At 44.1% G+C, this 115,343-nt stretch carries 101 protein-coding genes and 17 tRNA genes (2 of these 118 running past the window's edge); 53 read left to right on the top strand and 65 right to left on the bottom strand.

Features of this window, described 5'->3' with window-relative positions:
* On the bottom strand, window positions 1-362 hold the 5' portion of the coding sequence (locus tag MARME_RS08390) for a dienelactone hydrolase family protein (RefSeq protein ID WP_013660824.1). It extends 199 nt beyond the left edge of the window; 362 of the gene's 561 nt are visible here — the first part of the coding sequence; its start codon is at window positions 360-362; its stop codon lies beyond the left edge, outside the window.
* Window positions 363-571: 209 nt separating this feature from the next.
* Between MARME_RS08390 and goxA the strand changes: the two genes are divergently transcribed.
* On the top strand, window positions 572-2,614 hold the full coding sequence (goxA, locus tag MARME_RS08385; protein WP_013660823.1) for a CTQ-dependent glycine oxidase GoxA: 2,043 nt from the start codon (window positions 572-574) through the stop codon (window positions 2,612-2,614).
* Window positions 2,611-3,750, top strand: a complete 1,140-nt coding sequence (gene goxB, locus MARME_RS08380) for a glycine oxidase maturase GoxB (protein ID WP_013660822.1) — start codon at window positions 2,611-2,613, stop codon at window positions 3,748-3,750. Before goxA ends, goxB begins: the two co-directional genes overlap by 4 nt.
* Before the next feature lie 98 nt (window positions 3,751-3,848).
* Here goxB and MARME_RS08375 read toward each other — a convergent pair whose 3' ends face one another.
* The 4 genes from MARME_RS08375 to MARME_RS08360 all read right to left on the bottom strand — a co-directional run bounded on the left by MARME_RS08375 (window position 3,849) and on the right by MARME_RS08360 (window position 7,786).
* The gene (locus tag MARME_RS08375) at window positions 3,849-5,294 is read right to left on the bottom strand and encodes an aldehyde dehydrogenase (protein WP_013660821.1); all 1,446 of its coding nucleotides are present in this window, start codon (window positions 5,292-5,294) and stop codon (window positions 3,849-3,851) included.
* 15 nt (window positions 5,295-5,309) lie between these two features.
* Window positions 5,310-6,095: a coniferyl-alcohol dehydrogenase gene (locus MARME_RS08370; RefSeq protein ID WP_013660820.1), complete on the bottom strand. Its 786-nt coding sequence runs from the start codon at window positions 6,093-6,095 to the stop codon at window positions 5,310-5,312.
* 77 nt (window positions 6,096-6,172) lie between these two features.
* Window positions 6,173-6,949: a 3-ketoacyl-ACP reductase gene (locus MARME_RS08365; protein ID WP_013660819.1), complete on the bottom strand. Its 777-nt coding sequence runs from the start codon at window positions 6,947-6,949 to the stop codon at window positions 6,173-6,175.
* A gap of 66 nt (window positions 6,950-7,015) precedes the next feature.
* A complete protein-coding gene (locus MARME_RS08360; RefSeq protein ID WP_013660818.1) occupies window positions 7,016-7,786 on the bottom strand; it encodes an IclR family transcriptional regulator in 771 nt (256 codons plus the stop codon).
* 210 nt (window positions 7,787-7,996) lie between these two features.
* Between MARME_RS08360 and MARME_RS08355 the strand changes: the two genes are divergently transcribed.
* The 6 genes from MARME_RS08355 (at window position 7,997) to MARME_RS08330 (ending at window position 14,211) form a co-directional block, all read left to right on the top strand.
* Window positions 7,997-8,755, top strand: coding sequence for an SDR family NAD(P)-dependent oxidoreductase (locus tag MARME_RS08355; RefSeq protein ID WP_013660817.1), 759 nt, complete (start codon window positions 7,997-7,999; stop codon window positions 8,753-8,755).
* 26 nt (window positions 8,756-8,781) lie between these two features.
* Window positions 8,782-9,630 (top strand): alpha/beta fold hydrolase, encoded by an 849-nt coding sequence (locus tag MARME_RS08350; protein WP_013660816.1) that lies wholly within the window; start codon window positions 8,782-8,784, stop codon window positions 9,628-9,630.
* Between the two features lie 30 nt (window positions 9,631-9,660).
* A complete protein-coding gene (locus MARME_RS08345; protein WP_013660815.1) occupies window positions 9,661-11,121 on the top strand; it encodes a flavin-containing monooxygenase in 1,461 nt (486 codons plus the stop codon).
* Window positions 11,122-11,225: 104 nt separating this feature from the next.
* A complete protein-coding gene (locus MARME_RS08340) occupies window positions 11,226-12,347 on the top strand; it encodes a C4-dicarboxylate TRAP transporter substrate-binding protein (protein WP_013660814.1) in 1,122 nt (373 codons plus the stop codon).
* A 22-nt stretch (window positions 12,348-12,369) separates the two neighbouring features.
* Window positions 12,370-12,921: a TRAP transporter small permease gene (locus tag MARME_RS08335; RefSeq protein ID WP_013660813.1), complete on the top strand. Its 552-nt coding sequence runs from the start codon at window positions 12,370-12,372 to the stop codon at window positions 12,919-12,921.
* The gene (locus MARME_RS08330) at window positions 12,922-14,211 is read left to right on the top strand and encodes a TRAP transporter large permease (protein ID WP_013660812.1); all 1,290 of its coding nucleotides are present in this window, start codon (window positions 12,922-12,924) and stop codon (window positions 14,209-14,211) included. It abuts the gene before it with no gap.
* 72 nt (window positions 14,212-14,283) lie between these two features.
* Here MARME_RS08330 and MARME_RS08325 read toward each other — a convergent pair whose 3' ends face one another.
* The 4 genes from MARME_RS08325 to MARME_RS08310 form a co-directional block, all read right to left on the bottom strand.
* Window positions 14,284-15,438 carry a cache domain-containing protein gene (locus MARME_RS08325; RefSeq protein ID WP_013660811.1) on the bottom strand — a complete coding sequence of 385 codons (1,155 nt, stop codon included), beginning with the start codon at window positions 15,436-15,438 and terminating at the stop codon, window positions 14,284-14,286.
* Between the two features lie 82 nt (window positions 15,439-15,520).
* Entirely contained in the window at window positions 15,521-16,699 is a 1,179-nt protein-coding gene (locus tag MARME_RS08320; protein WP_013660810.1) for a diguanylate cyclase, read from the bottom strand.
* A 278-nt stretch (window positions 16,700-16,977) separates the two neighbouring features.
* The gene (trhO, locus tag MARME_RS08315; RefSeq protein ID WP_013660809.1) at window positions 16,978-17,970 is read right to left on the bottom strand and encodes an oxygen-dependent tRNA uridine(34) hydroxylase TrhO; all 993 of its coding nucleotides are present in this window, start codon (window positions 17,968-17,970) and stop codon (window positions 16,978-16,980) included.
* 86 nt (window positions 17,971-18,056) lie between these two features.
* Window positions 18,057-18,707, bottom strand: a complete 651-nt coding sequence (locus MARME_RS08310) for a 2OG-Fe(II) oxygenase (RefSeq protein WP_013660808.1) — start codon at window positions 18,705-18,707, stop codon at window positions 18,057-18,059.
* A gap of 121 nt (window positions 18,708-18,828) precedes the next feature.
* Here MARME_RS08310 and MARME_RS08305 point away from each other — a divergent pair, with 121 nt between their 5' ends.
* Window positions 18,829-20,571, top strand: a complete 1,743-nt coding sequence (locus MARME_RS08305; RefSeq protein WP_013660807.1) for a DEAD/DEAH box helicase — start codon at window positions 18,829-18,831, stop codon at window positions 20,569-20,571.
* Here the strand turns inward: MARME_RS08305 and MARME_RS08300 are convergent.
* Window positions 20,568-21,149 (bottom strand): TetR/AcrR family transcriptional regulator, encoded by a 582-nt coding sequence (locus MARME_RS08300; protein ID WP_013660806.1) that lies wholly within the window; start codon window positions 21,147-21,149, stop codon window positions 20,568-20,570. The genes MARME_RS08305 and MARME_RS08300 overlap by 4 nt on opposite strands.
* Before the next feature lie 127 nt (window positions 21,150-21,276).
* The gene (locus tag MARME_RS08295) at window positions 21,277-22,032 is read right to left on the bottom strand and encodes a DUF1499 domain-containing protein (protein ID WP_013660805.1); all 756 of its coding nucleotides are present in this window, start codon (window positions 22,030-22,032) and stop codon (window positions 21,277-21,279) included.
* Between the two features lie 183 nt (window positions 22,033-22,215).
* On the opposite strand from MARME_RS08295, the gene MARME_RS08290 reads away from it, so the two are divergent.
* Together MARME_RS08290 and MARME_RS08285 are read left to right on the top strand one after the other, a co-directional pair.
* The gene (locus MARME_RS08290; RefSeq protein ID WP_013660804.1) at window positions 22,216-22,917 is read left to right on the top strand and encodes a tRNA-uridine aminocarboxypropyltransferase; all 702 of its coding nucleotides are present in this window, start codon (window positions 22,216-22,218) and stop codon (window positions 22,915-22,917) included.
* Between the two features lie 144 nt (window positions 22,918-23,061).
* Window positions 23,062-23,334: a hypothetical protein gene (locus MARME_RS08285; RefSeq protein WP_013660803.1), complete on the top strand. Its 273-nt coding sequence runs from the start codon at window positions 23,062-23,064 to the stop codon at window positions 23,332-23,334.
* A 6-nt stretch (window positions 23,335-23,340) separates the two neighbouring features.
* On the opposite strand, the gene MARME_RS08280 is transcribed toward MARME_RS08285, so the two are convergent.
* On the bottom strand, window positions 23,341-23,823 hold the full coding sequence (locus tag MARME_RS08280) for a DUF2947 domain-containing protein (RefSeq protein ID WP_013660802.1): 483 nt from the start codon (window positions 23,821-23,823) through the stop codon (window positions 23,341-23,343).
* A 149-nt stretch (window positions 23,824-23,972) separates the two neighbouring features.
* On the opposite strand from MARME_RS08280, the gene MARME_RS08275 reads away from it, so the two are divergent.
* Both MARME_RS08275 and MARME_RS08270 read left to right on the top strand, forming a co-directional pair.
* Window positions 23,973-24,161, top strand: a complete 189-nt coding sequence (locus MARME_RS08275; RefSeq protein WP_013660801.1) for a hypothetical protein — start codon at window positions 23,973-23,975, stop codon at window positions 24,159-24,161.
* 243 nt (window positions 24,162-24,404) lie between these two features.
* Window positions 24,405-25,049 carry an HAD family hydrolase gene (locus tag MARME_RS08270; RefSeq protein ID WP_013660800.1) on the top strand — a complete coding sequence of 215 codons (645 nt, stop codon included), beginning with the start codon at window positions 24,405-24,407 and terminating at the stop codon, window positions 25,047-25,049.
* A 90-nt stretch (window positions 25,050-25,139) separates the two neighbouring features.
* On the opposite strand, the gene MARME_RS08265 is transcribed toward MARME_RS08270, so the two are convergent.
* Window positions 25,140-26,162, bottom strand: a complete 1,023-nt coding sequence (locus tag MARME_RS08265; protein ID WP_013660799.1) for a nucleoid-associated protein — start codon at window positions 26,160-26,162, stop codon at window positions 25,140-25,142.
* Window positions 26,163-26,329: 167 nt separating this feature from the next.
* On the opposite strand from MARME_RS08265, the gene MARME_RS08260 reads away from it, so the two are divergent.
* From MARME_RS08260 to MARME_RS08250, 3 genes are all read left to right on the top strand, one after another.
* Complete coding sequence (locus tag MARME_RS08260) at window positions 26,330-26,671, top strand: hypothetical protein (protein ID WP_041648436.1); 342 nt, start codon at window positions 26,330-26,332, stop codon at window positions 26,669-26,671.
* Window positions 26,672-26,795: 124 nt separating this feature from the next.
* On the top strand, window positions 26,796-27,218 hold the full coding sequence (locus MARME_RS08255; protein ID WP_013660797.1) for a VOC family protein: 423 nt from the start codon (window positions 26,796-26,798) through the stop codon (window positions 27,216-27,218).
* Window positions 27,219-27,336: 118 nt separating this feature from the next.
* The gene (locus MARME_RS08250) at window positions 27,337-27,966 is read left to right on the top strand and encodes an OmpA family protein (RefSeq protein WP_013660796.1); all 630 of its coding nucleotides are present in this window, start codon (window positions 27,337-27,339) and stop codon (window positions 27,964-27,966) included.
* 364 nt (window positions 27,967-28,330) lie between these two features.
* Here the strand turns inward: MARME_RS08250 and MARME_RS08245 are convergent, their stop codons facing one another.
* Both MARME_RS08245 and MARME_RS08240 read right to left on the bottom strand, forming a co-directional pair.
* Window positions 28,331-30,352, bottom strand: coding sequence for a methyl-accepting chemotaxis protein (locus MARME_RS08245; RefSeq protein ID WP_013660795.1), 2,022 nt, complete (start codon window positions 30,350-30,352; stop codon window positions 28,331-28,333).
* A 226-nt stretch (window positions 30,353-30,578) separates the two neighbouring features.
* Complete coding sequence (locus MARME_RS08240; protein ID WP_013660794.1) at window positions 30,579-31,328, bottom strand: DeoR/GlpR family DNA-binding transcription regulator; 750 nt, start codon at window positions 31,326-31,328, stop codon at window positions 30,579-30,581.
* 133 nt (window positions 31,329-31,461) lie between these two features.
* Here MARME_RS08240 and MARME_RS08235 point away from each other — a divergent pair, with 133 nt between their 5' ends.
* The 7 genes from MARME_RS08235 to MARME_RS08205 all read left to right on the top strand — a co-directional run bounded on the left by MARME_RS08235 (window position 31,462) and on the right by MARME_RS08205 (window position 38,552).
* A complete protein-coding gene (locus MARME_RS08235) occupies window positions 31,462-32,439 on the top strand; it encodes an ABC transporter substrate-binding protein (protein ID WP_013660793.1) in 978 nt (325 codons plus the stop codon).
* Window positions 32,440-32,473: 34 nt separating this feature from the next.
* Window positions 32,474-34,171 carry an ABC transporter permease gene (locus MARME_RS08230; RefSeq protein ID WP_013660792.1) on the top strand — a complete coding sequence of 566 codons (1,698 nt, stop codon included), beginning with the start codon at window positions 32,474-32,476 and terminating at the stop codon, window positions 34,169-34,171.
* Entirely contained in the window at window positions 34,159-35,217 is a 1,059-nt protein-coding gene (locus MARME_RS08225; RefSeq protein WP_013660791.1) for an ABC transporter ATP-binding protein, read from the top strand. Before MARME_RS08230 ends, MARME_RS08225 begins: the two co-directional genes overlap by 13 nt.
* Complete coding sequence (locus MARME_RS08220; RefSeq protein WP_013660790.1) at window positions 35,207-36,304, top strand: MBL fold metallo-hydrolase; 1,098 nt, start codon at window positions 35,207-35,209, stop codon at window positions 36,302-36,304. The genes MARME_RS08225 and MARME_RS08220 overlap by 11 nt, the downstream gene beginning before the upstream one ends.
* 1 nt (window position 36,305) lies before the next feature.
* Window positions 36,306-36,857: a histidine phosphatase family protein gene (locus MARME_RS08215; protein ID WP_013660789.1), complete on the top strand. Its 552-nt coding sequence runs from the start codon at window positions 36,306-36,308 to the stop codon at window positions 36,855-36,857.
* Entirely contained in the window at window positions 36,854-37,306 is a 453-nt protein-coding gene (locus MARME_RS08210) for a phosphatase domain-containing protein (protein ID WP_013660788.1), read from the top strand. Before MARME_RS08215 ends, MARME_RS08210 begins: the two co-directional genes overlap by 4 nt.
* 298 nt (window positions 37,307-37,604) lie before the next feature.
* Window positions 37,605-38,552 (top strand): sugar-binding transcriptional regulator, encoded by a 948-nt coding sequence (locus MARME_RS08205; RefSeq protein ID WP_013660787.1) that lies wholly within the window; start codon window positions 37,605-37,607, stop codon window positions 38,550-38,552.
* A 39-nt stretch (window positions 38,553-38,591) separates the two neighbouring features.
* On the opposite strand, the gene MARME_RS08200 is transcribed toward MARME_RS08205, so the two are convergent.
* The 7 genes from MARME_RS08200 to MARME_RS08170 form a co-directional block, all read right to left on the bottom strand.
* Entirely contained in the window at window positions 38,592-40,073 is a 1,482-nt protein-coding gene (locus tag MARME_RS08200) for an FGGY family carbohydrate kinase (protein ID WP_013660786.1), read from the bottom strand.
* Window positions 40,074-40,134: 61 nt separating this feature from the next.
* Window positions 40,135-41,073, bottom strand: a complete 939-nt coding sequence (locus MARME_RS08195) for a transketolase family protein (protein ID WP_013660785.1) — start codon at window positions 41,071-41,073, stop codon at window positions 40,135-40,137.
* Window positions 41,066-41,896, bottom strand: coding sequence for a transketolase (locus MARME_RS08190; protein WP_013660784.1), 831 nt, complete (start codon window positions 41,894-41,896; stop codon window positions 41,066-41,068). Before MARME_RS08190 ends, MARME_RS08195 begins: the two co-directional genes overlap by 8 nt.
* Before the next feature lie 110 nt (window positions 41,897-42,006).
* The gene (locus tag MARME_RS08185; RefSeq protein ID WP_013660783.1) at window positions 42,007-42,795 is read right to left on the bottom strand and encodes an SDR family oxidoreductase; all 789 of its coding nucleotides are present in this window, start codon (window positions 42,793-42,795) and stop codon (window positions 42,007-42,009) included.
* 33 nt (window positions 42,796-42,828) lie between these two features.
* Entirely contained in the window at window positions 42,829-44,325 is a 1,497-nt protein-coding gene (locus MARME_RS08180) for a sugar ABC transporter ATP-binding protein (protein ID WP_013660782.1), read from the bottom strand.
* A 201-nt stretch (window positions 44,326-44,526) separates the two neighbouring features.
* Complete coding sequence (locus MARME_RS08175) at window positions 44,527-45,456, bottom strand: substrate-binding domain-containing protein (RefSeq protein ID WP_013660781.1); 930 nt, start codon at window positions 45,454-45,456, stop codon at window positions 44,527-44,529.
* Between the two features lie 174 nt (window positions 45,457-45,630).
* Window positions 45,631-46,605: an ABC transporter permease gene (locus MARME_RS08170; protein WP_013660780.1), complete on the bottom strand. Its 975-nt coding sequence runs from the start codon at window positions 46,603-46,605 to the stop codon at window positions 45,631-45,633.
* 261 nt (window positions 46,606-46,866) lie between these two features.
* Here MARME_RS08170 and MARME_RS08165 point away from each other — a divergent pair, with 261 nt between their 5' ends.
* Window positions 46,867-47,652 (top strand): SDR family oxidoreductase, encoded by a 786-nt coding sequence (locus tag MARME_RS08165; protein ID WP_013660779.1) that lies wholly within the window; start codon window positions 46,867-46,869, stop codon window positions 47,650-47,652.
* Window positions 47,653-47,725: 73 nt separating this feature from the next.
* The gene (locus tag MARME_RS08160) at window positions 47,726-48,967 is read left to right on the top strand and encodes an NADH:flavin oxidoreductase/NADH oxidase family protein (RefSeq protein ID WP_013660778.1); all 1,242 of its coding nucleotides are present in this window, start codon (window positions 47,726-47,728) and stop codon (window positions 48,965-48,967) included.
* Between the two features lie 718 nt (window positions 48,968-49,685).
* Here the strand turns inward: MARME_RS08160 and MARME_RS08150 are convergent.
* The 8 genes from MARME_RS08150 to MARME_RS08115 all read right to left on the bottom strand — a co-directional run bounded on the left by MARME_RS08150 (window position 49,686) and on the right by MARME_RS08115 (window position 59,544).
* Window positions 49,686-49,922, bottom strand: a complete 237-nt coding sequence (locus MARME_RS08150) for a hypothetical protein (protein WP_148231011.1) — start codon at window positions 49,920-49,922, stop codon at window positions 49,686-49,688.
* 603 nt (window positions 49,923-50,525) lie between these two features.
* Complete coding sequence (locus MARME_RS08145) at window positions 50,526-50,942, bottom strand: hypothetical protein (protein ID WP_013660775.1); 417 nt, start codon at window positions 50,940-50,942, stop codon at window positions 50,526-50,528.
* Window positions 50,935-54,258, bottom strand: a complete 3,324-nt coding sequence (locus tag MARME_RS21400; RefSeq protein WP_013660774.1) for a contractile injection system protein, VgrG/Pvc8 family — start codon at window positions 54,256-54,258, stop codon at window positions 50,935-50,937. The genes MARME_RS08145 and MARME_RS21400 overlap by 8 nt, the downstream gene beginning before the upstream one ends.
* A gap of 165 nt (window positions 54,259-54,423) precedes the next feature.
* Window positions 54,424-55,521, bottom strand: a complete 1,098-nt coding sequence (locus MARME_RS08135; RefSeq protein ID WP_013660773.1) for a DmpA family aminopeptidase — start codon at window positions 55,519-55,521, stop codon at window positions 54,424-54,426.
* 25 nt (window positions 55,522-55,546) lie between these two features.
* The gene (locus MARME_RS08130) at window positions 55,547-56,377 is read right to left on the bottom strand and encodes an ABC transporter permease (RefSeq protein WP_013660772.1); all 831 of its coding nucleotides are present in this window, start codon (window positions 56,375-56,377) and stop codon (window positions 55,547-55,549) included.
* A gap of 9 nt (window positions 56,378-56,386) precedes the next feature.
* Window positions 56,387-57,271: an ABC transporter permease gene (locus tag MARME_RS08125; protein ID WP_013660771.1), complete on the bottom strand. Its 885-nt coding sequence runs from the start codon at window positions 57,269-57,271 to the stop codon at window positions 56,387-56,389.
* An 11-nt stretch (window positions 57,272-57,282) separates the two neighbouring features.
* Window positions 57,283-58,392, bottom strand: coding sequence for an ABC transporter ATP-binding protein (locus tag MARME_RS08120; RefSeq protein ID WP_013660770.1), 1,110 nt, complete (start codon window positions 58,390-58,392; stop codon window positions 57,283-57,285).
* An 87-nt stretch (window positions 58,393-58,479) separates the two neighbouring features.
* Window positions 58,480-59,544, bottom strand: coding sequence for a polyamine ABC transporter substrate-binding protein (locus MARME_RS08115; RefSeq protein ID WP_013660769.1), 1,065 nt, complete (start codon window positions 59,542-59,544; stop codon window positions 58,480-58,482).
* Window positions 59,545-59,773: 229 nt separating this feature from the next.
* Between MARME_RS08115 and MARME_RS08110 the strand changes: the two genes are divergently transcribed.
* Window positions 59,774-60,649: a MurR/RpiR family transcriptional regulator gene (locus MARME_RS08110; protein ID WP_013660768.1), complete on the top strand. Its 876-nt coding sequence runs from the start codon at window positions 59,774-59,776 to the stop codon at window positions 60,647-60,649.
* A gap of 66 nt (window positions 60,650-60,715) precedes the next feature.
* On the opposite strand, the gene MARME_RS08105 is transcribed toward MARME_RS08110, so the two are convergent.
* Both MARME_RS08105 and MARME_RS08100 read right to left on the bottom strand, forming a co-directional pair.
* Entirely contained in the window at window positions 60,716-61,174 is a 459-nt protein-coding gene (locus tag MARME_RS08105; protein ID WP_013660767.1) for an RpiB/LacA/LacB family sugar-phosphate isomerase, read from the bottom strand.
* A gap of 10 nt (window positions 61,175-61,184) precedes the next feature.
* Window positions 61,185-61,967 (bottom strand): triose-phosphate isomerase, encoded by a 783-nt coding sequence (locus tag MARME_RS08100; protein ID WP_013660766.1) that lies wholly within the window; start codon window positions 61,965-61,967, stop codon window positions 61,185-61,187.
* 277 nt (window positions 61,968-62,244) lie between these two features.
* On the opposite strand from MARME_RS08100, the gene MARME_RS08095 reads away from it, so the two are divergent.
* From MARME_RS08095 to MARME_RS08065, 7 genes are read left to right on the top strand one after another with little or no spacing between them, the layout of a single operon-like run.
* Entirely contained in the window at window positions 62,245-63,582 is a 1,338-nt protein-coding gene (locus MARME_RS08095; RefSeq protein ID WP_148231094.1) for a four-carbon acid sugar kinase family protein, read from the top strand.
* Window positions 63,575-64,795, top strand: a complete 1,221-nt coding sequence (locus tag MARME_RS08090) for a RuBisCO large subunit C-terminal-like domain-containing protein (protein ID WP_013660764.1) — start codon at window positions 63,575-63,577, stop codon at window positions 64,793-64,795. Before MARME_RS08095 ends, MARME_RS08090 begins: the two co-directional genes overlap by 8 nt.
* A gap of 35 nt (window positions 64,796-64,830) precedes the next feature.
* The gene (locus MARME_RS08085; RefSeq protein ID WP_013660763.1) at window positions 64,831-65,667 is read left to right on the top strand and encodes a phosphogluconate dehydrogenase C-terminal domain-containing protein; all 837 of its coding nucleotides are present in this window, start codon (window positions 64,831-64,833) and stop codon (window positions 65,665-65,667) included.
* A gap of 50 nt (window positions 65,668-65,717) precedes the next feature.
* Window positions 65,718-66,698, top strand: a complete 981-nt coding sequence (locus tag MARME_RS08080; protein WP_013660762.1) for a DctP family TRAP transporter solute-binding subunit — start codon at window positions 65,718-65,720, stop codon at window positions 66,696-66,698.
* Window positions 66,699-66,752: 54 nt separating this feature from the next.
* On the top strand, window positions 66,753-67,274 hold the full coding sequence (locus MARME_RS08075) for a TRAP transporter small permease (RefSeq protein ID WP_013660761.1): 522 nt from the start codon (window positions 66,753-66,755) through the stop codon (window positions 67,272-67,274).
* 2 nt (window positions 67,275-67,276) lie between these two features.
* Window positions 67,277-68,542 (top strand): TRAP transporter large permease, encoded by a 1,266-nt coding sequence (locus tag MARME_RS08070; protein WP_013660760.1) that lies wholly within the window; start codon window positions 67,277-67,279, stop codon window positions 68,540-68,542.
* A gap of 29 nt (window positions 68,543-68,571) precedes the next feature.
* Window positions 68,572-69,330 carry a DeoR/GlpR family DNA-binding transcription regulator gene (locus MARME_RS08065; protein ID WP_013660759.1) on the top strand — a complete coding sequence of 253 codons (759 nt, stop codon included), beginning with the start codon at window positions 68,572-68,574 and terminating at the stop codon, window positions 69,328-69,330.
* A 56-nt stretch (window positions 69,331-69,386) separates the two neighbouring features.
* On the opposite strand, the gene MARME_RS08060 is transcribed toward MARME_RS08065, so the two are convergent.
* Window positions 69,387-69,785 (bottom strand): hypothetical protein, encoded by a 399-nt coding sequence (locus tag MARME_RS08060; protein ID WP_013660758.1) that lies wholly within the window; start codon window positions 69,783-69,785, stop codon window positions 69,387-69,389.
* A gap of 61 nt (window positions 69,786-69,846) precedes the next feature.
* A complete protein-coding gene (locus tag MARME_RS08055; protein ID WP_013660757.1) occupies window positions 69,847-70,824 on the bottom strand; it encodes an IS110 family RNA-guided transposase in 978 nt (325 codons plus the stop codon).
* Window positions 70,825-71,098: 274 nt separating this feature from the next.
* Between MARME_RS08055 and MARME_RS08050 the strand changes: the two genes are divergently transcribed.
* The 3 genes from MARME_RS08050 (at window position 71,099) to MARME_RS08040 (ending at window position 74,058) form a co-directional block, all read left to right on the top strand.
* Window positions 71,099-71,887, top strand: coding sequence for a glycoside hydrolase family 25 protein (locus MARME_RS08050; RefSeq protein ID WP_013660756.1), 789 nt, complete (start codon window positions 71,099-71,101; stop codon window positions 71,885-71,887).
* A 58-nt stretch (window positions 71,888-71,945) separates the two neighbouring features.
* Window positions 71,946-72,854, top strand: coding sequence for a hypothetical protein (locus MARME_RS08045; protein ID WP_013660755.1), 909 nt, complete (start codon window positions 71,946-71,948; stop codon window positions 72,852-72,854).
* A 226-nt stretch (window positions 72,855-73,080) separates the two neighbouring features.
* Window positions 73,081-74,058, top strand: a complete 978-nt coding sequence (locus MARME_RS08040; RefSeq protein ID WP_013660754.1) for an IS110 family RNA-guided transposase — start codon at window positions 73,081-73,083, stop codon at window positions 74,056-74,058.
* 275 nt (window positions 74,059-74,333) lie between these two features.
* Here the strand turns inward: MARME_RS08040 and MARME_RS08035 are convergent, their stop codons facing one another.
* From MARME_RS08035 to MARME_RS08020, 4 genes are all read right to left on the bottom strand, one after another.
* Complete coding sequence (locus tag MARME_RS08035) at window positions 74,334-75,335, bottom strand: DNA-processing protein DprA (protein WP_049787761.1); 1,002 nt, start codon at window positions 75,333-75,335, stop codon at window positions 74,334-74,336.
* 11 nt (window positions 75,336-75,346) lie between these two features.
* On the bottom strand, window positions 75,347-77,467 hold the full coding sequence (locus MARME_RS08030) for a RecQ family ATP-dependent DNA helicase (protein WP_013660752.1): 2,121 nt from the start codon (window positions 77,465-77,467) through the stop codon (window positions 75,347-75,349).
* A 440-nt stretch (window positions 77,468-77,907) separates the two neighbouring features.
* Window positions 77,908-78,963 (bottom strand): hypothetical protein, encoded by a 1,056-nt coding sequence (locus MARME_RS08025; RefSeq protein ID WP_013660751.1) that lies wholly within the window; start codon window positions 78,961-78,963, stop codon window positions 77,908-77,910.
* Between the two features lie 941 nt (window positions 78,964-79,904).
* Complete coding sequence (locus tag MARME_RS08020) at window positions 79,905-81,137, bottom strand: BaiN/RdsA family NAD(P)/FAD-dependent oxidoreductase (RefSeq protein WP_013660749.1); 1,233 nt, start codon at window positions 81,135-81,137, stop codon at window positions 79,905-79,907.
* 384 nt (window positions 81,138-81,521) lie between these two features.
* Between MARME_RS08020 and MARME_RS08015 the strand changes: the two genes are divergently transcribed.
* The 8 genes from MARME_RS08015 to MARME_RS07980 all read left to right on the top strand — a co-directional run bounded on the left by MARME_RS08015 (window position 81,522) and on the right by MARME_RS07980 (window position 93,625).
* Window positions 81,522-82,091 (top strand): hypothetical protein, encoded by a 570-nt coding sequence (locus MARME_RS08015; protein ID WP_013660748.1) that lies wholly within the window; start codon window positions 81,522-81,524, stop codon window positions 82,089-82,091.
* A 167-nt stretch (window positions 82,092-82,258) separates the two neighbouring features.
* Window positions 82,259-83,554, top strand: a complete 1,296-nt coding sequence (locus MARME_RS08010) for an imelysin family protein (RefSeq protein ID WP_041648419.1) — start codon at window positions 82,259-82,261, stop codon at window positions 83,552-83,554.
* A gap of 200 nt (window positions 83,555-83,754) precedes the next feature.
* The gene (locus tag MARME_RS08005) at window positions 83,755-85,164 is read left to right on the top strand and encodes a di-heme oxidoreductase family protein (protein WP_013660746.1); all 1,410 of its coding nucleotides are present in this window, start codon (window positions 83,755-83,757) and stop codon (window positions 85,162-85,164) included.
* Between the two features lie 2 nt (window positions 85,165-85,166).
* A complete protein-coding gene (locus MARME_RS08000; protein ID WP_013660745.1) occupies window positions 85,167-86,246 on the top strand; it encodes an imelysin family protein in 1,080 nt (359 codons plus the stop codon).
* A gap of 5 nt (window positions 86,247-86,251) precedes the next feature.
* The gene (locus tag MARME_RS07995) at window positions 86,252-87,403 is read left to right on the top strand and encodes a DUF1513 domain-containing protein (protein ID WP_013660744.1); all 1,152 of its coding nucleotides are present in this window, start codon (window positions 86,252-86,254) and stop codon (window positions 87,401-87,403) included.
* Between the two features lie 102 nt (window positions 87,404-87,505).
* On the top strand, window positions 87,506-89,773 hold the full coding sequence (locus MARME_RS07990) for a putative bifunctional diguanylate cyclase/phosphodiesterase (protein ID WP_013660743.1): 2,268 nt from the start codon (window positions 87,506-87,508) through the stop codon (window positions 89,771-89,773).
* 228 nt (window positions 89,774-90,001) lie between these two features.
* Entirely contained in the window at window positions 90,002-92,236 is a 2,235-nt protein-coding gene (locus tag MARME_RS07985; RefSeq protein ID WP_013660742.1) for a lipase, read from the top strand.
* A 54-nt stretch (window positions 92,237-92,290) separates the two neighbouring features.
* Window positions 92,291-93,625, top strand: coding sequence for an OmpP1/FadL family transporter (locus MARME_RS07980; protein WP_013660741.1), 1,335 nt, complete (start codon window positions 92,291-92,293; stop codon window positions 93,623-93,625).
* A 120-nt stretch (window positions 93,626-93,745) separates the two neighbouring features.
* Here the strand turns inward: MARME_RS07980 and MARME_RS07975 are convergent, their stop codons facing one another.
* The gene (locus MARME_RS07975) at window positions 93,746-93,991 is read right to left on the bottom strand and encodes a hypothetical protein (RefSeq protein WP_013660740.1); all 246 of its coding nucleotides are present in this window, start codon (window positions 93,989-93,991) and stop codon (window positions 93,746-93,748) included.
* A gap of 171 nt (window positions 93,992-94,162) precedes the next feature.
* Window positions 94,163-94,239, bottom strand: a tRNA-Asp gene (locus tag MARME_RS07970).
* A gap of 374 nt (window positions 94,240-94,613) precedes the next feature.
* On the opposite strand from MARME_RS07970, the gene MARME_RS07965 reads away from it, so the two are divergent.
* The 3 genes from MARME_RS07965 (at window position 94,614) to MARME_RS07955 (ending at window position 99,199) form a co-directional block, all read left to right on the top strand.
* On the top strand, window positions 94,614-95,621 hold the full coding sequence (locus tag MARME_RS07965; protein ID WP_013660739.1) for a helix-turn-helix transcriptional regulator: 1,008 nt from the start codon (window positions 94,614-94,616) through the stop codon (window positions 95,619-95,621).
* A 150-nt stretch (window positions 95,622-95,771) separates the two neighbouring features.
* A complete protein-coding gene (locus MARME_RS07960) occupies window positions 95,772-97,490 on the top strand; it encodes an ABC transporter ATP-binding protein (RefSeq protein ID WP_013660738.1) in 1,719 nt (572 codons plus the stop codon).
* Window positions 97,487-99,199 (top strand): ABC transporter ATP-binding protein, encoded by a 1,713-nt coding sequence (locus tag MARME_RS07955; protein ID WP_013660737.1) that lies wholly within the window; start codon window positions 97,487-97,489, stop codon window positions 99,197-99,199. Before MARME_RS07960 ends, MARME_RS07955 begins: the two co-directional genes overlap by 4 nt.
* Window positions 99,200-99,372: 173 nt before the next feature.
* Here the strand turns inward: MARME_RS07955 and MARME_RS07950 are convergent, their stop codons facing one another.
* The 6 genes from MARME_RS07950 to MARME_RS07925 form a co-directional block, all read right to left on the bottom strand.
* Complete coding sequence (locus tag MARME_RS07950; RefSeq protein ID WP_013660736.1) at window positions 99,373-100,083, bottom strand: ABC transporter ATP-binding protein; 711 nt, start codon at window positions 100,081-100,083, stop codon at window positions 99,373-99,375.
* Window positions 100,083-100,844: an ABC transporter ATP-binding protein gene (locus MARME_RS07945; protein ID WP_013660735.1), complete on the bottom strand. Its 762-nt coding sequence runs from the start codon at window positions 100,842-100,844 to the stop codon at window positions 100,083-100,085. Before MARME_RS07945 ends, MARME_RS07950 begins: the two co-directional genes overlap by 1 nt.
* Complete coding sequence (locus MARME_RS07940) at window positions 100,834-101,802, bottom strand: branched-chain amino acid ABC transporter permease (protein WP_013660734.1); 969 nt, start codon at window positions 101,800-101,802, stop codon at window positions 100,834-100,836. Before MARME_RS07940 ends, MARME_RS07945 begins: the two co-directional genes overlap by 11 nt.
* 15 nt (window positions 101,803-101,817) lie before the next feature.
* Window positions 101,818-102,681 (bottom strand): branched-chain amino acid ABC transporter permease, encoded by an 864-nt coding sequence (locus tag MARME_RS07935; RefSeq protein ID WP_013660733.1) that lies wholly within the window; start codon window positions 102,679-102,681, stop codon window positions 101,818-101,820.
* Between the two features lie 142 nt (window positions 102,682-102,823).
* Entirely contained in the window at window positions 102,824-103,999 is a 1,176-nt protein-coding gene (locus MARME_RS07930) for an ABC transporter substrate-binding protein (protein WP_013660732.1), read from the bottom strand.
* Between the two features lie 309 nt (window positions 104,000-104,308).
* Window positions 104,309-105,271 (bottom strand): AraC family transcriptional regulator, encoded by a 963-nt coding sequence (locus tag MARME_RS07925; RefSeq protein WP_013660731.1) that lies wholly within the window; start codon window positions 105,269-105,271, stop codon window positions 104,309-104,311.
* A gap of 331 nt (window positions 105,272-105,602) precedes the next feature.
* Between MARME_RS07925 and benA the strand changes: the two genes are divergently transcribed.
* The 6 genes from benA to MARME_RS07895 all read left to right on the top strand — a co-directional run bounded on the left by benA (window position 105,603) and on the right by MARME_RS07895 (window position 111,185).
* On the top strand, window positions 105,603-106,949 hold the full coding sequence (gene benA, locus MARME_RS07920; protein WP_013660730.1) for a benzoate 1,2-dioxygenase large subunit: 1,347 nt from the start codon (window positions 105,603-105,605) through the stop codon (window positions 106,947-106,949).
* 10 nt (window positions 106,950-106,959) lie between these two features.
* Complete coding sequence (gene benB, locus MARME_RS07915; protein ID WP_013660729.1) at window positions 106,960-107,454, top strand: benzoate 1,2-dioxygenase small subunit; 495 nt, start codon at window positions 106,960-106,962, stop codon at window positions 107,452-107,454.
* Between the two features lie 102 nt (window positions 107,455-107,556).
* Window positions 107,557-108,573 (top strand): benzoate 1,2-dioxygenase electron transfer component BenC, encoded by a 1,017-nt coding sequence (benC, locus tag MARME_RS07910; protein ID WP_013660728.1) that lies wholly within the window; start codon window positions 107,557-107,559, stop codon window positions 108,571-108,573.
* A gap of 11 nt (window positions 108,574-108,584) precedes the next feature.
* Complete coding sequence (locus tag MARME_RS07905) at window positions 108,585-109,370, top strand: 1,6-dihydroxycyclohexa-2,4-diene-1-carboxylate dehydrogenase (RefSeq protein WP_013660727.1); 786 nt, start codon at window positions 108,585-108,587, stop codon at window positions 109,368-109,370.
* Between the two features lie 180 nt (window positions 109,371-109,550).
* Complete coding sequence (locus MARME_RS07900) at window positions 109,551-109,949, top strand: RidA family protein (RefSeq protein ID WP_013660726.1); 399 nt, start codon at window positions 109,551-109,553, stop codon at window positions 109,947-109,949.
* 54 nt (window positions 109,950-110,003) lie between these two features.
* Window positions 110,004-111,185: a benzoate/H(+) symporter BenE family transporter gene (locus MARME_RS07895; RefSeq protein WP_013660725.1), complete on the top strand. Its 1,182-nt coding sequence runs from the start codon at window positions 110,004-110,006 to the stop codon at window positions 111,183-111,185.
* A gap of 166 nt (window positions 111,186-111,351) precedes the next feature.
* Here the strand turns inward: MARME_RS07895 and MARME_RS07890 are convergent, their stop codons facing one another.
* From MARME_RS07890 to secD, 19 genes are all read right to left on the bottom strand, one after another.
* Entirely contained in the window at window positions 111,352-111,696 is a 345-nt protein-coding gene (locus tag MARME_RS07890; RefSeq protein ID WP_041647817.1) for a LysR family transcriptional regulator, read from the bottom strand.
* A 400-nt stretch (window positions 111,697-112,096) separates the two neighbouring features.
* Window positions 112,097-112,172: transfer RNA gene (locus MARME_RS07885), tRNA-Val, on the bottom strand.
* A gap of 48 nt (window positions 112,173-112,220) precedes the next feature.
* Window positions 112,221-112,297 (bottom strand) — tRNA-Asp (locus MARME_RS07880).
* Window positions 112,298-112,345: 48 nt separating this feature from the next.
* Window positions 112,346-112,421, bottom strand: a tRNA-Val gene (locus MARME_RS07875).
* A 46-nt stretch (window positions 112,422-112,467) separates the two neighbouring features.
* Window positions 112,468-112,544: transfer RNA gene (locus tag MARME_RS07870), tRNA-Asp, on the bottom strand.
* 48 nt (window positions 112,545-112,592) lie between these two features.
* Window positions 112,593-112,668 (bottom strand) — tRNA-Val (locus MARME_RS07865).
* Window positions 112,669-112,714: 46 nt separating this feature from the next.
* A tRNA-Asp gene (locus MARME_RS07860) sits at window positions 112,715-112,791 on the bottom strand.
* A gap of 48 nt (window positions 112,792-112,839) precedes the next feature.
* Window positions 112,840-112,915, bottom strand: a tRNA-Val gene (locus MARME_RS07855).
* Window positions 112,916-112,961: 46 nt separating this feature from the next.
* Window positions 112,962-113,038: transfer RNA gene (locus tag MARME_RS07850), tRNA-Asp, on the bottom strand.
* Between the two features lie 48 nt (window positions 113,039-113,086).
* A tRNA-Val gene (locus tag MARME_RS07845) sits at window positions 113,087-113,162 on the bottom strand.
* Window positions 113,163-113,208: 46 nt separating this feature from the next.
* Window positions 113,209-113,285, bottom strand: a tRNA-Asp gene (locus MARME_RS07840).
* A gap of 48 nt (window positions 113,286-113,333) precedes the next feature.
* A tRNA-Val gene (locus MARME_RS07835) sits at window positions 113,334-113,409 on the bottom strand.
* A 40-nt stretch (window positions 113,410-113,449) separates the two neighbouring features.
* A tRNA-Thr gene (locus tag MARME_RS07830) sits at window positions 113,450-113,525 on the bottom strand.
* 20 nt (window positions 113,526-113,545) lie between these two features.
* A tRNA-Thr gene (locus MARME_RS07825) sits at window positions 113,546-113,621 on the bottom strand.
* Between the two features lie 49 nt (window positions 113,622-113,670).
* Window positions 113,671-113,746, bottom strand: a tRNA-Thr gene (locus MARME_RS07820).
* Between the two features lie 35 nt (window positions 113,747-113,781).
* Window positions 113,782-113,857: transfer RNA gene (locus tag MARME_RS07815), tRNA-Thr, on the bottom strand.
* A gap of 11 nt (window positions 113,858-113,868) precedes the next feature.
* A tRNA-Pro gene (locus MARME_RS07810) sits at window positions 113,869-113,945 on the bottom strand.
* A gap of 282 nt (window positions 113,946-114,227) precedes the next feature.
* Window positions 114,228-115,142 carry a protein translocase subunit SecF gene (secF, locus tag MARME_RS07805; protein ID WP_013660724.1) on the bottom strand — a complete coding sequence of 305 codons (915 nt, stop codon included), beginning with the start codon at window positions 115,140-115,142 and terminating at the stop codon, window positions 114,228-114,230.
* Between the two features lie 9 nt (window positions 115,143-115,151).
* Window positions 115,152-115,343, bottom strand: partial view of a protein translocase subunit SecD gene (gene secD, locus MARME_RS07800; protein ID WP_013660723.1) — the 3' end only. It continues 1,662 nt past the right edge of the window; 192 of the gene's 1,854 nt are visible here — the last part of the coding sequence; the start codon falls outside the window, past its right edge; it ends in the stop codon at window positions 115,152-115,154.

The following is a 115,343-nucleotide window of genomic DNA, read 5'->3' as shown; positions in this document are numbered from 1 at the left end:
TTCGGTATAATCTCAGTCGCATTTCTAATTTGAGAGCCGTAAAAGCATTCCGCTCTTACAATCTGCGCACTGTTCAGGTCATTATTCAGCTCGCTCGACAGCGCCCAAATCGCTGACGCTCCGACACTAAAGCCAATCAAAATAACGGGCTCGGTAAGCGCTTCAATATGTTGTTGTAGCCTTTGTGTGTATAAACCTAACCCTACATGCGTCGAAAAGTAGTTGTAAGCCTTCTCTTCATCGTCAAATGTTAGGTGACCACGATACGGGTCAATAATGTCATAATGTTTGGCGCAACGCGCTGCTAAGGCTTGCAACGCTTCTGTTTTCCCGAAGATATCCGAGACAAAAATACACTTCATATACCTTCCTTATACAACATGTTTCACAACGCGACTTTCAAGCGCGCTCTCAAAACACGACGTTAAAACCGCGTGAATTAAGTGTTTTCCTTGTCATTCCTATACTCTGATATTAAGTGTAACACCGTGTAATGTGATTTTTTCAGAAAATGAGCTAATTTAATCAAGACCTTACATTTCATATTAATGGATAGAGATAGGACGATACGATGCAAAATGACGGCAAAAAAATGAAAAGACGGGATTTTCTATCGATGGCGGGCAGCGTGACCGCTCTAAGCGCATTTCCACTTATCCCAAAATCAGCGATTGCATCCACGCATCGCGAAGAAGCGCCAAAAGACGCAAAAATACACCGCCTCGGTATCTATCCGACAATTGGAATCTGTCGTGTAGGCGGCAGCGATCAATATTTCCTTGCCCCTGAAGTACCTGGGTTACCTCCGATGCCAGAAGGAGGCTTTAAAGACGGTACTCAAGCCATTAAAAAACAAGCGCAGCGCTTTCGAATTTATGCGTTTGATGACCAAGACAGAGTCATTGGCGAAATCACCGAACACAATGCAACCATCGAATGGAATGTTCATTTAGCGAATACCAAGGCGGCTTGGTATGGTTTTAATAACCCACTCGACAACGGTGAACTGGCCCCCGGTATTCCAGGCCAAAAGCGTAATCAATATTTCGTTTCCGATGAAGAACGAGAACGTATGTTGGTCATCAATGGTGGCGAGCGCTCCATTTCTGGCATCAATCAAAATGGCGATACCGAAAATGATACCTACCAGTTTGTCGGTCAATTCTGGAATGAAGAAACCGTCAAACTTGGAAAGATAAAAACAGACGAGCACGGTCGACTAATCGTCATTCCACCTGACGGTGTTTCAAACAGCCCAACCAACGCCGCTATTACGAGTTTCGCCGATAACGATGGCTGGCACGACGATTGGTGCGATGGACCAGTACAAGCAACCGTAAAACTCCCAGATGGCACTTTTATGGAAGCGGATACCGCATGGGTTGCTTGTATTGGCCCGAACTTCGCACCTGAAATCCCACCGGTTACAACCTTATATGATGTGATTTCAAATATGAACGCAGAGCAAGGTTGGACACCGCCTGTTCAAGCGCCAATCTCTTTCAGAAAACACATCTACCCTATTTTCCGTCGCTTAGGGTTAATGGAATGGGTCAGCTCTGCTGCCAATCTGCGTCAAGGTTGGCTAGGGGTTGGGAACTTTTCTGACCCGGCTTATATTAAACAACTTGCGGATCCAAGCCCTGCCAACCAAGCCTTCCGACAAGATATTTTTACGAAGTTCCGTAACCCGAACAATGTAAGCGACACCGCCTACCTTGATGAACGTTTAAAAATGCCCATGATGCTTGGCGATGGTATCAATTATGATGGAAGCCCGCTTCAATGGTTCCAGTTCCCGCATCAGCAGTACCAGTTCTTAGAATATTGGGCGGCCGGTAACTTCACGAATGATTTTGAAGATGACAAAGCCGATGCGATCCACACGATCGAAGATGTCGATCTCAAATTACAACCGGATGCATTGACTGAGGCCGCGCTTGAGCCATGCTCAGGTGGCGCATTCCACCCTGGCGTCGAACTGACTTATTATTTAAGAATACCGAGTATGTATGCGCGTAATTACGATAATGCCGCTGACCCCTTCAGGCTAGCCCATAGAAAACGCGACAAACTTGTACAGAATATTGGCCGACTGCTCACGTTAGAAAAAGCAGAAAAAGGTGACCCAGCTCTTGGAACATCTCCTCCGTTAGCACACCAATGGGCGGGAGACCTAACTCGTTGGATGGGGCTGCCTTGGCAGTGTGATGCCTTCAGCTGTCAGCAGGTTCTGATGCAAGAAGATTTCCCGACTGCGGTATGGTGGCCGGCCCTATTGCCGATAGATGTATTGCCCGAAGAGAATTACACTCAATTAATGGACGAATCTCTTGATGATTCTGAACGTGTAAAATTCTACGAAAACAGAGCGGACTGGAAAAGAGGCGTTGCAGGCATCGGTTACCACGCCAATGCAAGCTACTGGGACGGCATTACCAACATGATTACGCTTTGGGAAAGAATGGGCTTTGTTGTGAAACGAAAAGGCCCTAAAGGCGCAGGTACGGGTGGCTTATCTGCTGTCCCCAAAGAGATGTATGTCGAAGTAGGACGCGGAAATGTCGAAGATCGATTCAAGTGGAATCCATCAATGGGAGACCTGCCTAATTGATTAGCTCGACCCTATACGATGTAGCGATTGTCGGTGGTGGCCTTGCAGGTGCCGCCGCCGTCATTGCACTAAAACAGTCAGGTTTTTCCATTGTTTGGATACGTCCTAAAATGGAATCGATCGAATACAAAGTAGGTGAATCATTAGCTCCGGCGGCGAACCCTATTCTCGCGGAGTTAGGGCTTTCCTATTTGTTAGATACACCCGAACACAGATCATCAAACACGACATTTTCGGCTTGGGGACAAGAAGCACTAGTCGAACGCAACAGTGTTATACACTTAGAAGGCGCTGGGCATATCGTCAATAGAGCCAAGCTGGAAATGGATCTTTATTCCCTCGCCACTGAAGAATCGGATCTAGTGATTGAATCCAAGCTAAAAGAAATATCCGAAAGAAACGGTAATTGGTTAATCCCCGCTGATTCTGAGGAGCAAAACACTGTAGCCGATAAACCTGTATCGACTCGATTTGCGATCGATGCAAGTGGCCGAACCCAAGCACTTGGAAAGATTCTGTCTAAGCAAAACGTAACGAAATTGAAAACCGATGACCATCTTGTGTGTGCGTACGCATTCTTGAAGCAACGTCCAAACTCCGAGGTTCTTGCTACACCAGCCACGCTGATAGAAAGCACGAAAAACGGTTGGTGGTACGCTTCTCTTTTGTCAAATGGCGATTTGTCCGTCAACTTTTATACGGATCCTGATTTGATGCCAAGAGGTGTCACAAACGAGCTCGACGTATGGCGTGCATTGTTAGATCAAACGACACATATCGCACACTGGATTGATGACGCTGAATTTGAGGTCAATTCAGAGCCAGAATTAACAAGCGCCGCTACCCGCTGGTTAACTCCCGCCGCAGGCATCGCCAAAAAAGCAGGATGGATGGCAATTGGAGATGCCGCTGCATCGTTTGACCCCCTATCTGCGCATGGAATGACAACCGCATTTTGGGCAGCCGCGCAAAGTCAAAAAATCGTGGCGTCATACTTAGCCAACGACTACAGTGCTCTTCAAAAATACACTGACGCCGTTAAAAAAGGTCGAAGAAACTATCTATTACAACGAAATTCCATGTATTCACATGAAAAACGATTTCGAAATAACACCTTTTGGAAAAGGAGGTTATAACAGATAACGATTACGCAAATTAGGCAATGTGCGGAGATTCGGTCCGTTTACGCCGCACAAGGGTCTCTAACGGTTTCATCAATTAACCACTGTGTAGGTCAAAACGGATAATGTTGATTTGGATCTTCTACCGTAATCCAGCGTAAGTCGGTAAATTCCGCAATGCCAGCTTTGCCGCCAAAACGCCCAAAGCCAGAATCACCAACACCTCCAAAAGGCATTTGCGGCTCGTCTGATACCGTAGGACCATTAATGTGACAAATACCGCTGTTTATCGCGTTGGCACATGACAGAGCGCGATTGATGTCTTGAGAAAAAACTGCGGCGGATAATCCATATTCACTGTCGTTTGCAACCCGGATCGCTTCGTCATCGCCGTTGACTCTAATGATTGATTTAACCGGACCAAAGCTTTCTTCATTATAAATACGCATGTCTTTGGTAACGCCATCTAATAAAGTCGCTGAAAACATTGAGCCGTCACTGTCGTTTCCACAGGCCACTACAGCCCCCTTTTCGAGTGCATCAGCGATTAAAGTATGCATTTTATCGGATACTTGAGGATCGACTAACGACCCTAACACCACGTCGCTCCGAGGATTCCCCCAAGGTAACTGAGATGCACGGGCAACAAGCTTATCGACAAACATATCGGCAATCTCATCATCAACGATAACACGCTCAGTTGACATACATATTTGCCCTTGATTCATAAAGGCACCGAAGATAGCAGCATTTACTGCGCCATCAATATCCGCATCAGACAACACGACAAGAGGAGCCTTACCACCTAATTCGAGCAACGCTGGCTTTAAGTTTTCCCCTGCGATTCTCCCTATAATACGCCCTACTGAACTCGACCCTGTGAAGTTAACATGGCGAACTTCCGGTGCTTCAATCAAGCCTCTTACAATGTTTGGAGCGTCCTTTGGGTCATTCGAGATAAAGTTAACAACACCTTTAGGGAAACCAGCTTCTATAAAGCAATCAACAATTAGCCTATGAGTAAGAGGGCAAAGCTCAGAGCCTTTAAAAATAACGGTATTACCACATGCAAGTGGCATGGCAATCGCTCGCGCTCCTAAAATAACAGGAGCATTCCAAGGGGCGATTGCCAAACAAACACCTTTTGGTTTATTTACAGACATCGCCAGCGTGCCTGGTTTGTTCGAAGGAATCACTTCGCCGCCGATTTGAGTCGTCATGGCCGCCGCCTCACGAATATGACTGGCGGCCAACATTACGTTAAAACCCGCCCAAGTGGACGTTGCTCCTGTCTCAGTAATCATTGCTTCGACAAAGGCCTCTCGCTTAGCTTCCATCACATCGGCGGCTTTATTCAATAACCCTCGACGCTCAGTCGGCCCCATGTTAGCCCAAGCTGAAAAAGCATCTTGCGCCGCTCTAGCGGCTGACGTGACATCTTCTAACGTAGCGGCAGCAGACACAGTGGCTACCGTACCCGTGACCGGATCCAAACGAGAATAATCTTTGTGGTTGCTGGCTGCTACGTTTTGACCACCGATACTTAATAAAACCGTCATAATGTTTTCCTTATTTTATAAGTTTAATGTGTCGGCAGTGACAGAGGCTTCTAGGCCGCCATCAGTTGCAATGTTATTACCATTTACCCAACGCGCTGCATCTGAACATAGAAATAAAATAACTGGCGCTATATCAGACGGTGTTCCTGAGCGCCCAACTCGTTCTACATCGGAATTAACTCGCTCATCCCCAAGAACTTGACGGAACTGTGTCAGGATTGGCGTTTCGACTGGACCTGGTGAAACGGCATTGACGCGAATATTTCTCGATTTAAACACCGGTTGATGGGCTGCTAACATAGTCCAAACTAAGAGTATTTCCTTTGAAATTGGATAACCAAGTTCATTAGGAATCTCAAAATTTTCCATCAGTTTGCTTGGCTCTGGAAAACCACTTAACTTCGCAATCGCTGAGGCACGTTGTGCGTTTTCACGCCATTCATAACCCGCCATAGAAGCGACGTTAACAATACTACCGCCCGTCCGAATTTTCGGAGCGAGACTTTCGGACAAGGCTTTTAAACCAAAAAAATTAATCGCTAATGTCAGCGCCGCACCACCTGTACCCGAAACACCAGCTACGTTACACAACGCATCTATGCTATCGGGAAGCGCATCGACGATCTGATCAACACCTTCTTGAGTCGAAATATCTCCTTGCAAAAAAGTGCCTATTGGATCGTTTGGCTTCTTAACATCAATACCAATAACTTCAGCACCCATATGCGCAGCAAGTTTAGCGGTGTATTGTCCAATGCCACTAGCAACGCCAGTCACCACAATAATTTTCCCAAATAGCATAGTCGTCTCCATTTTTATTTTTGATTACTTTTTATTTAGATTCAGAAGATAAAACCTGTGGTTTATTAGCGACTGAATTACGGAACATTTTGCAGATGCAGCCCTCCATCGACCCAAAAAACATTTCCTGTCATATATGGAAATTTCCCTAACGCTAATTGGGTAGAAACCACGCCAACGTCTTCTGATAATCCCCAACGAGAAATAGGTAGATGCCCATCTTCAATAAATTCATCTACTGTATTCCGACCAGTAGAAGCCGTCATTTCAGTTTTAATAAATCCGGGACGAATTTCATGGACGAAAATACTTTCTTTAGCAAGACGGTGAGAAAACACTTTAGCCGTCATTGAAAGGGCTGATTTTGTAATGCAATACTGACTTCGTTCTGTATTCACCATATCCGCTGCAATGGATGTAATAAAAATAATGCTGTGGTATTTTTCTGAGCCAATACTGTATTGACACATTTTTTTCGCAACGTATTGAGTTAAGAAAAATGTTCCTCGTAAATTCACGTCAATTGATTTATCAAAAAGCTCTTGAGAAAGGTCTAAGACATCCGTCAATGGGCGTGCTGCGATTCCAGCGTTGTTTATAAGACAGTGAATACTTCCAAGGTCGCGTTCAATCGAATCGATTACCTCAACATGTTTATCAATTTGGCTAATATCGAGTGAGTAATAACGATAAGAGCCGTTCCTTTCGCTTAACCGTTTTTTAAGCTCCAAACTCAAATCGCTTGTATCTTTCACATCCAGTATCGCAACTTGAAATCCATTCCTGACAAGTTCTGTCGCAATGTCAAAACCGATACCTTGAGCTCCTCCCGTTACTATTGCATTGCGTTTCATACACTTTTCCTACTTTAAAAACGACGTTATGTCTGAGTTCAGGCACACCATTAAATAGTGATATTTTCAGTGAATTAGAGTGCTCATTTTCTTAGCTGTGTTGAGTAATTTAGGTACCAGCTTCATTGCTGTTTCTTTATTTAATCGATCAGATGTCGCTGATATAGAAACAGTCATATAAGGCAATTTGCTGTTTTTGGATGGAATCACAGTTGAAATGCCACTTACTCCAGGCAAAACAAGGTCTTGCGCGTAAATATATTGCTTGTCTTTCATTTCTTTTATCATTTTTGGAATATTCCGTTGCAATGAAAATCGATGTTCATCAACCCATTCCAACGGCGCATCAAGCTGCGGCTTGTGTATCCAGCTTCGCTGCTGCTCTTCATCCAAATATGACAAAAGTACAATGCCCGAATAGCTCGCAGTGAAAGGCTTATAGTCACCCTGCTGAATAGTATTAGGAAGTATGGGGCTGTCGCCTTTGCAAGCAATGATGTAGCGAACTCCATTCAGTTGTTTTAATGAGACATAAACCAAGTCACCACAATCATCTGCTAGTTCTTGAGCGTATTCTTTTAGCTTATCCATATCGTGTATCGGAGAAGGAGCACTGAGCCCGAGAGTGAATAATGCAGGACCAAGTTGGTACGATTTGTCGGGAAGTTGTTGAACAAACCCAACTTCCTTTAAGTCACTTAAAATTCGATGAACAGAGGCATGAGCAATACCGCTTTCGAGTACTAAGGTTTTTAATCTCACACCTTTTCTAGAACTGCTTAAATTCGACAAGATCAACGCCACCTTCCCGACTAACAGGGTATTTTCATTTATCATTAAATTTCCTTATAGGGTTTACCTTAACAACCAAATCTAAATGCAATGGATAGTGTCATTCTAGTTGCTTAGAAGTCAGTGTTAAATAGAAAGTTCACATCGTGGACTTATTTACCATTCTATTCTTCCAACATTACGTATACCTTTAAATAACGAGAACACAGAACATTCACGAATGGATTTAATGCTAACCAATGGAGTTAAATCATAATGAATAAGCCTTTAGAAAACAGAGTTGCCGTTATTACTGGTGCTGCGGGCAGTATCGGTCGAGAAGTATGTTTAAAACTTAATATGGAAGGCGCGAAATTAGTACTAGTCGATATTGATGTTGAATCCTGCAATAAATTAAAAGATGAAATACACAATTTGGGTGGTAATTGCATCGTTGTTATTGGCGATTTATGTTCAGATGGAACGCCAAATAGAATACGTGATTCAGCGCTCAACGCATTTCAAAGAATTGACATTCTAATAAATAATGCAGGCAGCGGAAGTGAAATGAAACCAATATGGGAAATGGAGTTTTCTGATTGGGAAAGAGACATAAAACAAAACCTAAGCAGCCAATTCTTAATGTGTAAAGCGATCATTCCTCAAATGTTAAAACAATCATACGGACGAATAATAAATGTCTCATCTTCCGCAGGAATGGAAGGTCATGCTTTAAGCGGAGGGTACGCCGCTGCTAAAGCAGGCGTTATCGCAATGACCAAAGTACTAGGAAAAGAATTAGCTAAAACAGGTGTCATTGTAAATACCATCGCGCCTGCTGTTATTGAAACTAAGATGCTACAAAAAGAGTGGTTTAACGAAGATGTGAAAAACAGCCTATTAGAAAGAATACCAATGGGACGACTGGGTCAACCCAGCGAAGTCGCAGAGATGATTAATTTCTTAGCAAGTGAAAAAGTCAGTTTTACCACAGGGGCTGTTTTTGATTTATCAGGCGGCCGAGCTACCTACTAAATAAATATAATTAAAAGGAGTATTCAGTGAATCTTTCAGAAAATAAAAAAATCGAAACAACGTTTAATGGATTACCGTTAAACTACTATGATTCAGGCGTTCCGCGTGTAGAAAACGATAATTTACCGATGGTTATTATTCACGGAACAACAGGAAGTACAGATACTCATTTTGGGTATTTATTCCCTCTAATATCATCACGCTGCCGAGTTATTTCAATAGATTGGTCAAATATAAATGAAGATAAATTAACACTGTCTGATTTGAAGGAGCAAGTATACTCTGTCATTAACATGACATTAGAAGGAAAAAAATACAATTTACTTGGTTATTCTCTAGGTGCCGTTATCGCTGCAAAAATAGCATCTGAAAGAGTTAATGACGTATCAGGTCTAATATTAGTTGCTGGTTGGCAAAAAACAGATGAACACCAAATACTACGTAATCATATATGGAATATTTTGCGTAAAGAAAATTCCGAAGCTTTAAAGCTATATATGAGTTTTTGTGCTTTTAGCACTTCCTTCATTCAAAACAGCTCTTTAGAACAAACCGTTGAAAACGCTAAAAAAATTGAAATCAACGAGTTTATAGATAAACAAATGAAGCTAAATTCAACGATTGATATAACAGATGATTTACCAAGAATAAAAGCAAAAACACTCGTAATAGGATGCAGTCAAGATTTGATGGTTCCAACGCATCATAGCAAACAACTATTCTCCTCAATTGATAGAGCATCTTATTTAGAAATTCCAAGTGGTCACGGCGTTGTATACGAAAGGCCTGCGGAACTGTTTCAACATATTGATCATTTCATATCAAACCCTGAAAGATTTACCGATGGATCTGTTATCAATGTGCGTCAAGCGTAGAAAATACTCTATCAAATTTTGGAGAAGACAATGAATAAAGAAGTCGATGTATTAATTGTAGGCAGCGGTTTTGGTGGGCTTGGTTTAGGCGCAAAACTAAAACAGAACAATCACCCATCGTTTGTCATTATCGAAAGAGCGAATGATGTAGGCGGTGCATGGCGGGATAATACATACCCTGGAGTGGAGTGTGATGTTCCATCTCATTTATATTCATTTTCTTGGAAAATGAACCCGAATTGGTCTAAAACGTTTGCTCCAGGAGATGAAATTCTAAACTATATGCGTGACTGCGCAAAAGACGAAAATTTACTTGAAAACATCGATTTCAATACCGAAATGTTGACATCGACATGGAACAGTAAGGATAAGTTATGGCATATAGAAACAACACAAGGATTATATATTGCCCGTTATTTAGTTACCGCGGCCGGGCATTTAGCTGACGAACATTTACCTAACATAGAAGGCTTAAAAGACTTCAAAGGAGATTGCTTTCACTCAGCGCGTTGGAACAATGACGCAGATCTTACAAACAAACGTGTTGCGATAGTCGGATCAGGTGCCTCCGCCATACAAATAGTGCCGGAAATTTCGAAAATTGCGAAAGAAGTTGTCGTATTCCAAAGAAGTGCAGCGTATGTCGTCCCCCGCCCTGACAGTATATATACTGAGCAGCAAAAACGTTTATTTAAACGTATGCCGTCAGAAATGAACAAACTTCGACAGGATATTTTTTGGGCGGGAGAATATAACTTTATACAAAGAAGGAATGTTCCAAAGTTTGTTAATGAAGCAAAAAAAACAGCATTAGACCACCTCGAATCACAGGTTGAAGATCCCGATATTCGTGAAAAATTGACCCCAGATTACGAAATTGGTTGTAAACGGCTATTAATATCCAATCACTATTTCCCAACATTTAACCAACCGCATGTCTGCTTAGAAGCATCTGCTTTGCATAAAGTGGAAGGAAATACACTCTTTGGCAAAAGCGGCGTCCGTTATGAAGATATTGACACCATTATATTAGCGACTGGATTTGAGGCGACCCAACCCCCCTTTGCTAAACGCGTATTTAATGACCAGGGTCATAGTTTAGATGCTCAATGGGATAAAGGAATGCAGGCATATGATGCTATAACTGTCCATAACTTCCCCAATTTATTTGTTATTAATGGTCCAAATACTGGTCTCGGCCACAACTCTGTTGTTTACATCATCGAAGCACAAGTGGATTACATTATGGAGGCCCTAGAACACATAAAAATTGAGAATAAGACGGTATTTGAGGCCAAAAAATCATCCGAAGAGCAATTTGTGACGCGTTTACAACAAATGAGTGAAGGTACTGTTTGGCTAGCAGGAGGCTGCAAAAGCTGGTACGTCGATCAACGTAGCGGAAATTTAACGCTGGTATGGCCCGATTTCGCATATTCTTTTCGCGACAATAATGGCACGTTTCATCGCGAAGGTTATGACTTAAGTTAAAGCGGCCTCTTTATTAAAAGCCCGTGTAGAGAGAATGTATAAATTAAGTTGAGAGCGCTCTTTCAGAGCGTCCGTTATAAAAATAAAAATTAAGGAAAAATAATATGAATCGTAAATTATTCTTAAATGCCTGCATGATAACGTTCACTTATCTTGCGCTGCAATCAACAGCTGTTTCAGCCAAAACAATTCGTGCGGTATCCGGTTTTGGCCCTTCTCATGTTTTGGCTACCACAGCTTATCCAATCATGGCCGAAAAGCTAAAAGATTTCACGGACGGTCGATGGAAAATCCGTGACACACCTTCAGGGCTTTTATCCGTCTCCGAAATGAATCAAGGACTGAAACGGGGAGTTGCTGAAATGGGTACCATTATCATGCCTTATTTCGCTGCTGACTTCACTAACAGTGCTTTAGTGGCTGAATTGTCCGTAGTTGGTACAGACAACCGTGCGATCGCATCAGCTGTAAGCGAGTACATTTCAACCTGCTCTGAATGCATAGCAGAGTTTAGTACAAACGGCCAAGTTTATACGGGCAGCGATGCCACTGTAACGTACGAACTATTAACCCGAGAACCAGTACGAACCAGTAGCGATTTGGCAGGTATGCGCATTCGCACAGCTGGTTCTGTATTTACCCGTTTTATTTCAGAAATGGGGGCCGAGGCGACGCAAATCCCATCCACTGAACTGTTTGAAATGCTCTCTTCAGGTGTCCTTGATGGAACCTACAGCTCGACACCAGATTTAAAAAACCAACGTTTATACGAATCTGTGCGTTACGTCACCAACATTCATCAAGGCGTATTTAATGCTTCTGCTATGCCCAGCCTTAGTAATCGAATCTGGTCAAAAATGAATGAAAAAGACCGCCATGCTCTTATGCACGCAGCGCAGTATGCTCAAGCCGCGAGCATCGCTGGCTGGCGTGACATTTTGAAAGAAGCAACTGCTGAAGGTGAAAAACAAGGCATTACCTTTATTGAGCCCGATGCATCGCTATTAGCTAAAGCGGCTGAATTCAGACAAAAACACATAGCAACCGTTGCCGACACACTAGAGAAACGCGGCGTTGTAAACGCACAAGAAAAGGTTGATCGCTATTTAGCGTTAGTCGAAAAGTGGAACCACCTTGTCGAAGGTGTAGACAGTATCGAAGAACTGGCCGAACTACGTTATAAAGAAATTTGGTCACATCGCAAACTAATGGATTACGCTAACTAATTCGACACAAGTAGGAAAAAAGATGAAGTTTATTGAGCACGCTATTGAACGTCTCACCATTATCTTCGGTTCTGCTGTGTTGGTAATGATGGTCTTACAAATAGTCGTTGATGTTAGTATGCGAACCTTCGCTGATAAAGGGTTAACCGCCACATCAGAACTGGTTAGCCATTATTACATGGTAATGGTGAGTTTTCTGCCTGTGGCTTACTCGGAGCTACGGCGGCGTCATGTCGAGGCCACTATTTTTACAGACTATTTAAACCTAAAAAAACGATTAGTAGTCGAGCTTTTTGGTTTCGTCCTCTCTGTTTTGATATATGGCATTTTGTGTTGGGGGACGCTTCAAGAAGCGCTTTCCAACACAGCCAAAGGTGCTTATATCGAGTCTGGTGTCACCGTTTTTTATACTTGGCCTAGTTATTGGATTTTGCCGGTTTCCTTTGGATTGATGACATTTGTGCTGACGTTTCGCGTTATCAGCACCTTTTCACAGTTTTTTAATGGAAGAATCGATACTCAAGCGGCCTCCCCTAATGCGTTAAACATTACTGTCACGGAAGGAGAAAAATAGATGTTGGAGATTGATCCCGTTTTCATCGGTTATTTTTCGTTAGTCGGTGTATTACTGCTCATCATGATGAGAGTGCCTATTGCTGTGAGCTTATTGACGGTTTCGGGTCTAGGCATTGCAGCCATTGTAGGAGTGGAATCTGCAATCAGTATGGTATCAACCATACCCTATGGTTTTGCTTCAAGTTGGACATTAAGTTCAGTTCCGATGTTCTTATTTATGGGATATTTAGCCTTTCACACTGGCATGACTAAAGGGTTATTTGCCGCCGCACGAGCTTGGCTTGGTTGGCTCCCCAGCGGATTGGCCATTTCCTCCATAGGCGGTGCCAGTGGCTTTGCTGCCGTCACAGGATCCTCCGTTGCTTGTAGTGCAGCAATAGGCCGTATAGCAATTCCAGAAATGCATGCGATGAAGTATGACATTCGCGTCGCTACCGGATCTGTCGCTGCGGGTGGCACTATAGGCGCTTTAATCCCACCGAGTATTTTGTTGATTATTTATGGAATTCAAGCGGAAGAGTCCATTAACGATCTATTTATTGGAGGACTCGCTCTTGGCTTAATATCCATGTTTATGTACTTCATCGTGGTTTGGTTAATATACTTACGTTCTCCGAGCCGACTCCCCAGAGGTGCGAACACCACAACATCGGAAAAATGGTCGGCAAGTTTGCAAATATGGCCTGTACTGGTGTTAGTAAGTGCAGTGTTTGGTGGGTTATTTGGGGGGATTTTTACAGCAACAGAAGCGGGGGCAATTGGCGCGTTTTTTACTTTGATTATTGCGTTTTTCCAAGGATCACTAAGTAAATCTGTTTTTCGAAACAGTTGCTTAGACACACTTTTGTCTAGCGGTTCCTTGTTTATGATTGCGATCGGAGCCAGTCTATTTACTCGCTTAATTGCTCTAACAGGCGTCTCTTTTGAAATTGCAGACTGGATTGATAATCACGGCTTCAGCACGCTTATCATTCTAATGGTGATTATCGTAGTTTATTTGGCTTTGGGTATGTTTTTAGAACCCATTGGCGCGATGTTGCTAACATTGCCGCTCTTTTTACCAATCATTGCAGAACACGGCATTGATACTGTGTGGTTTGGGTTGTTTGTCGCAAAACTATTGGAGATTGGAATGATTACGCCTCCGGTTGGTCTGAATGTATTTGTCATTCATTCCGTTGCTAAAGATTACGCTTCACTAGAAGAGATATTTTCGGGTGTTATTCCATTTATCATTGCTGATTTAATACTCATAATGTTAATGGTTGGCTATCAACAGCTTATTTAAAAAGAGTGCGAGTACGCCTTTCAATTACTATAAGTCATTATGTAAGGCGTATTCGCGTTATCGTAAGTTGAGTTAGCTATAAACCCGTATGCAGTTTCGTCCTGCGGCCTTAGCCTGATACATGGCCGCATCAGCCCTGAAGATCAAATCTTTAATTGAATGAGTCTCGTGAGATTGATTCGTCGCAACTCCAATACTCACGGTGAGTTGAATTTGCGCTATACCCAGATCGAAAGCACTCTTTTCGATGTATTGTCGTAAGTCATTCGCAAATCGCTCTGCCTCATGAACATCGCCCTCGTAGATTAAAACAAATTCCTCCCCACCGTACCGAAAAGACAAATCGTTCATGCGAGTGAACTCTTTTACAATACTCCCAAGTTGGCTAAGAACAAGATCGCCTGCGTGATGGCCATACTTATCATTTATTGATTTAAAAAGATCGATATCAAAGAACAATAACGAAATAGATCGGTTATTCGTTTGAGCATTTGCCATTACCTTCGCACTGATTTCATTCAAATAACGACGATTTAATAAGCCTGAAAGCTCATCTTTAATCGCACAAAAATGAAATCGGTTAATAAATTTTCGTGATACCAGCAGCAAAACAAGTACATTTATCGCTAGGAGCATCAAAGACACAGCGCTATTTCGATACACTTCGCTTTCCGTCGCGCTTTGCAAATCGTCTATGTAGGAGCCGGAACCCAGAACCCACCCCCACTCATCGATTGGCGTCACATAAGCTATCTTAGAAAAATGCGTTTTCCCTCCGGGCTTAAGCCATGAGTAGGTGACAAAACCACCTCCTGACTCTGCTGTGACCAACATATCGTGTACGAATAGCTTTCCATCTATATCCTGCAAGTCAAGCGTTGAACTTCCTACTATGCCCTTTGAAAAGGGATGCATTAGCATTATTCCCTGCTTATCTAGGATCCAAAAATAACCATCATCAGGATACCTAAGCTTATCAAGCATATTAAGCACCTCTGATTTAATATCGGCAGGATCAGAATGAAGGGAGTGTTGCATGGTAATGTGAACAAGCTGCTTTGCCGTCATTACCTGAGATTTAACCGTCGCGTAGCGCTCTTTTTTAAGCAATGAATCTAACTGGTATACTGCAAGAGCAATCACACATACCATTGAAGTCAAGCCCGTAATTGAGATCGCAACGAGAGCAGGTAAGGTATCTGAATATTTTGTCTGAAATGAAAGCAATAGAAGTCCTTTTGAAGTTTGGAACGCCAACTCACACTTATAGTAAGGTTAGTCTAGCTTCCACATTCTCGAAAGGTTCCAATTACACCTTGACTTGATTTCGTCCCGCTTGCTTCGCGAGATACATCAATGAGTCGGCTTTCGCTATCACATCTTTAATCGAACAAACATCGTTAGACGCTCGTGTCGCGACACCAATACTCACCGTGACATGAATATACTGATCACCGAGATTAATTGGGCTATTTTCAATCGCTTGACGTAACTCTTCAGCCATTGCAAACGCCTCTTGTTGATCACTTCTCACAATCATCACAAACTCTTCACCGCCGTACCTAAAGGAAAAGTCTCGAACGCGTGTATGGTTAGACACAATGTCACCAACCTTTGCCAACGTAATATCACCACATTGATGACCATATTCATCATTAACACGCTTAAAGTGATCAATATCGAAGAATAAAACAGAAATCGGTTGTTTATGTGCATCAGCGGACTCGCTAACATCCTGATGAATTTCCTCAAGATAGCGTCGATTTAGTAAGCCTGTCAGTTCGTCTTTAATGGATTTATTATGGAAAATATTGAGATACTTTCTTGCGACAAACAGTAAAACAAGCGTATTTAAGAGCAATAATGTCAGCGCAATCATGGTACTTCGCACAACTTCTGCACTTTTTGCCTCTTCTAGATCGTCAATGTAAGCGCCCGAACCGATGATCCAGCCAAGCTCTTCCACAAGCGTGACATAAGACACTTTTGGATACTGTATGTCCCCGCCCGGTTTCGTCCAGGAATACTCGACAAAACCACCGCCGTCACGCGCAGTCGCAATAATATCACGTACAAACTTATCGCCATCGCGATCTAGCATAGACAGGGTTGACACCCCAACGATGTTGGGAGAATACGGATGCATTAGCATGACGCCGTTAAAATCCAACACCCAAAAATAGCTTTCATCCAGATAACGCAGTTTAGATAGCTCATCAAGCAGCGGCTCTAGTGGCAACTGCTCGAGCATTAATTTTTCACCTAACGTATTTTCTGGCTGAGTGTTCTTATGACTAATCGAAGAAGTCACCAGATGGCGAGCCATCATCACATGCGAACGCACGTGTTGATATCGTTCTTTAGTCAATAATCGGTCCATATTATGGGCCAAAAGAAACACAAGAATAGCCATTGAAATGAGGCTAGTAATGGAAATGACAGCGAGTGCGCGCCACGTATTGGCGTGTCTAAAATTGATCGAAAACAAATCGACTCCTCTATACCTATAACCCATGACCTATCGTTCATGCAAAAACATAGATAAAGTTAGTCCGATTCATTCGCCTCCCTTAATGACGAACGTCGAATCAGTTAAGGAAATTAAGCGGCCACAATAATCGACAAAACCGACTATTAAAAACCATATCACCAGCTTAGTAAAATTTTACACTTAGAGTTTTGATATCTGTCACTATCAAGCCCGTATGTCTTCTTTAATCCAGACATAGAAAAGCCAGCAACGCTGGCTTTTCTATGTTATTTATATTACTTGGCGTGTTTGTGGGCTTTGCGCTGACGCTCACGTTCTAGCTCTTTCTCACGACGGTGTTTCTCAACCGCATCCAGTACTTCCGCACCAATATGCTCTTCACCTCGTGATTTCGCTAACTGAACCTGACGTTCACGCTCAATAAAACGCTTACGCTGTTCGTCAGTATACTTGTCAAAGCAATGCAGACAGCTCACGCCTTGTTCAAACCGTTCGTCTTGCTTCTCTTCTTCAGTGATGGGCATACGACAAGCGTGACATTGATCGTAAGCGCCTTTTTCTAGGTTGTGATTGACAGAAACACGATTATCAAACACAAAACACTCACCTTTCCACATTGACTCTTCTTCTGGAACTTCTTCCAGATACTTAAGAATCCCGCCTTCCAAGTGATAAACCTCTTCAAAACCCTGCTCTTTCATGTAAGCAGTCGATTTCTCACAACGAATACCACCCGTACAAAACATGGCCACTTTTTTCTGCTTCGCAGGGTCCATGTTTTTTTCAACATACTCAGGAAACTCTCGGAATGTATCTGTAACAGGGTTGACCGCATTATCGAACGTGCCAATTTGGTATTCGTAATCATTACGAGTATCGATCAATACAACGTCTGGATCTGAAATAAGAGCATTCCAGTCTTTAGGCTTCACATACGTACCGACGACTTCGCGAGGATCAATACCTTCAACGCCCATCGTTACGATTTCTTTTTTTAGCTTTACTTTCGTGCGGTAGAACGGCATGTCTTCATCGTATGACTCTTTAGACACAATGTTTTCTAAGCCTGGTTGTTGGTCTAACCAAGCTAACATAGCATCAATCCCTTCTCGACTACCTGCCACCGTGCCATTGATGCCTTCATTGGCTAACAGCAAAGTACCACGGACTTCATTTTGCAAGAGGACATCTAACAAAGGCTGACGGAGCGCTTCAAATTGCTCCAACTTAACAAACTTATAAAGGGCACAAACAACGACTTTTGACATAATTTTCTCCTATGCGAACTGGAACGTAAAACCAGAGCAGTTAAACACGGCGCGCATTATAGAGAATTCACACAAAAAAAACGAGCCTATTGATTTGGATCAAGCCTCCCGCCTGCATTATTGTTAATACGAAACCAGCCCGCCACACTGTAACGTGTTTTGGCAGCAGGTAAGACTTCATGCGGAAACGCTTCGCTTAAAAATATCGCAAAGCGCCCTTTGGAAGGCATATAACGCCCGATTTCGAGTTCTTGCTGATGCTCATCGTACAAGACAAACTCACCACCAGCGCGTTCTTCCCACTCGTCATTGAGGTATAAGACCGTCGATAACACTCGATTAGACCGGCCTTGAAACGCATCTACGTGCTTCTCGTAGAAAGCACCGCCCTCATAACGAGCAAAATGTGCTTCGTAATCCCAAAGCCCCAAAATCAGTTTTCGATTTAATGCCACTCTAAGCGCTTCCATCGCCTCTAAGAACTGCTTTCTAACGGGAGAATCAGGTTCGATCCATTGGATGCGGTCGCGGCGGGCGTTTAGTGCCACTTGATGATCAGATGAACGACCGATTCCAGCTTGTTTCATCTGGTCGGGGTTAATAGACTTTGCATCCTGTGCTAACGCATCTATAAACTCTTGTTTGAAAAAGCCGTCGACAATGCACCAACCTTGACTACGAATAGCCTGCACAATCGTATCGAACGATGTATCTTCTGACATAATCGACAGATCCATTTAAACCTCGCAACGCGTAGAGTCAATATTTGATAATCGCGCCATCTTACTGTAGCTTGCCCCCCAACTCATCCGTTTTTTTATTGTTGTTTCTGTTTAAACAAATATTCTGACTTACCGCATGTATAAATTACGTAACTACCAACAAGACGCTGTCGACGCGACCCTCGAACACTTTCGCCAGAGTGACGACAGCGCTGTTATTGTATTACCAACAGGGGCAGGAAAAAGTTTAGTCATTGCAGAATTGGGCCTCCTCGCTAGAGGCAACGTTGTTTGCCTTGCTCATGTAAAAGAGCTGGTCGATCAAAATCACAGTAAACTGGCCGCCTTAGGCGTTGAAACGGGTATTTTTTCCGCTGGTTTAGGACAACGACAACTCAATAAAAAAACAACATTCGCCAGCGTACAAAGTCTCGCCCCCAACCTAGGCCTGTTTAATGACGCGATCAGTCTCTTAATTGTCGACGAATGCCACCGGATTTCAGAAGACGATGAAAGCCAATATCAAAAAGTCATACAGCATTTTAAACAATTGAACCCACGCGTTCGAATACTCGGACTGACCGCGACGCCGTATCGTCTCGACGCAGGCTGGATATACAAACGACACCACTGGGGCTTTTTCAGAGATGCACCCAAAGCATTCTTTGAAAAGTGCATTTATGAACTGCCACTGCGCCGTTTAGTGAATGATGGCTACCTAACGAAACTGATTGTCTACGATGCGGCAGTCGAACAATACGATTTTAGTGCCTTAACCGAATCATTAGACGGTGAGACAGACACGAGCGATTTATCCTTAAACAAACTCGTGTCTAAACATCCGCGCGTCACCAAAGCAATCTGTGAACAAATCTTAGAGCTCAGTCAAAGTCGACAAGGGGTGATGATTTTTGCGTCAACACGAGACCACGCAAACGAAATCATCGGCTACCTTCCCGTCGAAGAGTCCGCTTTAGTGACAGGAGACACTCCCACTAAAGAACGCGATGAGATTATCATCGCATTTAAAAACAAGCGGCTTAAATATCTCGTTAACGTGTCGGTTCTAACCACAGGTTTCGATGCTCCCCATGTTGATGTCATTGCCTTGCTACGGCCAACCGAATCGGTCAGTTTATATCAACAAATTGTCGGGCGAGGACTGCGACTGAGTGACAACAAAAAGGACTGCCTAATTCTGGATTACACCAACCAAGGTTATGACCTTTATCAACCAGAAATAGGCACGAAAAAGCCAAATCCAAACGTAAAACTGGTTCAAGTAGCCTGCCCTCAGTGTGACTTTCAAAACATGTTTTGGGGACAACAAAGCAAAGACGGCGATGTGCTTGAGCACTACGGCCGCCGATGTCAGGCGATCATTGAAACACCTGACGATGAGCAGCAATGCAGTTATCGGTTTGTCTTTAAACGCTGCCCAAATTGCAACGAAGAAAATGACATAGCTGCACGCAAATGTTTGCACTGTAACCATAAACTGATCGACCCAGACGACACACTTAGAAAGGCACTGAGCTTAAAAGACAATAAAGTACTGAGGTGTCAGGCGATTACTGCAAAAATAGACGGAACAAAGCTACATATCACCTATCATGATGAAGACGGTGAAACACTCAAAGAACAGTTTGATTTCTCGGTAAAAAAACACTTAAAACGCTTTAACGACGAGTTTAGCCGAAGACTCGGAAACGGAGCGGTCCCCGTTTCATTTAGCACTATTGATGAGATAAAGCGCTTCCTAGATTATCTACCAAGTCCTGATTTCGTTATTGCAAAAAAACAGAAGGGTAATTATTGGCAAGTGACGGAAAGGCTGTTTGATTACGACGGCCCTTATCGACGAGCAAACGAGCTCTAGGGCGCTGCATTTTGGTAGGACACTTCGAACGGTAAATTCAGGCTTTTCAAACGGGATAAGTTTGCTTTTGAATAGTAATCGCCGCTACTTAAACATGCCATCATCACAAACCAGTAATTGGCGATCATGTTATCCGCAAACAGTTGGGCCATTTCAGAGTCAACACCAACACGTTCAAAACGATTAGCGATGCCAGCAGAGACAATCTTCATTTGCTGACTATGAAAGCCATCAGTCACAAGACTGTCCAGCACTACATTTTGAGTAAACTCTTTCAATTCACCAAAGAAGCGAAATAGAGTTTGGGCAACTTGTTGCAAATAATCACTTGGGGATTCGGTAAATTCTTCTTGCTCAGCATGGCGGGTCAGTGCACCCTCAAGTTCTTCAAAGAAAATCTCTTTGACCAACTCTAATTTGTCAGGGTAATGCACGAAAAACGTCCCCACTGCAACGTTAGCATCGCGGCTAATGTCACGTGTTGTGGTTGCCTCTATTCCATTTTCAAGAAAGGCGCGCTTTGCGACTCTCTTTATGACGTCCTTTGTTTGCTGCTTTTGGAGTGTTCGCTTATTCACTCGTTTTGTCTCCTAGAACCTATAGGCACAGAGTTTATACGAATCTACAAACGGTTAAAATAACATCAAAACAAAGATAAATATTAAGATGTTTTTAAGAAAATGTCAGAGTCAACTATAACGGTAGCTAATAACGAAAAGCGATGCTTTTCTTAAACGCGAACTTATTTTTTAGATCATTGAGAAACGTGGTAATTCGTTCTGCATTTTCACCAAAGTCCTGAACCCCCATACGTGAGCAAGACCTCATATCAATACGCACATAATCATTTTCTTCCATGATACGAACGATAACGTCATCCCTAAAACCAAAAATGGTTGTTCGTGCCGTCGCCTCAACAATACCAGCCGTCGGATATTTAGAAACTATTTGCCACCCTTTCTCATTCATCAGATCAACAGCAGCAGCATACACGCTGTCTTTCGACTTTTTCATTTCTAAAGGTTTAACATTAGGGTAAAATTTATTCTGAAGTTCAGCCCATTCATGGTTGTAGACTAGATCGTTATCCGATGACTTGCGAATGTAAGGAACGTATATATAGGAAGGAGGAACAACGGTGTCGGTGGTAATGTCGTTGATTTTTGGCAAGCCGAGTTTTTGCAAATAAAACGCGATCCACACTGTACTGTACGTCAAAGATACAATGAGTATCAGCCCACAAAAACGTAATTTTCCTGATTCAGAGCGTCTACGAAACAGTAAAACTGATAATGCTGCGATACAAGACAAAACCAGTGCCGCAAACACACTCTTTCGTAAAAAAGAAAACCCAGTTATTGGTTCAATCATCCCCACGCGCACCCCTGCAATAGAGAAGAACGCCATACATCCTACGAAAATCATAGAAAAATAGAGAAAAGGTGAGATATAACGGCTCATAGGGTTCCTGAAATACAAATACAGAACCAACTGTAGCGTGCGTGCGCGACTTCGAACAGAGGTCGAGTAGGTGTTCTTTTTTGATTCCTAGTTTCTTGCATAATTATTATAAAAATACGAGCAATCATGCTAATTCATCGCTTACAATGCGCCTACTTTGCAGGCTGACTTACTTTACACACGATGATTAAACACACACCTCACACGGTTGATATTTTACGCAACGACTGCGCTACACGTTCAAAACGACCTTTTGTTGCTCGCGGCTCCTCGGTTACCCGATGCCCGTCATGCTTAATGGCCGAGAATGCTTGTTTCTGTGATGAACGTCGCCCGACGACCAGCCCTGTCGATTTTATCCTACTTTACCACCGAGACGAAATATTCAAACCCACTAATAGTGGACGACTGATCGCAGATTTATTTCCTGAGCAAACAAAAGCGTATCTATGGAGCAGAACTGAACCAGATAAAGCGTTACTAAAACGTTTAAGCGATCTAAATGGCAAGGTTACGATCCTGTACCCCGAAACGGCACGCAGAATATCTGAGAACTCGATTATTGAATCAGAAAAGTCGGCCTTTCTCGAACGAAGTCAGCAACATACCTTTATTATTTTGGACGGAACGTGGAAGCAAGCCAGTAAGATGCTCCATCAGAGCCGATGGTTAGACTCGATTCCAACATTAGGCATGAGTGAAGCTCAACAAAGAACCTTTCTCGTTCGTCATTCTGGACACGAGATGCAATTTGCCACAGCGGAAGTCGTCAGTATGTTACTCGCTCAACTTGCCTTGCCAGTCGAAAGTGACCAACTCCTTAGTTATTACCAGATGTTTAACAGACGTTGCCTTAAGAGCCGAAAACGCGGTAACGATTTATAAACCGCATTTTTATGCGTCTTATATCGTTTTATTAAAAGACAGCGTCTTTACAAGAAGTCACGGTTAATACGGTGCTTTGAACGCTCCAACACGTAAACATGGGCTAAACTCAATTGAGTTAAGTAAGCGAAAACGAGTTTGAACATGTTGCGAGCATTGATCTGTTTCTACATGACGCTAGTCGCCATAGTAATTCTCCCAAAATGGTATATGAAAGATGACTTAATGGGCCTGGAAGAAAGGCCCTCATGCCATAAGCGACGCCAATCGAAAGCTTACCGTAACAAACTAAAAATCGTACGCAGCCTATGGACTGGCATCGGGGTATTGATGCTCGCCTTCCCTTATTTACCGGTTATCGCCGTTTCGGCCATGTTTGCGACCTGCTTGTCGTTTGCCATATTGGATGAGACGTAATACTCGTTACACAGGACGATTAAGGACTCTCGCAAACCCGTCAGTACAAAACTGAACGCCTTGCTTTTTCTTTCGTCCAACCAAAACAGGTCCATTGTCTAGGAATAAAAAGGCCTTCCAGGTTCGCTTAAATACGCCCCAAGTGGTTTCAAATACAATATCGCTGCTGCAACAGTAAAAGACTTTCGTATCGTCGCCCCAATGACTCAAGTGCTCTACTACAAAATCAGGAAGCGATTCTTCTTCTGATTCCCACCGGGGTTCCCAAGCTTCACGGCCCGCTTCATTCGCCGTATCGACGACCCAATCCTCTTCTTTCAACAGCTCTGGATGCAAATGGTTTGCACTAATATAGTCTCGCCAAATATCAGCGGCTTTAGACTCAGACAACCATTTTATCTCCCGTTTGTCTTCTTCAGACACAAAAGGATCCTGACGATTAAAGACCCATGATTTAGAAAAAGAAGATAACGGCACGTAATTCGACATGTAACAAACCCAAAAAATAGATGAAAAAAACTAACCAAAATGGTGAAAAAGCATCGTTTGCTCCCTTAAAACGGGAAGAGTAACCTTGCATTTGTTGTAATAAAACAACATTTTTAAAATCAATCACTCATTTAACTCAGGAGCACATTATGGACTCTCAAGAACAATACGAAGCATTGCTAGCACGTTGGGGTTTCGAAGACCGCCGTCTAGAGAGACAAACGCGTCGTCAGAAGCAAAAAGAAATGATTGCTAACGTAGCGTCTTTGTTTAAAGGTTTGGTGCATACTATGTTACACACAGGTACTAAGCCATCCTCTCTACAAACAACGCACTAAACAATTGATTCATCACAGCATTAGTTGCAGTGAAAATAATTATACTGCAATTTACGTTAAATCTTAGTTTATGCGGGGAGAAAAAAAACAATATCCCCCTCTTTCCTTTCTTTGTAACACTCTTTTTAGATACTATCTATGTCATGCATGAGTCACTGACTCACGCTTGCCCATCCATTTGTTCTCATTAGCCATTACTTATTAACAGCCAAAGCTTATCAATAACCAAAGCGGAGTAATCAGATGTCTTTAGACTACCATGCCATAATTTTCGATTGCGACGGAGTGATTGTAGATACTGAGACCATTTCAAACCGCGTTATGTTTGAACTACTAAACGAAAAGGGCATTCAAATTAGTTTAGACACAATTCATCAAGAATTTACGGGTTATACGACGCAACACAACCTCGACACAATTGAGAAATTAGCTCACGTTAAGCTTCAAGATGACTTCGTTCTCGAATACAAGGCACGGTTCGAAAAGCACATTGATCAGTTTTTAGCACCTATTAACGGCGTCCCTGAGTTGCTAAGTAAAATCCAATCCCCTTTCGCGATGGCGACGAATGCAAACCGCAAAGAGATGGATTACAAACTCAACAAAATCGGTTTAATAGAAGCGTTTAAAACCCGCTTTTGTGTGGAAGATGTCGAAAAAGGAAAGCCCGCACCCGACATGTACCTAAAAGCGGCAGAAGCACTTAATGTCACACCAAGCAACTGTATTGTAATAGAGGACTCTGTTGCAGGCATTACAGCTGGCGTAGCAGCTGGCGCAACGGTATTTGCTTACAGCGCGATGGTAGACCCTGCCGATCAAATGAAAGCTGGCGCGACAAAAACATTCGCCTCAATGAAAGAGCTCGAAGCACTTCTAGGGCTTTAGTAAAAGAAAGACTTAAACAGAAAAGAAAAGAAGAGAAGAAAGTCGCGACAGACTCGATATTGTCACGACTTTTTAGATTACAAGAAACGCCTACCGTTTTTGCAGTTGTTTCAGCAAACTGCGAGGCAGATCTTTAAATGTCAGAGAGCCGGTATTTTCGTCAAACTCAACCGATTGCCCAATAAGGTCCGCATCAAAGCTCAATGTCATCGTACGATTAGAGCCAGAAACTCTCGTTAGCTTTTTAAGTGCGGCTTTTTCTACGAATACTTCTTTTTCGATGTTAAACGCATCAGATTCCGCAATTTCCAGAAATTGATTGGCTTGCTCAGACGAAAAGCGATTCTCAATTTGTTTCGCAATGTCAGTAATTTCAATCGGCTGGCGTTCTTCCGCACGTTCCAAACACTGCTCAGAGACGCTTCGGCGAAATTCATTCGCTTCCTTTGTTGGAAGGGACGCAGCTTGACAAAAAGCGGCCGCAGCCTCCACAAGTTGTCGAGTCTCCTTCGCGGCGACTTTTGGTTCATCACAACCAATAAACTTGGTGAAATATTCACTCTCTTGCTTTGGTGCACGACCAAAACGAAATGCAATGTACCGAGACTCTTCTCGATCATGATAAGCCGAGAGATTAACACGCATTGCCATGTGTAACTTCTCAGTCTCTAACTGCTCGACTTGTGCGAAGGTCAAATCAGAGCCAAGCGTCAGACCTTGCTTTCTTTTCATTAATACAATGAACAAAAAATGCGTGCCTTCAACTTCATAATGATTAAACCAAAGTAAACCGCCTTCCGTTTCTTCTACGGATTCAATATGGCGAACAAAATCGGTCGCGACTGCTTTCGAAAAAGCCGCAAAATCGTCGAACGCCGCACCGTCAAAATGGCGATGCAAAAGAGCGGGCAATTTCGCTCCGTCTTCACTGCCTTCTTCATTACTAAAACGCCCAGTGTTCATACCTGATCGGTTAAATAGATTGGTAACCTGACCTGCTAATGCCTGTGCATCCTCGTCTATTGGGTTTTCATTCGGACGAGCAACCAACATGGCTTTTGACTCGTTCATTGGCTTTTGCACTTCGTGCACAATTAAGTTGACAATAGACACTCACAACCTCTTGCGTTTACTATGGATGGTTAGTTACAAAAATATTTCGGCATTTCGACGCCTATGCGCTCTATAGTAGTATATTGAGCACTTAATTTTGGCAATACTGCCGATGATTGCATAATAGAAAACAGCGACTTTTCTTAATGGTAAAAAAAGCACGTATTATGGCATCACGCCGACATAAATTTTCTAAACCTAAATCGAAAGCCGATACGCGTGAAGAGATCAACTCACAAGTGGATCAATTTCTTCAACAAAAAGGCGAAATTCAGCAGGTTAAGATGGGGGAATCAGGCCTCCAAGACGGCAAGTATAACACGAGCCATCTAGGATTTATCGAGCCGAAAAAAGAACGTACACCACTAAATGACGTTATTGCTGAAATGCAGCAACGAAATGCGGCTAAAAAACCCCAGACAACGCCTGAAAAGACGAAACGCCCAAAGAAAAAAATCATCTATGATGATTTTGGAGAGCCAATACGATGGGTTTGGGAAGACGAATAGACAGACAAGTACAACATGTAAGCACTCGAACACTCTTTCTGTACCTATAGTCCCTCAAGCAACGTGTCGTTTTGATATAACGGTAACGATAAAGCAGTAAAACAATCATAATCAGGAGAGAGTTATGAGTATTCAGTATTTACACGCCATGATAAGAACGACCGACCCAGAGGCAAGCCATGACTTTTACACACAAGGCCTGGGACTAATCCAAACTCGACGTTACGACAGCGAAAAAGGGCAATTCTCGCTTATTTATTATGCCTCTGAGCAAGGTGCGCCAGAAGTTGAACTGACTCACAACTGGGATGACAGAACCTATGAAAATGGCGATCAGTTCGGTCACCTAGCATTCAGAGTCGACGATATATACGCTGTGTGCGCCAACCTACAGTCGATGGGCGTGACAATACTCCGTCCCCCAAGAGATGGACACATGGCCTTTATAAAGGACCCTAACGGCATTTCTATTGAGTTACTGCAAGCAGGTGACTCACTTACACCAAAAGAACCTTGGGCGAGTATGGAAAACACAGGGTCTTGGTAAACCCGTTTACACATAGTTACAATAAAAACATTGCCACTGCAGAAAGATACAAACTTGATGTAGTAATGTTGCTCACGAGGTCATACTATTAGATTATTAAATAAGCGGGTGTACCGAGATGTTCAAACTTTCTTCTAGACATAAAATTGCAACAGCACTGCTACTAGCAGGGTTTGGTGCAGCCGTGTCTGCAGAGTCTTTGTACAACCCGAATATTGCCTCTCGTTTGGCTGATGGTGATAGAGACGGCGTTATTGATGCACGAGACCATTGTGCAAACACACCAGCAGGTTCCCGCGTTGATAATGTTGGATGCAGTGCTGAGTCATCCAAGCTTTTGTCCGTCGAATTAAACATTTTATTTGACTCGGGCAAAGATATTGTAAAACCTCGCTACTATTCAGAAGTTAAGAAATTAGCTGACTTCATGCGTAAAAACCCGCAATCCTCTATTGTGATTGAAGGTCATACTGACGACGTGGGAAGCGAAGAGTTAAACTTAGGCCTATCTCAACGCAGAGCGTCCGCCATCGCAAGCGTACTAACAGATAGCTTTATGGTTCGTAAAAGCCGCGTAAAAGGCGTTGGTTACGGCGAGACTAGACCTATTGCAACAAATGATACTGCCACAGGTCGTGAACAAAACCGTCGCGTTGTCGCTGAGATTTTTGCTCGTCAAACAGCAGATGTAAAACGTTGGACAATTTACAGCGTTGATCAGAACACCGCCCTTCTCTCTGATCGTTAGAAACATCGCTTTTTAGCTCCCTACTATTTCTATCGTTACGCCCCCCTGTAACTATAGGACTCTGTAACTCTAAGCCTCCGTAGCTAACAAAACTCTATAGCCGCAAACCTCTATCGTTACAGTGAGCAGGATAATGAACACTTTGTAGCTGCAAACCATCACCTCAGAGAAGTAAAAAAGTTCACGCCCAACTGTTATCCCCTAACTGTTCTCCCTTAACTGTTCTCCCTTAACTAGGCAGAAAAGCAGGAATGGTCGTATAAAAAAGTATTTAACAAAAAAAGAGAGGGCAAGTGCCACTCTCTTTTTTTGTTTCAGTTTTCTCAAATGAATCTAAGCGATGTCAATTGAAGTCTGTATTAACCTACTGAAGTTTAAATTGACTGACCTGCTGCTGAAGGTCACCCGCAAATCTAAGCATTTCATTACTCGCATCTTCATTTTGACCTGCTTCTGAGGCCGTATTTTTCGAAGACTCTTTGAGTAAGTCACTGGTAATACGAATTTGCTCGGCAACAGCACTCTGCTCTTCGGTAGCACTGGCAACCTCTTGCATACGCGCACGCACTTGCTCTGCTGCTGAGCGAATTTCTTCCAATGTTTGTCCTGCGTGCTCAACTTGTGCAACCGTTTCTTCTACTTGATGGCCGCCTTGCAACATACGTGATGATGCGTTATTCGCATTCGCTTGCAGCTTTTCCACTACATCTCGAATTTCTTGCGTTGACTCTTGAACACGTTTAGCCAGCCCTCGAACTTCATCCGCAACCACAGCAAAACCTCTACCCTGCTCTCCAGCACGAGCGGCTTCAATAGCAGCGTTCAATGCAAGTAAGTTTGTCTGCTCAGCCACCTCATTAATCACTTCTACCACGTTACCAATGTCGGTACTGTCGTTTTCTACTTGATTAATCGCTTGCGTAGCCAGCGCAAACTCTTCTTTTAACTTAATAATTGCGCTTGAGACACTGCCGACAACGTCAGAGCCTTTGTCTGCAAGTTCGGTGGTTAAGAATGCCTCATCCGATGCAACGGACGCGTTTGTCGCGACGTGCTGAATGGAATGAGACACTTCGGTAATCGCATTCGATACTTCCGCCGTCTCGACGTTACTTCTTTCCGCAACATTGCGCATATCATTGCTAGAGTTCACCACCTGTGTCGAAGCAGACGAAATCTCATATCCAGATCTTTGAACACTGGTGATAAGGGACACGAAGCTGTCTAGCATTCTCGATGTCGATAACGTTAATCGATCAACTTCATTACGTGTGTTTTCGTCCACTTTAACCTCAAGCTTATCGGTCAACTCGCCTTTTCCAACACGCTCTAAAATTTGCGTTATCCCTTGTAGGGGCTTAAGTGATCGGCTGACAAAGTAACCCAAAGCAACAACAAGGACTAATACCGCAACAGCAGAAAAGAGAAACAAAGCGACCAACAAAGGTGTAATTTGATCAAGACGCTCACTTCGCATACTCACACCATAAATGGTCCAAGGTGAGTTAGGGACTTTTTCAAAGCTGACCAGAATATCGCCGTACTTCGCTCTTGAGGTTTCAAAAGAGCCTTTTTCATCGGACAATAACATTTGCAGCTCTTGGTTATCGTCGTATATTTTCGTTAAAGACACATCATGGTGGGTCTTATGCGCAATCAAATAACCTTTGAGCGATGTATCGTTGTAAACAAGTGCCGCATAACCACTATCGCCAAACTTGACCTCTTCAAGGTTGTCTCGAAGCTCAGCCAACATTTTCGAGATAGGGAAACCGACGTACAATATCGCAATAACCTTGTTAGAAGAGTTTGTTACTGGAACGTATTTGGTCAAATACGCTTTTCCGAATAACTTCGCTTCACCCACAAAGCTTTGTCCGTTGATCAAACGTTGATACGCTGGATGAGACCTACCTAAATACGTGCCTATCGTGCGTTTGCCTTGCTCATTTCTTAGGGATGTCGCAACACGAATAAAATCGTCACCACTGCGAGCAAATACCGTTGCCGTACCTCCCGTCACCTTGGTAAATTGATCGACTTTAGAAAAGTCCTGCGCAACGGATTTGCCCTCATAGGTCAAACTCGGAGCCTTATTTCCCGCAATCGTCACACTGCGCTGTTCATCAAGCTGAAAACCTTGATCATAATAACTGCCAAATACCGATGAGAGCATATCTGTACTTCGAATAAACGAACCGTAGATCGTCGCTAACTGCGACGATAACATATCAACTTTTCGTTCTTGCTCATCGTTTTGTAAAGACGTTAGAACGCCAACAGATTGAAAACCGACAACGACAATAAAAACCGCCATTACAGTGCTGACTAACAGAAACGCGCCTAACCGCAACTGTTGAGCCAAAGACCATTTACTAACCGCCATGATTACTCCATTTGCATAAGCAAGTTTGATACTGGGAACAGGGAAACGAACTTTAGGAAGTTCTAATTGAGCTTAAAGCGCGAAGGTTAACACCCAAAAGGCAGGACGCCAAGTAAGACCAATGTATAGTTGAAATACATATTACTATATATATCAATATGTTAATAATAAGAAAAGATTCAAAAATAAGAATATATCGGGGCATTCAAGGAGATTTTAGATAACATTAAAACAAAACCTCCACGCCAAAAGCACGAATTTTACTCAACAAGTACTGAGCTGGAGCTCGATCAGTAATTAAACAATTTATGTCACTGAGCCTTCCCCATACGCACCTTGACTCTTTTTCAAATTTCGTACTATCAATCACTAAAATGCGATAGTGGCAATTGTTAACCAGCACCTCTAATGCGCTGATATCATCATCGGTGAAGTCAAATAACATTCCCTGCTTATCAATGGCTGAAACAGAAAATATACCTACATCGGCACGATATTTTTGAAAAAAGTTCACAGCATCAGCCCCGATCACATCCTGATCTCGCTTTCTAATTTTCCCTCCTGCAATCGTCAACTCTCCTGTTGTGTGGTCACTTAGAACTCTCGCCGCATGCAGGTTCGATGTCATAACATGCAGCTCCTTCTTGATTTCTAATGCCTTTGCCACTTCTGCAACCGTCGACCCAGAGCCTAAAAATATCGATTGATAATCGTTAATTTTTGACAAGGCTAACTCTGCGATACGGAGCTTGCCCTGCATATTGTGAATACGCCGCTGATCAAAACTGATATTTTCTCTGTTGGGAAAAGGGACCACCTCTCCATGATTCCTAAGCACTAGCCCTCGCTCAGACAGTAGCCTAATATCACTGCGTATTGTCTGTACCGACACCTCAAACACAGCCGCCAATGCATTGATCGAATGACGCCCGTTTTGATTAATCCACTTAACGATATCGCGCTGACGATGGTTCATATACCCCTTCCAAATACATTATTAAAGAAACGAAAGTCGTTTAGCTTCAAACGAAAGTAATTGGTCATCTTAGTGTCAAAATATGGCGTTACTGTTTCAACGTCTTCTAAAAAGCCACCTAGGGTAATTAATCATGACTATGAAATCTTTGATCACGACAGGACTACTCACTCTTACCATTCCAATGTCAGCAAGCGCCGCAGAAACATTAGTGCTGTATACCAGCCAACCAAATAAAGACGCTCAAATGACCGTTGATGCATTTGAAAAGCAAAACCCAAATATCGACGTTGAATGGGTACGAGATGGAACAACAAAATTGATGGCGAAACTTCGAGCAGAGCTAAACAGCGGTGTCACTAAACCGGATGTTTTGCTTATCGCAGACAGCGTAACAATGGAATCTATGGTTGATGGTGATTACCTGTACCCTTATTTAAGCGACTACCGTAACCAATACGACGCATCTCTTTATCACAAAAAAGGCTATTACTACGGTACCAAACTGATCACCAGTGGAATTGTTCGTAACACGCGTGCAGCAGAACGCCCAACAGACTGGTCTGACTTTGCGAAACCGGAATATATGAACCAGATTGCGATGCCAAGCCCATTGTATTCTGGCGCCGCTCTTATTCACTTAGCGACACTAACTGACAACCCCAACTTAGGCTGGACATTCTACAGTGAACTTCACGCCAATAAAGCGATGGCACAAGGCGGAAACGGAGGCGTACTGAAAGCGGTGTCTTCTGGTTCTAAATCATACGGCGTTATCGTGGACTTCTTAGCTATCCGTGAAGCTCGCAAAGGGTCACCGATCGAATTCGTGTTCCCAAAAAGTGGTGTGAGTATGGTAACAGAGCCCGTTGCCATCATGAAAGAATCGAAGCATAAAGACGCAGCAAAAAAATTCGTTGATTTTCTGCTTTCCCAAAAAGGACAGCAGTTGGTGCTCGACCAAGGCTACCTGCCTGCACGCAGTGACATGCCCGTTCCAGCAGGTTTTCCGAGCCGAGACAAGATCAAACTTATGCCATTTGACGCTGCCAAGACATTAAAAAACAACGAGGCGAACAAAGCGCGCTTTAGCGAAATCTTTGAGGGTTAATCACCTGCGTGTGTTTCATTAATAAGGCCGTTTTATGATAGTTAGTCGTACCGATAGCCAGCTTCGCTGGCTATCACTTTTAATGTTTATGCTGATTGCTTTGCTTAGTATCCTGCCAACGTTAAAACTCGTCATGGAAGCACTAAATAAGGTTGATACAGGATTAAACTCTCCACTCGTTGCGATGATGACGCACCCAAAAACGTGGACAGCACTAAGCAACACATTTTATACCTCTGGCATCGGTACCTTGATCGCTTTAGTGCTCGGCGCAAGCTTCGCTTTTTTGGTCACTCTGACAAATATTAGAGGCCGTAGCATATGGGTGTTCTTATTTATGCTCCCTATGATGATCCCCCCTCAAGTAACGGCGCTAAGTTGGATTCAGTTATTCGGGCCCGCTAGCCCCATTTTAAATACGTTAGGTATTGCGCCGCCACTTGGGAGCCCAAACCCCGTTTACTCGGCAGAGGGGATCGCAATACTCTTGGGAATTCAAAGCGCTCCGTTGGTTTTTCTGGCGCTTCGTACTCAGCTTTTGTGCCTTCCTATAGATCTAATTGAGGCAGCAAGAATATCGTCTGCTTCACAAGTTAGATTATGGATCGACATCATCGTTCCTCTAACGCGAAGTGCGCTGGTTGCAGGTGGAGCATTGGCATTTGTCTCCTCGATTGGCAATTTCGGTATTCCTGCGATGCTTGGCATACCCATAAATTACGTCGTTCTTCCAACGCTTATTTACCAACAAATGGCGGGGTTCGGTCCTGATACCCTAAGTAACGTGGCTTCTCTCTCTATGTTGATATCAGTACTTGTATTAGTGGGTATGCTCTTACAACAGTGGATTCAACAACGCAGTCAATTTGCGCTGATCGGTCACAGTGCATCATCGATTTCTTTTAAACTCGGAATCTGGCGCGCCATCACCGAAGCGCTGTTGTTTACGATCTTGGTACTCATCCTTGTGATCCCATGCATCGCGCTCATAATAAGCTCATTCGTTCCAGCTTTGGGTGTCCCACTAACCGCCGACACTTTTACCATAAACGCATATGTCGAGATGCTAAGCCGACAAGGTGCAACGCTTCGTGCTTTCTCCAACAGCCTTACATTAGCATTCAGTGCGTCTATTGTGCTGATGTTCCTTTGCCTTCCATTGGGGTATTTGCTGACACGTGCTCCACTCAGAACTAGAGTGCTCCTAACCAGCCTAATAGAAGTACCTTATGCCATGCCGGGGATTGTACTTTCGATTGCTTTTATCTTGCTTTTTGCACGTCCAATCCCTGTTTTAAACATAAGCATCTATGGCACCTTATTTATTCTGTTCTTAGCATACCTATCTTGCTTTTTAAGCGTCTGCCTAAAGCCTGTCTACAGCGCAATGTCGCAACTCGATAAAGCGCTAGAGGAAGCGGCTCAAATATCGGGTGCAGGGGTTTTTCGTCGTTTAATCGACATCGTACTCCCGCTCACCGCTCCCGCTTTTTTCGCGGGTGCACTCTTAGTTTTCCTAATATCGGTCAACGAGCTCACCGTCTCAGCACTGCTTTGGAGTGCAGGGAACGAAACGTTAGGTGTATTGATATTTAATCTTGATGAAAGTGGCGATTCCGTATTGGCGTCCGCCATTTCTGTATTAGTTGTATTGCTGGTAGTGATGATTATGGCGTGTCTAAGCCTTCTCGCTCCGCGTCTTCCAAAAGGGATCATTCCATGGCACGACTGAGCTTAAACGAGGTAAGCAAACGCTTCGACAAAAAAACCGTTGTGACATCATTGTCACTGGATATCGAACAAGGTGAATTCGTCGCCCTACTAGGCCCAAGTGGGTGTGGAAAATCGACTATTCTGCGAATGATAGCGGGCTTTGAACCTGTTTCATCAGGAAACATAACGCACGGCATAAGCTGTTTATCCAGTGAACAGGTTCATACCCCAACTGAACACCGCCAGTTTGGCATGGTATTTCAATCTTATGCACTTTGGCCACACATGACAGTGGAACAAAATGTTGGCTACCCTTTAAAAATCCAAAAGATCTCTGGAAAAGAACGCAGCGAACGTATTCAAAAGGCCCTTGATATTGTTCAACTCTCAGAATTTAAACAGCGCTTTCCGAATCAACTGAGCGGGGGACAACGTCAACGAGTTGCGCTCGCCCGCAGTCTCATTACCGAACCAGACATCATACTGTTTGATGAGCCGCTCGCGAATCTCGACAGACACCTTAGAGACTCGATGGAAATAACGTTTCGAGAGTTTCACCGTCGCACAGGAGCCACCATGATCTATGTTACCCACGATCAATCGGAAGCAATGGCGCTGGCGGACAAAATTGCCGTCTTAAAAGACGGGCAACTGGTACAGTGGAGTACGCCAGACACACTATACCACCAGCCAGAGAACGAATGGGTAGCAAACTTTATCGGTCAAGGCACAACATTGCGCTGCACCCAGGTGCCTCAACATCAAGTACTGGATAGCAAAACGGTTATGCAGTGTTTATGTCAATCTGAACATAAAGACGACGATCAAGAAGGACGTCTGCTAATCCGTCCTCAACATGTCACCCTAAAAGAGAAAATTACCGAAACATCTCTCTTCGGAACGGTATCAGAATGTGTTTTTCGAGGGGAGCGTTATGACGTCTATTTGGCATTATCTGGAAATAGACGACTGCATGCCTATTCAGATACGCCCATAAACATAGGAGAACAGCGCGCCTTCGAAGTATCGCAAGCGTGGTCTCTGGAGCGCAGTCATGCCAGCTAGAATAGAGGTTATAAGCGGCTTTGGAGAAAAAGCGCCTGCCGCTATCTATGTTCAAACCACCAACAAATCGGGTCAGACTGTCAGGCTACTCCTAGACGCAGGCGGTAGCCTCGAAGGTTTACCAGATAAAGGATGGAACATACCCGATAACTTGGATGCAGTGCTCATTAGCCACGATCACCAAGACCATATTGGCGGATTACCTGATCTCGACAAACAGATACCAGTATACGCAACACCACAAGTACAGCCCTATTTGCCAAAACAGCTCACCGTTCAAACTCTGCCGAATAAAGGAACCATCGAGATTGTCGGTATCGCGGTCACAACAGGGAATGCAGGTCACTCTTTTGGTGGAGTGTGGATTCACTTAGGCATAGACAATGGACTGTTTTACAGCGGAGATTTCTGCAAAGAATCGGAACTGTTCCCATTTGATCCACCTCCAACGGCAGACATCGCACTAATAGACGCATCTTACGGGTTATACGATATCCCCCAGAGCCGATCAAAACAAGCCATTCGACACAGCTTGTCGCAAACCCAACCAAACCTCTTTCCGGTTCCTCAAAGCGGCCGGGCATTGGAATTAGCAATGTGGTTTCACTCTCACAGTATCGGTAATGGACAAGATATTGATAACAGACAACGCTACGATAACTGGGTATTAGGCGAGGATTGCATCCAGCCCAACGCGGTTCTTACCTCACCGAAAGGTCTGTTTACAACGTATGCAGAACAGGCCTTAGTCACAATGACGCCACCGCCATTTAACGACAATGCCCACATTATTTTGTGCGGAGACCCTGAAGGTTTTTCTGGCGACGCAGGACGACTTATTGACTCTGGACACTGTCATGTTATTTACACGGGACACCTACCCGCTCATGCAAAAACCGCAGTCGCGAACGACGAAGCGCACTTTATTCGGTGGAATGTACATCCCACGATATCAGACCAAGCCACACTTATAGAAGAGCTTCAATGCTCCTATTGTTTACCGCTCTTTACCAAAATCAACGACCTCTCCGAGTGGCAACGCCGACTTGGAGACACCATTATCGATACACCCATTATTGAGTACTAATATGCATTTAATACGAAAATCCTTCGTCTTCGCTCGGCACGCCGAAAGCGAAATGAACGCCATCGGAAAGATCGGTGGATCAACAGACAGCAATTTATCAGACGTAGGCAGACAGCAAGCGAAAGACGCCTCAAGTTTATTAGATCGTCCGTGGAGCCAAGTCTGTACCAGCACGTTAAAACGTACCATTCAAACAGCGGAACTTGCGGCGCCAGGGCAAAGCCTTAAGCACTTTTCAGAGTTGTGTGAGCGTGATTGGGGAGTTTTGGAACAAACCCCCATTCCTGATTCTCTAGACTACTTCCAAACTCCCTCACAAGGTGAAACATGGGATGACTTTTACGAAAGAGTGATCAAAGGGATCAACCTCATAATAAGCGATTACAACTGCCCTCTCATCATTGCTCATTCAGGCGTTTATCGCGCCATCAACCATTGTTTATATGGCTCACCGCAAGGGCCTCGAATCGGCAACATTAGCCCTATTCTTATTGCACCGATACTCGGTACGCAAGAGTGGGACGTCTCCCCATTAGAAGGACACGAACTATGAAAAAAAGTGCTGTAATTGTCGACATGGACGGCACGCTCGCAGAATTTGACCCAGAATATGTGAAGGAATGGGTACTCGGACGCGAGAAACAATGGGGTCCCTTTTTTGAACATATGAAAAATGCCCCTGTCATCGAAAACATCTTAAAGCTCGTACTGATACTCAAACAGCAAGGTGAGCACATTCTAATTTGTTCAGGGCGTCCAGAATCCCATAAAAAAGAGTCAATCGACTGGATGAATAAACACGGCGTTCCTTTTGACGGCGTCTATTTAAGGCCTATGGACGCGGACAACAAGCCTGATGAAGACGTTAAGAAAGCACTGCTAAACAAAATACACGCCGATGGTTTCGAACCCTGGCTAGTTCTTGATGACCGTGATGCGGTCGTCGCACAATGGCGAGCATTAGGACTCACTTGCTTACAATGCGCACCGGGGGATTTTTAGCCTCGCTTCTTAGCCTGCTTTCCGGTGCTCACTTTTCTCAGAGGCTTTTGTATCGACAAACCGCACTGGAAAGCAAGCTTTCCTACCCTAAACGCTCTCTAGTTTATAAATAGAGGGCATCAAACTACCACAATGTCTCCGTATGAATTATTATTCAATACAGAATCAATAACTAACAACGCTCACTTTGATCGCTTCGGTTGGCTTTTTCCTTAACATTTGAATGAATGTGCAGGGTTTGGCCGGTCTCTATAAAAAAACAAAGAGCGTAAAGTAGAATAACGAGAGACAAGAATACATGTCGAAACACGATGAAACGCGATTGTTGCTTAAAATAGCAACGCTGTATTATCAAGAAGGTTTAAAACAAGCTCAAATCGCAAAAACGCTTCGCTTGTCGCAATCTCAAGTGTCACGCTCTATCACACGATGCTTAAAAGAAGGTATTGTCAAAATTAACGTCGTGCAGCCGCCCAATGTATTTATTGCGCTTGAGTCCCATATCCAAAAAACCTTTGGTGTCTCAAACGTCATTGTCGTCGATGTGGAAGACAATCCATCCGACACACAAGTAAAACGCGCAATTGGCTCATCTGGCGCACATTACCTTGATACCACACTGAGAGACGGCGACTTAATCGGTATTTCATCATGGAGCGACACGATCCGCTCTATGATCAGCTACCTAACACCGTCAAAAACGAAAACAGACGGCGTTATTCAACTCTTAGGTGGCGTGGGTCACAATGGCAGTATTCAAGCGACGATTCTCACACAAAACATGGCGGACATACTTTCTTGTCCTGCCTACATGTTGCCCGCGCAAAGTATCGAACAGTCCGTTGAGGAAAAGGACAAGCTTCTTGCAACAATGGGTGTATCCGAAGTCGTCAGTATGTTCAATAAGGTTAATTTAGCGATTGTCGGAATAGGCATGTTGGAGCCATCAAACCTGCTGCGCAACTCTGGAAATTACTTCGATGAAACAACACTGAAAGAGTTAGCAACACGCAATGCTGTGGGAGATATGTGCTTACACTATTACAATCAACAAGGTGAGCCCGTTCTAGAAAATGAAAACAACCCTGTTATTGGCATGACACTCGAACAACTCCATGCTTGTAAGCATGTTGTTGCACTTGCTGGCGGCTTAGACAAAGTTGAAGCGATTAAAGGCGCGCTGCGCGGTGGCTACATAGACGTATTAATTACGGATAGAGTCACAGCTGAAGCCATCGCCCAATAATTCGACTCATCATCTATGACTCACAATTTAGCTCTCTCGTTACGAAGGCATCCTGCATTTCAGCACGGCAGCCTTCCAACTAAGATAACGCGTTTGCCAGTATTCATGCTTCGCTTGTTTTGGGTCAAACAATACTTCATGACGTTTAAGACTGGCTAATGCTTCTTTATCACCCCACCAACCTATTTCTAAGCCGGCCAAAAAGCCCGCTCCCATCGCCGACACTTCAGCAACATCGCCTCGTCTTATTGTCACTCCCAGTAAATCCGCTTGAGCTTGCATCAACCAGTCATTAAGTGTGGGACCTCCGTCTACACTGAGATACTCTATCGGCGCAGGTAATTCTTCTTGTATCACATTGAATACATCGGCCACCTGAAAAATCACGGCTTCAAATGCAGCGCGAGCAATGTCCGCTCGCTCGGTTCCACTTTTTAGACCGCTAAAAATTCCCGTTGCATCTAAATCCCAATACGGCGCACCGAGTCCAGATAACGCTGGGACAAAAAACACAGAGTGATCTTTATCTGCTTCTGCAGCAAGCTCACACATAGCTTCAATGTCTTCCACACCCAACATGCGTCGAACCCAATCAATGCCCGACCCAGTATGCGTAATGTTGCCTTCAAGCCCATAAAATAGGTCACTGTCTTGCCATGCAATCGTTGTACTAATTTCACTACGAATCGCAGGAAGCTTCGGCATCGCAGCCATCACAGAGCTACCGGTGCCATAGGTTGCTTTTACAACGCCTTTATTAAAACCGCCGTGGCCGAAAAGAGCAGCATGAGAATCTCCCACTTGCGACGCGATAGGAATGTCGCCCTTTAACATACCGAATTCACGAGTTACTCCAACCACACATGAAGACCCAACAACTGCGGGCAATGCTTTTACAGGAATATGCAGTTTCTTCAGAATTTCTGCGTCCCAGACGAGGTTTCGAATATTGAAAAGCTGAGTACGAGACGCATTAGAAACATCCGTAACAAATGTTTGATCGGTCATATTCCAAATCAGCCAACTGTTAATCGTACCGATGCATATCTCACCTTTTTCTGCTCGTTCTTCGCCCATCGAAATTTGACTTAAAACCATGGATACCTTGGTCGCGGGAAACATAGGATCCAACGTCAATCCCGTTGCGGATTGAACATACTGACTAAAAATCTCATCTTCGCGTAATGACTCACATAAAGATTCAGAACGACGACATTGCCAACTGATCACATTAGATAGCGGCTTCCCTGTTTGGCGATCCCACAAGAGAACAGACTCACGCTGATTGCTAATAGCAACGGCTTCTATATCCACTTTCTCAGCGGTGGATTTCAACGCAAGTTCAATTGATGCTTTCACTCTTTCGATCATTTCAAGCGGATCTTGCTCAACAAGCCCCGCAGAAGGGTAATTAATAGATAAAGGGGAAGAACCCTTACCAATCACATCACCCTGCTTATCCATAAGTAAGGACTTAACATTCGTTGTACCTTCATCTATTGCCAAAATGACCTTTCGCATCAACTCTCTCGCTGTATTCACTTTATTACTGATATTAACGAACGTGACAATAAATCACGGCTTACCCCATCAAGTTCTGACAAACCAATGCAATTCCCGCACTGTCGATGGATAAGTTTTTACGCGTATAGGATCGATCGCCAGCGGCAGCGTAATTGCCATCGGCGACACCTAACCGAGTTAACTGAGACTTCAAACCTTGTTCAGCAACCACTTCTGCTACTATGCTACCTAGCCCACCGTTAATATTGTGTTCTTCAACCGTGACGACATGCGGCATACCTGACAACATGTTCCCTAACAACTCACGATTAAGCGGGCGAATAGACGAAACGTTGATCACCGCGACATCGAGACCCGCTTCAATAAGAGAATCCGCCGCTGCTACCGCCTCATGGACGACCGATCCGAGGGCACAAATAGCCACTTTACTTCCCTTTCTTAGCAATGAAGGTTCACCCGGAACAAAACGATAATCCGTATCGTGTAACTCAGGCAATGCTTTACCATCCATTCGAATATAAACTGGGCCCATTTCACGAATGGCATGCTCTATAATTTGCTTACATTCAATCGGGCAACTGGGCGCAAAAATTTGTATATTACCAAACCCACGCATAGTGCTGATGTCATCAATGGCATGGTGAGTACTGGCCAGCGGGCCGTAGCTCGCACCAGAATTAAGCCCAAACAGTTTTACATTGGTATTGTTGTAGCACACGTCAACTTTCACTTGCTCGTTACTGCGCGACACCAAAAATGGCGCTGCATTACAAGTCGCCGCAACCTTGCCAGATAATGCAAGCCCTGCTGCGGTGCCTACCATCACTTGTTCAGCAATGCCCACATTCACAAGGCGATCGGGGAACTCGGCGACAAAAGGTTTAATTTTAGACGTTGATGTCGAGTCAGCAACCACAGGAACAAGATCCACGCCCGCTTTTACCGCATCGATAAAACACTGAACCATTATATTGGCAAAATGTTCGCTATTAGACATCTTCAAGCTCCTTTAATGCACGTTCAACTTCATCGCCTTTTGGTACGCGATGATGCCACTCAGGACGACCTGCAATAAACGACACACCCGCCCCTTTCACCGTATTGGCAATCACGACGTTGGGGCTGCCCTCGGCTTTTAAACTTTCCAACGTGTTTACCACGGAGCTTAAGTCGTTCCCCTCACAATGGGTGACGTTAAGACCAAAAGCTTTCCACTTATCTTCTAACGGATCTGTCTTCATAATGTCTTGCGTCGCACCCGCGAGTTGCAGGCTATTTTTATCATTGATCACAATGAGGTTATCAAGCTGATAATGCGCAGCTACTAGCGCCGCTTCCCAATTACTGCCTTCTGCTAACTCGCCATCACCTGTTAAAACAAACACTTTTTTAGCGCTACCGTCACGTTTTGCCGCTAATGCCATGCCAACTGCTACGGGTAAGCCATGGCCTAATGCTCCGGTATTCAGCTCAACACCGGGCGTCTTTTGCCTAACAGGATGCCCGGGCAAGTGTGAATCATTGTGCTGATAGGTAGGTAACCAATCGGGGGAAAAATAGCCGGCTTCCGCGAGACAGCAATAGTAACCACCTGCCGCATGACCTTTGGATTGAATGTAAATGTCACGATCATCGTCCGCTGTCCGATCCGGTGCGCAATTCAATATACGAAAGTACAAAGCAGTGACAATTTCAACTTGAGACAAGTCTGCACCAGTATGCCCACCTGCTGGGCTACCAGCATTCAACCGTATAATTTTTCGCCTTATCGATCGAGCTTTCTTCTCTAACTCGTCGATACTCAATTGAAAAGGATTCATAAATCCTCCTATCAGCAAACCATCAGGAATTTATTTTCCATCAAGAATATTTATTCATAGATTTTAAAAAAACACACGCGTCTAAGCGCTGTGTTTTTTTAAAATTTGCGTTACCAGCAGACAAAGCCACCATCAACCAAAAGGTCCACACCTGTACAATAGGACGCCGCATCAGAAGCAAGAAAGATCGCTGGGCCAGCCATTTCATCCACTCTCGCCATTCGCCCCATTGGGGTTTGACTTTCAAATTCTCTTGTCTGATGAACCATTTCCGGCCTCGTATTCATCGGCGTTGCCGTGTACCCAGGGCTAATCGAATTCACACGAATCTTTTTATCCACCCACTCCATCGCCAAGCTTTTTGTCATATGAATGACCCCCGCTTTAGACGTATTGTAGTGAGCTTGCTCTAAGCCTCGGTTAACAATCACACCTGACATAGAACCAATATTGACAATGGAACCTCCGCCGCTTTTTTCCATCAATGCCGCTTCCGCTTTACACGAATTCCAAACGCCCGTTAGATTAATATCAATGACTTTTTGCCACTGTACAGGCTCCATTGCCAGCGCAGGATTTGCATTTGCGATCCCTGCTGCATTAACAGCGATATCAAGCCGACCGAATGCTATCTCTGTTTGTGAAATCGCCGCTTCCAAAGACGCCACATCACATACATCACCAGTGCAGGCTATTGCTTCTCCACCGATACTTTGGATGCTTTTAAGTGTCTCACTCAAGCCACCGTCTTCTCGCATATCAAAGCAGGTTACTTTTGCGCCAGCACTGGCCAAAGCATGAGCAATACACTGACCAATACCGCTTCCGGCACCCGTTACAAACGCAACACGTCCCGTAAGGTCGAACAATTTCGCCGCATTTACACTAAAATCTTGCATACCTTTCCTCATCAAATCGTCCGTTAGAAGAAGTTATCCAAACGCCGTTGCCAGTTCCATGACCGACACGTCGTTTGCGTCTTCTCGGTTAAGTATTCCCGTCATTTTGCCTTCTGCCATGACAATTATGCGGTTCGATATACCCAACACTTCTTCAAGATCAGAGCTAACCACAATCACAGCAATGCCTTTCTGGGCTAACTCAACAATAATCTCGTATATCGCAGATCGAGCACCCACGTCTATCCCTCTTGTTGGTTCATCTAAAACCACAACTTTTGGGTCTTTTGCCAACCACTTTGCGAGTATCACTTTTTGCTGGTTGCCGCCTGACATTTCGCCCGCATTTTGAGTACCTGTTCCTTTTACGCCAAAACGTGCGATTCCGTCCTTCGCATATTTTTTAATACGCCTCGGGTTCAGAACTCCCAACTGAGAAATAGTCGACAAATTAGCGTACGCAATGTTGTCTTCAATGGAGTGATCAAGCACTAAGCCCTGTAGTTTTCGATCTTCTGGTACCAACACAACGCCACTTTCTATAGAACGCGTTGGTGTTTTCGGCGTAATTTCAACACCATCAAGAATCACTTTCCCGGAGGCAATAGGATCCGCCCCTGTAATAGCTCGTACCACTTCAGTACGACCCGCGCCAATCAAACCTGCAATACCAAATATTTCGCCTTTTTTCACCGCGAAATTAATATCGCTAAAACGACCACTCGGTGAAGAGAGTTGTTTTACTTCCAAACTAATCTCTTCGGATGGCGTTGGAATCGCAGGGAACATGCGATCAAGGTCACGCCCCACCATGCTCTCTACCAAGGTTTTAACGGGAATATCCGCAGAATCAAACTGCTTAACGCAATCGCCATCGCGCATGACGACAATCCGGTCAGCTACTTTTCGTATTTCTTCCAATCGGTGAGAGATATAGATAATTCCAACACCTTCGGCCTTCAAACGCTCAATCTGCTGAAACAACAGCTCTGTTTCAGCGCCGCCAAGCGCAGCAGTTGGCTCATCGAGAATCAGCAATTTGGCATTCAATGCCAGCGCTTTGGCAATCTCTATTAGCTGTTGATTGGCCGTCGACAAACCTCTTACTAAAGAGGAGGGAGAGACCGTTAACCCAAGTTTATCGATTTGAAGCTGAGCTTCTTCTTCCATCTTTTTTCGACTAATGATGCCGCCCGCTCCCGGCCACCTACCGATAAACACATTTTCTGCAACTGACAAATGCTCTAATAATCGTAGTTCCTGATGAATCAATACGAGGCCTTGGTTGATCGCTTCACGCGGGCTGTTTGGCGCATACGGTTCACCCAACCAAGTCATCTCACCAGACGTTTGATGAAATCCGCCTGCAATAATATTGGATGTTGTCGACTTGCCTGCACCATTTTCACCTAAAAAAGCAACGACTTCGCCCGGATAAACCTCAAGATCCACCCCATGTAACACTTCAGTTGGACCAAAGCTCTTCCGGATATTTCGCAACGTGAGTATGGGTTTGTTGTTCACTGTCATAACAGGCTTCTCTCTTATCCTTTGCAAACTTATCCATTGCAAAAGAACTTTCGTCGTTTAAGTTATGCAGTCTCTCACCGAGCCATTCGTTCGACTGTCTTGTGATTTGAAATTACGCTAGGTTTTAAAACCTTCATCAACTAGAGAGACTGACTGGCAGCCATATCAAATAGCTGCCAGTAGAGCCCAATAACTTAGAAGTTATGGGTGATCGCTAATAAACGCATCTACGTTTGCAGAAGTCGTCAGCACAGCGTCGATAATTTGCTCTTTTGGAACCATTCCGCCAGCAGCAAGTTTGATTGCAGAATCCACCGCTAAACGTCCCATAGCACGTGTACTTTGAGTTGCAGTTACATCAAACACGCCTTGTTTAATGGCTTTTAATGCACCCGTATCGCCATCATAGCCACCGACAAAGATTCTATGATCTGCACCCGATGCAGCAACAGCCTTTGCAGCCCCCATCGCCAAACCATCTGCCTGACCAAACACCAAATTTACATTAGGATAGGCTTGCAATAAGTTTTGAGCGATTGAGAAACCTTCATCCTGTGACCAACGCTCACTCCATTGATCCGCAACTAATTTAACGCCGGGATTTTCAGCGATGGCCTGATTACAACCTTTAGTACGGTTAACCTCAGGTGTCACCCCTTTTTGCCCGTGGATCATAATCATCTCGCCCTTACCACCCGCAAGGTCGATGATGTGACTACATACTTTATAAGCAGACTTCACGCCTTCCCCAGCAATAAAAGTATCACCCGGTTCCGTTTCTGCATTTCGGTCAACATTGACAACCGGAATACCCGCTCTACGCGCTAAACGAGGAGGTACAGTCGCTGCAGCCGCACCCGCAGGGATGTATAAGAACGCATCGATGTTCTGTGTCATCAAATCTTGGACCTGACTGACCTGAGTCGAGCTGTCATCGTTTGCATTTACCGTGATAACCTTAATTCCCTTTTTACTTGCGTACTCCTCTACCGACTCCTTAATTTGGATAAAATAGTTTGCTGAAAGGTTAGGTACAGCTAAGCCAATTTTCGTGACTTCAGCGGCACTCGCTCCACCAGCAACAAATGAAGTAGCAACAGCACCAGCTAATAACAATTTTTGGATCTTCATCGGGTACAACCCTCCTACGTTTTTATTTTTATTAAAATCCGCGTACGACAAAATTGCGGGTTCTAAGGATATCCGACACTCAAACTCGTCGGTTGGTCTTCTATTGGCGAAGGTTTGCTTAGATCACATCCGCCCTGCATGGCTACTTAAAAAGCCAATGATAAAATTCGTTTTTTAACGTTTTTTTAGCGCTTCAATTGCGACCGCCAAAGCGATCACAAAACCAATCACAACTTGCTGCATGAAGGGAGAGACGCCAAGTAAATTCAAACCGTTTCTCAAGACACCAATGATCAACACGCCGATAATGGTTCCGACTAAGCTTCCCGTACCACCTGATAGGCTCGTACCACCGATCACCACTGCGGCAATGGCATCTAATTCATAAGACACACCCGCTTGAGGCTGAACCGAATCTAATCGTGCGCCGAGTAACACTCCCGCCACACCTGACAACACAGCGGCAAATACATAGACGCCAACGGTATGCAGCTTAACTTTGATTCCCGCTAAACGAGCAACCTCAGCGTTTCCACCAATCGCGTACAAGCTGCGGCCGCCTGACGTAAATTTAAGATACGCCCAGCAGATTAAGAAAATCGCTAACATGATGCCAACCGTTATGGTGATGACACCGCCATAACGAATCACCGCCATTAAGTTAAACCAAATAGGAAAACTGATGATTTGATGACCGTCTGTCACCATATTGGCTAATCCACGCGCGGCGGACATCATTGCAAGCGTCGCTATAAACGCAGGCACCCGAAAGAATGCGATGAGTAAACCAGAGACCAATCCCGCCATACCGGCGACGATTAATCCAAACAAGATGGCAGATCCCATCGGCCACCCCGCTTCTTTAGCGAGATACCCCATCACCATTCCAGCCAGCGCAAGCACCGAGCCCACCGACAAATCGATTCCGCCAATCAAAATGACAAACGTCATTCCCACCGCAAGGATGCCAAGAACCGTAATCTGATCGAGAATGTTGACGAAGTTTCTTAGTGAGAAAAAAGATTCTGTTGAGAAAGAAAGGAAAGCACACAGTAGTAACAAGCCAATCAACGGGCCTGTTGAACCACTGATGAATGAGAAAGACGTACCACCAAGAGATAATGGAGCACCTTGTCGGCTTCGCATCATGGATATCACTCCTAAAAGGCGTTTAATATTTTTTATTTTAACGCTCTATAATGTTGCGACTGAATATTTATTCAATCAGGTATTTTTATTCTTTAAACATTCTGGTTTGTACTCTATTATTTGTCAACTTATGGGATGATAAAAAAACAGGAAACTTCAATTTGCCAATAAAAGTCTAAAAACTCGAAAGATTAAACGTGAAAAATACAGATCGTTTTTAGAACCCTTACTCATAAAATAAAACAAAAAATGGAGCGAACCATGCACACTGACGTCAAAAATGTAGTCGTATGCGGAGGTAACAAAGGCATAGGATTAGGCATTACAGAGCGTTTTTTACAGGATGGACACAACGTCGTTGTCGGCACGATCGACCAAAATTACGATGAAACAGTAATACAACTGAAGGAACAGTATCCAACGCAGATCGTTCAATTTATGCAATGTGATGTTGGTAATGTAGCGTCCATAAAAAGCTTCTACAAAAGTGCTTACGAAAGAATGGGGTCAATCGATGTCTCGGTTCAAAACGCAGGGGTGATCCGCATATCCAAACTTGAAGAAGTCACCGAAAAAGATTGGGACATTACGCTAGACGTGAACACAAAAGGCATGTTCTTCTGCTGCAAAGAAGCCATTTATTACATGAAGCTAGCAGGCCAAGGTGGCCGTTTGATAAACACGGCCTCAGGGCAAGCAAGAGAAGGTTTTATTTACACCCCTCACTACGCGGCCAGTAAATTTGGTGCTATGGGGTTAACTCAGAGCTTAGCGAAAGAAGTCGCAGCCGACCACATCACCGTCAACTCCATTTGCCCCGGCATCATTCACACAGACATGTGGGATTACAATGACAAAGTGTGGGGAGAACTGATGGGCGACTTTCAGCCAGGGGAATTAATGGCTTCCTGGGTGGAAAATATCCCCATGAAACGCGCTGGAAGCGTAAAAGAAGTCGCTGGACTCGTTGCGTTTCTAGCAGGACCCGATGCCGCATACATTACAGGGCAAGCCATCAATGTCGATGGTGGGTTGATCATGTCTTAACCCGTTTAATTTACAATTTTACGGGTAAGTCTGATAGCATGAGTGCATCAATCTGAAACAGGAAGGACTCGATATGACTACGACGCCACAGAGTAAATCGATCCGCTTGCTTTACCAGCCTCTGTGCTTGCCATGTGGCACGGTCTTAAAAAACCGCATCGTCAAATCTGCGATGTCAGATTGTTTAGGCGACGGTGAAGGCAATGCGACAGAAGCCCAAGCGAGACTTTATGAGCGATGGGCGCTCGGTGGCGTAGGTCTGGCTCTGATAGGAGAAGCTCAAATCCTACCTGATGCTCCCGAATCCCCAGCTAATCTCGTATTAAATGCACAAACAGATATCGAGTCCCTTCAACGGCTGACAAAAAAAGCCTCAACCAATCAAATGCACATTTGGCCTCAACTTGGTCATGCAGGTTGCTTGTCTGCGGCTTCTATAACTCCTTCAACCAAAGGCCCATCGGCTCTTAAGCTACCAGAGTTAGAATGCGACGCATTGAGCAAAGAAGAAATACAAAATCTCCCCAAACAGTATGCAAACGCAGCATTAATGGCACAAAAGACCGGCTTCACTGGAGTACAAATCCATGCGGGACACGGTTTTCTTCTCAGCCAATTTTTATCTCCCCTCTTCAATCGCCGCCAAGATGAATACGGCGGATCAATTGAAAATCGACTTTGGATCATCATACAGATCATTGAAAAAGTACGCGCTAGCGTCGGCCCTAACTTCCCAATTGGCATAAAAATAAATTCTTCCGATCAGCTGGAAGGAGGCCTAACACAACAAGACTCTCTCTGTGCCATACGGCTACTCGACAAAACATCACTGGATTTAATCGAAATAAGCGGTGGTTCATACTTTCCGGGTGCTGAATCCAGCTCCGACAAGGTATCTAGCGGCCCTTACTTTGTCGAATTTGCAAAGCAAGCCAAGTACCTAACAAGCATTCCTATCGTAGTAACCGGCGGATTCAAAAACAGACAACAGGCCATCGACGCTCTGGCTAATGAAAGTACCGATGCAGTCGGTCTAGCACGTGCGCTCGCATTAAACCCACAATTAGCGAATGATTGGAAAAACACCGACACCCCAATCAAAGATCCTGAATTTCCAAGCTTTCGTCAACCTCCTCCAGGTGGCATCACCGCTTGGTATACTCAGCGTTTAACAGATATCGCAACAAGTGAGCACATAACCACTTCCACGAGAGATCAAACGATCAACTTAACCCAAGCCATCGACTGGCTTAAGAAATCTGAAAAAGTAAAAAGTGAGAAATGGAAAAAACACTTCGGAATGAGTGAGGGGTAAGCCCTGAATAGCATGCCTCGGTAATCCCCTCGCTCCCGTGGATTTGAAGGGAGCGAGGCCTGAATTCAGGAGCACCGATTTTTATGGATATATCAGCCACAGGTCCCAAAGTGAAACACCGGACATACTGCCAAACATAAAAATACGCCGAATAGAAACTAGCTGATGAAACATAAGTATAGTTCTGGCTCATTGCCGCCTTAATAGTATTCGAGGCTGCTGTTGAAGCTCTCGTTAACGGCAACCATAAAGCCCGAATGACTTATCATTCTCTCAGTAAAATGTCGTTTACTGGATGACTTTTGAACTCTAATAGAGTTCCAATTCCTTCATCCCCATAAAAATAAAAATCCACATTAAGCATGAGAACCATATATTTATCAGGAAATTTAGTATTTGATATAACCTATAATCACTTGAAAATATTCCTTTTATTTCTAGATGCCACCGATTAATTTCAGATCTAGGAATTTTCCAAATAAACCTCAAAGCCACATAAGAATACCAAATATGGCCAGCAGAGCTTGCAAAGAGCCATGACATATTTGTATCAATAAGCATTTTGGCAGTTTTTCTATACTTTTCGGGAGCGCTACTAACTATATCTCGAACATAGTGTTTCTTTTTTTTTCTCAATTTTATCGTCAGGTAGAAATTTAAAATTAGCCAAATAAAACAACACAAAATCAAAAGGGAAAAAGCGAGAATAGTAATAAACTTAATCATATATTAGCTCCTCGAAATGTATGCCTGCTTCATTAGATAGCTCCCCACCGTATAATCCCCACAAAAATGCGCCTGCCGCTACTACAATGATTGATAAGCCTCCCGTTGCTGGTGCAAGAGCAACACCAATAGTCCAGCCAATCGCAGCCCCTGCTAACACATTCGCTCCCATTGATGCACCATTGCGTACCACTGATCTTTCACAAGCTTCAAATAAAACTGAATGCACAAAACAATCTAAGAACTCAAATCCACATGCGCTATGCTTTTTAAAAAATATCAAATAGCCCTGTATGAACTACTAATCCTATCTATTTCAGGTTTGGTTATGACTCCAGCGCAGTAAAAACTAGTATTATTGGAAGGGTAAAAAGGCATACGTTTATAAGCTGAGAAAAAATTAAGTATGAATAAAAATCTTTATCAAGTAGAGATCTTATGGAGTATCTCCAATACATGATTTCGTGTCTAGGGATTCTCCAAATATATCTCAGCATTAAGTAACCTAAAAATGTAAAAGGGAATGTACTTGCAGAAACCCAAGACATATTTGTTTCTATCATAAGCTTTGAGCGGCTTGCAAAGCGTATCGGTGCAGAAGAATAAATTCCATTTTTTATCTTTCGTTTCTTCTTTCTTAGCTTAATAGACAGGTATGCCATTAGACTTAGGAGAGGGATACTTGAAAACAAAAATATTACCGAACTTATCTTAAAAATCACTTCAACCATTATGCGTTTATTTATTAAAGCTCTCGTTAACGGCAACCATAAAGCCCGAATGACTTATCATTCTCTCAGTAAAATGTCGTTTACTGGATGACTTTTGAACTCTAATAGAGTTCCAATTCTTTCATCCCCATAAAAATAAAAATCCACGCTAAGCATAAAAAACCTATATTTATAAGAAAATTCAATACTTGATACAGAAAATAATCACTCGAAAATATTTTTTTTATTTCTTCATGCCACTGATTAATTTCAGATCTAGGAATCTTCCATATAAACCGTAAAACAAGATACGAACACCAAAGGTGCCCTGCGGAACTTGCAAACACCCATGATGGGTTAGATCCAATAAACGCTTCTGCCCCTCTTTTATATTTATCAGGGGCGCTGTTTACTATCTCTTGAATATAGCGCTTTTTCTTTTTTCGTAGCTTTATCGTTAGATAAATATTTAGTAGTAGCCAAGTAAAGCCACATAAAACTATAAGGAAAAACGAGAGAATAGTAATAAACTTAATCATATATTAGCTCCTCAGCATATATACCAGCTTTATTAGATAAATCTCCACCGTAGAGTCCCCACAGAAATGCGCCTGCCGCTACTACAATGATTGACACCCCCCCTGTTATCGGCGCAAGAGCTATTCCTGCGCCGATCGCCCACCCAATCGCCGCACCTGTCACAATGTTCACCCCCATTGATGCACCATTGCGTACCACTGATTTTTCACAAACTTCACTTATTGCATCCCCCATTTTGCAACTTTGGTAGGTATCTTTGGCATTCCCATATAGCCCCAATCCAGTAACGACCCATCCGCCTACGCCAAGTCCCTTACTAAAGATCATGGTTTTCTTGTATAGCTGTGTCATATCTATGCCTGAAATGGCGCTTGAGAAGTCTTTCGCTCGATAAAGTTGCTTTTTGCCGATATTGAGGTAGTTATTGACGCCTTCGGGTTGCAGTTTTTTAATAAAACTAGGATTACCCGGGCTATTTAGTAATTTTTTCATCTCCTTTTGAAAGCGCGTCCGCTCTTTGCGCCATTGTTTATAGTCTTCATTGGACCTGAGCGCTTGTTTGCTAAGCCCTTTGGTTTTTTCTGCAACATCTTTCGAATATTCTGCAAAGTCTTTCATTCGTTTATTGAGCTTGCCACCTTGCACGTTTGCTCCCGCTATCACGGAGCCGGTACTAGCCAGAATCATAGAATCTAAGCTAAAGGGGATTAGGTCATCACTATCGGCTTTTCCTTCATGCTGATCCAAACCAGACGTCGCTGTGATGAGTAACGTGTCAATTGTCGTTTCATGATGCTCTGCGAACCATTCGCGTTGTTCTTGGTTCAGTTTTAAGTACTCAAGCGTTAGATCAATCGCTTTTTGCTTCAGAGGCTCTAGATCACGGTGGCAAGAGTTGATTGGAGCAATAATGACCGGTAGTCCCGGAAGAATGCGGTTACCGATCATTGCGAGCTGAGGATTGCTATCTAATAAGTGTGTTGCGGTACGACTATTGTTTGTACCGTAAACTTGTTGGCAGAATTGCCACAACGGCATTTCATCGCCGGGAAAGGTAATATACAGATCATCAACATCTTGTATTTTTTCACTTACAGACTCTTTGAAAATGGAATCATGGTTAGAAGGTCTTGGTTTCGACCGACTATAGCGCCCAGGCTCACCCTCAAGCGCTTCAACTGGATCAAACTCTAACAAAGCAGTTTCTGTAAGTTCCGGGGCTTGCAGTTCTGGCGCGCTTTCAGGTTCGTTGCCACCGGAGTCGTATTCAATGTCGCCTTCTACGGTAACGCTGTTGGAATCGAAGTAGATGTTCGATCCCCACAGTTTGATGTTGCCTTGCGAGTCAATTTTTATACCGCCTGTACCATCGGTGATAACGATGTCGCCTTGGCTTTCAAGTTGTATCTCGCCGCCGTTAACTTGAACCGTCGCGGTGCCACCTTGTACTAGGGAATTGGCATTGCCTGCTGAGACGGTTTGAGTGAAGCCGTTTCCAGCGTGTTGAGTAATGGGTTTTGTTTTCGCCCAGACAGAGACATCGCCTTCGGTACTGGTCAGCGTGAGGTTGTTTTTAGATTCTAGGGTTAGGTTTTTGGCCGATTGCATGCTGATGGCGTCGTTTTCGGTGCGGATGCTGGCCTGTTGTTTGGCTTTAATACCGACGCTTTGCCCAGATTCGAAAGCGATGGATTCTTGCGCCGTCATTTGCACGTTGAGGCTGGCATTTAGGTTAATACCACCGTAAATGCTCGTCAGTTGAATGTAGTGCTCTTTGTCGTTATCAAACATGTTAAGCATGGTTTGACCGTCAAAAGTAAAGAGCGCAAAGCGGTGACTTTTCGGGCTGTCGTCCATAAGCAGTTCATTCTGCGATGAAGTGACGATACGGTGCTGTGTTCGATTATTCGCAGTAACAGGGCCTTCTTGCTCCCAGCTCGGCACGAAACCAACGATGGCCATGCGATAAGGGTCGTTGTTTAAACAGGTAACAAACAAGGTACTTTGGTTAAGCATGGGAAAGTGCCAGCCCACCGCTTTACCTTTATCCGTGCGAGGCCCACTGTAAGGTAAAATACGCTCTGTTACTGGGCTAGCCTGAGTATGACCATAGGGAGAGCGCTCTGAGGGCGCTTCAAAATCGGGTCTAAATCGATAATAACCTTGTTTAGTCAGATGAGCGTGTTCGTATGGACTTTCGATGCGTGCCGCGAAGAACTGAGGTAAGTTTTGCAGTTCAATCTGTTTAGGGCGAATGGGCGTTTCTCTGGGGATCGCAACGGCGAAGTTAGAATATTCTAACCCTGATCCATCACTTAGACTACTGGCTTTGTGCTGTACACGTTGTAGTCGGATGTCACCTGTTGCAAGCTTATAGCCAAGGTATCGACGGCTTTCAATCGTTAGAGAGTGGCCTGCGGTTAACCGAGGCTGATGACTAACAATTTCGAGTATTAGGGCTTTTTGATTCGCGTATTGCTGAGCATACAACGCCCGTTGCGCGGCTTCAACGTCGGGTCTCGGTGGTGTAAATTGCTCGTGGTTAACCTTTTCTCGCGGGGTTAAACTGTGCTGTAAGGCATCCGCCTTGCCTGTGTGCAGCAACGCATCATTAGTGGCCGCGCCGTATCTAGCAGGAACGACGTTGAATTCCGGTAAGATACTCACAATTCGGTTACGTCGATGCGACGGCGATAAACCCGATACACTTTGTACCCATTCGATATTGGGCAGGTATTTTGATTGATACGGAGTATTGGAAATAATCAGCTGTTCATGCAGAGGATCAGGGTCGTGGTTAAACCAAAAGTTCGCCCCGATCTCCGCCAATAAACGCTTAAGAAAGTCATAATTGCTTTCTTGTACTTGCAAAAATGGGCCTTCGGGGGCAATCACTTCATCCACTTGCCACGTGATCTCATATCGGTAATAACCGATTTCTTCCAGCAGACGATAGACCAACTCTTTACGAGACACATGCATCCAAAGCTGAGTGCGCGTTTGCAGTGTCCCACGTTGCAATTTATTGGTAAGCGTTAGCGTCCATGAATGACGCCCGTGATCCCACGATTCATGAATTTCAGCAATATCACAATGCCACCAGCGCTCGGTATCGCCAGAACGAAGTTGCAGAGACGCAAAGGAGCCAATTAACGATCGAGATTCATCACTGGCAAAGCCAGACGTCAGTCTACTGGAAGTGGTAACGGTGAGATCCAAACATTCATTGACCGCTTCGGTGCCGTTTAACGTTTGAATTGGGAAAATGCCAGAATCCAGATGCAGAAAAATCTGGGTGCGAGAATGGTCTGCCAATGTGATGTCCTTATTCTAATGTGCTTTAACTGAGCGAAATAAGTCAGCGTTCAAAGCATCCTGCTTTGTGAATTGGCAGTTATTCTATCGGCAAGCCAAAAGGAATGGTAGTGTTTTCTTACCCCATTCCTATGGCGACTCAAAGAAGAAAATCTCGGTAAAAAACTAACTCATCACACGGGAAGCGGACACAAATTCGCAGAGTTTTTGTGTGTCGATGGCTCTGCACACTTCACTTTCGGCCATTTTAAAGACAGGCACATCGTCGGCGGCAAACATGGCGTTGATGACCGCTTCTTCAATGGATTCCACCACAGCAAGGTAGAAATCGTCAAATTCCTCATCGTTAAGGTAGTCCATCGTTTGGTGTGATTCACTCAATTGCGGCATGTTTTTAGAATTTGCCGTACTGAACGCTAAAAATATATCACCGGAATTATTGCCGCCGGGTGAGCCATTACGCCCAATGCCTATCGCGGCACGTTTCGCCATGCGTTTTAATTGATGAGGGAGCATGGGCGCATCCGTTGCAATAACAACAATGATAGAGCCTTGTTCATGCAAAGGGTGAATAAGGTTTTCGTTGTCATGCAGCCCAAACGGAGCACCGAGCACGTTAAACCATTTTCTAACCCCGTGATTGGCCTGAACCAAAGCCCCGACGGTGTATTCACGATCATCAACCTTAATGAGTCTTGATGAACTTCCAGTGCCACCTTTGTAATCATAGGCGATCATCCCCGTTCCACCGCCAACGTTGCCCTCTTGAATCGGACCACTTTGCGCATCATCAAGGGCATCTTGTGCATCTTGTTCAGTTACGTGCATCGCATTGATGTCGTTTAAGATCCCATCAAAGGTTTCTGCGACCACCGGCATCGCCCATAAATGATGCTCTGTCCACGCTTCTTTATACTGATTGATTGTCCATTTCACGGCAGCGTGATGGGTAATGCCGACAGCATGAGAATTTGTGATCATGATCGGGCCTGTAAAGTACCCCCCATCTTGAATCCAATGAGTTCCGGTCATTTCTCCATTACCATTTAATGCATACATTCCTGCCCAAACAGGCTGCGGCGTGTTGCTTCTTCCGCGAGGTAAAATGGCCGTAACGCCCGTTTGTTTTTGCGATGAGTTTTCGTGATCAATCAGTGTTTTGTATCCGACTTGGACCCCTGCTACATCGGTAATATTGTTATTCGCGCCTGTTTTCCCTGAAAAAGGCAAACCCATTTCACGAGCTCTTAATTTCGTTTTCATAGATACATCCTCAAGAAAACTGAATTCAATTAACTTTCTTTGAACGGAAGTAGATTCCAGCACTGGCGACGACCACCGAGAACAACAACATCATGGTAGCGATGGCGTTAATTTCGGGTTTAATGCCTCGGCGAATCATACTGAGAATAAACACAGGTAGCGTCGTTGAATCGACACCACTGATAAAGTAAGTAATAACAAGATCGTCCATCGAGATGATAAAGCTGAGTAAGGCGCCGCCGACGACACCCGGCAAAATTAGCGGCAATGTCACCTTTCTAAACGTGGTTATTGCATTGGCTCCCAGATCTGAAGAGGCGTATTCAATATTGGATGACATCCCACTTAATCGCGCACTGACAACAATAAACACATAACTCGTCAAAAACGTACAGTGGCCAATAACAATGGTAGTGTTGCCAAGCGAAAATCCCGCGCCAATAAAAAACACTAAGAGCGCGATACCCAGTACGATGTCAGGCATCACCATAGGAACAAACATCAACATGCGATAAAAGCCTTGAAACTTAAACCGATACCGAGCAACCGCGAGCGCAGTCGATGTTCCTAGAACCGTGGAAATGGCCGTCGCACTGAGCGCAACAATTAAGCTGTTCACAACTGCGTTTAACAACTGATCAGTTGAATCAACATAGCTGGCACTGTCGTTCAAAGACGTCGAAAAGCCAAAGATGCTGCGATACCAATCTAAAGTAAACCCATCCCAAATCATGATATTGATCGGGTTTGCATTAAATGAATAAAGAACAATCAGTGCAACTGGCGCGTATAAAAAGATAAAAAATAGAACGCCATAGATAGATAACAGGCGACTCAATATGGATTTCTTGTTCATAAATGTCTCCTATAGAGCAATGGCACTGTTTTTAGCTTTGCGTAAATACCAAGCCAGAACGATCAACATAAAGAGAATAATCATCATGGATAATGCCGCTCCAAATGGCCAATTTCGCGCGTATAAGAACTGCTGCTCGATCATGTTTCCTATCATCAGCACTTTGGCACCGCCCAATAAATCAGGCACAACAAAGTTTCCTAGACTGGGGATGAACACCAAGATCGAGCCAGCAATAACACCGGGAAGCGTAATCGGTAGAATGACCGTTAAAAAAGTCTGTAGATGAGTTGCGCCTAAATCCTGCGATGCTTTGATTAAGCCTTTGTCTATTTTTTCAACATTGGTGTAAATGGGGAGAAACATAAACGGAATGAAGATATAAACCATACCGATGATGACCGCAGAACTTGAAAACATAATGTGCAAAGGCTCAGACAGCAATCCGGTACTCATTAGGAACTGATTTAAAAAGCCAGAATCTCTCAGAATAAGAACCCACGCATACAACCTTACGACCATACTTGCAAAGAACGGCAATGTAATCAGAAACATACACAACGCTTTACGCTTGGGTGAAAGCGTACTGACCCAAAACGCCGCAGGGTAGCAGATGATCAACGTTCCCAAGACCGTCATTAACGCCAACCCGATTGAGCGACCGAAGATCTCTAAATAAACAAAATCAAACTCTTCATAAAAACCGTTTGCCCAGCCAAAGATTCGGCCGTAATTCCAATGATAAAATGACCACTCCACCCCGCCATAAAGACCGGGCTCAAGCAAACTGTAGATTGCCATTATCAATAAAGGCCCGACAAAGAAAATGCCGAGAAACAATGTGGTCGGAGCTAAAAGAAACGCAAGAGTGAGATAAGACTTTGTCTGTTTCATAACCAGCCTCTCTAGGGATTCTTTTTGTTCGGGATGATATGAAGGCGCGAACGAGAAAAGAAAAGCCTTAAACGCTCTCCAATTTGTGCGTCAAAATCTTGATCACGTACTAGTGCTTTTACCGTCTTGCCATTATCCAGCTCACCCACCACTTGGAAATCCGTTCCTACAAAGGTGTTTTTTGTAACTCGAACGTCCAAAAATACGTCATCTGGATTTGTGGGTTTAGGGAACAAGTGCTCAGGGCGCAACAAAACGTCGACGGCATCTCCGACTTCGCCATTAAACATACTCTGATCCATGGCGATTTCAGCCCCTAACTCAAGGCTTGAGAAAGTAACACTCGTATCGTCCATTTTCGTTATGGTCACTTCGAACAAATTACTTTCGCCGACAAATTCGGCGACAAAACGACTTTTTGGCGTATTGTAGAGCTTCGCAGGCGCATCTACCTGCTCAATCTTGCCACCGTTTAACACCACCACACGATCTGACATCGTCAATGCTTCTTCTTGATCATGAGTAACGAAGATAAAGCAAATGCCTAATTCGCGTTGCAGCATTTTTAGCTCGTATTGCATCTTCAAGCGAAGATTTTTATCCAACGCTGAAAGAGGCTCATCGAGCAACAAAATTTTAGGTCTATTAATGATCGCTCTCGCCAGTGCGACACGTTGTTTTTGGCCACCTGACAATTGCTCAGGGGAGCGTGCTTCAATGCCAGACAAGCCTACTAACGTCAGCGCAGCAGCAACGCGTTTATTACGTTCGTTTTTTTCGACTTTCGCAATGTCTAGCCCATACCCAACATTGTCTCCCACACTTAAATGCGGGAATAAAGCATAAGATTGAAACACCGTATTAACAGGACGTTTATGTGCTGGCGACTTTAATAAGGATTCATCAACCAGCGCAATGTCTCCGGCATCGAGAGTCTCAAAGCCCGCGATAATATTGAGCAACGTGGTTTTTCCGCACCCAGATGGGCCGAGAAGCGTAATGAACTCAGATTCATCAATGGTTAGGTCTATGCCGTCTAGCGCGTTTATTATTCCGCCTTCCGGCGTAACAAATTGACGGAATGCCTTTTTTATTTGGAGAAGTGGCTGCCGGTTTGTCATTTACGTCTCGTTGGATGTCTCATTGAATAATTCAAACCCCTTTAGCAAACACCAAAGGGGCGGTGGAAATATAAGGCGACAGTACGATTATGATGTGCGAATTTTGGTCCACACTCGATCATACAACTTAATGCCTCGACCCAGCTCTTTAAACATTTGCAGCTTAGCCTTCATTTCTTTTGGTGGGTTGATGTTTGGATTGTCACGCAAATATGAAGGCAATAACTTGATCGCTTCGGTGTTCATCGACCCGTTGGTTTGCTGCTTAGTATTAAGTGCGGCAATCTCAGGCGTCATGAAAAACTCCATAAAGCGTTTCGCATTGGCTTTATTAGGTGCGCCTTTAAGCACACACATGTTTTCCTGATACATAGTTGCACCCTCTTCAGGAATAACATAAGCCAGTGTTTCAGGGTTATCAAAGACGTATAGCATCGCACCTACATACCATTGAGCTGCTGCGATGTCACCAGATTGCACCATTGGAATACTGTCGTATGTAAAAGCAGACACCTTGTCTTTCTTAGAGATCAAAAACTCTTGAGCGGATTTCAACTCATCTTTTTCGACGCTGTTTACACTCTTACCATCCATCATTAAGCCTACGCCTATAACTTCACGCATGTCATCCAGCATCGCAATGTTTTGGCCTTGATCAGGAAGTGCAAAAAAATCTTCCCAAGACGACAACTCGCTCACCTTGTTCTTGTTGTACAAAATCCCAACGTTACCCCATGCATAAGGCAAGCAGTACTCGCCTTTAGGGTCAGATTCTGCCGTTAAAAAAGAGGCGTCAATGTTTTTGAATTTAGGAGACTGGCTAATATCTGTTTTCTCAAGAAGGCTCAACTTAGCCATAATGTCTTGCATGTGAACAGACGGAAAAACAATGTCGTATCCTTTTGCGCCCGCTTGCAGTTTTGCCAGCATTTCTTCATTTGAAGAGTAAGTGTCTAACGTCACTTTTATCCCAGTTTCTTCTGTGAACTTCGTTAGAACTTCTGGGTTTATGTATTCTCCCCAGTTATATAGATTCAGCGTTTCGTCTGCGTAGGACATTGAGCTGAATGCAACAGACGTCGCAGCTAAACCCGCCATCGCGATTGATTTTTTGATTTTTCTACTCACTAACTTGGAACATAGCTTATTCATAAAATAATCCTTCGTTGGTTAAGATGACATCAACATTGACTAATTTTTATTCTAAGGAATGTTGTAATTCTTACAATATCAATTTATGTTAGTTTTCTAACATTAATATTTTCATAAAAAACAACGATTTATTTGGTATTGCATCTTTGTATCGAATTTTATGCACCAAAGAGTGAATTAGGTTATAACTTAATGCACCGAATAAATGCAGAAGCTAAAGTGAGGAGATATGGAAAATACTTTTTCGTCAAAGCCTGAGTACATAGCGACCAAAACAGCGCAAACCATACAAGCACTCATCCCCACTCTTAGCAATTCTGAAGCGCGGGTAGCGCAATACATTCTCTTGAACTTAGATTCCATTGCCTATGAAACCGGCGCATCGATCGCAGAAAAAGCCTCCGTTAGCCAGATAACCGTCAGTCGGTTTTTAAAGCGGGCCGGTTTTAAAGGAATCGCATCACTTAAGAGCACACTGCAAAAAGAGTTCATTCCCGTTCACCTCGATGCGTCAGAGGCAAACCTAAAAGAAAGCCGAAATAAAAATTCGGGGCAGCTCAAGAGTGAACTTCAAGCCATGGTACGATTGTACGAACAGTTTGAAACAGAAGAATGGGATACACTGGTTCGACGAGTAAGCGCAGCGAATAAAGTCTATGTCACCGGCTTTCAGAGTATTCGTGGTGCCGCCGAGGATTTTGCTCGGCGCTTATTACTGGCGAGAAACAACGTACAGTACCTTTCACCGCACGACGGTATGCTGGCGGAATGGATCGACTATCCAACATTAGGAGGCTCAAAGTACGATACTCTCGTTATCTTCGACGTTGTTCCCTACGCGGGAGAGAGTCAAAAGCTCTGTCAGCTTGCTCAGGAGTTGGGTATTCAGTTGGTCATCATCACCGATGAATTCTGTCATTGGGCAAGGCAATACAACGCGTGTTCCATTTATGCGAAATCAAAGTCTGGCTTGTTTTTAGAATCCACTTGGGGCTTGGTTCTGGCTTCAAACGTACTGGTTGATGCAGTGGCGAATAAATCGACAAAGGCCAACCAACGATCTAAAAGATGGCAAGACCTCTCTAAAGAGTTAAAGCTCTTTTAGAAAGGTCGAAGCCGATTACGGTGTCTTTTAAACAACACGCTAAAGAGTCCCTTCAATGAGAGACGCCTAAGAAAGCGCGTGATACTTGCTGTCTACCGCATTGATCGCTTTTACATTATTGGCAGAACGTCCATTTTCATCAAAGGCTTCCTGTAAAAATGCATCCGCGATGGATTTAGCCAACTCTTGACCAATAACACGAGCACCCATGGTAATAATTTGTGCATTATTTGAAAGCGCCGCGCGTTGTGCAGAATATGTATCATGAGTCAGCGCAGCACGAATACCCGGCACTTTACTTGCTGAAATCGATACACCAATGCCTGTGCCACACACAAGGATGGCTCTGTCGTATTCTCCTTTCAAAACCAAATTGGCCACTCGATCTGCTAGGTCAGCATAGTATTCTTCTGCACCAGTAGACGATACGGATTCATTTTTTACAGAGTACTTATCTTGCAAATAACTTACTAATAGGCTTGCGAGATCTGCCCCGGCACTGTCTCCAGCGATTGCAATTTTCATGCGCTTCTCCTTAATTGTTTTTGTTGGAATGAATAACTTGTGTACAGGCATTAATGATGTGTTTAAAACCGTCTACCTCCCACGCCGCACGGCCAATAAAAAGGCCGTCTATGTGTTCGCAGGCTGCGAGCTCTTTGCAGTTTTGAGCATTTACAGAACCACCGTAGAGACAAGCCACTTCGCGCTTTAAAAGGTGGTGAGCGTGAGCCTTTATTTCTTGATGTCTGGCATTCGCATAGCTTGGCGACGCCGACGTACCCTGTTCTCCAATCGCCCAGATAGGTTCGTAAGCGATTAACATAGGTGCATTACGCGCTTGTTCGGATAAGAACTGAAACGCCCCTTCAATCTGCTTCGCTAAATATTCACTGGCGCGACCACTCTCTTTTACGTCTAATGGTTCTCCGATACAGATGAGGGGGATTAAGCCGTGCTCTATGGCGGAGGCTACTTTGCGACCGACGAATTCATCCGTTTCACCAAAGAACTCTCTTCGTTCAGAATGCCCCAGCTCAACCAGATCCAATTGTGCGTCTTTAAGCATGAGTGGCGAGACTTCGCCCGTCCACGCACCGCTGGATTCCCAATGCATATTTTGAGCGCCGACTTTCACCGAACTCTGGCTAAGCTGGCTTTTTACTAAATGGATATAAGGAAACGGAGGAATGACAAAACGCTGAATGCGATCGTCACTCGGACTATCAAGCAGCGCTGTCGAAAAATCCAACGCTTCAGCGGAAGTCTTATTCATTTTCCAGCTGGTGCCAATCCAGAAGGTTTTAGGCGTGTGCATGTTTGTTATTCCTTTAGAGCGGCTTTCCGCTCCCTTTATCATGGATAAAAAACGTTCACCAGAGATCCAAATCAAAAACAGATCAACTAAATGAAGAAATCACCGAACATTTGATTATATAAAATCATTTCGATCATTTTTTCAATATTTTTAAAAATATATTTGATTATTTGTAATCTTTTGATTATTTTGATTCATATCGAATGTCTCTTTGAAGCAATAAAGAACACAAAGTACTGCACAAAAAATAAGAATAAGGATGAGAGTTGTGACCAAAATGAAAGAGCTAGCGTTTTATGGCGATGATTTCACCGGGTCTACCGATGTGCTTGAGAGCCTCAGCTTGCGCGGCAAAAAAACAGTGTTATGGCTACGCATTCCAACTTCTGACGAATTAAGCCACTTTGATGACTACGATTGCATTGGCCTTGCAGGAATAAGCCGAAGTAAAAGCCCTGAATGGATGTCTGCTGAATTGCCTGAGATTTTTCAGTTTTTAAGATCCGTACAGCCTAAGTATGTTCATTACAAGGTTTGTTCGACTTTTGATTCCAGCCCACAAAAAGGCAACCTGTCTAAAGCCGCAAAAATCGGTATTGAAATACTCTCGCCTAGCTGGACTTCGGTGATCGTCGGTACGCCTAAAATCAAACGTTACGTCTGCTTTGGCAACTTATTCGCAGACTTTAAAGGCACCAGTTACCGAATTGATGAACACCCTGTTATGGGTTGTCATCCTGCTACGCCCATGACCGAAGCAAATCTGATCAAACATATAAACACCTTGGACAAACTTGATTGCGTTTCCATGCCATTAACGCAATACCATACCGATTTGGCCAAACCCACTCTGCAACGCCACATAGACGAGAAAAAAGTCGTCGTTTTTGATTCCTATGATGAGGATTCCCATGCGTATGTGGGCGAGTTGATCAACACCTTCAGTCAAGAAGGCCTTCACTTCACGGTGTCGTCTTCAGGGTTTGAAGATGCGTTGTATTACCATCAGCCCATCAGCCAAACGAAGCAGGTAGAAAAAGCAAACACCATTTTGGCGCTGTCTGGTAGCTGTTCTTCCACAACCTCTACGCAAATAAGAGAGGCGGTTGAATTTGGTTTTTATGCCATTCCATTAGATCTTGAGCAAGCATGCTGCCCAATTCAACGGCAAACTTACTTAGAAGAAGTGACGTTACATTGCTTAAATCTGATTGCAAATAATCAATCACCGATTGTGTATTCATCGCTTGAAGAATCTCAACAAAGCGCTTCTTTAGACGGCTCTCTCAACGATCAGCAGCCCACCAGCGCTAAGCCTGAACAGTTTGATCGCTTACTCGGCGAGTTCTTGGGCGAATTAGCATTGAAGGTATTCCAAACAGGCAGAGTGAAGCGATTAGCCGTCGCCGGTGGCGATACTTCAGGCTATTGCATTCAAAGCTTAGGGCTCGATGCAATGACCTTTATTGCACCCTACTGTCCGGGCGTTCCTCTGTGCAAAGGGCATTCGAGCAACCCAGATATAGACGGCATTGAAGTCGCCTTAAAAGGTGGACAAATGGGCGATAAAGGGTTCTTTTGCGGGTTATTAACGGGGAAACAGCAACATGGATAAGTTTGTCGTTACCTATCGCGTCACCAGTCATCGTCCACTGTTACTCGTTGCCGAGAAAATTTGCAACGACCAAACAACAGGCACCTTTACCAAAATCCCAGAGCTGTCGGATTCTGGCACTCATTGCTTTACGGCTGAAATACGATCAATTGATGAAGGCTTCGACATCATTCACCAAGAGTATTCCGGGCTTATTCGTATCGCGTTTCCTGAAGACCTTTGTGGGTATGATTTATCGGCTATTTTTACGATTGCCTGTGGCGGAGTCTCGTCGATCAAGATCATTAAAACGCTCACCATTGAAGACATCAGCTTTAGCCCCAGTTTTATTGAGCATTTTAAAGGCCCTAAGTTCGGTATTGCCGGAACACTCAACAAACTCGGCTTAACTTCTGGCCCTATTATTGGTGGCATTCTAAAACCAAACATCGGGATTACTCCTTCGGACAGTGCCGATCTGGTCGAACAATTGGTGAGCGCCAATATCGATTTCATCAAAGACGATGAAAAGCTACAAAGCCCGCCGTATTCCCATGTCAAAAATCGCATTGACAGTATTCTCCCCATAATCGATAAGTGGCAACAAAAGCTCGGAAAAAAGGTCATCTACGCCTTTAACATCTGCCACTCAGACCTTGGCGAAATTGAGCGTAATCACGAATATCTGGTGAAACAAGGCGGAGACGCCGCCGTAATCAATGTTAATCAAATTGGTATATGCGGACTGGATACGCTTAACAAATACAGCGAAGTTATTTTGCATGCTCATACCAATGGCTTAGCGTTTAACGAGCGAAGCGACTGGGGCATATCTTTTCATGTCTGGCAGAAAGTATGGCGATTACTTGGCATAGATCATCTGCAAATCAATGGCATTGATGGAAAATACTGGCAAGACAACGATTCCGTCATAGAAGCCTTTCGCTCCACTGTTTCCCCTCTTGGAGAATTAACACCAACCTTGCCTGTATTTTGTTCAGGACAATGGGGCGGGCAAGTGCCTGAAACCTATCGTTGCACAGGCCAATCAACTGACCTTATGTATTTAGGCGGTGGCGGTATACACGGTCATCCGATGGGTGCTGTTGGTGGAGTGAAAGCCATTCGACAAGCATGGGATGCCAGCTTAAAAGATCAATCTTTAGAACAATATGCGTTAACGCATCCAGAATTAGCGCAAGCGATCACGTTCTTTAGCCAAAAGAATAAATAAAGACTTTAGCCAAAAAAATAAATAAAGGAGACGTTATGACAACAATATCTTTAATTGGCGCAGGCGGAAAAATGGGCATGCGCCTTTCTAAAAACTTACTGTCATCAGATTACCAAGTTAACCACGTGGAAATCAGCGAAGTAGGTCGCCAGAACCTAAAAGAACAGCTGGGCGTAGAGGCAATATCACCTGATGATCAAACCGCTGCATTGGAAAACTCGGATGTGGTGATTCTCGCGGTTCCCGATACCTTAATTGGAAAAATCGGCACACAAGTATGCGAGCATTTAAAAGCAGGCACCATGGTTGTTGTGCTCGATGCTGCCGCGCCATTTGCTGGGCATCTACCAAAGCGCGAAGATCTAACCTATTTCGTCACTCATCCGTGCCACCCCGTGATCTTCAACAAAGAGCTGAACAACGATGCCTTAAACGATCACTTTGGCGGACTGCACGCCAAACAAAGTGTGGTATCAACCTTGTTACAAGGCCCAAACAGCGCATGGGATCTTGGCGAAGACATTGCCAGAACCATTTATGCGCCAATCAAAAACTCATACCGAGTAACGCTGCATCAAATGGCCATGCTAGAACCTGGCCTGTCTGAAACCGTATGCGCGACCTTACTCACCGCGATGCGCCAAGCAATGGATGAAGTCGTTGCAGAAGGCGTGCCTTATGATTGTGCCCGTGATTTCTTGCTCGGTCACATGAATATCTTGTCGGCAGTCATCTTCGACGAAATCGAAGGACAGTTTTCAGATGCCTGCAATAAAGCCATCGATAATGGCCTTGGCAAGCTGCTTTACCCTGACTGGAAGAAGGTGTTTAACAAGGACGAATTGGCCCACAGCATTCAGTTAATCACGTAATACGTTTTATAAATTTAAGCCCAAACAAAAATAACAAAGAGGATAAATCCATGAAAACGATTAAATCTAACGTCTTTAAATGCATTGCTTTAAGCGCTGTTGTCCTATCGCCATTGGCGGTTGAAGCTAAGAGTTTAAACATTGCCTTTACACAAACGATGGATTCTCAATACGGCGCGGCAGCAAAAGCCTTTCAATCTGAGCTTGATAAACGAAGTAATCACGAATTTAAGGTTGATTTGAAGCCAGCGGGTGCATTGGGCGGCGAACGAGAAGTCATAGAAAGCCTGCAACTTGGCATCACTGCCATGACGATTTCATCGACCGGGCCACTAGGAAACTTTGACAAAGACGTGTATTTGTTCGATTTCCCGTACATTTTCAAAAGCTATGATCACGCCCATAAAGTATTAGACAGCAGTATTGGTCAAAATATGCTTAAGGGCTTATCCAACCATGGGATTAAAGGGTTAGCTTGGGGTGAAAACGGTTTCCGTCAGCTAACGTACAATGGCCCAGCCATCTTAAAACCGTCAGACATGGACGGCAATAAAATACGTACCATGGAAAACAAAGTTCACCTTGCGACATTTAAAAGCCTTGGTTCAGCACCCGTGCCAATGTCGTGGACTGAAGTGTTTACTGCGTTACAACAAGGTACGATCGACGGTCAAGAAAACCCGATTAACTTAGCGGTGACATCAAAGCTGTATGAAGTACAAAAACAAGCGTCCATGACGCAGCATTTTTACAGCCCTGCCGTCATCGCAATGTCTCAATCTTATTGGGATGGACTGTCTCAACAAGAACAACAGTGGGTGCAAGAATCGGCAAACGTCGCAGCTAAAGCCATGCGTGAATCACGCGCGAAACTTGAAGCAGAAGCGATGACCGAGCTGACAAAGCAAGGCATGACCATTCACACTGTTGATATCGAGCCCTTTATCGAAGCAACCGCACCGATCAGAAAGAAACTGGCAAGCGACATGGGGTTCACCCAACAGCTGGCTGACATTGAAGCAATGAATTAATCAAAACGAGGCTAACTGCATCTGCCGTTAGCCTTTTTTTAAGAGGATACTAACGTGACAAAATTTATTATTAAATTCAGTCGCCTTGTAACAAGCGTCGCAGTCAACACCTCTGCTTTGCTGATTGCTTTAATTGCTTTACTCGTGTTCTTTCAAGTCGTTACTCGCTTCGTGTTTGACTCCCCTTCTACTTGGTCTGAAATTACCGCAAGAATGATGATGGTATGGATGGTGTTCATCTCAATGGGTTGTGTCTTTAGTCGCGGCAGCATGATCACCATTAATTTTTTTGCTGATATTCTACCGGGACGGCTGAACACTTGGGCGCTTCGAATTGTTACCGCACTGGTGGTTGGCTTTCTTTTAATATTGATTTGGTATGGCTGGGAGATCGCAATAAGGGTTAAAAGTCAAAATGTCGCGATGCTCAATATTTCTGCCTTTTGGATGTATGTCAGCATCCCAATCGGAGCCATTTTAGCGCTACCTTCGGTATTAGAATGGCATCTGGTTAATGTAGAACAAAGTGAACCAGAAACACCTTCCGTTACCGCCACCCCTACCGCAGAGGTATAACCATGCCAACCGCTATTGTTACTCTCCTGTTTTCATTTATTGCCTTGTCTGTTCCGATCGCGGTAGCGATCGTACTTGCTTGCGCCATCGGCCTGTACTTTTTTAGCAACCTTCCCTTGATCATCATTCCACAACGCATGTTCTCAGGGTTAGACAGCTTCCCATTAATGGCCGTACCGCTGTTCATTCTTGCGGGAAACATAATGGGACAAGGCGGTGTGTCAAAGCGCCTCGTCACTTTTGCAAAATCTCTGGTGGGTAACATACAGGGCGGCTTGGCGATGGCATGTGTCATTACCAGTATGATCTTCGCTGCGGTGTCCGGCTCCAGTGTCGCAACAACCTACGCGGTCGGTGCCATTCTGTTACCCGCTATGATTCGCCACGGTTACCCCAAACCCATGGCAACGGCGATACAAGCCTCGTCAGCAAACCTTGGGATCATCATCCCCCCTTCTGTTCCGTTAATCATGTACGGGATCAGTACCAACACATCAATAGGTAAACTGTTTCTTGCAGCCATTGGTCCAGGGTTATTGATGGGCGCAGCACTTATCGCCATGGTCGTTATTTGGTGCCTAGTAACCGGTCAGGGCAAACACGATTCGGTTGATCGACAAAACCTCCTGACCTCATCAAAAGACGCGATACTCGCGCTGCTCATGCCCACATTGATACTCGGTGGAATCTACGGCGGTATCTTCACACCGACCGAGGCTTCTGCCATCGCCGTTATTTATGGTCTTTTCTTAGGCGTATTCGTTTATAAAGAAATCACCTTCAAGGACATACCCAAAATCCTTAAAGGCTCTGTGATCTCGACTACTTCGGTTATGTTGATCATTGCCGCTGCCTCTTTGCTGAGCTTTTTAGTCAGTCGCTCTGACTTACCACAAACCTTATCCGCCTACGCCAGTGACACGTTCACCACCAAATTGCAGTTTCTAATGGCGGTTAACTTATTGCTTCTTTTAGTTGGCATGTTTGTCGAAACATCCGCTTCAATTTTATTGCTCGCGCCGATCCTCACACCAATCGCCATTATGTTTGGTATCGATCCCGTGCACTTTGGTATCGTTATGGTCGTAAACTTGGCCATCGGAATGTTCACGCCACCGCTTGGTGTCACGCTCTTTGCAGCAAGCCAAGTTGCCGATATAGCAGTTGAAAAGGTCATATTGTCGACGCTCGTACCTTTGGGCACTTTGCTCTGTTGCTTGCTTATCATTACAATATTTCCTGAACTCACCCTTTTTTGGGTAAAATAGTCTTTTCGTTTTAAATAAAGGTCTTAGCTTTGAAAAAACAGCACCGGTACAAAGAAATTGTTGATTACCTCAAAGATACTAGCTTAGCGACGGTCGATGAGCTGGTTAACAAAATCGATGTTTCGCCTGCCACCATTCGAAGAGATTTAATAGACCTTGAACAGCAAGGCGCTGTAAGAAGAACCCACGGAGGGGTAACACTCAATAACTTCGTCGCCAAGCAACTCACGGTACAAGAAAAGAACACCCTATATACCGAAGAGAAACAAAGAATCGCAAAAGCGGCTGCAGAGTGCGTGACCGCAGGCAAAACCATCATCCTTGATGCGGGCACCACCACGATGGAGATTGCTAAAAACATCTCGCACATTCCATTAAGAGTGATCACGCCCGATCTCAGAATCGCTTTGTTTTTAAGTCAATTTAAACAAATCCAAGTCACCACGCTTGGCGGCGAGATTGACAGCTCTAGCCAGAGCTGTGTCGGCGAACACGCAAGACAGTTACTCAACTCCATCTACACTGACTTGGCGTTTATAAGTTGTAATTTTTGGAGCATGAAACACGGCGTATCCACACCGACCGAAGCAAAAAAAGCGCTCAAAGTCGACATGATCAACTGCTCAGAAAAAAGCATATTAGTGGCCGACAGTGGCAAATATAACGCCTTCTCCCTCTTCAAAGTGGACGATCTAGACGCATTTCATGAAATCATCACCGACGACGGCATGAATGAAGAAGACATCGAAGCCCTCGCCCCGCTCGCTGAGAAGTTCAAGATTGTCTAATAGCGGAGTCTGCACACAATCGTGAGGGGAAAACCTAAAAAAGCCACCAGATTTGCTTACTGGTATAACTCAAAATGTTCACCATCTAACCATGTTACTTGTGGAAGCTCACCTTGTTTAAAACAAATTGAATTGCCTGTTCTGGCTTCGAAAGGGAAAATGACACAGCTACCTTGAATTGCTGTAGCAGCTTCAGGGACTGCATAAATGCCTATGAGCTTGCCTGACAAATCTAAAAAGATAACCCGTTTACTCATACGCTGAGCGCTACCAAAAACAAATGAATAGTTATAAACCTGAAAAGCACCGGCTACTTTACCAAGCGGGCTAAACGTAGTGTTTTTCCCGCAAAACAAATTATCAGACTGAGCGCAAATATAATCATTCCCTGCGTTAGCAAACGAAGCAGTTAAAAAGAAAAATATGCCAATTAACAAAACGAAGAAGCGATTCAAGATATTACCTTTAATGCGGTTCAAGAATTAAAAGAATTAGGGTCAGATACCGTCTTGAATTTCAAGCATTGAACACTTTATTTTTGTCAAAAGGTTCATTGCTTTTAAGTACGCCATAGATGATATGAATTAGCTTACGCATCGCTGCGCCGATGATCACCATTTTGGTTTTGCCTTTCTTACTGAGTCGCTCTTTCAGTCCTTTAAGGGCTGGATTATATTTTAGTGCCACCATTGCTGGAAGAAAAAGCGATTTTCGTACATGTGCTGAACCTATCTTTGACATCGGCCCCCGACCTTTTATTGAGGTTCCCGATTGGTACTCACGAGGTGCAACCCCGCAAAATGAGGCTAACTTCTTAGCACTGGCAAACTTGTGAATAGCCGAAAAATAAGATAACACCGTTGCCATTGTCTTCGCACCAATGCCTGGAATTGAGAGCAAGAGTTTTTTCTTTCTCTTCAAATCTGGATCAAGATTAATATGGTCTTCAATCTCGCCACGTATGTTGTTGATGCGTTGTTCTAGCTCTTTAATATGCTGGTGAATATCGCCTTGCACAACCTCATCAGAGACGTCGAGTCGATTTACTTCTTGTTGCCTCATATCAATCAGCATATCGAGCCGTCTAACCATCGCTTTTAGCTGCCGAGTACTAAGGGGTTCCGGCTGCCAAAGATCAGGTAAAAGTGATTCACAGAACCGAGCGATGAGCGCAGCGTCTTGTTTATCATTCTTTATACGCAGCAGCTCACTTTGCGCAAAACCTTTTATTCGAGTTGGATTGACGACGCTAACCTTATGGTTTTGATCATACAAGTACTCAGCTAACGCATTTCCATAAACATTGGTGGCTTCCATGCAAGCATGTGTCTGTTCGACATCAAGCTGGTTTAGCCAATGAGTAAGTTTTTGGAAGCCTTCACGGTTATTTGTGAACGCTTTATGTTTCCATTTTCCAGAAGGTAAATGGAGCGCTACATCAAATTTCTTTTTTGAAATATCGATGCCGAGAGTGGAGGTGATGGATTGATTCATGTTTTACTAACCTTGTGAATACAGGCTTTGAATGCCTAAGATACCGTCCAGTAAGAAACAAGAAGGTGAGGGAATAATCTGACCCACAGGTTGAATCACCCAAGATGAAAACATCCTCACTCACCCAGCTACATTACGCTTGTACAAACATAATGTAGCTGTTGATCAAGATACAAGATGAAAAAAGCAGAGATCTATTTTCATCTGACCCTAATTCTTTTAATCTAACTATCTTAGAATGGGCTGAAACACTCTTTTAAGGATGAAACGCTTTATGAAAGAGCAATTCGATAAGTATATAGAGTACTTGCCGTTCGTCATTTTAATGGCGTTTATTGTATGGCGGCCGATGTTTGATTTTGCTACGCCGTCGGGCGAGCACGTATCCGCAACAAAACAGTCTTTAAAAGAACAGCCTCTTGCCGCGCAGTACATTAAGCATGGTGGTGATTCATCCCACAAGGTACACGGCATCGATGTTTCTTACGATCAGGGTGTTATTGATTGGACAAAAGTCTTAGAAACGGATGTGGCCTTTGTGTATTTAAAGGCGACGGATGGTATGACTTATACCGACCCTATGTTCCATCGTCATATGACGGCTCTCGCTAAGCAAGATACGCTGTTGTATGGCGCGTATCACTTCTTTGAAGCGGAAGATGATCCAGAGAAGCAAGCCGAAAACTACCTTCGTCAAGTGTCTGAATATTCCCCTCATTTGTTGCCAATGGTGGACGTCGAAGTCACCGAACATCAAGACCCAGAAGAGATTAAGAAAAGGCTAAAAGTCTTTTCCGATAAAGTGGAAGCGGCAACAGGCTGTTTGCCTATGATTTATTCGTATCGTAGTTTCTGGGATCTCGATATTGGGCCAAGTTTTGATCATCATGTATTTTGGTTGGCTGACTACGCAAAGAAGATGGATGCGCCAAAAAACGTGAAGAATTTAACCTTGTGGCAATACAGTGACCGAGGTTCAGTGAAGGGGATTACGGGGCCGGTTGATCTGGATGTGGTAACGCGTGGTGACAATGGCTTGGACGACATCCGCTGTGCCAAATAATATCCAGAGCGAACAAGTACACGAGAGTACAAAATAATACGAGCAGAGGGACGGATACGTGTCTAAAACAGAATTTTCTCAGTCTATGCATCGGTACGTTGGACAAAACAAATTCACGTTACTCAAGCTAGTCGCCTTGGTTGCATTTCTATTGTTGTTGCAATTCAATCAGCTCGTCTTTCTTGCAGATTGGTTCAAGATGTCGTCGCTTTATCTTCATAATCAGAGTTATTTGAGTTCCGTTCGAGCCGTGGCGAATACCGATATTCTGAACTTTACCGAGCTTTTAGCGGTTACTGAGATTGCGAGTAGCTCGACGGTTGGGGTGTCTTTCTTTGCGTCTTTTAATGTCGATATTGGTAATGTATTACAGAGCTTCGCTTCTTTGCTGGAGCAGGGCATCGGTGTTCAACTTGCTTCACTCGCGGCGCTCGAAATACTGGCGTTATTGAATGACCTTTCGTATTGGGTAAGCCCTTTGTTATTTAAGCTCGTGCTGTTAACGAGCATTTTATATTACGTTGCAAAATTGCTTTTACGGTCGCAGAGCATTTCTTCAACCTTGTATCATGTCGGAAAAGTGGCGGTTGCCATGTTCTTATTGGCGCACATTGCGTTACCGTACAGCATTCATCTTTCCTCACTGGTAAGCCAAGAACTCACACAAGAGAAAAGGCAAAACCTGTCTAACGTGTTACAGAATACGCACAATGAATTAGTTTCACATAAACAGCACACAGATTTTAAAGAACATGCTGAAGACAGTCTGCATTATCTTAAATCCATGACGAGAAAACACATTACCCACAAAGTATCGACCGTATCCAAACACGTTTTTACCAGCATCGCACTTAACGTCTTTGATTTGCTTATCATGCCAATACTTTTGCTGGTTTTGTTGTATAAAGGCTGTATGCGGATCATACCAGTGAATGAAATATACAGGGATGCAAAATCTGCTCTATAGACAGAATAGGAGAATTAGGGTCAGATGAAAAAAGTAGAGATTTTTTCATCTTGTATCTTGATCAACAGCTACATTATGTTTGTACAAGCGTAATGTAGCTGGGTGAGTGAGGATGTTTTCATCTTGGGTGATTCAACCTGTGGGTCAGATTATTCCCTCACCTTCTTGTTTCTTACTGGACGGTATCTTAGGCATTCAAAGCCTGTATTCACAAGGTTAGTAAAACATGAATCAATCCATCACCTCCACTCTCGGCATCGATATTTCAAAAAAGAAATTTGATGTAGCGCTCCATTTACCTTCTGGAAAATGGAAACATAAAGCGTTCACAAATAACCGTGAAGGCTTCCAAAAACTTACTCATTGGCTAAACCAGCTTGATGTCGAACAGACACATGCTTGCATGGAAGCCACCAATGTTTATGGAAATGCGTTAGCTGAGTACTTGTATGATCAAAACCATAAGGTTAGCGTCGTCAATCCAACTCGAATAAAAGGTTTTGCGCAAAGTGAGCTGCTGCGTATAAAGAATGATAAACAAGACGCTGCGCTCATCGCTCGGTTCTGTGAATCACTTTTACCTGATCTTTGGCAGCCGGAACCCCTTAGTACTCGGCAGCTAAAAGCGATGGTTAGACGGCTCGATATGCTGATTGATATGAGGCAACAAGAAGTAAATCGACTCGACGTCTCTGATGAGGTTGTGCAAGGCGATATTCACCAGCATATTAAAGAGCTAGAACAACGCATCAACAACATACGTGGCGAGATTGAAGACCATATTAATCTTGATCCAGATTTGAAGAGAAAGAAAAAACTCTTGCTCTCAATTCCAGGCATTGGTGCGAAGACAATGGCAACGGTGTTATCTTATTTTTCGGCTATTCACAAGTTTGCCAGTGCTAAGAAGTTAGCCTCATTTTGCGGGGTTGCACCTCGTGAGTACCAATCGGGAACCTCAATAAAAGGTCGGGGGCCGATGTCAAAGATAGGTTCAGCACATTTACGAAAATCGCTTTTTCTTCCAGCAATGGTGGCACTAAAATATAATCCAGCCCTTAAAGGACTGAAAGAGCGACTCAGTAAGAAAGGCAAAACCAAAATGGTGATCATCGGCGCAGCGATGCGTAAGCTAATTCATATCATCTATGGCGTACTTAAAAGCAATGAACCTTTTGACAAAAATAAAGTGTTCAATGCTTGAAATTCAAGACGGTATCTGACCCTGATTCTCATGCATGATAACCGACGACATTACTGGCTTCTTCTGACGTGTTCACTCATCTATTTTGAAGTGAAAATTTAGCCTATTAAATTAGTCCTGAACCTCTGCGTTTTACTTGAAGTGGGGAGTCATACCAACGCCGCAACAAAAGGCGAACGTTAGCGAGTCCAGCCCACAGCTTTTCGTGGGCGATTTTTAATTGCTTTGTTATGTGAGAACTTACGCATTTTTAGCTAAGCTGGTTGTATCTTAAATTATTCAAATAAATTTAAGCTATTGGATGGAGAATTATTTGACTCAGGTGCCGGTACTTTACTAAGTACTTCAGCTAGCCATGCCTCTGAGGTTTTCTGCAACTCAAACGAATAAGCTCCATGAGCTAATAATGCAATGTTGCCACTGGCGTTAGATCGACGATTTACAAACAATGGAACCCAGTTATTTTCATTGTTTTCTTTGGCTCCAGCCCAAGTACCGCCTTTACCTTCATCAGCCCTGACGACTAGGGCTGAGCTTGCAGTAGTATAAATGTACTTATTACGAGCCATTGCATTACCAACACTGAAGCCTGCTTCAGGATAAAAACTTGAAATTAAAACCAGCTTTTTACTTTGAAGGTATTTGCGCCATTTACTTGCTGTGGCCGCCTTTAAAAGGCTATCTGCCATAATACCAATAGCTGTGCCACCCGCACTAAGTGAGGACAACATGGCTGTTTCATCTACGCCTTGTGCTGCACCGGATACGATATTGATATTCTCTTTCGCTGCTTGTATTGCGATGTTTTTAGTAAACTCTTCGTCAATCTCATCAATACCGCGCGAGCCGATAACGGCTAAGCCACCTTGCTGAAGTAATCCTTTATTACCCACACCAAAGAATACCGGCGGTGAAATATAACGAAGCTGCTTTTTAAGTAGCTGTGGGTACACACTGTCTTGTCTGGTAATGACCCAAACACCTGCACGTTGCCATTTTTCTAGAGCTAACCCCATAGCAGCTTTACGACCTAATATCTCCGATAGACGATCAGCCGTAATTTTACCTTTAGGATCTTTCCATTTAGACAACACCTCATCAAATTGATGAAACAACGAACTAGGCGTGTAATTAAACTCATGTAGCCAGCGAGCAAAACGGCCATACTCTATTGCCGTTAATGGGCGAGCCTCACCTTTTTTAGGTTTACTAAAAAAGGTTGATAGCAGTAAAACCGCTTGTGTATTTTCATTATATAGGTTGTTTTGAGTATTCAATTTATCACTCTTTAATTTGATTTCGTTGACATAACAGCCATAGGAAATACTGGACCACATCCTTCACGTCTCAACAATGCCGCAATTACCGCAAATGTCCAACCTGAATCTGACGCATCATCAATCAGTAATACCGGTTCGCCTTCACGTACATTTTTTACTACAAAAGCACCATCAAGGTTTTTACAACGAAAATCACTATTTTCCATCCGTTTTTGTGGTGCTGTATCTTCTACTTTTATTACTGCTTCAACGCACTCTAAGCCAAGCTTTTGTGCTATTAACCCAGCAAAGCCTTTGACTAACTCAGGATAGTTTTGTGATGGCACATAAGTCACCCAGGTCGGCATAGGATCCGGCTGCCAACGATTGTTGATCATTGCAACGCAGGCGTCTGCTATTCTAGGGTCAAAAGCATGCGCTCGTTTGCCAGCAGCGGCTATTTCTCCCCAGCCAGCCTCTCCCCAATGACATAAAGCAGCGCCAGACTCGTGCTCTAAAGTATCTAATCGATATGGAAAATCATATTTTGGGAACCTAGTTGTCGCTTGAGCCTGCCCATTGCCGACTTGTTTTTTCGGAGGAATATCAATCATTGTATTCCCTAAAAATTCAACTGCTCGTTGCCCAAGTTCCTGAGGGTATGTCGCTTCAAACGCATTATCAGGGTCACAGTTTGCACATTTTCTGCAAGGTGAAGCAAGAGAATCGTCAAGTGCAGAGGCTAATACTTGCATTAAACATTGGCCACTTTGGAGATAGTCTTGAATTTCTTGCCACTCACCTGTTTTTCTATTTGATAAACGTTGGATCATTTCTGTGGGTAATGAATAAGCATTTATTGTCCGCTTATACAAAGGGCCCTCTTTAACAATTGGTGTTGGATATTCTGCTTGCAAAAATTTAAGCGCTGCTTCTATTTTCATTGGCGCATGATTAAGCTGTGCTTCTAAATCAGCTTTTTTAAGCCCGTCACAACTGTCTTCTTCTAGCAGATCAAGTAAGTCTCGTACTAGCTCTTCTTTAGGGAAGGCCTCTCTAATAAAGTAGTTTTGGATTTCTTCGTCTTCATCGCCAGAAAGCAATACACCATAAGCATCATTAATACTTCGGCCCGCACGGCCTACTTGTTGGTAATAGCTAACAACTGATCCCGCACTTTGATAGTGAATGACGAAGGCCAAATTACCTTTATCAAAGCCCATCCCCAGAGCTGACGTACTAACTAAAACTTTTATTTCGTCATTTAGTAATTGTTGCTCTAATTGCTCACGTTTTAACGTACTCTCTGCTTTAGTAAGCCTTGGAATTGAGCCTGCATAACCTTCTGCGGCTATACCGCAACTTCGGAGCCATGCTGCAACAAGGAAGGCGTCATTGATAGTTGTAGCGTAAACGATGCCAGTACCATCAATTTTCGGAATTGTATGGGCAAGCCAAGCCAAACGCTTTGAGCGTTTATCTAGATGTATATTTTGAAGATGAATTGATTCTCGTGTTAGTTGCCCACGCAGCAAATACACCTGTTGTCCTTCAACATGTAGTTGTTCAACAACATCTGTAACAACTCGTTCTGTAGCTGTTGCAGTTGTTGCTAATACTGGTGTATCAGCAATGTTCCCAAGTACTCTTGAGATACGTCGATAATCAGGCCTAAAATCATGCCCCCAGTCTGAGATACAATGCGCTTCATCTATAACAAAGAAGCCAGGGTTAGATGGTATTATTACGTTATCTATAAACTCTTGGTTAGCCAGTTGTTCAGGCGCAATAATTAATGCATCTAGTTTGCCGGCTAAAAATCGATCTTTATTAACATCATTTTGTTCTCGTGTTTGAGATGAGTTAACAGTACCGAGAACCACCCCATATTTTGCTGCAGATTCTATTTGGTTACGCATTAAGGCCAATAAAGGGGAAATAATAATAGTCGGGCCATGCCCTTGCTCACGCATCATCTTGGTTGAGATAAAATAAACCGAACTTTTACCCCAGCCAGTTCTTTGAACACAAATTAAACGAGAGCGTTGATTTACTATTGCATCAACAGATTCCCACTGATGCTCATGAAAGTTAGCGATTGGGCTGCCAACACCTTCCCTCAATAACTCCAGCGCTCTCTGCTGACTCATGTGTAATCCTTTCTCAATTTTTAACTATTTAATGCCTATGAAAAAAACTTAAGCTATCCGCACTGCCGATACATAGACATAGTGACTCCCCACAAGAGCTAGTCTCCAATTCCGTGGGTTAGTGTCAAACCAGAGCCATAATTAGTGTTTATACAACTAAATGATGGAGGCTAGTATGTCTGACCATAGCATATTATTTATCGGTTTGGACACTCACAAAGGGGTTGTCGAAATCGCTTATATTGAAGACTAACAGGCAGCATGACAACCCACGACATTATTAGCTTCTAATCATCTACTTTAAAGTAAAAATTTAGCCTATTAAATTATGCCTGCACCTCTGAGCTTTACTTGAGGTGGAAAATCATACCACCCCCCATAACACCAGTTCATTTGAGGTGCGGCGTAAATTGATCCGAGTGCTTGCGATTGTTATACAGTTACTCAACTCCTATAATTTTGAGCAACTTTCTAGGGTTTATTGCAATTGGCCCAATACTATATTCTTTAATAGAGACGGCACCATCAAGAATATCAACCCTGCTGTTTTGCATACTTTCTAACAATAATTTTTTATGGTTTACTGCTTCTAGCTCGGTTTTTAATTTATCATTAGCTAGGCTCTGAAGTTCGATTACAGATTTCTTCATTTCCAGCTGCTGCTCAAAAAATGAAACCTGCTGCTGGAGTGACTGTATAAATATTCTTGTTTCAATATCCGTTTTATCTGTTTTTGCAGGAAGGTACTCAGAATAAGGTAATGACAAGTAAAGATAGAGGGCTCTTTCAATTTCATCTTTAAGCTGGCCATCATTCTTTGGTTCAATAGTAAGAAAAGTATGCTCGCCCTTGTTTTCAGCAGACACGCTGGCCTCAATACCAATGCTTTCTAGTAGTTCCCCAAACCATAAAACATATTGGGAGCATACTGTTTCAAATCCTTTAGGAAAATTAAATATCTTAGAAACCAGACCAGAATGTGATTCCTTTATTAACTCATTCTCTAGCTTTAGATATTCTGACCTAGCAATGGTTGCAAATCCTTCGATTGCATGAATTATTATGCTTGATTCTATCTCTGTATGAACATTGATGGACACTTCATATTCATCATGAGTAACATCGACTCTATAACCAAGGTCTTGCAGTCTTCTTTTATAAAGTTCGACCAAAGAAAAAACTTTAAAGGGGTTTTGCCATTCTTTATATTCAAAAGTGATCGAGTAGCTTGCACTCAGCAAGCCATCTTTTTTAAACAAACCTATCCAGCTTAAATTATTAAAAGCTTCAGACTTATAGAACTCGTGAAAACCTAGACCATCAGGAAATTCATCAGATGAAGAGTTAGATAGCTGATTAATAATGTAATCTCCGCTGCCACCAGGCTCCCAAAAGAAACAATACTCTTCTGATTGATCTTTAGTAATCTTGTCATACAAGCCATTATTTAGATAAATGTGGAGGTCATCATCAACGATTTCAAACTTAATGCTCAAATCTCTCTCCGTGTATAACAATTAAGGGTTATACGGCGCACAGCCGCAGTTATAACCATCTGTTGAACTGCCGCGACTGTATATAGGGAATTTGCTTTTTTCATGATATGACCTCCCTGTGTCTTTGCGGTGTGTTTTCGAGTGCTCTTTGTCCTTAAGTCAGGCTAAGAAGACTCTTTTTGATCGTTTTTTATCATCTATCTTTGTAGTTTTACCCAGATCCTAGGTGATTGGCAAGCCTAACCAGTAGGAACATTGACCTGTTCCGTTTGATGTGTTTTTCGATTGAGGTGCGGGCTTCGTTGTTGAGAACGTAGTGGCGATTGGAGGTATGCTCGCTTGCAGTGCAAGTTATGTAGGTTTGTGCAAGTAATTGACCCCATCCTAACCTTCCCCTTGGTAAGGGGAAGGAATCTGAGATTTTTTCAGCTAAGGCAATGAGTTAACTGATTTAATATCGGTTAGTTCCGCAAGTACAATGTCTGTGCAAGTAATTGACCCCATCCTAACCTTCCCCTTGGTAAGGGGAAGGAATCTGAGATTTTTTCAGCCAAGGCAATGAGTTAACTGATTTAATATCGGTTAGTTCCGCAAGTACAATGTCTGTGCAAGCAACTGACCCCATCCTAACCTTCCCCTTGGTAAGGGGAAGGAATCTGAGATTTTTTCAGTTAAGGCAATGAGTTAACTGATTTAATATCGGTTAGTTCCGCAAGTACAATGTCTGCGTAAATAATCGACCCCATCCTAACCTTCCCCTTGGTAAGGGGAAGGAATCTGAAATTTTTGCGGTTAAGGCAATGAGTTAACTGATTTAATATCGGTTAGTTCCGCAAGTACAATGTCTGCGCAAGTAATCGACCCCATCCTAACCCTCCCCTTGGTAAGGGGAAGGAAATTGAGACTTTTTTAGTCAAAGTAATGCTTGCAATCGACTGACTCTAAACAAACTGCGCTGCCGCAAAGCCACTTGCCCAAGCCCATTGGAAGTTGTAGCCGCCTAGCCATCCAGTGACATCTAGGACTTCACCAATGAAGTAGAGTCCTTTTTGTTTTTGTGATTCGAAGGTTTTCGATGACACTTCGTTGGTATCGACGCCACCTAGGGTCACTTCTGCGGTGCGGTAGCCTTCGGTGCCGTTGGGTGCAACGTCGAAGTTTGATAAGTAGTGCACTAGGCTCTCTAGCTGTTCGTTGGAGACTTGTGCGAACTTTTGGCTTAGCCAGGTTAGTTCGGTTCGCATGAGTTCAACAAGGCGTTTAGGAAGTTCGTTCGCGAGGTAGTTTTCTACGGTCTTTTTGGGTTGCTCTTCACGCGTTTTAACAAGTGATTCTAGCGTTAGTTCAGGTGCGATGTGAATTTTCAGCGGTTCACCCGGTTGCCAGAAGTTGGTGATTTGTAATATTGCGGGGCCGCTGACTCCTCGGTGGGTAAAGAGCATGGGCTCTTTAAAGACGGTTCCACCTGCGGTTGCTTCTATGTCACACGCGACACCGGACAATTCCGCTAGCTGTGCTTTGCGATCAGGTTGTGCGGTGATCGGCACTAAACTCGCTCGTGTTGGGTAGACACTGTGCCCGACTTGCTTGGCAATCTCGTAACCGAATCCTGTCGCACCCATTGAGGGAATCGACAAGCCGCCTGTCGCGATGACGAGCGATTCGCACTGTATGTCTGTTTGTGTGTTGTTCTGATTAATGGTGAGCTTTGCGCCTTGTTCTTGCCAGTCGATAGACTTTACGCTGGTATTTAGTCGCAGCTCCGCCCCTGACCATTCCAGCTCTGTTAATAAGATGCTTAGTAGGTCTTTTGCGGAGTCTTTACAAAACAGTTGCCCCGGCGTTTTCTCAACGTAGTCGAGCGCGTGTCGATCTACCAGTTCAACAAAATCACTGGGGGTATAACGCTTTAATGCTGAAATGCAAAAGTGAGGGTTATGACATAGGAAATGTTTGGGTGAGGCATCCATGTTGGTAAAGTTGCAACGCCCTCCTCCTGACATCAGAATTTTCTTACCGGCTTTATTAGCATGATCAAGGACAAGTACTTTTCTTCCTCGATAGGCTGCGTTTGTTCCACAAAATAATCCAGACGCGCCCGCACCGATAATCACAACATCAAACTTTTCCACATAACCCCCAATCTTATTTAAGGCGGCATTATATCGGTTCATACCGACAAAGTAAGCGCAATATCAATAAAAGTGCATTGGTTATGTCGAGATATTGACTAACACTGGATACGCCGTTTTTGGATAAAATGAATGTATCGAGGTATTTGACAGCCGAAAAAAGCCAACGCTTGTGCACAATTTTTCCTCTCTATTACCTTTCCACAAAAGCGGTGAAAAAAATTGTGGGAATCTTTGTTTTTGTTAATTTTTTCAATTACTTAAATTTAATCAAGAGATTTTTTATTTTTTATTTCTACTTATTGACACAGATCGATAGAAAAAATTTTGTAGAAAATATGAACAAATAGGTTGCCAAACAACACTGTATAAAGCTACAGTACTGTATATCCAAACAGTATTTATATTTTGTCGGTGAGGTTTGTAATGTCTAGCATGATCCATTTACCCAAAGTAAAAACGTCTCTTCTTCTCGTTGCTCTTATTGCTGCGCTTTATGCACCGGTAAAAGACTTAATTAAATTTGGTCGTACACAGGTCGCGACGGAGAACATTTCGTTAGGAAGTATTTCGTTTGGTAACTCTTACCCTTGGCAGTCCGCTCAAAATGTTGGGTTTGTAAAAGCTGCAGCCTCGCTTTCTTCCCCTCAAAAGATCTTTACTAAGTTGGTATTCGAAAATCCAACGAGCGAGGTCGTCACATATCGAAAAGTTTGGTTGACGTTTACCCATGAAAACGGTGCAGAAGAATACACAACAGATTATTCACTTTACGATCCTAACACTCGCCAACGTCTGATCGGCCAAAGTGTCGAAGTGGGCCCGAATAGCAAAGTAGAAGTCTTGGCTGCGTACCGTTTTATCCCAGGTTATCGTTCTGGAAAACCTGAATCTGTTTCTATTTCTTGGGAGAAGGAAAACAAAATGCGCGGCACGGCATGCGACTATTCCCTTCCTCAAAATGCGATGAGCAGTTTTAATAAGCAGTGTTTATAGGACATTCTGCAGTTTTGGAGTTCATATACGCAAAGTATAAATAATATTTATTCGCGATATCATTTCTTAACACTTTAGCTCAAATTGAAAGGATCAAATTATTGATAATCGTTTTCATTTTGAATACTATGGCTGAACAATTAAGCCAATGGAGCGCAAAAAGTATTATGAAAAAGCTAATTACTCCGGTTGCTGCCTGTGTAGCGGCTGCATTACTTACAGCCTGTGGTAGTCAATCTCTAACGGACTCGTCTAAATCAGTCAGTGCAGAAGCGGTTGTTACTCAGTATGCAGATATCGCTGAAGCAATCTACGGCGACTCGTTAATGACAGCGAAGACGTTACAATCTGGTGTTAATGCTTTCCTTCTTGATCCTACCGAAGCAAACCTTCAAAAAGTAAAAGACGCTTGGATTGCCTCTCGCGCTCCTTACCAACAAAGTGAAGTTTACCGTTTTGGTAACGCGATTGTGGACGACTGGGAAGGCAAGGTAAACGCTTGGCCTTTAGATGAAGGGTTAATCGACTATGTTGACTCTGAATCTTACGGTTCTGAATCTGACGTTAACGACCTTTACACTGCCAACGTAATTGCCAACACTTCTTTGATGATTGGCGGCGAAAAAGTTGATACCACATACATTACGCCTGCTTTGATCAGCGATGTACTTCAAGAAGCAGACGGCGTTGAAGCAAACGTTGCCAGCGGTTACCACGCGATTGAATTCCTTCTATGGGGCCAAGATCTTCACGGTACTAACCCAGGCGCGGGTGAGCGTAAAGCGACTGATTTCGATCTTGCTAACTGTACAAATGGCAACTGTGATCGCCGTCGTGATTACCTAAAAGCAGCGACTGATCTTTTGGTTTCTGACCTTGAAGAGATGGCAGCTAACTGGAAAGTTGGCGGCGCGGCGCGTGCAGAACTTGCTGAAAAAGGCACAGACGGTGGCCTAGCAACCATGCTAACAGGCATGGGTAGCTTGGCGTATGGCGAGCTTGGTGGCGAACGTACTAAACTTGGCCTAATGCTTCACGATCCAGAAGAAGAACATGATTGCTTCTCTGATAACACGCACTGGTCTCACTACTACGATGCAAAAGGCATTGAGAATGTTTACTTGGGCAAATATCAACGCGTTGACGGTTCTTGGGTAGAAGGTCCTTCTCTTTCTAACCTTGTTGCTAACAAAGACGCTGCGCTTGATGTAAAAATGAAAGCTCAGCTAACTAAGACCGACGCAGCGGGCAAAGCAATGACAGAAGCTGCGGCTCAAGGTCAAACCTTTGATGTTCTGATCGCAATGAACAATGAGGCAGGTAACGCGATGGTTCAAAACTTCGTTGATCAATTGGTTGCTGAAACACGTGTCACTGAAGACGTTATTCAAACGCTAGGTCTACAAGACATCGCACTTGAAGGTTCTGACAGCTTGGACAATCCAAGCGCAGTCTTTGAGTAAGAAGTAGCGAATAAACAATACGTAATAGCGAATCAATTTTTGCTAATACTATTTTCGAAAAAATATACTTCAAAAGAATATGCTTCGAAAAAATATACTTCGAAAGTAGGACAACTAAACGGGGTTTAGTTGTCCTAATAAACCGTGAGGTTAGACTAATGTCTTCCTCGCGGTTTTGTTGTTTTTAAGTGGACCGTTACATGCACAACCAATGTTTAGATCATTCTCTGTCTCGCCACCTCTATAAACTGAGTGTCGATGCAGTAAGCGTTGCTGCCCCAGCGCTATTGGTTACCTTATCGGCGATGTTATCGTTTTCGGCTAACGCTGAAAAAATGTCTTATACCACTCCGCTTTCTGGATTATCCGCTGAAGAGAAATTAGATTTTGAGCTAGGACGGAGTCTGTTTGAGCGATTCTGGGTCCCATCACCTTCTTCAACCACCGCAAGTGATGGATTAGGGCCTATCTTTAATGCTCGCTCTTGCCACAGTTGTCACATGAATGGAGGTCGTGGTCACGCACCACAAGAAGGTCAGCTTGGCTCTCAAGTCCCCTCTTTTTTTGTTCGCTTAGGCAATAAAAATAGCCCTAAGACAGGAATTCTTGGCGATGCGATGTACGGTCGTCAATTTCAGCAATTAGGGTCGTCTGCGGTGCCTTCCGAAGGCGACTACACCATACATTGGAATACAAAGGTCGAAACTTTTAGTGACGGAACTCAGGTCACGCTTAGAAAGCCCTCTATTAAATGGACAGCGAAACACTATGGCGAGTTTGAGCCAACTACAGGGATCTCTTTACGCGTCACACCACCGCTTGTTGGTATGGGGTTAATCGACGCCATTGATGATGACACCATTTTGGCAAATGAAGATGCCGATGACCAAGACAACGATGGCATCAGCGGAAAAGCCAATTGGGTGTATGAGAATGGAACACGCGTGCTGGGGCGCTTTGGTCATAAAGCGCATGTTTCTGATCTATCCCATCAGAATCAATCTGCGTTTAATGGGGATTTAGGCTTATCCACCCCGTTGTTTCCAGCACCTTCTGGCGGTTGCACACAACAACAAGTTAAGTGCATTAAGGCGCCGAATGGCAACACGCCCCACATTGATAATTTGGAAGTTGGACACCTTCAGGCAGATCGAGTTGACGAGTTTGTCGCGCTGTCTCGTCCACCTGCAATGAGGAACCTAGACAAAGATTGGTTTGTAAAAGGCAAAGCCATTTTTGATAAGCTCGAATGCGGCAGTTGCCACGTTCCTAAGATGACGTCGGGCACAGACGCAAAATACGATGTTTTGAAAAGTCGCCGTTTTTACCCATTTACCGATTTACTCTTGCATGACATGGGACCAGAATTGGCGAACGAATTTCCGGTTTTCAACGCTGAGCCAACAGAATGGCGTACCGCACCACTGTGGGGTATCGGTTTATCGGAAGCCGTATCAGGACGAAAAGGGTTTCTTCACGACGGTCGAGCGGCAACGATTGAAGAGGCTATTTTATGGCATGGAGGCGAGGCTAAGCCTCATAAAGAGGCCTACAAAGAACTTAATAAAGCCGAACGAAATCTATTCATGACGTTTTTGGAGTCGTTATAACCATGTTATTTAGTCGTCAAAAGAACAGGCAGTCTCATGTATTGACCACCGCGCTGACCGCATCTCTTATTTTTAGTACAAACGCGTTTGCTGATGATTGGAAGTCCACTTTATCTGGGATCAAAGAAGATCAAATCGCGCCAAGTTATCAAGCGTTTGCAAACAGCAGTCAGGCTTTATCTAACCGAATTGAAACACTTTGTCAGTCCCCTTCCGCTTCCGCCCTTGCTAAAACTAAAGATCTTTTTGCAGCAAACGTTGATGATTGGCAAGCCATTCAATGGCTGAATTTTGGCCCTGTTACCTATTTCATGCGCTATTACGCGTTCCAGTATTGGCCAGATAAAAAAGGCGTCACTCAACGACAACTACGCACCTTGAAGAAAGATCCTAGCGTAATGGATCAACCTAAATTCTGGAAAGCTGCCAGCATCGCGGTTCGTGGTTTAACAGCAATTGAGTCACTTTTATACCGAGCTGATTTTAACCCTGTGAATAAACCTGCTGATTGCCATTTGTTAGAATCAATCGCGAAGCACCATGCTGAAACCACGCAGTCGGTTTACAAACAATGGAGCGACAGCGCGGTATCTGATTGGGTCTTTATGGAAGAAGGCAGCACAGAGACAGCCGACAAGCTGGCAATGGAGCAAGTGATCCAGCAATGGCTTGAACACATGTCGGTCGTGAAAGATTCAAAACTTGAAACACCAATCGGCTATAAAGGTAAACCTAAGCCTAAATTTGCTGAGTTTTATCGCAGTGACCTTGCACTTGCTTCTATGCGCACTAATTTGACCTCGTATCAAGCTCTGTATCATTCAGGCAACCCGTCTCTCTTTGCTGTAGCACTTGAGCAGAACCCTGAAACGGCAAACGCATTAGATGAGCAGTTGATCAAAAACCAAGAATTGGTAGGTGACCTACCTGATAACTACTTTTCAAATCAGTTATCCCATGAAGAGAAAGTGGCGCTGGCTCGTCCATTGGTGTCGTCGATTTCTCAGTCTCAAACCCTTTTGACAAAGGTTGTGACGGAGTTAGGCTTTCAGATTGGGTTTAATAGCCGCGACGGGGATTAATCGTCATGCTGAATCGACGTAATTTTTTAAAAGGCTGCGCTTTAAATGGCAGCCTTCTCGGGCTCGCTGCACTACCAACCTGGCAAACTGCGTTTGCTTCTATGACCACGGATCAAGAACTGTTTCTTTCCGCTTTTAGTAGACGCAATGCAGAATTAGAACAATCACACTATTTCGGTTTGTTCGACGCTCACGGCAAGATGATCTGGGAAAAAGCGCTACTGGATCGAGCCCATGCTCCGGTTGTTCACCCGACACAAAGCGTGATTGGCATTGTCGCTCGGAGGCCAGGCTATTATATGGACTTTTTCGAGGTGGTTTCAGGCGACCGAATCGCTCGAATCGAGCCAACGGAAAAGCACCATTTCTACGGCCATGCTATTTTCAATAAGACGGGTGACCGTGTTATCTCTCAGGAAAACCACTTTTCTACCGGCGAAGGCCGCATTGTTATTCGAAGCTGGCCCGATGCAAACATTATTGCGGAATACAAAAGTAACGGTATAGGCCCTCATGAATCCGTGCTTTTGGATAACAACACACTTGTCATTGCCAATGGTGGCCTCAAAACGCATCCCGCCCATGATCGCGATGTTTTAAACTTGGATACTATGGCGCCCAATGTCACCTATCTATCACTTGAAGACGGCTCCGTGATTCAGTCCGCCGACAATGGTAAGGATCTTCATCAGTTAAGCATTCGACATTTGGATGTAAATCCGCAAGGTATCGTGGCGCTTGGTTTTCAGTATCAAGGTGAAAAATGGGATCAGGTTCCTTTGGTCGGTATCTCTTCTTTGAATAGCGATAAGATCGAGCATTTGCCCATGCCAGAGGAAATACGACAACGTTTTAAGCAATACTGTGGCAGCGTTTGCTTTGACAAGTCTGGTCAGTTATTAGCTATCAGTACACCTCGTGGAAACTTAGTCGCTTACTGGAATATAAATGAGCGCTCATTTTTGGGCGTAAATAATTGTCGTGATGTATGTGGCGTGAGCCAAACGGACCAAGTCGGTGCATTCATGCTCACTAGTGGAACAGGAAAGCAATGGCTCTCTGCGCCGTTGGATTCAAGCTTTTCTCAATTAAATCATAATGTTGACGTTTCTTGGGACAATCACCTGCGGCAAATAAATTTACATCGCTATGGCTAAAAAAATTGCTCGATATTGATAGTCACGCAGCATTTTTTTCGATATGGTTAGTTTCGCCTTTCTACCGGAAGGCCGATGTTGTTTTAACTTAGCTGTATATAAATGTTTGTCGAGTATCTGAAACGCTTTTTTTTGGTTAATAACCAAGCCCTTCGAAGCCACAATAGTGCGTTCGAAAAAAGTGCCTTACGTATTTTTTTATCTTTTACGTTGGTCGTTTTTGCAGGGCTAAGTATACAAAGCTGGCTATACTGCGACATGAACGAGTCGCTGTGCTATGCCGTTTTAAGCACCCTATCTTTTGGGGTGCTTTGCGCGTTGTTGTATCTTAGCTGCACCAAAACCAAGCTTGCGGCTGGGGGCTTTTGTCTGCTTCTTTTTGGCATCGGTTTGTTTTTCCTATTTGAGGAGAGCGAAGTCGTTGCGTTTAAGTTCGGCATTGTGTCGCTTTACTCTTTGCCGCTTATCATTCGGCTCTTCTTCAGTTTCAGACATGCTCTGGTTGCCAGCCTATTAAATATCGGTACGCTCCTCTATTCGATCAATCTGCTTAATGACAATCTCGTAAGCTTGCCCTTTCAAGTCGCCATTCTATTAAATATACTGGTGTTTGGTTTACTGAATGTGGCGCTTCCGCTTGCTGTCTCGCGGGTTTTATATGCTCTTGAGATTAACGCTCAGCATATGCAGAAAATGTATCATCGCTTGAACCGCAATAACCTGCTTTATGAAGAAATCTTTGAGCACACAGGTACTCCGACACTTTTGTGTGACAAGCGAGGCCGAATCCTTAGGCTGAATAATCAAGCCGGTGAGCTGTTGAGTGCTAAAAATAAAAAGCGACTGGAAGGCTCGTCGATAAATAAATGGTTGGAGCCGATCAGTGATTCGGTCAATCGCTTCTTCTGGCAAAGCAACGCGACAGAGTGCCTCTTAAAAAGTGACAGCAAAATGTCCATTGAAGTACACCGTTCGCAACTGACAAACCACGGACACTATGTTCTTCATCTGCAAAATACGACGCACCTTAAGGCACTAACTCAAGAACTCGAAAGTACGCAGCTAACCAACTCTCGATTATCTCAGCTTGACCTCCTGACACGACTGCCGAATCATTTCTACTTCAGTAAATTGGTAAACGAACGCTTAAAATCACAAAGCAACCATTTTACTGGAGCCATGGTCATCATTAAGATCAGCCAGTTTAAGTTGTTGAATAAACAATATGGCAAAGACAAATCCAACCGTATTATTCTGAATTTCGCTAAATCTCTTCAATCTCGTTTGTCTGACCAAACTATTTTGGCTCGGTTACGTGGCGTTAAGTTTGCGTGCTTCTTACCGCTTGGCCAAACGTATTTAATACAGCGAAACCTATCTACTTTGATCAATTCGGCGCTTCCTAGCCAGCTTCGCATCGATGGTCATCAACTTAATATGGATTATCAAGTCGGCGTTGTGTACTTAAATAACGATGAGTCAACGGCGGAAGACCTGCTTGAGCATTGTGAAATGGCGCTCGAATACTCGACCAGCGCAGACCGCATTGCCTACTACGACAGAGAACTTGAACACAACTTGATGGAAGAGCATCAAATTGGTTTGAAACTTGTTCAAGCGATCCAAAACAACGAAATCGATATCTGGCTACAGCCACAAGTTCATTCTGATGGACAAATCCGCTCCTTCGAAGCCCTTGCCCGTTGGCGTACTGACGATGGCGGTTTTGTTTCTCCCGTGGTGTTTATCAAAATAGCCGAAGATTTGGGCTTATTGCCAAAACTCGCCGAAAACCTCCTTCAAGAACTCGTGTCCATTCTTGCGCAATGGAATGACGAACACATTCAAACGCCTGTTGCTTTTAACCTGGCTGGTCAAGAGTTAATGAACGACGCATTTTTTGCCTTGCTAATGTCGCTCACAGCGGAACACCCTTGGTTAGGTGATATGCTGGAACTGGAAATCACTGAGACCAGTCCAGTGATGACTAATCCACTTATCCATAAGCGTTTAAGAGCTTTATCAAGTTACGGCTACTCCATCGCCATAGACGATTTTGGTACGGGACAAGCCTCTTTAGGTCAGTTAGTCGATATTCCTGCCAATATACTTAAGATCGACCGACGCTTTGTTTCACCGTTGCCACAAGATGTACGTCACATTGATATCGTAAAATCGACGATAACATTAGCGAAATCTTTAAATATGAAGGTGATTGCAGAAGGGATTGAAACCAAGGATCAAGCGACATTATTGACATCACTGGGATGTGACACACTCCAAGGTTATTACTTCGGAAAGCCCTCTCCCATTGAGGAATGGACCGAAAACAGTCATGAGAAAGCCAAAGAACTGCGTATGGTTTACTAAAATGACACACGCAAACCGCCCGAAAACTCGTCCATTCCCACAGGTTACAAGTAGCCTTTTTACTACAATTAATAACGATATTTGATAGTAAAAACGCTCTATATTGTAAATGCAAAAAAATAATTTTATTCCTATACTGCAAGAGTATAAAATCGTTCTTATGAGATACATAAACGTAATATCTCTAATCTCAGCAAACGCAGTATAAAAATAAAAAGAGAGATTAAAATGAAAAAGCCTTTGTTAGCATGCATTATATGCAGCGCTGCCTTACTGACAGCCTGTGACGATAGCGTGATAGACAGTGATTCCATCGATCAATCTGCAACCGACAAAACGGTTGAAGAAACGCCAAAGTCGTATGTTACGTTCGATCCAACGAATGGCAAACTTTCCACTCCCACAGACATCTTAAAAAACTCAACTACCGGTTTACTATCTAACATAACGTCGTCTGGCGATATTTATGATTCATTGAGATCTCTCGACGGCTGGGGCCTTGGCTCTCCTTTTACGGTTGGCGTGTCCTTTCCAAGCAAAACCTATGGGAGCATTACCCTAAAATCGGATTCAGTCGCAGCGGCCGATGCTGTATTGATTCGAGAAAAAGACGGTGGTCGCTTAACCTATGGAACAGACTTCATAACAAAGGCAACATCCTCCGGCGTTACAATTGTTCCGTTGAAAGCGCTTAAAGAAAGCACAACTTATTACGTTGCCGTTTTAGATAATGTTACCGACTCTCTCGGCCGTGCAGTGGAATCATCATCCACTTACACAACGCTAAAAACAACGTTTCAAACCGCACCTACGGCTTTGACTGCGACTCAGACCGCGCTTGCTCAGCTCATACTGAATGCAGAGGGTCAATTCTCAAGTGACGTTAGTAGTGGTGATAGTATTATCTATGCGACTCAGTTTACTACGCAATCGGTCTCACCAGTGATGCAACATGTGATGGATCAGATTGACTCTGCAGCGCCTCAGATAAGCTCAGTGATTGACGTTCAAACCGCATTTGGTCTGAATAACATCACGATCTCGGACAGTAAACTCAGTACATTCCTCGTTGCATCTGGCCGCAGCTCGGCTGAAGCGGCAGCAGCCACTAGCTCCAATGACCCTACGGTTTACTTTGGCAGCCTAACAGTACCTTATTTCTTAGACACGCCAGAGGGTAATTCAACCTGCGAAACACAACTACAGGCAACCAGAACATGTGATGCGATTACCAGTAACTGGAAAGCCTCAGACGGCGGCACACTTAGACCAGCCGATGACAACCCTTTAAAACAGTCTGATGATTCTGTACAGGTGTTTATTACCGTACCAGATGGCACAATGCCAAGCTCTGGCTGGCCTGTTGCATTGTATGTGCATGGTATTACATCGTTCAAAGAAACGGTTGCAGGCATCGCAGGTAACCTTGCAGCACAAGGTATTGCAACGGTTTCAATCGATCTTCCTTTACACGGTGCTCGTAGCGTAGACTACGATAATGATAATGTCTATGACATTTCCGCAACCGATTCTGATAACGGTGGAGCTTATGCCAACGGTTCCTCATTGGTCTTCGCTAATTTAGGTGCATTGAGAACAGTAAGAGACAATCTAAGGCAGTCGATCTCAGATAACTTGTCACTAAGAATGGCATTAACAAATACCAGCTCTTACGCGAGCGGTAGCTTCAACCTTGACGGTAACTCAGTATCACTACTGGGTGTCTCTCTTGGAAGTATCATTGGAACAGGTGTTCTCGGTGCATCAGATGTATTCGATGGCGACCAGTCTAAACTAGATTTCGACTCTGCTGTTTTAACTGTCGGTGGTACTCAAGCGGCACCTATTATGGGGTATTCTAATGAGTTTGGGCCTACCGTAAAAACAGCCCTCAAGGCTAGCGATGGGTTTGCAGAATCTGTTGCGCCATTATTAGGCTACACAGGCACAGAGCTAAAGGCACTTAGAGACGGTACATCAAGTCAAAAAACGACCTATGACAGACTTGCAGAACTCGCCTATTCTAGTTTCCTCAGCTCTTTTGTCGCGGGTGCCCAGCAGGCAATTGACTCCGGTGACTCACTTGCGTGGGCAGCAAATGTGAGTAGCTCTACACCTGTACTGGTCACAGAGATTGTCGGGAACGGAACAAATTTATCAGATCAGGTAGTGCCGAACTCGACATCGTCCAATGGTTTTCCGCTTGGTGGAACCAATGCTTTAATTTCATCACTTGGTCTAACAACATACAGCACAGACCAAACAGGCTCTGCACTGAAGGCAGCAACCAAGTTTTTAGTTGGCCACCATACTTCTCTTCTCAATTCCAGCGAAGTAACAAATGTAACTCAAGATGCTAGCTCAGCACTTGCGGCAACAGTCGAAATGCAGACTCAAGTCATTACATTTCTAAAATCTAACGGCCAGCTTCTAGATATCACTAACTCTAACGTAATCCAGTAAAGGGTGTTGAAATCTATGGATACGCATAATAATCACAAAAATTTGGAGTCTAGAATGCAACTAATATACAAAGCAGTTCCTTGGGCGATTAGAGCATCTTTCATTTCAAGCCTAATGACCTTATCAGGTGCGAGTCTAGCAGCAGGTTTTGCTCTGAACGACCACTCAGCGACAGCATCAGGTAATGCATTGGCTGGCGCAGCCGCTTCTAATACAGATATGTCTTACAGTTTTTGGAACCCTGCGCTTTTCACTAACGCAAAAAAAACCAGTATTTACGTTTCTGGAGCCTACTTGTTACCGGAAATGGACGTCACAGTTAACTCCGCTACTAAACGAACGGGTGAAACAACGACGACTGACATTACAAGTGATGGAAAACCAAGCGGAGACATTGTCGATGAGACCATTATCCCCGCCTTATACTTTGCCATTCCTTTTAAAACAGGAACCGTACTCGGCGTTTCATTAAACGCTCCTTTCGGTTTATCTGGCGAGTATGGCGACGATTGGGCAGGTAGGTACCACTCTGCAAAAACAGGTGTTCAAGATATCGCGCTAAGCTTCTCCATCGCTCAACGGCTCACCAAATGGGCTTCAATTGGGGCAAGCACTCATATACATCAAGCAAATGTAAGGCTTGATGCTGCCGTTACCGATCTAGGCCTTGGTACTGGAGATGGCTACGGAAAACTAGAAGGTGATGATGTTGCCTTAAGTTACAGCGTTGGCTTCATGTTAGAACCTCTCAAAGGTACTCGTTTTGGCGTGGGATATCGAAGCGAAATCGACTTTACGTTTGAAGGCGATGCAGAATATTCGAATATTGACCCAACCGTTGAGTCGACTAGAGATATCGAAAATGCCTACTTGTACGATGAGCTCACTTTCCCATCTGTCTTATCAATCGGCCTAGAGCAAGACTTCGGTTCTAAATTCAAATTGGGCATTTCAGCGATTCGAACAGGTTGGTCAAGCCTAGATGAAATGAGAATTAAGTTTGGTGAAGGTCAAAACCCAGGCCGTCAAGGCGACTCCGTACTGACATTTGATTTTGAGGATCAATGGTTTTACTCAATCGGCGTTTCGTATGACGTGACTGAAAACTTAACGCTTAGAACAGGGATCGCAAAAGATTACTCTCCAGTAAAAGATGAGTATCGCTCAGCACGTACGCCTGATGGCGACCGCGATTGGGTTTCTGTTGGTGGCACCTATCGATTCAGTCCAGATACGTCTCTTGTTTTCGCTTACACTCATGTCGAAGTGGAAGATGTAAACCTTAATCGAACCGGTTCACTTGAAGAAGACTACGTTCGCGGCGCACTGAATGCTGATTACAAATCATCGGCTGAAGTGATATCGCTGGCATTAAACATGGCCTTCTAACGTCAACGGCCTAACTGACACATAAGATAATAAAAAACCGCTCGTATTCTTAAAAATACGAGCGGTTTTTTCGTTTTTAGCGGCTAGTTATCAGCAAAAGATATTCAATTAGAACGCCATTTACGGAAACATTTTATCGAACACGGCACAGTCACTATTGCGAGTGTCGGACTTTAATCGTGCAATCTTGTTTAACAAGTTTTGCGACGTTTCTCTTTGTTTAGCCGAAACGTATTGGTTTTTTGTGTTCTTGGTTAAGCTTTCTATGTATTTGGTTAACTTAGGCGTGCACGAATCCTCTGCATAAGCCGACATACTCAAGCCCATGATGACCGCCACTAGGCTCCATTTTTTAAACAACTTCATATTGGTATACCGTGTAAAATAATCTGTGTTAATTAAATCACAAAACCACGGCGTATTAGACGGTTCAAAAGGAAAAATAATGGATAATTCAATGCGGACTCGTTGATCTAATCTGAGAAGGCGCGAGAAAATGAAAATACATTGATTGGTGCATGAGGATGAAAAAAGAAATGGCGGAACGGACGGGACTCGAACCCGCGACCCCCTGCGTGACAGGCAGGTATTCTAACCAACTGAACTACCGCTCCATTTCTATAGCTTATTTAGAACACGCTATATAAACCATTATGTCTTAAGAACCGCGTTCATAAGATGGTAGGCATTATAGACATATAAATAATAATATCAACAACTTATGACACAAGAGATATTTACACAGCTACTGCACGCTTCAATACAGTGTTAAAGATGGACTCAAATGCTCATTTACCACTCAAGAACGCGGTTTTTCACATCGATTTTTGACTTTTTCTACTTCTTTTTTCGACTTAATAGCCCTTCATAGTCTTGAATCCCCCTGCTCGTAATACCTTATATGTAAAGTTACACAATCAAAGCTATAAAATAATAATAATTCTTATTATCATATATAGGTTAACGTCATGATTGAACGAGGAAGGCCATGATAACTCTTACCGTTGATGAGATTGCAGCGTTTGAACGCGTCAATCTAACCGAAGACAGTTGGGCTCGATGCGTGAGCCATCAGTTTGATGAAGATACACTGATTCACAACACCCACAAACCAGGACTGTATATTTCCGTTATAGGACAATGTCAGGGGCGAACACAGATTGAAGGAATGGATGCTGAACAAGATTTCAGCCATCATTATATGATGGCGCTTCTTGAGGGAGATTGCGACGACCCGATGTTTTTCCCAAAAGGCAGCTGGTTACAAATGCTGTCTATTATGGTGCCGCTGGAAACACTAAACGAACCTCAAATACTACCTCGGTACAAAGCAAAATTTATTCAATCGGTTCCTCAAATACGTCTGGCCGAGCTAGGGTTAGTGCCATTAGACATATTTCGTTGTTGTGACGCTGTTTGGCACTGTAAATATCAAGGTTTAGAAAGAGAGCTGTTTTTGAAAGCCAAAGCACACGAAGTAATGGCATTATTTCTACATCTACGACGTAAGGCTGCGGAGCAGGATGCTATCGACGTTCCCATTTATGACACCTCTCTTTCTGATAGCTCTGTTTATGTCAACTCTGCTTATGACCGTCATAAGCCCCGTCACAAAAAAACCAAACAGTGCCCCCAAACAACCGTTACGCCTCAGGTTCATGCGCGTATGCTTGCTCTCGTAACGACGTTAAGACAGGTTGAAAATACCTTAGATCAAGAGTGGCCGTTAGCAAAAGTAGCTCGTATGGCACAAACAAACGAAGCCTATCTAAAGAGCGATATTAAAGCGTTAGTCGGTACGACATTTCGCCAGTGGCTTATAAAAGCAAGACTAACATTAGCTTGTCGATTGTTGGCCGAAAACATACCCATTAGCGAAGTCGCTCAAACAATTGGCTTCAAGAGCCCCGCATATTTCGCGACCTTATTCAAAAGTGAAATGGGGGTATCTCCTCGCCTGTATCGAGAATCGCTTACCCATCCAGTTCAATCATAAAAACGACTTTCCTATTTGTATTTCGCTATTTGAATTCCGCTTTCCGTTAATAATATTCCGCTTATCAAAAACTCACTTTCCCGCTTTCTAGTAGGCTAGGGATACGTTTCTTGAATAAAGAAAACATACTTGGATAAACGGAGATGAGCTATGCCATCATCACGCGATAATAAATCATCGCATACGGTTCGTGGACTAAATACTGACAGCCACTTTTCCTTGCTTTGGTCACTGATTCGAGCCGAAAAAAATTGTTTTTCGCTAGGCTTGTTGACTGCTGTTGCGGCGTGCGTAGCGGAGGTGTCTGTTTATGTGATCATGATGCTCGCTGCCAATGCCGTTGCAGAACATGCGCCTCATACACTTTTTATCCTAACGGGACTAATGGCTCTGTTATTAATAACGCGCTTGGGCCTGTTAAGTTCGGCCTACTGGCTTTGCCATTTAGCAGCTTACCGCGTTGTGCAAAATATTAGAGAAGTCACGCTTTGCCACATCACCACACTGCCTCTGGATAAACTGTCCCAATGGCACCGTTCAGACATCGAAAAAAGCGTCTTACGTGATACAAACAAACTCACGTTGTTACTTGCGCATTATGGCGTTGAGACCTTTTGTTTGGTTATTCAGCCATTGCTCTTTATTGGGTTGATCGCGTGGATAGACTGGAAACTCGCATTAATTGCTCTTACACCACTGCCCATCGCATTGTTATTGCAACGTCGTATTATGCGAGATTTTCCTAAAAGACAAGCTCAGTACAACAAAAGCGTTTCTCGTATTGATCAGGCGGTGTTTGATTTCGTTCAAGGGGCAGCGGTATTAAAACAATTCCTCAAAGATCAAACTTCTCTGTTACAGCTCGACCATGCAATGAAAGAGCACCATGATTTAATGATGTCGTATACTCGACAGCTAATACGGGGCTGGAGCTTGTTTACGACGCTGTCTCGTAGCTCTGTGTATGTGACCGTGCCTTCTGCGATTTGGTTTTGGCACCAACAAAACATAAACACGATTGAGCTTGTCTTGGTGAGCGTTCTCAGCCTTGCGCTAATGAAGCCTTGGCTATTAGCCACTCAAATGCAGGGGAAAACGTTAGACGCTTTCGACGCGTTAAATAAGCTTTTGCCATTACTTCAAGCCACGGCGAAACATACAATACGCTTGCCCACGCCAACGCACTGGAAATTGTCTGCCGAACACATTCAATTAAACATTGGCGAACGAGTTTTAATCAGCGACCTCAACTTTCACTTGAAAAAAGGGCAACGCCTCGCCATAACGGGCAAGTCTGGATGCGGAAAGTCCTCGTTAGCAAAAAGCTTAATGGGTGCGTTATCCTTGCAACAAGGCTACTGGTCACTGGATGGCAACCGCTTAGATCAATGCAGTGAAGCGCAACGAGCACAATGGATCGCCATTGCCGAACAACATACCTTTTTGTTTCGAGGCTCCCTAAGAGACAACCTTCTACTTGAGAGAGTAAAGCACACCTCGGATCAATTTCTCTATCAAGTACTTGATATTTGCGTGCTTAGAAAGGTGATTGAACAACTTCCAAATGGACTCGATACTGATATAGGGGAAGCCAGTCGATTGTTAAGCGGTGGTGAGACGCAACGCATCGGATTGGCTCGTGCCTTACTCAGAAACACCCCGATTCTCATTATGGACGAAGTCACGTCTCATTTAGATAGCATCACAGAACGACATCTATTAGAAACGCTGTCCGATATTTTTCCAGATCAGACACAAATCCTCATTTCACACAGATCAACGACTCAGCACTACTGCGATTTCACTTTGTCTTTACCGGATACAACATTGACAAAACCGTTCAGTAACGTAGAGGAAACAACACTATGATGCATTTATTAAAACTGCTGAACGCCAACCATATTTCATACCGCTCGCTCAATCTAGGCATTGGCCTCAAGGTTCTCGAAGAGCTCATAGATTTACTGCCGTTATTGCTTGTGGTGTGGCTTTTAAGCTCACAACACACGATGGATTCACAGACCTTTCTAGTCATCGTTGTGGCAATGCTCTTCGCCTTAATACTAAAGTGGGTTTGCGCGCAGGCGGGTGGCTATTTAAATTTCACAGAGTCGTATAAGGCCACCAATACTCTGCGGAGTATTTTGCTTGATCACTTACGTCGCCTACCTCTGAACCTTCTACTAGGCAAACGCGCCGGTCAATGGCAACGGTTATTTACGACTCAATTTAAACAGTTTGAAGAAGTGTTTTCGCACCTTCTCGCGGATGTCATTGCGCATATTCTCTGTCTAATCGTCCTTGTCATAATAGTCGCCTATCTTGCTCCTATTCTCGCGATTTCTGTTCTTGCACCACTCCCGATTGCCATCGCTTTGTATTATTGGTTGTCTCGCTACTTCACCCCCTCCATTAAGGAAGATAGCCACGAACAAGCTCAAACAAGCAGTCAACTGTTTGAATACATTCATGGACTTACTACGTTAAAACACTTTGCCGTGACTGATTTATTGCTTTCTCCTTTGGTTAACCGGCTACAGGCTTTACGCCAATCTGGCTTGAAGATAGAAAAAACGGGCGGTATAACAAGTCAATTACCAGGGCTTATCGCACAAGCAGGGATAGTAAGCTTTTTGTTAGCCAGCGCTTTGATCACGGCAAGCGGTGAACTGGATCTCACTATCTGGCTAATGTGCGCCCTATTAAGCTTATACATGATGCAAATACAGCATACATTGAGTATGTTGATACCCGAATTGGCTGTATTAACCACCGCCTCGAAAGCGTTATTTGATCTACAGCAGCTCCCGACTCAAGCATTGGAAGGTCAACATATTGAACATTTTGATATTCAAGTTCAGCAGCTTTCTTTTTGTTACGCGCAAAACCCACCCACGCTTCACAATATATCGCTTAACATTCCCAAAGGGAGCTTCTTCGCCATCGTCGGTGCCTCAGGCAGTGGAAAAAGTACGTTATTGAGCCTATTAGCAGGCTTTCAACCGTCTTCAAGCGGTCAGGTTTGCATTGATAATACAAATATTGACGATATTGGTTCTCGCCACCTTTACCAAAACTTACTGCACGTTGACCAACATATACAATTATTCAGTGGGAGCATCCGAGAAAACTTGCTCATCGCAGACCCAAACGCCAGTGACTCCATTTTAATGTCAACGTTGAGCAAGGTTGGCTTACATACATTCATTGATAGTTTGCCCGATGGATTGAATCACCCAATAGGAGAAAACGGCTTGTTTTTATCAGGTGGTGAAAAGCAACGTTTAGGCCTTGCCCGAGCCTTGCTGCGTAACGCAAACATTCTTTTATTAGACGAACCGACTTCTGCGCTTGATCAAACCACCGAGCAACACGTGCTAGAGAATATTCATCGCAGCTATGAAGGAAAAACCATCGTGATGATCGCGCATCGGCTCAATACCATTCGGTATGCAGATCAAATTGTATTAATGGATAAAGGTCAGATCATCGCGGTCGGAACGCACACGGAACTTCTTAAAACGTCACCTGATTATCAAAAGCTCGTCAATCATAGCGACAAGGCGACTACCTTATAACGCATCTCGGCGCTCAGCGATAGACCTTGATCTAGTAGACCTACTTCAGCCGTATTGCTTTTTAAAGGCTTTGGAAAAGTGACTAACATTGGCGTAACCCACAAGATTGCCGTATATATCAACTCACCCGTGACCTTTGCGCTATTCGGTGACAATACATAAAACCTACACCATCACACCCCCAAATACCCCTCAACTTCAGCAAAGTTAGACTGCAATTGCTCTGCGTCGAGGTTCATGACGACTTTCCCTTTGACAAGTACCACATGACGATCACAGAGCCCTTGTAGTACTTGAATGTTTTTGTCGACAATGATGGTCGAGATGCCGCTGTCTTTTATCGTTCGGATCACGTCCCAAATCTCTTTGCGGATGAGTGGCGCAAGCCCTTCTGTTGCTTCGTCGAGTATCAATAGCTCTGGGTTGGTCACAAGCGCTCGACCTATCGCTAACATTTGCTGTTCGCCGCCGGACAGTTGTGTGCCTAAATTTGACAGTCGTTCTTTTAGCCTAGGAAATGTATCAAGTACTCGGTCGTAGTCCCACACATTTTCTCCTTGATTATTGGCTCGAGCGGCCACTTGCAAATGCTCGTCAACGGTTAAGTTATGAAACATTCCTCGACCTTCTGGGACGTAAGCAATGTCTCGCTTAATACGCTGCCAAGTGGCAAGATCGGTGATGTTCTCTCCCTTAAACGACACGGTGCCACTTCGGGGGGTGACAAGACCTAAAATGGATTTTAAGGTGGTGGTTTTTCCCATCCCATTTCGCCCCATTAAACTTAGGGCTTGGCCGGGATCCAGCGAAAAGCTAACGCCGTGTAACACATGACTTTCACCGTACAAGCTGTGAAGACTTTTTACTTCCAATAGATTACTCATCAATACACCTCGTCGCCTTGCCCAAGATAGGCTTCTTTTACACGCGGATCCTCTTTTACTTCATCCACACTTCCTGTTACCAAATGCTGCCCGTCTACCATGACGGTCAATTGGTCCGACAATTCAAAAATGGCGTCCATGTCGTGTTCAACCAATACGATGCAGTACTCTTTTTTAAGACGACTAAGCAATTCGATAATCAGCTGTGATTCTTCATGCCCCATGCCAGCCATCGGTTCATCAAGTAATAAAACCTCTGGCGAGGTTGCCAATACCATGGCGATTTCGAGCTGTCTTTGCTCGCCATAGCTTATTTGTGATGCGATGTGATCACGACGCAGACCTAGCCCGACTTTTTCTAAGGCTTGGGTTGCGATCTCGTCGAGCATTTTCTGAGAGTATCGCGAACGAAACAGATTAAAGCTGCCGCCCATTAAGCGCTGCACGGCGACACAGCAATTTTCCAAACAGGTCGTGTTGTTGTAGATATTGGTTTTTTGAAAACTGCGCCCAATGCCGCGACGAGCAAATTCAAACGGTTTTATCGAGCTTATCGATTCTCCTCGATGAAGGATCTTGCCACTGGTCGGTTTATAATGACCACATAGCATATTCAACAATGTACTTTTTCCTGCGCCATTTGGGCCCACGATGCCGTGAAGCTGGTTGTCATAAAATTCTAACGACAAATCATCTAACGCTTTCAGTCCATCCCAGTATTTGCATAAACCCTCTGTTTCTAGAATGACATTATTTTCCATCACGTTTCTCCACAAGGTCCTCTAAGAAGCCAGCAATGCCCTTTTTAAAGACCATCACCATAGTGATGATCAACCCACCCATAAACAACAACCAATGTTCGGTTACGTGCTCTAAAAGATACTGCAAACCTTCAAATACCAGTGTTCCTAAAATCGCCCCGTAGATACTGCCCATTCCGCCTAGAATCGACATAACAAGCGCGGTACCTGAGGTTGTCCAAGACAGCATTGAAGGGTTGACGAAACCGTACTGCAAGGTGAATAAATACCCAGCGTAAGCGCCCAATGCCGAGGCAATCACATAGCTCACCAATCGGTAAACAAAGATGTTATAGCCCAACGCAACAGTGCGTCCGGGGTTCACGTGAATAGCGTCCACAAGTCGGCCAAATCGAGACCGAATCAGTACTTTAAAAAAGAGCAGAGAATTAAATAACGACAGCAAACAGAGGTAGTAAAAATGGGTTGGATTGTCCAAATCAAATAGGCTTAATCCAAATATGCTGGTCTCTGGCTTAACGTAAACAAACACACCATCGGTACCACCAAAATCAATGGAGTCAGAAAAGTAATAAAACGTCATTTGTGCAAACGCGAGGGTGATCATAATCATATAGATGCCACTGGTGCGTAACACTAAAAAACCAATAACAAAGGCGACTAAGCTGGAAATCGCGCAAATATAAAACGTATATACCCAAAAATTCACTGCTTCGTACTCAGGCGCGATCATCACAAAAAGATAACCGCCTAAGCCGTAAAACATCGCGTGACCCAATGTAATTAACCCACACTTGCCGACTAGATAGTCGAGTGACATGACAAAGATCGATAGAATCATGATGGTCGTTAGCTTGTTTACGTAATACTCGTTTTGTTCAAGCAACATCGGCATCAGCAAGGCTAATGGAAAAAACACCCAGACAAACAGCCGCTCGGCCCGTTTATTCAACAACATAACCACACCTCCAAATTAAGAAGAAAACAAACCTTGAGGCTTTATTAAAAGAATGAAGGCCATGAAAATATAAATCATCATACTGGAAAGCTCGGGGACTAAAACGGACGCAAAGGTATCCACCAGCCCGACCATGAGCGCACCAATAAATGCCCCTTTGATCGATCCCATGCCACCGATAACCACCACCACAAAGCAGGTGATCAAGATATGTTCACCCATACCGGGCACAATCGAGCTGATCGGTGCCGCGACAACACCCGCTACCGCCGACAGCATGACGCCAATTGCAAAGACAATGGTGTAAAGTCGGTTGATATCGATGCCTAAACATTCGACCATTTCTCGGTCAGATTCACCGGCGCGAATCAACATGCCTAAGCGTGTTTTGTTGATCACGTAGTACATGCCCACCGCGACCACCACGCAGAACAAGGCCACAAAAATTCGGTAAACCGGATATTCGATAATGCCTGTCAAAGGGATAGAGGCGGACAGTGCTTCTGGAACATCGACGCCCAAAGGATCATTGCCCCATAGGAGCCCCTGCATTGCGTTAAATACAAAAATCATCCCAATCGTGAGCAAGACTTGATCGAGATGATTCCGTTTATACAAGCGACGAATCAGCGTTCGCTCTACGACAAAACCGATTAACAAAGCAATGACAGCGGAGATCGCCGCGCTGGCGGCGAAACTGCCTGTTTGCTGAACAAAATACCAAGCAAGATAGGCCCCAACCATAAACATTGAACCATGAGCCAAGTTCAGTATCCCCATGACACCAAAGACCAATGTAAGACCGGAAGCGATCAAGAAAAGTAACAGCCCGTACTGAAGACCATTGATCAGCTGCACGAAAAAAAGTGTGCTATCCATCAAAAAAACCTACCACGTTAAGAAGAAACTCTTTGTTTAAGAATTGCTTTTAAGTTGTTTGATCGTTGCTTTAGGGCCGCGTCAAAAGCACTTAAGAAAAGTGACTCAACCCCTCTAAAGCAACGTAAACCGCTAAAATTTTTTACATCAAGCAACCACGGGCTGGGTCTTCAAGGTCCGGCGCCGCCAGTTTTACGACTTGGTTTTCGCCATTTTCAACACGACGAAGGTAGACATTTTGAATGGGGTTATGCGCTTTGGAGAACGTGAAATCGCCACGTGGGCTTTTTATTTTGGTGTTTTCTAAGGCGTTAATCAGCGCTTTTTGATCGCTAATATCACCATTTAGTGCGTTTACTGCACTGGCTATCATCAAGCCAGTATCGTAGCCCTGCACCGCGTATAAGTCGGAAGGCTTACCAAACTTCTCGCTGTAATTTTTACGAAATGCGTTGTTTTCAGCATTGTCGAGCGGGTCAGCATAGTGAAGTGTCGTGAGCACACCTTCAGCGGAATCACCTTGTGCAGCAAGGGTTCCCTCCGTTAAGAAGCCTGCACCAAGCAATGGAATTTTGCCTTTCAAGCCCATCGCGTCATAGTCTTTAACAAACTTCACCGCGCCACCGCCCGCAAAGAAGACAAAGACCGCATCGGGCTGAATAGAGCCGATTTCAGATAAATAGGATTGAAATTCTGTTTTTGGAAAAGGAATCAGCATTTTCTTAACGATCTCGCCCCCACCAGAGGTAAAGGACTCTTCAAATGCATCGAGGCTTTCTTTACCAAAGCCGTAGTTCCAGCTCAGAGTGACGACTTTTTTAAATCCTTGCTCTAAAGCGATTTTGCCCATCGGGTAGGAAGGCTGCCAAGCGGAAAAAGACGTTCGGAAAATGTTGGGCGCACACAATGGCCCTGTTGCGGCATTCGCCCCTGCATTTGGAATGATCATAATCGTGTCTTTCTTTTTCAATACTTTGATCATTCCCATCGCGACGCCGGAATGCACCGGACCAATAATAAAATCGGCATGAGATTTATTTAACAAGGAATTCGCGATTTCGGGCGCTCGGGAAGGTTTTGCCTCTGTGTCCATTTCGATGAATTCAATATCACGCCCTTTTAGATCCTCAGCGTGTTCCTGTAACGCCATTTTCAGTCCATTTCTAGTCGCTTCACCTAGCCCCCCATAGACGCCACTAAAGGGCAACATAACACCAACTTTAATGGGACCCTGATCAGCGGCAATCACGGAGCTACTGAGACTGACAAGCGACATTCCTAATAAAGCAGTATTCAGAATCTTATTTTTATTTTTCATTCTTGGCCTCTACAAAGCATTTATTATTAGACGCTATTGATTAAAGAGAAGACCAGACAATATAAATAGCCAATAGGTGCAGAACGCTATCCAAAAAATGCAGCCATCGGATAAATCACCTTTATTGATGTTTGAACTGGTTGAATTAAAAACGTCATATCTCAATTGAGATAATCAGTGCGACACAGCAACCTAGAATTCAACAAACGACAGCTCACCAAGCACTGACTCAGCAAACAACAACTCAGTTAAGGAAGGTGATATCAAGGCAGGCAGAATAAGAAGTCCCTTTCTTATTCACGGGTTTACTTATCGACGCTTTAGGGTTTCAGAAGGCAGCTCTGAAAACATTTTTCGGTAATCAGACGAAAAGCGCCCAAGGTGGGAAAAGCCATAATCCAGCGCAATTTCGGTGATATTTCGTATGTTGTTGTTTGTGATGATTTCTTGTCTTAGGTGTTTTAGTTTAGATTGTTTAATGAAGACTTTTGGCGTTATGTGGTAGTGCTTGGCAAATAGGTTATAGACCTTTCGAACGCTGATGTGCCCTACGTTTGCCAACTCTTCTACTCCAATATCCTCTTTGATATTTTCTTCAATATGTTGAAGTAACGCGGTGAAATTTCGGTCGTTTGGGTCTGAATCTAAAAGAGCTGGGGTATTATTGTCGAACTGTTGAAATAGCTTGCGAATAAGCAGGTCACGATAAGGCAATTGCATCTGCAATAAATCGAGTTCCGCGTCGTTTGCTTCGTGTAAGATCGCGCCCATCAGGCTGAGAAAACCCAACGACTTGTCTAATTCAATGACCTTTCGTTCAAACAGAATCCCGGAGCTTGAAATCACTCTATTTTGCTCTAAACACAGATCTCGAATAAAGGTTTGGGGGACTTTGACGATGATTTTTTCACAGTCAGCAGAGTAAGAAATATCCATTTTCTCGTGTGGGTTCATCATCAACGCTTGGCCTGGCTTTAACAGTAAAGATTCTTCTTCAAATTGCCAGCAACATTGTCCACGGGTGACGACTTGAAAGTGGTAAATGTCATTCAAATCCGCACAGTGAATTTTAACTTCGTTACCATAATGGATGGAAGAGAGGCCTAATTCAGCAAAATCTCGGTGCTTTAGTTGAGAGCAGAATTCGTCTGAATCCCTAACAGACTCAGGCAACAAAGTATGATGTCCAATGTGGCTGTTTATGTAGTCTGATACTTCTAGCGGATGAGCCTGATTAAAAATAACGGCATTGCTTAGCGCATTAGCAAACATAGTTGACGACCATTTTTTAATTATTATTAGTTATTTTTATGTTAGGGGAACTTTGTGACTCTAGCAACACCTATGAAAAAACGCGCCTTCTGCTTTCCCTCCTCAAACTCTCTTCTGTCTGCCATCTCACAGCCCCGTCAATTTACTTTCTAGTCGACTCAAACAGTAGTCGCTTCAAACAAGTTGAGCTCGACACCCCGTGTTATTGTTAATATGCCCATTGTTTCAACTTGAACGCTTTTTTGCAGATAAAGGATAGAGAAAAACACAAGCTGGATAGTGACCCTCAATCTCAAAGCCTAACCTGTTTATAAATCAGGAGGGCATGACAATGCATAACGAACTTATTACAAAAATAAAAAGTATGATGGAAGTCGATACAGACAAAGGTCTTTATCGCGCACGTCGAGATATGTTTACTGATCCAGAACTGTTTGACCTTGAGATGAAGCACATTTTTGAAGGCAACTGGATTTATCTGGCTCATGAAAGCCAAATTCCAAATAAGAACGACTTTTTCACTGGCTATATGGGACGCCAACCCATTTTTATTACTCGCAATAAAGACGACGAGCTGAATTGTTTTATCAATGCGTGTAGCCACAGAGGCGCGATGCTTTGTCGGACAAAAAAAGGCAACAAGTCCGTAATGACCTGCCCTTTCCACGGTTGGAGTTTCAACAACTCAGGTAAGCTGATTAAGGTAAAAGACGCGACAGACGCGGGTTATCCTGCTTCGTTTAACTGTGATGGCTCGCATAATCTAAAAAAAGTCGCGTGCTTTGAGTCTTATCGAGGCTTCTTGTTCGGCAGTATCAATCCCGATGTTAAACCCCTGACCGAACACCTTGGCGAAGCGGCGAAAATCATCGATATGATTGTCGACCAATCACCACAAGGGTTAGAAGTACTCAGAGGCTCCTCCACCTATACCTATGATGGCAACTGGAAGATGCAAGCCGAAAACGGCGCGGATGGCTATCATGTGTCTTCCGTGCATTGGAACTATGTTGCCACTACTTCACGACGTAAATTAGGCCCAGTGGAAGATGAAACCAAAGCCATGGATGCAAGCACTTGGAACAAGCAACAAGGTGGCTTCTACGCGTTTGAACAGGGTCATATTTTACTATGGCTGCGCTGGCCTAACCCCGAAGATCGGCCATTAGCAGAACGCCGCGCGGCGCTTGAAAAAGACTTTGGTGTCGAAAAAGCAGACTGGATGATCTCTAACCTTCGCAATTTATGCCTCTACCCTAACGTCTTTTTAATGGATCAATTCAGCTCTCAAATTCGGACCTTCCGCCCTATCTCGGCCAACCAAACGGAAGTGACGATTTATTGCATTGCCCCTAAAGGCGAAAGCGATACCGCTCGTGCTCAACGCATCCGTCAATATGAAGATTTCTTTAACGCTTCCGGTATGGCGACACCAGACGATTTAGAAGAATTCCGCTCGTGTCAGCAAGGCTTTCTTGCGTCTGACCTTCCTTGGAATGATTTGTCTCGGGGTGCTGAGCACTGGGTGAAAGGGCCAGATGAAGCCGCAGAGAAGATTAATTTAAACCCGCTTCTGAGCGGTAGAAAGTCCGAAGACGAAGGCCTGTTTAAAACTCAGCATCAATATTGGGTCGAGACGATGACCAGTGCCATTCAAAAAGATAATGAGCAGCAATAAGGAGCACACCATGACGATTCAATACGATGAAGTACGTAATTTCCTATACGCGGAAGCTCGCTGCCTTGATGACAAACAATGGGATGAGTGGCTAACCTATTACCACCCTGAGGTGGATTACTGGATGCCCAGTTGGGACGACGACGGTGAGCTTGTTACCGACCCACAAAGAGAAGTGTCTCTTATGTACTACCCCCACAAGGGCGGTTTAGAAGATCGTATTTTTCGCATCAAAACCGAGCGCTCCAGCGCATCCAGTCTGCCGGAAGCCAGAACCAGCCATATGATCAATAATATCGAGATCATGAACAGCTCAGGGGACAGTACTGAGGTTCGCTACAACTGGTGCACCAACAGCTATCGATATCAAACCGTCGACACGTACTTTGGTACAACGTCTATCACCTTGGTCACGAATGAAGACGGTCAAATACAAATTAAGCGCAAGAAAATCATCTTGGTAAACGACTACATCCACCACGTTATCGATGTTTATCACGTTTAGCGAGACGGCGAACGCCGCGTTAATTTGGACTCAAAACACCGTATATTTTAGGTAACAGAATAACAAAAAGCCGCCCCATGAAAGGGGCTCAAGGTGATTTCTATGTATAAAATCGCACTCAATTTTGAAGACGGCGTCACCCGTTTTGTGCAAACACTTTCTGGAGAAACGGTTGCAGACGCAGCGTATCGCTCTGGCTTAAACATCCCCATGGATTGTCGCGACGGCGCTTGCGGAACCTGTAAATGCAAATCTGAATCAGGTCAATTTGAAATGGAAGGCTATATAGAAGATGCCTTATCCGACGAAGAAGTAGAAGCAGGAATGGTATTAACTTGCTGCATGCGATTAGAAACCGATTGCGCGATTTCGGTTCCAGCATCGTCAGAAGTGTGTGTCCGCAGTGCGCAAGAAGACATTACGGGGACAATTTTCGACATTAAACGTCTGTCAGATTCTACCCTCAGTTTTAGCATCGCGGGCGATCAAGTGCAGTCGATGAACTTCTTGCCTGGCCAGTATGTCAATGTCCATGTGCCAGAGACAGACCAAAAACGCGCCTATTCTTTTAGTTCGCTCGTTCAAAAAGAAAATGACGCCGCCTCCTTTCTGATACGTATGGTGCCAAACGGTCTCATGAGTACGTTTATGGCAGAAACAGCAAAGATAGGCGACAGCCTTACTTTGAGTGGCCCCTTTGGCAGTTTCTATTTGCGCGATATAAAGCGTCCCGTGTTAATGCTAGCGGGCGGTACCGGATTGGCCCCTTTTCTCGCCATGCTAGAGAGCATTAAGGCAACAGGAACAAATCACCCGATTCATCTCATCTATGGCGTTACCCACGATGCCGACTTAGTCGAAATGGAAAAGCTAGAAGCGCTGACGTCCACCATGGAGCAGGTTACTTTTAGTGCCTGTGTTGCATCTGAAGAGAGTAACTGGCCACTAAAGGGCTATGTCACTCAACATATTTCACCGTCTCATTTGAACGATGGCGATCTGGATATTTATCTGTGTGGACCACCGCCTATGGTCGAAGCAGTGAGTCAATTCATGAACGAAAAAGACATTACACCCGTTAACTTTTACTATGAAAAATTCGCCGCGAGCAGCCATTAAAGGAGGACAAGATGAGAGCACCCCGTTTCGAAAATAAGGTAGCTGTGGTGACTGGGTCAGCACAAAGCATTGGTCGCCAAGTGGCTCTGCAAATGGCACAGGAACATGCGACGTTAGTACTGCTGGATCGCTCAGAGCTGATTTACGATGTCGCGGAAGAAGCAAAAGCCGCAGGTGCGGAAGATGTGTTGGTTATTATTGCTGATTTAGAAAAATTTACCGACAGCCACAACGCCATAAACGCCTCTGTCGAAAAGTTCGGCCGGATTGATATTTTAATTAACAATGTGGGCGGTACTATTTGGGCCAAACCGTTTGAACATTATGAGGAAGCTCAAATTGAAGCGGAAATACGACGCTCACTCTACCCTACTTTGTGGTGTTGTCATGCTGTACTAGAGACGATGCAAAGACAAAAATCGGGCAACATAATCAATGTGTCTTCCATCGCGACCCGCAGCATCAACCGCACGCCCTACTCTGCCGCTAAGGGAGGCGTTAACGCCATGACCGCTTCTTTAGCCTTTGAAAATGCTAAACATGGGATTCGAGTGAACGCCGTAGCACCCGGCGGCACCGATGTCGGTGAGCGAAAAATACCCCGTAACCTAGAGGCAATGTCCGAACAAGAAAAAATTTGGTATCAAGAAATTGTCGACCAAACCATCGATTCATCGTTAATGGGTCGTTATAGCTCAACCGAGGAACAGGCGAATGTCATTTTGTTCTTCGCAAGCGACGAGTCTTCATACTTAACAGGTTCCCTTCTTCCCGTTGGCGGTGGCGATTTAGGTTAGCTATCTAGTTATTTAGCTAAGTTAGGCATCCAGCCCAGCTAGGTATCCAGCCAGCCACTCAATGAGTGGTTTGCCCTGTTTCAATACGTTGATACCAATTATTTTAAAACGGCGGTATTTGTAACGAAGGCTTTTTAATCAAGTGCTTTTAAACAAGCACTTTCGAAAGGAGATAAGGTGATGACGACAACAAAACGCAAAGCGATCGTACCAAAAGGAATGGAGTTTGTTCGCGATGATATTGGCTATGCGCCTGCTGTATTAGTAGGTAATACTCTCTACATATCAGGGCAAATAGGTCGAAATGCAGAGCGCCAATTGGTGGAAGATAGACGTCAGCAATTCATTCAATGTTTTGACAATATGAAAGCGGTACTGGAAGAAGCAGGTATGACGTTCAGCCATGTTGTCGAGGTAACAAGCTACCACACAGATATGAGAGACCTCCCGCTCTATATGGAAATACGCGACCTGTATTTTGGTGATTGTCTCCCTGCTTGGACCGCCATTGGCGCAGCGTCTTTGTGCGGTATCCCAGGGTATTTTCTGGAAGTGAAAGCCATCGCCGTAAAAACATAACCGGAACCATCAATTATATAACTCACTTTATAGCTAGGCTTAGGAGATGATCGTATGTTAAAAGACTTACACATATCCACAATAACAGCAGGATTAGTCGCGGTTCTTGTTTCCTATTCTGGACCCTTGGCGATTTTCTTCCAAGCGGCTAACAGCGCTAATATTTCACAAGAAATGATGACATCCTGGGTGTTCGCAATATCCATTGGCGCTGCGATCAGTGGCATTGCCCTTAGCATTTACTTTCGAATTCCGATTATTACCGCTTGGTCTGCTCCGGGAACGGCGTTACTTGTCACCTTGTTTCCCAACCTTAGTTTAAATGAGGCCGTTGGCGCCTATATTACCGCAGCGATTATCATCTTTTGCATCGGCATCAGTGGATGGTTTGACGCCGTTATTCGTTGGATTCCCAAAAGCGTTGCCGCCGCAATGATGGCCGGGATTCTATTCAACTTTGGAATCTCTGCCTTTCAGGCGTTCAACAGTGTTCCGGTTTTGACGTTTTTGATGCTTATTGGCTTTGTTGTTTTTAAAGCCATCAGTAAGACCTATTGTTTAATATTACTGGTTGTCTTATGCAGCATTTTATCTATTACTGTTTTACACGCCGATTTCAGCCACTTCACATGGCAATTAGCATCGCCTATTTGGATATCACCACAGTGGAGCTGGTCATCCACCTTTAGCCTCGCACTTCCGCTCGTCATTGTTAGTCTTACAGGGCAGTTCTTACCGGGGTTTACCATTCTAAAAACATTTAACTATCACGTACCGACCCGCCCCGTTATCAGTGTACTTGGGCTCGTCTCTCTCCCCATCGCTTTTTTTGGAGGGATAACCACCGTAATCGCTGCCATTACCGCTCCTATTTGCACCAGCCCAGATGCGCATCCAGACCACAATAAACGCTACATAGCTGGTATTTTCAATGGTGTTTTTTATCTAATAGGCGGTATTTTCGCTGGGAGTATTGTTCTGTTCTTTACTACTTTTCCAGCTCAAATGATCGCAATTATCGCAGGGTTGGCTCTACTTGGAGCAATATTTAATAGCCTTAGTCTAGCGTTAGAAGATAAATCTAATATTGATGCAGCGACTATTACATTTATGACAACTGCCTCTGGTATTCAACTACTTGGTATAGGATCCGCCTTTTGGGGCGTGGTACTCGGTACAGGCGTCTATACGCTGATAAGAGCCATGAGGACACAGAAAGCAAGGCAGGAATTATGAGACTGGTGTTCTTGCGTACTTTTAGAGAAGGCGAATAATTTTAACCGCTCTACCGAACGCCGATTAATCTCACCTTAGTTGTTTTCGATTCCAGCACTTTAATCCGACCTCTCTGACATAGTGAGCGGATGGATCACCGCGAGCGGAGTAATAGCTAATTGAGCGTCTAGTATGAACCTATTTGACGGAACGGAGGTCGGGTTCCTTGCATAGACTTGTTAGTAAAAGTCGAGATTTTATGGCACAACCAATAATTAGCGAGGCCCGGCGCACAGCTCACTATCAGCTCCCCCGTGACTTCCTCTCCATCGTTGACATGAGACGCCTCAAGCAAAATCATCAGTGCTTTTTTGGCTTCTATCGCGTAACTTTTGCCTTTCTGGGTTAGGACTAACCCCCGACCATCTCGTTTTGTTAATGGAAAACCAACCACATCTTCCAACATGCTTAACTGATGACTTACCGCACTGCGTGTAAGATTTAGCTCTTCTGCGGCGGCGGGCAATGCCACTCTAGCCCTATTTTTATAATACAGACGAATGAGACGAGATCCTATATTTCTCCCCTACGAGTAAGAGAGTCAAATAAGGAAAAATCGATATGACAAGGCTCTTAGGCGGGATTTAGCTGCCTATCAGTGCTTAAGGAGGGCGTGAACCAGTCTTATCAGATGTAGTGCTATAAGATGCTGCTATACGAGAGACAGGCGATTGCATGCTGCTCTTATGCACTTTCAGAGAGCGCTGTGTAGAGAGTACGACGTGCATAGAGAAGCTTATTAGGCGAATAATTTAAATCGTTCTAAGGAACGAATAAAACAAGATTAGGAATGACACGATATAGAAATGATTTGTGACTAGAACAGTCAAAGAGGATGTTCAAATAATTAGAAGTAAATCGGAGATTAATACTGGTGGGTGTGGAGAGGTTCGAACTCCCGACATTCGCCTTGTAAGGGCGACGCTCTCCCAACTGAGCTACACACCCGCTTAAGCTATGATTAGCTTTTGCGTATCCATTTTCTGAGAAAGAAAATGGCGGAACGGACGGGACTCGAACCCGCGACCCCCTGCGTGACAGGCAGGTATTCTAACCAACTGAACTACCGCTCCAGATCTATTTAACTTTCACTTACCTTCGTAAGCCCACTGTCAAATAAGTGGTGGGTGTGGAGAGGTTCGAACTCCCGACATTCGCCTTGTAAGGGCGACGCTCTCCCAACTGAGCTACACACCCGCTTGAGCTATTGCTAGCTTTTGCGTTTTACATCCTCTAAAGAAGATGGCGGAACGGACGGGACTCGAACCCGCGACCCCCTGCGTGACAGGCAGGTATTCTAACCAACTGAACTACCGCTCCAGATCTATTTAACTTTTACTTACCTTCGTAAGCCCACTGTCAAATAAGTGGTGGGTGTGGAGAGGTTCGAACTCCCGACATTCGCCTTGTAAGGGCGACGCTCTCCCAACTGAGCTACACACCCGCTTGAGCTATTGCTAGCTTTTGCGTTTTACATCCTCTAAATAAGATGGCGGAACGGACGGGACTCGAACCCGCGACCCCCTGCGTGACAGGCAGGTATTCTAACCAACTGAACTACCGCTCCAGATCTATTTAACTTTCACTTACCTTCGTAAGCCCACTGTCAAATAAGTGGTGGGTGTGGAGAGGTTCGAACTCCCGACATTCGCCTTGTAAGGGCGACGCTCTCCCAACTGAGCTACACACCCGCTTGAGCTATTGCTAGCTTTTGCGTTTTACATCCTCTAAAGAAGATGGCGGAACGGACGGGACTCGAACCCGCGACCCCCTGCGTGACAGGCAGGTATTCTAACCAACTGAACTACCGCTCCAGATCTATTTAACTTTTACTTACCTTCGTAAGCCCACTGTCAAATAAGTGGTGGGTGTGGAGAGGTTCGAACTCCCGACATTCGCCTTGTAAGGGCGACGCTCTCCCAACTGAGCTACACACCCGCTTAAGCTATTGCTAGCTTTTGCGTTTTACATCCTCTAAAGAAGATGGCGGAACGGACGGGACTCGAACCCGCGACCCCCTGCGTGACAGGCAGGTATTCTAACCAACTGAACTACCGCTCCATATCTATTTAACTTTTACTTACCTTCATAAGCCCACTGTCAAATAAGTGGTGGGTGTGGAGAGGTTCGAACTCCCGACATTCGCCTTGTAAGGGCGACGCTCTCCCAACTGAGCTACACACCCGTTTGAGCTATTGCTAGCTTATGGGGAAACATCAATCGCATGGTGCCGGCACCAAGAGTCGAACTCGGGACCCTCTGATTACAAGTCAGATGCTCTACCAACTGAGCTATACCGGCAGATATGTTTTGCGATGTAATGGTGCCGGCACCAAGAGTCGAACTCGGGACCCTCTGATTACAAGTCAGATGCTCTACCAACTGAGCTATACCGGCAAACATGCTTTATTTCTTTTACAAACTCGGCGAGAAACTCGCTTAGAGATGGTGCCGGCACCAAGAGTCGAACTCGGGACCCTCTGATTACAAGTCAGATGCTCTACCAACTGAGCTATACCGGCATAAAGAACTAAAACAAATTGTATTTACCAAGAAATGGTGCCGACACCAAGAGTCGAACTCGGGACCCTCTGATTACAAGTCAGATGCTCTACCAACTGAGCTATATCGGCTTTTCCGTTTCTGGTCGGGACGGCAGGATTTGAACCTGCGACCACTAGCACCCCATGCTAGTGCGCTACCAGGCTGCGCTACGCCCCGCACGCTGAACAAGACACTGTCTCTGTCAGCGGGTGCGTATATTACTATATGAATCTGAAAAGGGAAGAGTTTTTTGCGTTTTTTTTAACTTTTATATCAAAATCTGCGGAATTGGATAGGATTCATCCAATTCAAACGCCAAACATCAATTATCGCCTATAAATGAACCACTTAACTTATGAAAATGGTCAAATCCTAGACATTAAAAAAGGCTTGCGAATGATTTCAGCAAGCCTTTTTTGTTCTATGCCATTCAGAGCTTATTAGGCCCTTACGAAGGAACTAAGGTAACTCGTCTTCCAGCTCTTCTTTTGGTGCTGGAATAAGATCTTCTTTCTTAATGTTTTGAGCCAACAATAAGTTCGCAGCAACAAAGATAGAAGAGTATGTACCGATCACGATACCCACCAACAAGGCAAACGAGAAGTTATTAATGGCTTCTCCGCCAAACAAGAAGAGAACCACCAATACAAACAAGGTTGTCATCGATGTAATAATCGTACGACCTAGTGTTTGGTTAATGGACTCATTAATCAGCTCTTCAGGCTCTGTTTCACGCATGATCCTAAAGTTTTCACGGATTCGGTCACATACTACGATGGTATCGTTGAGCGAGTAACCAATCACGGCCAATAGCGCCGCCAAAACAGTCAGGTCGAACTCTATTTCAAACAAAGAGAACACACCTAATGTGATCACTACATCGTGCGCCAATGCCGCGACAGACGCAATAGAGAACTTAAATTGGAAACGCACTGCAACGTAAAGCATTACGATTGCCAAGGCCAGCAACATGCCCAGACCACCCTGCTCTCTCAGCTCCTCGCCCACTTGCGCCCCGACGAACTCAGAACGCTGTAAAGAAACACCGACTTTGCCGTTCTCTTTTAACGCAACCAGTACTTCGTCGCCTAATGTCGCTGTGTATGAGTTCGCCATACGCACAACTACATCGGTAGGAGAACCGAAGTTCTGAACAACAACGTCACTGTAATTATTCTGAGCCAATACCGCTCGGACATCATCCAAGTTTGGCGCTTCGTCATATTTAACTTCAACCAGCGTACCGCCGGTAAAATCTAGACCGAATTGCAAACCTTTCGTCGCAAGCGATCCGATGGAAATCAGGATCAGTAGCACCGAAAACATAGCAACGATTTTGCGCATTGCCATAAAGGGTATATTTGTTACTTTCATCTTCTACTCCTAAATGTACAAGCGCTTGTTTTTGCGGCCGCCATAAACAAGGTTAACTTGTGCTCTCGTTACCACAATCGCTGTAAACATTGAGGTCAAAATACCCAATGATAGCGTCACGGCAAACCCTTTTACCGGCCCTGTACCCACAGCAAACAGGATAACAGCAACCAGCAATGTCGTGATATTAGCATCAAATAT

This window comes from Marinomonas mediterranea MMB-1 (genome assembly GCF_000192865.1).
Taxonomy (GTDB): domain Bacteria; phylum Pseudomonadota; class Gammaproteobacteria; order Pseudomonadales; family Marinomonadaceae; genus Marinomonas; species Marinomonas mediterranea.
Note: the sequence above shows the minus strand (reverse complement) of the source record. Positions and strands in the feature narration are given on the sequence as shown.

Coding starts and splice junctions, on each gene's coding strand:
- MARME_RS08135 (WP_013660773.1), bottom strand. CDS start 55,521: ATGAAAACGAAATTAAGAGCTCGTGAAATGGGTTTGCCTTTTTCAGGG.
- MARME_RS08095 (WP_148231094.1), top strand. CDS start 62,245: ATGAAAGAGCTAGCGTTTTATGGCGATGATTTCACCGGGTCTACCGAT.
- MARME_RS07995 (WP_013660744.1), top strand. CDS start 86,252: ATGCTGAATCGACGTAATTTTTTAAAAGGCTGCGCTTTAAATGGCAGC.
- MARME_RS07990 (WP_013660743.1), top strand. CDS start 87,506: ATGTTTGTCGAGTATCTGAAACGCTTTTTTTTGGTTAATAACCAAGCC.
- MARME_RS08090 (WP_013660764.1), top strand. CDS start 63,575: ATGGATAAGTTTGTCGTTACCTATCGCGTCACCAGTCATCGTCCACTG.
- MARME_RS08170 (WP_013660780.1), bottom strand. CDS start 46,605: ATGATGCGAAGCCGACAAGGTGCTCCATTATCTCTTGGTGGTACGTCT.
- MARME_RS08080 (WP_013660762.1), top strand. CDS start 65,718: ATGAAAACGATTAAATCTAACGTCTTTAAATGCATTGCTTTAAGCGCT.
- MARME_RS08000 (WP_013660745.1), top strand. CDS start 85,167: ATGTTATTTAGTCGTCAAAAGAACAGGCAGTCTCATGTATTGACCACC.
- MARME_RS08225 (WP_013660791.1), top strand. CDS start 34,159: ATGGCACGACTGAGCTTAAACGAGGTAAGCAAACGCTTCGACAAAAAA.
- trhO (WP_013660809.1), bottom strand. CDS start 17,970: ATGTCAAAAGTCGTTGTTTGTGCCCTTTATAAGTTTGTTAAGTTGGAG.
- MARME_RS08120 (WP_013660770.1), bottom strand. CDS start 58,392: ATGACAAACCGGCAGCCACTTCTCCAAATAAAAAAGGCATTCCGTCAA.
- MARME_RS08020 (WP_013660749.1), bottom strand. CDS start 81,137: ATGAACCGATATAATGCCGCCTTAAATAAGATTGGGGGTTATGTGGAA.
- benC (WP_013660728.1), top strand. CDS start 107,557: ATGTATAAAATCGCACTCAATTTTGAAGACGGCGTCACCCGTTTTGTG.
- MARME_RS08335 (WP_013660813.1), top strand. CDS start 12,370: ATGAAGTTTATTGAGCACGCTATTGAACGTCTCACCATTATCTTCGGT.
- MARME_RS08125 (WP_013660771.1), bottom strand. CDS start 57,271: ATGAAACAGACAAAGTCTTATCTCACTCTTGCGTTTCTTTTAGCTCCG.
- MARME_RS07935 (WP_013660733.1), bottom strand. CDS start 102,681: ATGGATAGCACACTTTTTTTCGTGCAGCTGATCAATGGTCTTCAGTAC.
- MARME_RS08280 (WP_013660802.1), bottom strand. CDS start 23,823: ATGTCGAATTACGTGCCGTTATCTTCTTTTTCTAAATCATGGGTCTTT.
- MARME_RS07975 (WP_013660740.1), bottom strand. CDS start 93,991: ATGAAGTTGTTTAAAAAATGGAGCCTAGTGGCGGTCATCATGGGCTTG.
- MARME_RS08110 (WP_013660768.1), top strand. CDS start 59,774: ATGGAAAATACTTTTTCGTCAAAGCCTGAGTACATAGCGACCAAAACA.
- MARME_RS08285 (WP_013660803.1), top strand. CDS start 23,062: ATGTTGCGAGCATTGATCTGTTTCTACATGACGCTAGTCGCCATAGTA.
- MARME_RS07965 (WP_013660739.1), top strand. CDS start 94,614: ATGATAACTCTTACCGTTGATGAGATTGCAGCGTTTGAACGCGTCAAT.
- MARME_RS08330 (WP_013660812.1), top strand. CDS start 12,922: ATGTTGGAGATTGATCCCGTTTTCATCGGTTATTTTTCGTTAGTCGGT.
- MARME_RS08310 (WP_013660808.1), bottom strand. CDS start 18,707: ATGGATCTGTCGATTATGTCAGAAGATACATCGTTCGATACGATTGTG.
- MARME_RS08145 (WP_013660775.1), bottom strand. CDS start 50,942: ATGATTAAGTTTATTACTATTCTCTCGTTTTTCCTTATAGTTTTATGT.
- MARME_RS07985 (WP_013660742.1), top strand. CDS start 90,002: ATGAAAAAGCCTTTGTTAGCATGCATTATATGCAGCGCTGCCTTACTG.
- MARME_RS08260 (WP_041648436.1), top strand. CDS start 26,330: ATGGCATCACGCCGACATAAATTTTCTAAACCTAAATCGAAAGCCGAT.
- MARME_RS08220 (WP_013660790.1), top strand. CDS start 35,207: ATGCCAGCTAGAATAGAGGTTATAAGCGGCTTTGGAGAAAAAGCGCCT.
- MARME_RS08345 (WP_013660815.1), top strand. CDS start 9,661: ATGAATAAAGAAGTCGATGTATTAATTGTAGGCAGCGGTTTTGGTGGG.
- MARME_RS08115 (WP_013660769.1), bottom strand. CDS start 59,544: ATGAATAAGCTATGTTCCAAGTTAGTGAGTAGAAAAATCAAAAAATCA.
- MARME_RS08040 (WP_013660754.1), top strand. CDS start 73,081: ATGAATCAATCCATCACCTCCACTCTCGGCATCGATATTTCAAAAAAG.
- MARME_RS08215 (WP_013660789.1), top strand. CDS start 36,306: ATGCATTTAATACGAAAATCCTTCGTCTTCGCTCGGCACGCCGAAAGC.
- MARME_RS08230 (WP_013660792.1), top strand. CDS start 32,474: ATGATAGTTAGTCGTACCGATAGCCAGCTTCGCTGGCTATCACTTTTA.
- MARME_RS07940 (WP_013660734.1), bottom strand. CDS start 101,802: ATGTTGTTGAATAAACGGGCCGAGCGGCTGTTTGTCTGGGTGTTTTTT.
- MARME_RS08085 (WP_013660763.1), top strand. CDS start 64,831: ATGACAACAATATCTTTAATTGGCGCAGGCGGAAAAATGGGCATGCGC.
- MARME_RS08195 (WP_013660785.1), bottom strand. CDS start 41,073: ATGTCTAATAGCGAACATTTTGCCAATATAATGGTTCAGTGTTTTATC.
- MARME_RS08355 (WP_013660817.1), top strand. CDS start 7,997: ATGAATAAGCCTTTAGAAAACAGAGTTGCCGTTATTACTGGTGCTGCG.
- MARME_RS08105 (WP_013660767.1), bottom strand. CDS start 61,174: ATGAAAATTGCAATCGCTGGAGACAGTGCCGGGGCAGATCTCGCAAGC.
- MARME_RS07945 (WP_013660735.1), bottom strand. CDS start 100,844: ATGGAAAATAATGTCATTCTAGAAACAGAGGGTTTATGCAAATACTGG.
- MARME_RS08100 (WP_013660766.1), bottom strand. CDS start 61,967: ATGCACACGCCTAAAACCTTCTGGATTGGCACCAGCTGGAAAATGAAT.
- MARME_RS08185 (WP_013660783.1), bottom strand. CDS start 42,795: ATGCAAGATTTTAGTGTAAATGCGGCGAAATTGTTCGACCTTACGGGA.
- MARME_RS08270 (WP_013660800.1), top strand. CDS start 24,405: ATGTCTTTAGACTACCATGCCATAATTTTCGATTGCGACGGAGTGATT.
- secF (WP_013660724.1), bottom strand. CDS start 115,142: ATGAAAGTAACAAATATACCCTTTATGGCAATGCGCAAAATCGTTGCT.
- MARME_RS08130 (WP_013660772.1), bottom strand. CDS start 56,377: ATGAACAAGAAATCCATATTGAGTCGCCTGTTATCTATCTATGGCGTT.
- MARME_RS08160 (WP_013660778.1), top strand. CDS start 47,726: ATGACTACGACGCCACAGAGTAAATCGATCCGCTTGCTTTACCAGCCT.
- MARME_RS08295 (WP_013660805.1), bottom strand. CDS start 22,032: ATGAGCCGTTATATCTCACCTTTTCTCTATTTTTCTATGATTTTCGTA.
- MARME_RS07900 (WP_013660726.1), top strand. CDS start 109,551: ATGACGACAACAAAACGCAAAGCGATCGTACCAAAAGGAATGGAGTTT.
- MARME_RS08050 (WP_013660756.1), top strand. CDS start 71,099: ATGAAAGAGCAATTCGATAAGTATATAGAGTACTTGCCGTTCGTCATT.
- MARME_RS08190 (WP_013660784.1), bottom strand. CDS start 41,896: ATGAATCCTTTTCAATTGAGTATCGACGAGTTAGAGAAGAAAGCTCGA.
- MARME_RS07930 (WP_013660732.1), bottom strand. CDS start 103,999: ATGAAAAATAAAAATAAGATTCTGAATACTGCTTTATTAGGAATGTCG.
- MARME_RS08290 (WP_013660804.1), top strand. CDS start 22,216: ATGATTAAACACACACCTCACACGGTTGATATTTTACGCAACGACTGC.
- MARME_RS08240 (WP_013660794.1), bottom strand. CDS start 31,328: ATGAACCATCGTCAGCGCGATATCGTTAAGTGGATTAATCAAAACGGG.
- MARME_RS07950 (WP_013660736.1), bottom strand. CDS start 100,083: ATGAGTAATCTATTGGAAGTAAAAAGTCTTCACAGCTTGTACGGTGAA.
- MARME_RS08250 (WP_013660796.1), top strand. CDS start 27,337: ATGTTCAAACTTTCTTCTAGACATAAAATTGCAACAGCACTGCTACTA.
- MARME_RS07955 (WP_013660737.1), top strand. CDS start 97,487: ATGATGCATTTATTAAAACTGCTGAACGCCAACCATATTTCATACCGC.
- MARME_RS08245 (WP_013660795.1), bottom strand. CDS start 30,352: ATGGCGGTTAGTAAATGGTCTTTGGCTCAACAGTTGCGGTTAGGCGCG.
- MARME_RS08340 (WP_013660814.1), top strand. CDS start 11,226: ATGAATCGTAAATTATTCTTAAATGCCTGCATGATAACGTTCACTTAT.
- MARME_RS08205 (WP_013660787.1), top strand. CDS start 37,605: ATGTCGAAACACGATGAAACGCGATTGTTGCTTAAAATAGCAACGCTG.
- MARME_RS08055 (WP_013660757.1), bottom strand. CDS start 70,824: ATGAATCAATCCATCACCTCCACTCTCGGCATCGATATTTCAAAAAAG.
- MARME_RS08305 (WP_013660807.1), top strand. CDS start 18,829: ATGTATAAATTACGTAACTACCAACAAGACGCTGTCGACGCGACCCTC.
- MARME_RS08275 (WP_013660801.1), top strand. CDS start 23,973: ATGGACTCTCAAGAACAATACGAAGCATTGCTAGCACGTTGGGGTTTC.
- MARME_RS08360 (WP_013660818.1), bottom strand. CDS start 7,786: ATGATAAATGAAAATACCCTGTTAGTCGGGAAGGTGGCGTTGATCTTG.
- MARME_RS08015 (WP_013660748.1), top strand. CDS start 81,522: ATGTCTAGCATGATCCATTTACCCAAAGTAAAAACGTCTCTTCTTCTC.
- MARME_RS08375 (WP_013660821.1), bottom strand. CDS start 5,294: ATGACGGTTTTATTAAGTATCGGTGGTCAAAACGTAGCAGCCAGCAAC.
- MARME_RS08370 (WP_013660820.1), bottom strand. CDS start 6,095: ATGCTATTTGGGAAAATTATTGTGGTGACTGGCGTTGCTAGTGGCATT.
- goxA (WP_013660823.1), top strand. CDS start 572: ATGCAAAATGACGGCAAAAAAATGAAAAGACGGGATTTTCTATCGATG.
- benB (WP_013660729.1), top strand. CDS start 106,960: ATGACGATTCAATACGATGAAGTACGTAATTTCCTATACGCGGAAGCT.
- benA (WP_013660730.1), top strand. CDS start 105,603: ATGCATAACGAACTTATTACAAAAATAAAAAGTATGATGGAAGTCGAT.
- MARME_RS07925 (WP_013660731.1), bottom strand. CDS start 105,271: ATGTTTGCTAATGCGCTAAGCAATGCCGTTATTTTTAATCAGGCTCAT.
- MARME_RS08365 (WP_013660819.1), bottom strand. CDS start 6,949: ATGAAACGCAATGCAATAGTAACGGGAGGAGCTCAAGGTATCGGTTTT.
- MARME_RS08005 (WP_013660746.1), top strand. CDS start 83,755: ATGCACAACCAATGTTTAGATCATTCTCTGTCTCGCCACCTCTATAAA.
- MARME_RS08070 (WP_013660760.1), top strand. CDS start 67,277: ATGCCAACCGCTATTGTTACTCTCCTGTTTTCATTTATTGCCTTGTCT.
- MARME_RS08030 (WP_013660752.1), bottom strand. CDS start 77,467: ATGAGTCAGCAGAGAGCGCTGGAGTTATTGAGGGAAGGTGTTGGCAGC.
- MARME_RS08210 (WP_013660788.1), top strand. CDS start 36,854: ATGAAAAAAAGTGCTGTAATTGTCGACATGGACGGCACGCTCGCAGAA.
- MARME_RS08235 (WP_013660793.1), top strand. CDS start 31,462: ATGACTATGAAATCTTTGATCACGACAGGACTACTCACTCTTACCATT.
- MARME_RS07895 (WP_013660725.1), top strand. CDS start 110,004: ATGTTAAAAGACTTACACATATCCACAATAACAGCAGGATTAGTCGCG.
- MARME_RS08180 (WP_013660782.1), bottom strand. CDS start 44,325: ATGACAGTGAACAACAAACCCATACTCACGTTGCGAAATATCCGGAAG.
- MARME_RS08010 (WP_041648419.1), top strand. CDS start 82,259: ATGAAAAAGCTAATTACTCCGGTTGCTGCCTGTGTAGCGGCTGCATTA.
- MARME_RS08165 (WP_013660779.1), top strand. CDS start 46,867: ATGCACACTGACGTCAAAAATGTAGTCGTATGCGGAGGTAACAAAGGC.
- MARME_RS08175 (WP_013660781.1), bottom strand. CDS start 45,456: ATGAAGATCCAAAAATTGTTATTAGCTGGTGCTGTTGCTACTTCATTT.
- MARME_RS07980 (WP_013660741.1), top strand. CDS start 92,291: ATGCAACTAATATACAAAGCAGTTCCTTGGGCGATTAGAGCATCTTTC.
- MARME_RS07960 (WP_013660738.1), top strand. CDS start 95,772: ATGCCATCATCACGCGATAATAAATCATCGCATACGGTTCGTGGACTA.
- MARME_RS07905 (WP_013660727.1), top strand. CDS start 108,585: ATGAGAGCACCCCGTTTCGAAAATAAGGTAGCTGTGGTGACTGGGTCA.
- MARME_RS08255 (WP_013660797.1), top strand. CDS start 26,796: ATGAGTATTCAGTATTTACACGCCATGATAAGAACGACCGACCCAGAG.
- MARME_RS08200 (WP_013660786.1), bottom strand. CDS start 40,073: ATGCGAAAGGTCATTTTGGCAATAGATGAAGGTACAACGAATGTTAAG.